Source organism: Streptomyces sp. RPT161 (assembly GCF_027533845.1).
Classification (GTDB): Bacteria; Actinomycetota; Actinomycetes; order Streptomycetales; family Streptomycetaceae; genus Streptantibioticus_A; species Streptantibioticus_A silvisoli_A.
On record NZ_JAPZVN010000003.1, the window covers coordinates 1 to 115,343 of the forward strand.

The 115,343-nt window shown below is 69.2% G+C and carries 98 protein-coding genes and 3 pseudogenes (1 of these 101 running past the window's edge); 50 read left to right on the plus strand and 51 right to left on the minus strand.

The features are described from left to right. On the minus strand, positions 1-4,225 hold a 4,225-nt coding region (locus O5O46_RS08115), incomplete at its 3' end, for a type I polyketide synthase (protein WP_269854615.1). A gap of 672 nt (positions 4,226-4,897) precedes the next feature. Between O5O46_RS08115 and O5O46_RS08120 the strand changes: the two genes are divergently transcribed. Continuing rightward, complete coding sequence (locus tag O5O46_RS08120; protein ID WP_269854616.1) at positions 4,898-6,265, plus strand: carboxylesterase family protein; 1,368 nt, start codon at positions 4,898-4,900, stop codon at positions 6,263-6,265. Between the two features lie 93 nt (positions 6,266-6,358). Here the strand turns inward: O5O46_RS08120 and O5O46_RS08125 are convergent, their stop codons facing one another. The 6 genes from O5O46_RS08125 to O5O46_RS08150 all read right to left on the minus strand — a co-directional run bounded on the left by O5O46_RS08125 (position 6,359) and on the right by O5O46_RS08150 (position 13,151). After that, on the minus strand, positions 6,359-7,033 hold the full coding sequence (locus O5O46_RS08125) for a YbhB/YbcL family Raf kinase inhibitor-like protein (protein WP_269854617.1): 675 nt from the start codon (positions 7,031-7,033) through the stop codon (positions 6,359-6,361). Between the two features lie 70 nt (positions 7,034-7,103). Further along, positions 7,104-8,165, minus strand: a complete 1,062-nt coding sequence (locus O5O46_RS08130) for a TauD/TfdA family dioxygenase (RefSeq protein ID WP_269854618.1) — start codon at positions 8,163-8,165, stop codon at positions 7,104-7,106. Positions 8,166-8,236: 71 nt separating this feature from the next. Beyond that, positions 8,237-9,343, minus strand: coding sequence for a phenazine antibiotic biosynthesis protein (locus tag O5O46_RS08135; protein WP_269854619.1), 1,107 nt, complete (start codon positions 9,341-9,343; stop codon positions 8,237-8,239). Next, positions 9,340-10,284: an HpcH/HpaI aldolase/citrate lyase family protein gene (locus O5O46_RS08140; RefSeq protein ID WP_269854620.1), complete on the minus strand. Its 945-nt coding sequence runs from the start codon at positions 10,282-10,284 to the stop codon at positions 9,340-9,342. The genes O5O46_RS08135 and O5O46_RS08140 overlap by 4 nt, the downstream gene beginning before the upstream one ends. Further along, positions 10,281-11,450 carry a CaiB/BaiF CoA transferase family protein gene (locus O5O46_RS08145; protein WP_333482347.1) on the minus strand — a complete coding sequence of 390 codons (1,170 nt, stop codon included), beginning with the start codon at positions 11,448-11,450 and terminating at the stop codon, positions 10,281-10,283. The genes O5O46_RS08140 and O5O46_RS08145 overlap by 4 nt, the downstream gene beginning before the upstream one ends. Positions 11,451-11,522: 72 nt before the next feature. Further along, positions 11,523-13,151, minus strand: coding sequence for an MDR family MFS transporter (locus O5O46_RS08150; RefSeq protein ID WP_269854622.1), 1,629 nt, complete (start codon positions 13,149-13,151; stop codon positions 11,523-11,525). A 408-nt stretch (positions 13,152-13,559) separates the two neighbouring features. Between O5O46_RS08150 and O5O46_RS08155 the strand changes: the two genes are divergently transcribed. The 5 genes from O5O46_RS08155 (at position 13,560) to O5O46_RS08175 (ending at position 20,275) form a co-directional block, all read left to right on the plus strand. After that, positions 13,560-14,873: a cytochrome P450 gene (locus O5O46_RS08155; RefSeq protein ID WP_269854623.1), complete on the plus strand. Its 1,314-nt coding sequence runs from the start codon at positions 13,560-13,562 to the stop codon at positions 14,871-14,873. Between the two features lie 412 nt (positions 14,874-15,285). Then, entirely contained in the window at positions 15,286-16,812 is a 1,527-nt protein-coding gene (locus O5O46_RS08160) for a CoA transferase (protein ID WP_269854624.1), read from the plus strand. Between the two features lie 466 nt (positions 16,813-17,278). Further along, positions 17,279-18,019 carry a thioesterase II family protein gene (locus O5O46_RS08165; protein WP_333482354.1) on the plus strand — a complete coding sequence of 247 codons (741 nt, stop codon included), beginning with the start codon at positions 17,279-17,281 and terminating at the stop codon, positions 18,017-18,019. Between the two features lie 25 nt (positions 18,020-18,044). After that, positions 18,045-18,869, plus strand: coding sequence for a cyclase family protein (locus O5O46_RS08170; protein ID WP_269854626.1), 825 nt, complete (start codon positions 18,045-18,047; stop codon positions 18,867-18,869). Further along, positions 18,866-20,275 (plus strand): MmgE/PrpD family protein, encoded by a 1,410-nt coding sequence (locus tag O5O46_RS08175; protein ID WP_269854627.1) that lies wholly within the window; start codon positions 18,866-18,868, stop codon positions 20,273-20,275. The genes O5O46_RS08170 and O5O46_RS08175 overlap by 4 nt, the downstream gene beginning before the upstream one ends. An 85-nt stretch (positions 20,276-20,360) precedes the next feature. On the opposite strand, the gene O5O46_RS08180 is transcribed toward O5O46_RS08175, so the two are convergent. Next, the gene (locus tag O5O46_RS08180) at positions 20,361-21,488 is read right to left on the minus strand and encodes a ParB/RepB/Spo0J family partition protein (RefSeq protein ID WP_269854628.1); all 1,128 of its coding nucleotides are present in this window, start codon (positions 21,486-21,488) and stop codon (positions 20,361-20,363) included. Positions 21,489-22,012: 524 nt separating this feature from the next. On the opposite strand from O5O46_RS08180, the gene O5O46_RS08185 reads away from it, so the two are divergent. After that, positions 22,013-22,471 carry an SRPBCC family protein gene (locus O5O46_RS08185; RefSeq protein ID WP_269854629.1) on the plus strand — a complete coding sequence of 153 codons (459 nt, stop codon included), beginning with the start codon at positions 22,013-22,015 and terminating at the stop codon, positions 22,469-22,471. 156 nt (positions 22,472-22,627) lie between these two features. Here the strand turns inward: O5O46_RS08185 and O5O46_RS08190 are convergent, their stop codons facing one another. The 3 genes from O5O46_RS08190 to O5O46_RS08200 form a co-directional block, all read right to left on the minus strand. Further along, entirely contained in the window at positions 22,628-23,038 is a 411-nt protein-coding gene (locus O5O46_RS08190) for a hypothetical protein (protein ID WP_269854630.1), read from the minus strand. Beyond that, positions 22,993-23,424 (minus strand): hypothetical protein, encoded by a 432-nt coding sequence (locus O5O46_RS08195; RefSeq protein ID WP_269854631.1) that lies wholly within the window; start codon positions 23,422-23,424, stop codon positions 22,993-22,995. The genes O5O46_RS08190 and O5O46_RS08195 overlap by 46 nt, the downstream gene beginning before the upstream one ends. 781 nt (positions 23,425-24,205) lie before the next feature. Next, complete coding sequence (locus tag O5O46_RS08200; protein WP_269854632.1) at positions 24,206-24,547, minus strand: STAS domain-containing protein; 342 nt, start codon at positions 24,545-24,547, stop codon at positions 24,206-24,208. Between the two features lie 520 nt (positions 24,548-25,067). Here O5O46_RS08200 and O5O46_RS08205 point away from each other — a divergent pair. The 3 genes and pseudogenes from O5O46_RS08205 to O5O46_RS08215 form a co-directional block, all read left to right on the plus strand. Continuing rightward, a complete protein-coding gene (locus O5O46_RS08205; RefSeq protein WP_269854633.1) occupies positions 25,068-25,322 on the plus strand; it encodes a WhiB family transcriptional regulator in 255 nt (84 codons plus the stop codon). Between the two features lie 359 nt (positions 25,323-25,681). Further along, positions 25,682-25,870 carry a VPDSG-CTERM sorting domain-containing protein gene (locus tag O5O46_RS08210; RefSeq protein ID WP_269854634.1) on the plus strand — a complete coding sequence of 63 codons (189 nt, stop codon included), beginning with the start codon at positions 25,682-25,684 and terminating at the stop codon, positions 25,868-25,870. Positions 25,871-26,050: 180 nt separating this feature from the next. Further along, positions 26,051-26,535: pseudogene (locus O5O46_RS08215) on the plus strand (IS701 family transposase); the annotation flags it as partial. Positions 26,536-26,582: 47 nt separating this feature from the next. On the opposite strand, the gene O5O46_RS08220 reads toward O5O46_RS08215, so the two are convergent. After that, positions 26,583-27,086: a GNAT family N-acetyltransferase gene (locus tag O5O46_RS08220; protein ID WP_269854635.1), complete on the minus strand. Its 504-nt coding sequence runs from the start codon at positions 27,084-27,086 to the stop codon at positions 26,583-26,585. A gap of 179 nt (positions 27,087-27,265) precedes the next feature. On the opposite strand from O5O46_RS08220, the gene O5O46_RS08225 reads away from it, so the two are divergent. Then, entirely contained in the window at positions 27,266-27,478 is a 213-nt protein-coding gene (locus O5O46_RS08225; RefSeq protein WP_269855140.1) for a cold-shock protein, read from the plus strand. A gap of 80 nt (positions 27,479-27,558) precedes the next feature. Next, on the plus strand, positions 27,559-27,837 hold the full coding sequence (locus O5O46_RS08230) for a hypothetical protein (protein WP_269854636.1): 279 nt from the start codon (positions 27,559-27,561) through the stop codon (positions 27,835-27,837). Here the strand turns inward: O5O46_RS08230 and O5O46_RS08235 are convergent. Then, positions 27,823-28,884 (minus strand): ATP-dependent DNA ligase, encoded by a 1,062-nt coding sequence (locus O5O46_RS08235; protein WP_269854637.1) that lies wholly within the window; start codon positions 28,882-28,884, stop codon positions 27,823-27,825. The two genes, O5O46_RS08230 and O5O46_RS08235, sit on opposite strands and share 15 nt — an antisense overlap. 66 nt (positions 28,885-28,950) lie before the next feature. Here O5O46_RS08235 and ligD point away from each other — a divergent pair, with 66 nt between their 5' ends. Together ligD and O5O46_RS08245 are read left to right on the plus strand one after the other, a co-directional pair. After that, on the plus strand, positions 28,951-29,958 hold the full coding sequence (gene ligD / locus O5O46_RS08240; RefSeq protein ID WP_269854638.1) for a non-homologous end-joining DNA ligase: 1,008 nt from the start codon (positions 28,951-28,953) through the stop codon (positions 29,956-29,958). 236 nt (positions 29,959-30,194) lie between these two features. Then, complete coding sequence (locus O5O46_RS08245) at positions 30,195-31,508, plus strand: phosphodiester glycosidase family protein (RefSeq protein ID WP_269854639.1); 1,314 nt, start codon at positions 30,195-30,197, stop codon at positions 31,506-31,508. 359 nt (positions 31,509-31,867) lie between these two features. On the opposite strand, the gene O5O46_RS08250 is transcribed toward O5O46_RS08245, so the two are convergent. Then, positions 31,868-32,602, minus strand: a complete 735-nt coding sequence (locus tag O5O46_RS08250; RefSeq protein ID WP_269854640.1) for an FAD-dependent monooxygenase — start codon at positions 32,600-32,602, stop codon at positions 31,868-31,870. Positions 32,603-32,987: 385 nt separating this feature from the next. Between O5O46_RS08250 and O5O46_RS08255 the strand changes: the two genes are divergently transcribed. The 4 genes from O5O46_RS08255 to O5O46_RS08270 all read left to right on the plus strand — a co-directional run bounded on the left by O5O46_RS08255 (position 32,988) and on the right by O5O46_RS08270 (position 39,320). Then, positions 32,988-34,094, plus strand: coding sequence for a mechanosensitive ion channel family protein (locus O5O46_RS08255; protein ID WP_269854641.1), 1,107 nt, complete (start codon positions 32,988-32,990; stop codon positions 34,092-34,094). A gap of 305 nt (positions 34,095-34,399) precedes the next feature. Further along, positions 34,400-35,050, plus strand: a complete 651-nt coding sequence (locus O5O46_RS08260; RefSeq protein WP_269854642.1) for a UdgX family uracil-DNA binding protein — start codon at positions 34,400-34,402, stop codon at positions 35,048-35,050. A 493-nt stretch (positions 35,051-35,543) separates the two neighbouring features. Beyond that, complete coding sequence (locus tag O5O46_RS08265) at positions 35,544-37,358, plus strand: glycosyltransferase family 2 protein (RefSeq protein ID WP_269854643.1); 1,815 nt, start codon at positions 35,544-35,546, stop codon at positions 37,356-37,358. 30 nt (positions 37,359-37,388) lie between these two features. Further along, entirely contained in the window at positions 37,389-39,320 is a 1,932-nt protein-coding gene (locus tag O5O46_RS08270; protein WP_269854644.1) for a galactose oxidase early set domain-containing protein, read from the plus strand. Here the strand turns inward: O5O46_RS08270 and O5O46_RS08275 are convergent. From O5O46_RS08275 to O5O46_RS08285, 3 genes are all read right to left on the minus strand, one after another. Beyond that, a complete protein-coding gene (locus O5O46_RS08275) occupies positions 39,268-40,356 on the minus strand; it encodes a glycoside hydrolase family 6 protein (RefSeq protein ID WP_443072452.1) in 1,089 nt (362 codons plus the stop codon). The two genes, O5O46_RS08270 and O5O46_RS08275, sit on opposite strands and share 53 nt — an antisense overlap. A 123-nt stretch (positions 40,357-40,479) precedes the next feature. Then, positions 40,480-42,261: a serine hydrolase gene (locus O5O46_RS08280; RefSeq protein ID WP_269854646.1), complete on the minus strand. Its 1,782-nt coding sequence runs from the start codon at positions 42,259-42,261 to the stop codon at positions 40,480-40,482. Between the two features lie 33 nt (positions 42,262-42,294). Continuing rightward, positions 42,295-43,545 carry an exo-beta-N-acetylmuramidase NamZ family protein gene (locus O5O46_RS08285; protein WP_269854647.1) on the minus strand — a complete coding sequence of 417 codons (1,251 nt, stop codon included), beginning with the start codon at positions 43,543-43,545 and terminating at the stop codon, positions 42,295-42,297. 142 nt (positions 43,546-43,687) lie between these two features. Here O5O46_RS08285 and O5O46_RS08290 point away from each other — a divergent pair, with 142 nt between their 5' ends. Next, positions 43,688-45,439, plus strand: coding sequence for a glycoside hydrolase family 3 protein (locus O5O46_RS08290; protein ID WP_269854648.1), 1,752 nt, complete (start codon positions 43,688-43,690; stop codon positions 45,437-45,439). After that, entirely contained in the window at positions 45,436-46,401 is a 966-nt protein-coding gene (locus O5O46_RS08295) for an alpha/beta hydrolase (RefSeq protein WP_269854649.1), read from the plus strand. The genes O5O46_RS08290 and O5O46_RS08295 overlap by 4 nt, the downstream gene beginning before the upstream one ends. Before the next feature lie 2 nt (positions 46,402-46,403). Here the strand turns inward: O5O46_RS08295 and O5O46_RS08300 are convergent, their stop codons facing one another. Beyond that, the gene (locus O5O46_RS08300; RefSeq protein ID WP_269854650.1) at positions 46,404-48,491 is read right to left on the minus strand and encodes a SpoIIE family protein phosphatase; all 2,088 of its coding nucleotides are present in this window, start codon (positions 48,489-48,491) and stop codon (positions 46,404-46,406) included. Positions 48,492-48,800: 309 nt separating this feature from the next. Here O5O46_RS08300 and O5O46_RS08305 point away from each other — a divergent pair, with 309 nt between their 5' ends. Continuing rightward, positions 48,801-49,844 (plus strand): methyltransferase, encoded by a 1,044-nt coding sequence (locus O5O46_RS08305; RefSeq protein WP_269854651.1) that lies wholly within the window; start codon positions 48,801-48,803, stop codon positions 49,842-49,844. Between the two features lie 43 nt (positions 49,845-49,887). Here the strand turns inward: O5O46_RS08305 and O5O46_RS08310 are convergent, their stop codons facing one another. From O5O46_RS08310 to O5O46_RS08325, 4 genes are all read right to left on the minus strand, one after another. Continuing rightward, the gene (locus tag O5O46_RS08310) at positions 49,888-50,682 is read right to left on the minus strand and encodes a TIGR01458 family HAD-type hydrolase (RefSeq protein ID WP_269854652.1); all 795 of its coding nucleotides are present in this window, start codon (positions 50,680-50,682) and stop codon (positions 49,888-49,890) included. A gap of 90 nt (positions 50,683-50,772) precedes the next feature. Further along, positions 50,773-52,308 (minus strand): ATP-dependent DNA ligase, encoded by a 1,536-nt coding sequence (locus tag O5O46_RS08315; protein ID WP_269854653.1) that lies wholly within the window; start codon positions 52,306-52,308, stop codon positions 50,773-50,775. Positions 52,309-52,350: 42 nt separating this feature from the next. Then, entirely contained in the window at positions 52,351-52,566 is a 216-nt protein-coding gene (locus tag O5O46_RS08320) for a ferredoxin (RefSeq protein WP_269854654.1), read from the minus strand. Between the two features lie 6 nt (positions 52,567-52,572). After that, a complete protein-coding gene (locus O5O46_RS08325) occupies positions 52,573-53,763 on the minus strand; it encodes a cytochrome P450 (protein ID WP_269854655.1) in 1,191 nt (396 codons plus the stop codon). Positions 53,764-53,877: 114 nt separating this feature from the next. On the opposite strand from O5O46_RS08325, the gene O5O46_RS08330 reads away from it, so the two are divergent. Further along, complete coding sequence (locus O5O46_RS08330; RefSeq protein WP_269854656.1) at positions 53,878-54,474, plus strand: TetR/AcrR family transcriptional regulator; 597 nt, start codon at positions 53,878-53,880, stop codon at positions 54,472-54,474. Positions 54,475-54,511: 37 nt separating this feature from the next. On the opposite strand, the gene O5O46_RS08335 is transcribed toward O5O46_RS08330, so the two are convergent. Beyond that, positions 54,512-55,396: a polysaccharide lyase gene (locus tag O5O46_RS08335; RefSeq protein WP_269854657.1), complete on the minus strand. Its 885-nt coding sequence runs from the start codon at positions 55,394-55,396 to the stop codon at positions 54,512-54,514. Positions 55,397-55,676: 280 nt separating this feature from the next. Here O5O46_RS08335 and O5O46_RS08340 point away from each other — a divergent pair, with 280 nt between their 5' ends. Then, complete coding sequence (locus tag O5O46_RS08340) at positions 55,677-57,269, plus strand: APC family permease (protein ID WP_269855141.1); 1,593 nt, start codon at positions 55,677-55,679, stop codon at positions 57,267-57,269. 48 nt (positions 57,270-57,317) lie between these two features. Here O5O46_RS08340 and O5O46_RS08345 read toward each other — a convergent pair whose 3' ends face one another. Then, the gene (locus O5O46_RS08345) at positions 57,318-57,974 is read right to left on the minus strand and encodes a PAS domain-containing protein (protein ID WP_269854658.1); all 657 of its coding nucleotides are present in this window, start codon (positions 57,972-57,974) and stop codon (positions 57,318-57,320) included. A 207-nt stretch (positions 57,975-58,181) separates the two neighbouring features. On the opposite strand from O5O46_RS08345, the gene O5O46_RS08350 reads away from it, so the two are divergent. Continuing rightward, positions 58,182-61,388 (plus strand): bifunctional cytochrome P450/NADPH--P450 reductase, encoded by a 3,207-nt coding sequence (locus tag O5O46_RS08350; RefSeq protein ID WP_269854659.1) that lies wholly within the window; start codon positions 58,182-58,184, stop codon positions 61,386-61,388. A gap of 52 nt (positions 61,389-61,440) precedes the next feature. On the opposite strand, the gene O5O46_RS08355 is transcribed toward O5O46_RS08350, so the two are convergent. Continuing rightward, complete coding sequence (locus O5O46_RS08355; RefSeq protein WP_269854660.1) at positions 61,441-63,057, minus strand: MDR family MFS transporter; 1,617 nt, start codon at positions 63,055-63,057, stop codon at positions 61,441-61,443. A gap of 126 nt (positions 63,058-63,183) precedes the next feature. On the opposite strand from O5O46_RS08355, the gene O5O46_RS08360 reads away from it, so the two are divergent. Continuing rightward, the gene (locus tag O5O46_RS08360; RefSeq protein WP_269854661.1) at positions 63,184-63,756 is read left to right on the plus strand and encodes a TetR/AcrR family transcriptional regulator; all 573 of its coding nucleotides are present in this window, start codon (positions 63,184-63,186) and stop codon (positions 63,754-63,756) included. A 60-nt stretch (positions 63,757-63,816) separates the two neighbouring features. Here O5O46_RS08360 and O5O46_RS08365 read toward each other — a convergent pair whose 3' ends face one another. Further along, on the minus strand, positions 63,817-64,692 hold the full coding sequence (locus O5O46_RS08365; protein WP_269854662.1) for a glycosyltransferase family 2 protein: 876 nt from the start codon (positions 64,690-64,692) through the stop codon (positions 63,817-63,819). A gap of 328 nt (positions 64,693-65,020) precedes the next feature. Between O5O46_RS08365 and O5O46_RS08370 the strand changes: the two genes are divergently transcribed. Next, the gene (locus O5O46_RS08370; RefSeq protein WP_269854663.1) at positions 65,021-66,184 is read left to right on the plus strand and encodes a glycoside hydrolase family 64 protein; all 1,164 of its coding nucleotides are present in this window, start codon (positions 65,021-65,023) and stop codon (positions 66,182-66,184) included. A 93-nt stretch (positions 66,185-66,277) separates the two neighbouring features. Here O5O46_RS08370 and O5O46_RS08375 read toward each other — a convergent pair whose 3' ends face one another. Next, positions 66,278-67,951 carry an alpha/beta hydrolase gene (locus O5O46_RS08375; protein ID WP_269854664.1) on the minus strand — a complete coding sequence of 558 codons (1,674 nt, stop codon included), beginning with the start codon at positions 67,949-67,951 and terminating at the stop codon, positions 66,278-66,280. Between the two features lie 274 nt (positions 67,952-68,225). On the opposite strand from O5O46_RS08375, the gene O5O46_RS08380 reads away from it, so the two are divergent. From O5O46_RS08380 to O5O46_RS08420, 9 genes are all read left to right on the plus strand, one after another. Continuing rightward, a complete protein-coding gene (locus O5O46_RS08380) occupies positions 68,226-70,745 on the plus strand; it encodes a glycoside hydrolase family 15 protein (RefSeq protein ID WP_269854665.1) in 2,520 nt (839 codons plus the stop codon). 446 nt (positions 70,746-71,191) lie between these two features. Further along, a complete protein-coding gene (locus O5O46_RS08385) occupies positions 71,192-72,454 on the plus strand; it encodes a phenylacetate--CoA ligase family protein (protein WP_269854666.1) in 1,263 nt (420 codons plus the stop codon). After that, positions 72,451-73,734 (plus strand): MFS transporter, encoded by a 1,284-nt coding sequence (locus O5O46_RS08390; RefSeq protein ID WP_269854667.1) that lies wholly within the window; start codon positions 72,451-72,453, stop codon positions 73,732-73,734. The genes O5O46_RS08385 and O5O46_RS08390 overlap by 4 nt, the downstream gene beginning before the upstream one ends. Next, entirely contained in the window at positions 73,734-74,879 is a 1,146-nt protein-coding gene (locus tag O5O46_RS08395) for a GNAT family N-acetyltransferase (RefSeq protein WP_269854668.1), read from the plus strand. Before O5O46_RS08390 ends, O5O46_RS08395 begins: the two co-directional genes overlap by 1 nt. Continuing rightward, complete coding sequence (locus O5O46_RS08400) at positions 74,876-76,042, plus strand: LuxE/PaaK family acyltransferase (RefSeq protein WP_269854669.1); 1,167 nt, start codon at positions 74,876-74,878, stop codon at positions 76,040-76,042. The genes O5O46_RS08395 and O5O46_RS08400 overlap by 4 nt, the downstream gene beginning before the upstream one ends. Beyond that, positions 76,039-78,651, plus strand: coding sequence for an acyl-CoA reductase (locus O5O46_RS08405; protein WP_269854670.1), 2,613 nt, complete (start codon positions 76,039-76,041; stop codon positions 78,649-78,651). The genes O5O46_RS08400 and O5O46_RS08405 overlap by 4 nt, the downstream gene beginning before the upstream one ends. A 142-nt stretch (positions 78,652-78,793) precedes the next feature. Further along, a complete protein-coding gene (locus tag O5O46_RS08410) occupies positions 78,794-79,519 on the plus strand; it encodes a maleylpyruvate isomerase family mycothiol-dependent enzyme (protein WP_269854671.1) in 726 nt (241 codons plus the stop codon). 15 nt (positions 79,520-79,534) lie between these two features. After that, a complete protein-coding gene (locus O5O46_RS08415; RefSeq protein ID WP_269854672.1) occupies positions 79,535-80,329 on the plus strand; it encodes a class I SAM-dependent methyltransferase in 795 nt (264 codons plus the stop codon). Positions 80,330-80,371: 42 nt separating this feature from the next. Further along, complete coding sequence (locus O5O46_RS08420; protein WP_269854673.1) at positions 80,372-81,154, plus strand: alpha/beta fold hydrolase; 783 nt, start codon at positions 80,372-80,374, stop codon at positions 81,152-81,154. 136 nt (positions 81,155-81,290) lie between these two features. Here the strand turns inward: O5O46_RS08420 and O5O46_RS08425 are convergent, their stop codons facing one another. Beyond that, positions 81,291-82,175: a fumarylacetoacetate hydrolase family protein gene (locus O5O46_RS08425; protein ID WP_269854674.1), complete on the minus strand. Its 885-nt coding sequence runs from the start codon at positions 82,173-82,175 to the stop codon at positions 81,291-81,293. Between the two features lie 90 nt (positions 82,176-82,265). Next, positions 82,266-83,465, minus strand: coding sequence for an acyl-CoA dehydrogenase family protein (locus tag O5O46_RS08430; protein ID WP_269854675.1), 1,200 nt, complete (start codon positions 83,463-83,465; stop codon positions 82,266-82,268). Between the two features lie 516 nt (positions 83,466-83,981). Between O5O46_RS08430 and O5O46_RS08435 the strand changes: the two genes are divergently transcribed. The 6 genes from O5O46_RS08435 to O5O46_RS08460 all read left to right on the plus strand — a co-directional run bounded on the left by O5O46_RS08435 (position 83,982) and on the right by O5O46_RS08460 (position 92,003). Beyond that, positions 83,982-84,890 carry a sulfite exporter TauE/SafE family protein gene (locus tag O5O46_RS08435; RefSeq protein WP_269854676.1) on the plus strand — a complete coding sequence of 303 codons (909 nt, stop codon included), beginning with the start codon at positions 83,982-83,984 and terminating at the stop codon, positions 84,888-84,890. Beyond that, positions 84,883-85,332 carry a hypothetical protein gene (locus O5O46_RS08440; protein WP_269854677.1) on the plus strand — a complete coding sequence of 150 codons (450 nt, stop codon included), beginning with the start codon at positions 84,883-84,885 and terminating at the stop codon, positions 85,330-85,332. The genes O5O46_RS08435 and O5O46_RS08440 overlap by 8 nt, the downstream gene beginning before the upstream one ends. A gap of 302 nt (positions 85,333-85,634) precedes the next feature. Then, on the plus strand, positions 85,635-88,472 hold the full coding sequence (locus tag O5O46_RS08445; protein WP_269854678.1) for a SpoIIE family protein phosphatase/ATP-binding protein: 2,838 nt from the start codon (positions 85,635-85,637) through the stop codon (positions 88,470-88,472). Next, positions 88,469-89,653: an ABC transporter substrate-binding protein gene (locus tag O5O46_RS08450; RefSeq protein ID WP_269854679.1), complete on the plus strand. Its 1,185-nt coding sequence runs from the start codon at positions 88,469-88,471 to the stop codon at positions 89,651-89,653. The genes O5O46_RS08445 and O5O46_RS08450 overlap by 4 nt, the downstream gene beginning before the upstream one ends. A 252-nt stretch (positions 89,654-89,905) precedes the next feature. Further along, positions 89,906-91,345, plus strand: a complete 1,440-nt coding sequence (locus O5O46_RS08455) for an alkaline phosphatase family protein (RefSeq protein WP_269854680.1) — start codon at positions 89,906-89,908, stop codon at positions 91,343-91,345. A 31-nt stretch (positions 91,346-91,376) separates the two neighbouring features. Then, complete coding sequence (locus O5O46_RS08460; RefSeq protein WP_269854681.1) at positions 91,377-92,003, plus strand: hypothetical protein; 627 nt, start codon at positions 91,377-91,379, stop codon at positions 92,001-92,003. 45 nt (positions 92,004-92,048) lie between these two features. Here the strand turns inward: O5O46_RS08460 and O5O46_RS08465 are convergent, their stop codons facing one another. After that, positions 92,049-92,852 carry a helix-turn-helix transcriptional regulator gene (locus O5O46_RS08465; RefSeq protein ID WP_269854682.1) on the minus strand — a complete coding sequence of 268 codons (804 nt, stop codon included), beginning with the start codon at positions 92,850-92,852 and terminating at the stop codon, positions 92,049-92,051. A gap of 49 nt (positions 92,853-92,901) precedes the next feature. On the opposite strand from O5O46_RS08465, the gene O5O46_RS08470 reads away from it, so the two are divergent. Then, a complete protein-coding gene (locus O5O46_RS08470; RefSeq protein ID WP_269854683.1) occupies positions 92,902-93,381 on the plus strand; it encodes a DUF2000 domain-containing protein in 480 nt (159 codons plus the stop codon). 260 nt (positions 93,382-93,641) lie between these two features. Here O5O46_RS08470 and O5O46_RS08475 read toward each other — a convergent pair whose 3' ends face one another. Then, entirely contained in the window at positions 93,642-94,526 is an 885-nt protein-coding gene (locus O5O46_RS08475) for an NAD(P)H-binding protein (RefSeq protein WP_269854684.1), read from the minus strand. A 204-nt stretch (positions 94,527-94,730) separates the two neighbouring features. Next, on the minus strand, positions 94,731-95,786 hold the full coding sequence (locus tag O5O46_RS08480) for a YncE family protein (RefSeq protein ID WP_269854685.1): 1,056 nt from the start codon (positions 95,784-95,786) through the stop codon (positions 94,731-94,733). A 143-nt stretch (positions 95,787-95,929) separates the two neighbouring features. Here O5O46_RS08480 and O5O46_RS08485 point away from each other — a divergent pair, with 143 nt between their 5' ends. Continuing rightward, on the plus strand, positions 95,930-96,859 hold the full coding sequence (locus tag O5O46_RS08485) for a LysR family transcriptional regulator (RefSeq protein ID WP_269854686.1): 930 nt from the start codon (positions 95,930-95,932) through the stop codon (positions 96,857-96,859). 74 nt (positions 96,860-96,933) lie between these two features. Here O5O46_RS08485 and O5O46_RS08490 read toward each other — a convergent pair whose 3' ends face one another. The 4 genes from O5O46_RS08490 to O5O46_RS08505 form a co-directional block, all read right to left on the minus strand. Continuing rightward, positions 96,934-97,530: a class I SAM-dependent methyltransferase gene (locus O5O46_RS08490; protein ID WP_269854687.1), complete on the minus strand. Its 597-nt coding sequence runs from the start codon at positions 97,528-97,530 to the stop codon at positions 96,934-96,936. A gap of 221 nt (positions 97,531-97,751) precedes the next feature. Then, on the minus strand, positions 97,752-97,871 hold the full coding sequence (locus O5O46_RS08495) for a TetR family transcriptional regulator C-terminal domain-containing protein (protein WP_269854688.1): 120 nt from the start codon (positions 97,869-97,871) through the stop codon (positions 97,752-97,754). Next, entirely contained in the window at positions 97,868-99,277 is a 1,410-nt protein-coding gene (locus tag O5O46_RS08500) for a hypothetical protein (RefSeq protein ID WP_269854689.1), read from the minus strand. The genes O5O46_RS08495 and O5O46_RS08500 overlap by 4 nt, the downstream gene beginning before the upstream one ends. Before the next feature lie 108 nt (positions 99,278-99,385). Next, positions 99,386-99,715: a hypothetical protein gene (locus O5O46_RS08505; RefSeq protein WP_269854690.1), complete on the minus strand. Its 330-nt coding sequence runs from the start codon at positions 99,713-99,715 to the stop codon at positions 99,386-99,388. Positions 99,716-101,720: 2,005 nt separating this feature from the next. On the opposite strand from O5O46_RS08505, the gene O5O46_RS08510 reads away from it, so the two are divergent. Next, positions 101,721-102,470, plus strand: coding sequence for a dienelactone hydrolase family protein (locus O5O46_RS08510; protein ID WP_269854691.1), 750 nt, complete (start codon positions 101,721-101,723; stop codon positions 102,468-102,470). 93 nt (positions 102,471-102,563) lie between these two features. Here the strand turns inward: O5O46_RS08510 and O5O46_RS08515 are convergent, their stop codons facing one another. From O5O46_RS08515 to O5O46_RS08530, 5 genes and pseudogenes are all read right to left on the minus strand, one after another. Further along, positions 102,564-102,794: a hypothetical protein gene (locus O5O46_RS08515; RefSeq protein WP_269854692.1), complete on the minus strand. Its 231-nt coding sequence runs from the start codon at positions 102,792-102,794 to the stop codon at positions 102,564-102,566. Between the two features lie 238 nt (positions 102,795-103,032). Beyond that, the gene (locus O5O46_RS08520) at positions 103,033-103,233 is read right to left on the minus strand and encodes a hypothetical protein (RefSeq protein WP_269854693.1); all 201 of its coding nucleotides are present in this window, start codon (positions 103,231-103,233) and stop codon (positions 103,033-103,035) included. 150 nt (positions 103,234-103,383) lie between these two features. Continuing rightward, positions 103,384-103,593: a hypothetical protein gene (locus O5O46_RS08525; RefSeq protein WP_269854694.1), complete on the minus strand. Its 210-nt coding sequence runs from the start codon at positions 103,591-103,593 to the stop codon at positions 103,384-103,386. 159 nt (positions 103,594-103,752) lie between these two features. Continuing rightward, positions 103,753-103,896: pseudogene (locus O5O46_RS35460) on the minus strand (helix-turn-helix domain-containing protein); the annotation flags it as partial. A gap of 31 nt (positions 103,897-103,927) precedes the next feature. After that, on the minus strand, positions 103,928-104,062 hold the full coding sequence (locus tag O5O46_RS08530; RefSeq protein ID WP_269854695.1) for a hypothetical protein: 135 nt from the start codon (positions 104,060-104,062) through the stop codon (positions 103,928-103,930). A 6-nt stretch (positions 104,063-104,068) separates the two neighbouring features. Between O5O46_RS08530 and O5O46_RS08535 the strand changes: the two genes are divergently transcribed. Then, the gene (locus O5O46_RS08535) at positions 104,069-104,440 is read left to right on the plus strand and encodes a hypothetical protein (protein ID WP_269854696.1); all 372 of its coding nucleotides are present in this window, start codon (positions 104,069-104,071) and stop codon (positions 104,438-104,440) included. Between the two features lie 92 nt (positions 104,441-104,532). Then, positions 104,533-104,772, plus strand: coding sequence for a hypothetical protein (locus tag O5O46_RS08540; RefSeq protein ID WP_269854697.1), 240 nt, complete (start codon positions 104,533-104,535; stop codon positions 104,770-104,772). Positions 104,773-105,585: 813 nt separating this feature from the next. Here the strand turns inward: O5O46_RS08540 and O5O46_RS08545 are convergent. Then, positions 105,586-105,756 (minus strand): DUF6087 family protein, encoded by a 171-nt coding sequence (locus O5O46_RS08545; RefSeq protein ID WP_269855142.1) that lies wholly within the window; start codon positions 105,754-105,756, stop codon positions 105,586-105,588. Between the two features lie 252 nt (positions 105,757-106,008). Here O5O46_RS08545 and O5O46_RS08550 point away from each other — a divergent pair, with 252 nt between their 5' ends. Beyond that, positions 106,009-106,257 carry a hypothetical protein gene (locus O5O46_RS08550; protein ID WP_269854698.1) on the plus strand — a complete coding sequence of 83 codons (249 nt, stop codon included), beginning with the start codon at positions 106,009-106,011 and terminating at the stop codon, positions 106,255-106,257. Between the two features lie 177 nt (positions 106,258-106,434). On the opposite strand, the gene ppk2 is transcribed toward O5O46_RS08550, so the two are convergent. From ppk2 to O5O46_RS08575, 5 genes are all read right to left on the minus strand, one after another. Then, entirely contained in the window at positions 106,435-107,295 is an 861-nt protein-coding gene (ppk2, locus tag O5O46_RS08555; RefSeq protein WP_269854699.1) for a polyphosphate kinase 2, read from the minus strand. Between the two features lie 82 nt (positions 107,296-107,377). Continuing rightward, positions 107,378-108,247 carry a universal stress protein gene (locus O5O46_RS08560; protein ID WP_269854700.1) on the minus strand — a complete coding sequence of 290 codons (870 nt, stop codon included), beginning with the start codon at positions 108,245-108,247 and terminating at the stop codon, positions 107,378-107,380. A gap of 26 nt (positions 108,248-108,273) precedes the next feature. Next, positions 108,274-108,960, minus strand: coding sequence for a CBS domain-containing protein (locus tag O5O46_RS08565; protein ID WP_269854701.1), 687 nt, complete (start codon positions 108,958-108,960; stop codon positions 108,274-108,276). A gap of 206 nt (positions 108,961-109,166) precedes the next feature. Continuing rightward, positions 109,167-109,640, minus strand: coding sequence for a cyclic nucleotide-binding domain-containing protein (locus tag O5O46_RS08570; RefSeq protein WP_269854702.1), 474 nt, complete (start codon positions 109,638-109,640; stop codon positions 109,167-109,169). A gap of 23 nt (positions 109,641-109,663) precedes the next feature. Beyond that, a complete protein-coding gene (locus O5O46_RS08575) occupies positions 109,664-110,539 on the minus strand; it encodes a universal stress protein (protein ID WP_269854703.1) in 876 nt (291 codons plus the stop codon). 252 nt (positions 110,540-110,791) lie between these two features. On the opposite strand from O5O46_RS08575, the gene O5O46_RS08580 reads away from it, so the two are divergent. Both O5O46_RS08580 and O5O46_RS08585 read left to right on the plus strand, forming a co-directional pair. Beyond that, positions 110,792-111,409 carry an Rv1733c family protein gene (locus O5O46_RS08580; protein WP_269854704.1) on the plus strand — a complete coding sequence of 206 codons (618 nt, stop codon included), beginning with the start codon at positions 110,792-110,794 and terminating at the stop codon, positions 111,407-111,409. An 89-nt stretch (positions 111,410-111,498) separates the two neighbouring features. Continuing rightward, positions 111,499-111,954: a universal stress protein gene (locus O5O46_RS08585; RefSeq protein ID WP_269854705.1), complete on the plus strand. Its 456-nt coding sequence runs from the start codon at positions 111,499-111,501 to the stop codon at positions 111,952-111,954. A 24-nt stretch (positions 111,955-111,978) separates the two neighbouring features. On the opposite strand, the gene O5O46_RS08590 is transcribed toward O5O46_RS08585, so the two are convergent. The 3 genes from O5O46_RS08590 to O5O46_RS08600 are packed head-to-tail and all read right to left on the minus strand — an operon-like array spanning position 111,979 to position 114,263. Next, entirely contained in the window at positions 111,979-112,437 is a 459-nt protein-coding gene (locus tag O5O46_RS08590) for a CBS domain-containing protein (RefSeq protein WP_269854706.1), read from the minus strand. After that, positions 112,434-113,360: a universal stress protein gene (locus O5O46_RS08595; protein ID WP_269854707.1), complete on the minus strand. Its 927-nt coding sequence runs from the start codon at positions 113,358-113,360 to the stop codon at positions 112,434-112,436. Before O5O46_RS08595 ends, O5O46_RS08590 begins: the two co-directional genes overlap by 4 nt. Before the next feature lie 51 nt (positions 113,361-113,411). Then, positions 113,412-114,263 carry a CBS domain-containing protein gene (locus O5O46_RS08600; protein ID WP_269854708.1) on the minus strand — a complete coding sequence of 284 codons (852 nt, stop codon included), beginning with the start codon at positions 114,261-114,263 and terminating at the stop codon, positions 113,412-113,414. A gap of 117 nt (positions 114,264-114,380) precedes the next feature. Between O5O46_RS08600 and O5O46_RS08605 the strand changes: the two are divergent. Beyond that, positions 114,381-114,598: pseudogene (locus tag O5O46_RS08605) on the plus strand (transposase); the annotation flags it as partial. On the opposite strand, the gene O5O46_RS08610 reads toward O5O46_RS08605, so the two are convergent. Next, positions 114,540-115,343, minus strand: partial view of an FUSC family protein gene (locus O5O46_RS08610; RefSeq protein WP_269854709.1) — the 3' end only. It continues 1,608 nt past the right edge of the window; only the last 804 of its 2,412 coding nucleotides appear in the window; the start codon falls outside the window, past its right edge; the stop codon is at positions 114,540-114,542. The pseudogene O5O46_RS08605 and the gene O5O46_RS08610 overlap by 59 nt on opposite strands.

The following is a 115,343-nucleotide window of genomic DNA, read 5'->3' on the forward strand; positions in this document are numbered from 1 at the left end:
CGTGACCGATGTTGGACTTCAACGACCCCAGCCACAACGGCTGCCCCTCGGGACGATCCTGGCCGTACGTGGCCAGCAACGCCTGAGCCTCAATCGGGTCACCCAGCCGAGTCCCCGTGCCATGAGCCTCTACTGCATCGATCTCAGCAGGAGAAAGCCCAGCCGCCGCCAGCGCCTGACGAATCACACGCTGCTGCGACGGACCATTCGGCGCCGTCAAACCATTCGAAGCACCATCCTGATTCACCGCACTCGAGCGCAACACAGCCAACACCTCGTGGCCATGACGGCGGGCGTCAGACAACCGCTCCATCACCACCACACCGACACCCTCAGACCACCCAGTGCCATCGGCAGCGTCGGCGAACGACTTACAACGGCCATCCGCAGACAGCCCACTTTGCGCCGTGAACTCGAGAAACATGTCGGGGGTGGCCATAACTGTGACACCGCCGGCCAGGGCCAGCGTGCACTCCCCCGACCGCAACGCCTGCGCAGCCAGGTGCATCGCCACCAACGACGAAGAACACGCCGTGTCCACACTCACCGCAGGCCCCTCAAGGCCCAACGTGTAAGCCACACGGCCAGAGATCACGCTACCCGCGCCACCAGTGAGCAAATGCCCCTGTAGTTGCTCACTGCCACGAGAGACCAGATCCGCGTATCCGGACTGGTAAGCGCCAGCAAAGACTCCGGTCGGGCTGCCCGCCAACGAAGCAGGATCAATCCCCGCCTGTTCCAACGCTTCCCACGACACCTCCAGCAACAACCGCTGCTGAGGATCACTAGCCAACGCCTCCCGAGGCGAAATCCGGAAAAACGCCGCATCGAACTCGTCGACACCGTCGATAAATCCGCCCTTACCCGTCGCCAAGGTCCCGGACCCGGGTCCGTCGGTACCCAGTAGCGCATCCAGATCCCAGCCACGATCAGTGGGGAACGGGATTATGCCATCGGCCTCGGCGGTCACCAGCCGCCACAGATCGTCCGGACCCGACACCCCACCGGGAAACCGACACGCCATCCCCACCAGAGCGATCGGATCACCGTCGGCTGAAGCCAACGCCGACACCACAGCCGCCCCGGTGGGTTGCGGCTCACCGAACTCGCCCGCCAAATAACGCGCCAAACGAGTAACAGTCGGGTAGTCGAAGACCACGCTGGGAGCCAGATCGAGACCCGTCTTGACTTGCAGCAGGTTGCGCAGCTCGATTCCTGTCAGGGAGTCGAAGCCCAGTTCCTTGAAGGGCTGGTCACTATCGATCTGTGTGCTCGAAGCGTGTCCCAGCACGGCCGCGGCGGAATCCCGCACCAGATCAAGCAGGTTCTGTTCCCGTTCCGCACCGGCCAGGCCAGCCAACCGCTGCCGCAGACCATCGGATATTGCTGTGCCCTGGCTCGAGGCCTCCGGCGCCTGGACAACCTCCGGCAGGTCGGACAGCAAAGAGCTCGGGACAAGGGAGTCTTCACGGTGCTGGATACGCCACGACGCGAGAGCCGGCATCACCGAGGCGGCCACACCACTATCAAGCCCCAACTCGCCCGCCAAGGCCTGCACATCCTGCTGCTCCACCGACGCCCAGAACCGCTGATCATCCCGATCCACAGCGCCAACCGAGGCAGTCGGCCCCACCTCAGGCCAAAAACGCTGCCGCTGGAACGCATACGTCGGCAGCGGAACTCGCGTAGCGCCACGACCAGCAAAAACCCCAGGCCAGTCCACGGCCACACCATGCGCATACAACTGTCCCACCGCCGACAACAACGTCTCGGCGTCAGGGTGCTGGTGCCGCAACACCGGCGTGACGAGGGTGTCCGGTGCGCAGCTGTGTTGCGCCAGGCCGGACAGCACCCCGTCCGGGCCCAGTTCCACCAGCGCGGTCACACCCTGATCGGCCAGCCACCGCACCCCATCGGCGAACCGCACCGCATCCCGCACCTGACGGACCCAATACCCCACCGAACACAACTGCTCAGCCGTAGCAGCCCGACCCGTCACATTCGACACCACCGGAATCCGCGGCGACCGGAAACACACCGTCCCCAGCACACCCGCGAACTCCTCCAACATCGGATCCATCAACCCCGAATGAAACGCATGCGACACCCGCAACCACGTCACCCGAAGACCACGAGCAGCCACCAGCCCCGCCACATGGTCCACTTCGTCCTGCGGCCCGGAGACGACGACGGAGTCAGCGGTGTTGACCGCTGCGATGGACACAGCGTCGGGCAGCAGCTCCTTCACTTCGGCTTCGGGTAGCGGGATCGCGGCCATCGCCCCGCCCGAAGGCAGCGTCTGCATCAACCGGGCCCGGGCCGCCACCACCCGACAGGCATCCCGCAGCGACCACACACCCGACACATACGCCGCCGTCACCTCACCAATCGAGTGCCCCAGCAGGTAATCCGGGCTCACTCCACAGGCACGCAGCACCTCAAACAGCGCCGCCTCCACCGTGAACAGCGCTGGCTGCGCCCACCCCGTCTGCTCCAACAGATCCGCATCAACCCCCCACATCACCTCACGCAAGGGGCGGTCCAACAAAGGGTCCAACTCCGCCGCGATCGCGTCCACCGCCGACGCGAACACCGCAGACCGGTCATACAACTCGCGAGCCATCCCCACCCGCTGAGCACCCTGACCGGTAAACAACACACCCACCCGAGCACCGCTACGGGCACTACCACACACCACCCCCGCAGCCGACTCGCCAGCAGCAGCGGCCCGCAGCCCAGCCATCAACTCATCACGATCACTGCCCACCACCACCGCACGGTGATCGAACACCGCACGCGAACTGACCAGCGACCACCCCACATCCACCGGCCGCAACGACGAATCCGACCCCACAAACTCCAACAACCGGCCCGCCTGCGCACGCACCGCCTCAACCGACTTCCCCGACAACACCCACGGCACCACACCACCCACACCGAAAACACCAGCGCCGACGGGTTGATACTCCGCAGACCCAACCTGGCCATCGCACCTCGGAGGAGAGGTGACTACTACGTGGCAGTTGGAGCCGCCGATGCCGAACGAGGAGACTCCCGCGAGTAGTTGCTCGTCCTGCTCCGGCCAGGACATCGCCTCACGAGGGACCCGTAGACCCCATTCGCGGAAACGGATTTCTGGATTGGGGTATTGGAAGTTCAGGCTCGCGGGAACACTGCGGTGACGGATCATCATCACCGTCTTCAGCAGGCCAACGATTCCCGCTGCGCCTTCCAGGTGGCCCAGATTCGTCTTAACCGACCCCACAAGGAGGGGACGACTCTCTTCTCTGTTCTTTCCCAGAACGGCGCCCAGCGCCGCGGCCTCGATCGGGTCACCGACCTTCGTTCCGGTTCCGTGCAGTTCGACGTACTGCACTCGGCGCGGGTCCACCCCGGCGCGGTCATATGCGGCGCGCAGCACTGCCTCCTGCGCTGACGCACTGGGGACGGACAACCCCCGGGTCGAGCCGCCATTGTTCACAGCGGTGGCTCGAATGACGGCGTAGATGTCGTCTCCGTCGGCGATCGCGCGAGACAGCGATTTCAGGACGACGAAACCACCACCTTCGCCCCGGACGTATCCATTCGCTCGCGCATCGAAGGTGTAGCAGTTACCGTCCGCGGAAAGGGTGCCGAGCTTCGCCGCCATCTCCGCGGATTCTTCGATGAGGTTGAGGTGCACACCGCCCGCGAGGGCGGTCGTCGACCTTCCGCTCAGCACAGCTTCGCAGGCCATGTGCACGGCGACGAGAGAAGAGGACTGCCCTGTGTCGACCGCCATGCTTTCGCCGTGCAATCCCAGGAAATGCGAGATCCTGTTGGCGATCAGAGCGCGCTGGGTCCCTGCCTGGGTGTATTGATCGATGTCCCTGGCATCAGCGGAAAGGCGCAGTTTGGCGTAGTCGTCCGCCATGACGCCGACGTAGACCGCGACCTGATCGCCTCGCAGCGTGCTCGGGATGATAGCCGCGTCCTCCAGAGCTTCCCAGCTCAGCTCCAACGCCAACCGCTGCTGCGGATCCATCTCGACCGCTTCGCGTGGCGAAATCCCGAAGAAACCAGGATCGAAAAGATCGACTTGGTCCAGGAAACCGCCGCGACGGACTGCATCACGCCACCGGGAATCGCGGAGACCCGGGCCGGGCCACCGGTCTCCTGGAACATCGGTGATCGCGGACGCGCCCGAGTGCAGCAAGGTCCAGAGGGCGTTCGGGTCGTGCGCCATGGGTAGTCGACACGACAGCCCCACCACTGCCACACGTTCGTCGAACGGCTCGGAATCAATGGGCCACTCAGAGCGCACAGGACACATCGAGTACCTCCGGTCGAGGGTTTTCTCCTGACGAGCCGCAAAACCACGCTCGGGACGAACCGTCTTCACCGCGCCAAGTCCGTCCAACTCACCTCGCAGGCGAAGACGATCGGACACGCCGGATCGTGCGAGCGTGACGACGCCGCAAATCGACAGGACAGAGCAAAGCTAGCGCGGTGATCAGCGACAACAACTCCTCAACCTGGTAGTCCGGTCATACCTGTGAACGCCTGGCGAACCGGCTCGCTCCCCACACGAGACTGATCCGCAATCGCACGACCACCAGCACTAGTGGTTCCCCGACCGAGAAAGGTCTGAAATCATCAACCGGTGCTACGCCGTCCAGAACGGCGCCGCCACCGACGGTGTCCGCTCCCCCGACCAGTTTCCCGAGCGCCCCACCATTCGCGTCGTTGGTGTGCCACAAGTGCGCTGGCGTTCGGTGGTCACGGTGGGCGCCACGAGCGCTCCCGTGACTGCCTTCAACTCTCCTGCGTCGAACAGCGCGGCGCGGACGGTGAGAAGTCCGCCCTCAGGATTTGGAGCTGGCAAATCATGCGTGACCTTACTGACCGCGATCTGGTGGTGGAGACCTCGTCCGGCTCGGTGCAGGGATTCATGGATCGAGGGGTCCCGAACTGGCGCGGCGTGCCGTACGGCCGAGTTGAGCAGCGTTTTAGGCCGCCTGTGCCGGTCACCCCGGTGGAGCAGGTTGACGCGCGCCGCTGGGGGCCGGTCTGCTGGCAGCTTCCGATTATGACTGGTAAGACGCTTTCAGCGGTCTTCCCGGACGTCGCCGAGAGCGAGGACTGCCTCAACCTCAACCTCTGGTCACCCGATCCGAGCCCGGACGCGCGCCGACCGGTCCTGGTCTGGCTGCATTTCGGCAGCCGGGCGTACGGCAGCGGCAGCACGCCGACGATCGACGTCTGGCATTTCGCCGCTCGCCACGGCGCGGTGATCGTGACGCCGAACTACCGTCTGGGGCCCTGGGGTTGGCTCTATCTCGGTGCGCTCGATCCGGATTTCAAGGACAGCGCCAATCTGACCATTCTCGACCAGGTGATGCTGCTGCGCTGGATACGGGAAAACGTGGCGGGGTTCGGCGGTGACCCGGACAACGTCACTGTGTTCGGCATGTCCTCCGGCGCCTCCGACCTGGGCGCCCTGCTGGGCGCACCGGCGGCCAAGGGGCTGTTCCACAAGGCGGCCCTCTACAGTGGCGCCCAGGCTCCGATGGCCGAGGAAGACGCTGTGCAGTTCGCCGAGGAGTTTCTCGCGGCCGCGGGACCACTGGCCGCCACGCCGGCCGACCTGGTCCAGCTGCCCAACGTGGGCCTGCGGACCATCCACCGGCGACTGCTCCGGCAGAGCACCGCCCGCGCCAACGGCCCGGTCATCGTCCGATATGGACCTTTCGTCGACGGGGACGTCCTTCCTCAAGCGCCGCTCGACTCGCTCGAGGCAGGGCTCATGGCCGACGTTCCGTTGCTGGTGTCGAACGTCGCGGAAGAGGCCGGGGTGTGGGACTGCTGGAACGCGGTCGACCACGCCTATTCGCACGTGCTGCCCGACGCCGATCAATCGGTGGACCATGACGAGAAGATCAGGGTCTTGTCCGAGATTCGCTGGGTGGGACCAGCCAGGGAGTTGTTGGCCGCCCAGTACAAGGGCGGCGGGCACGGCTGGGCGCAGAAGTTCGACTATGCGCCTTCCACCAATTGGCAGACCGCGCTGGCCTACCCCGCCGTGGCGAAGAGGCCGGTTCATGGGGCCGACGTGGCCTCGCTGTTCCTCGACCCGGAGGGAGACGTCGGCACGGATGACGACCGGGCCGTCGGCGCGCTGGAGCAGGCGGCACTGCTCGCACTGGCCAGAGACGGGCACGTGCCCTGGGCGCAGTGGTCGCCGGAGCAGCAGACACCGCACCGGATCGCCGCACCGTCGAACTGAGGCAGCGACAGCCCCGTGGCGTGGGAATCACGTTCGCGCCACGGGGCTGGCTTTGGCCGAGTGGGTCACCCCTGCGAGCGGCCTGCCCGCTGGTCAGGGGTTCTCGTAGATACCGTCGATTCGACCGCGCGCCAGGACGTCAGTGGCGGCGGCGAGCACGGCGCGCGGCTTGGCCGAGTCCAGGTCCGTGCTGCCCGGCACCGCGGTGATCGGCTTCGCGAGCGCGAAGAGCTGGAACACGTACCGGTGCGGGCCGTGTCCCTTGATGGGCGCCGGTCCCAGGTAGCCGCGGCCTCTACCGGATCGCAGTGGTCGCACACCTGCTACGGGGTTTTTCGCATCGAGCGCCCCCCGGCCGAGACTGGTCACCGAGGGATCGACCAGGAAGACCCCGTGGATGAACGGTTTCGGCGTGGGCGCGTCGGGGTCTTCGATGACCAGCAGCAACTGTGCCGTACCTTCCGGCACTGTGGCCCAGCTCAGGGCGGGGGACAGCTCTTCGCCGCCGATTCGCTTGCCAACGTGCACGACCGGAATCGTCGCCTCGTGTGCGAAGTCGGGGCTGGTCAGGGGGAGTTCGTCTCCACCGGCCAGGTTCGGTGCGTTCCAGGCGAGGTCGGCATTCCCCGCCCGCCGGTTCTTCAATAACTTTCCGAGCACTGCCATTGCTTCTCCTCGTCGGTTCGCGCCGAACACCATACCGACCACCACGACGTGTGCCGAGTCGACCGGAACGTCGAGCGGACGAACGGGCGGCAGCGCCGTCAACCGCGTTGCCGCCCGATCTGTCCCGTCTCAGGCGATCCTCGCTGTCCACGCCGGAGACGGTGCGCCCGGCTCAGCCGGGGATCACCACACCCAATTCCTTGGCCTGCCGCCGCTGGAACTCGCCGAACTCCCCGTGCAACTGCCAGCGCAGAGCGCTGCCGCGCAGCGTGCCGGGCTGCCTGGTGCCCCATGCGGCTTCGAACTCCGGCGGCAGGAGGCGGCTCGACGGCACCGAGAACCACATCCGCAGCAGGTGGCGCCCCGCCTCGGACTCGTCGCTGTCGAACGCTGTCCGGCCGTGCAGCACCAGGTGGCTGTTGATCAACTGCAGGTCACCTGGCTGGAACTGCATGGCAGTCACCAGATCCGGTCGGGCGGCGATCTCCTCGACCGCGGCGATGGCCTGCCGCTGCCGTTCGGTCAGCCTCGGCGCGGCCGGATTGTCCTGGCTGCGCAGGATCCGGCGGATGTAGAACCGGCACGTGGTGCGCCCCTCATGGCGGCCGAAGACGGGACACATGAAGAAGTCCGGGTGGTTCTCGTCCGGGGAGGCGACATCGGCGAACGGCAACGGCTCGTACAGGGCGGTCAGCAGATCGGGGTACACCCAGGACAACTCCCGGCGCACCGCCTCGGCGCTGACCACTAGGCTGGTGCCCCCGTGTGAGGCCGCGCGCCGGCACAGCAGTCCGACGATGTCGGTCGAATCGATATGGAATCCGATGTGCTGGTTCGAGGTGTGCACCCGCAGCCGTCCGGCCCGGCCCTCGTCGCGGATGTCGACGATGCTCGCGTCGGCGTTGTTCTGGATCAGTGGCACGCCGACGTGCATGCCGAGGCCCCAGTAGAGTCGGCGGACCTCCTCCTCGGTCTTGCCGTTGACGGGTATGCCGCGGATCAGCGCGAATCCCGGCTCGTCCTCCAGTGACCGTACGATGCGCCGTAGTTTCGGCCCCACCTTGGGCAGGGGAAAGTCGGCCGGGCTGGCCGCGAAGTCGGATTTCCCGCTATCGACCAACGTGGCCAGCGCGCCGTCGATTTCGGCCGCCTCCGACACCGTCAACTCGTACAGCCACGGTTCCTGCCCCGGTTCCTCGGACATTTCCCGTTCGTCGCTCAGCAGAATCGACATGACCCTCGTCCTTTCCCGGGACAGTCAACAAACGCAGTTGTCGTCGAGCACGATCGTGGGTTCATCGACGTTCAGTAGATGCCTTCGATCACGCGCTCGCCGCCGAACTTCTCGACCGGCCGGGGATCGGCCACCGAATCGCCGAACTGGCCTTCCGGGCCCGGCACCCGGACTGCTGAGTCCCGTTCCAGGTTGTTGGGCAGGAACATGCCCTTGCTGATGTGGTTCATCACGACCTGCCCACGTCGGCCGTATTCCACGGTCTCCCGCGTCTCTGGATCGACCACGTGGAACGTCACCACCGGGGTGTACGGGTCGTAGACGATGTGGTCGCCGTCGCCGGTTCCGGCGCGTTCCGACGCCCCCTCCAAAATCATGGCGCTGTTGTACCGGCTCACCATCCGCACGTTGGGGAAGTGCAGGTGCGACAGTTCGAACCGCTCGTCCGCGGTCATGTGCGCGCCACCCCAGAACACCACGGCGACCTTGGCGTTGATGAGTTCGACGAGCCGGGGACGCCCCGAACATGCCCGCAGCAGCGGCGGTGTGATCACCAGGAGGCCGACGTGCTGGCTGCTGAGCACGTGCTCGATCTGGTCCAGCACGTGCTCGACGTAGGCCTTGACCTGGTCGTGTTCGCCCCGGCTGATCAGTTTCTTGACCCAGCGCGGGTCGACGTCGATGGTGAACTTGATGGTGTTCTGCCGCTTCACCACGTCGTCGTACTGACCGCCGATCTTGTGCGGCCCGGTCGGCGCGGCGATCAGGATGTTTCCGGGTTCCCGCCCGGCGAACACCGGCCCGGCGAGCATCCTGTTGATCGAGCTCTCGAACCAGTCGGGCATCAGGATGACGCGCTTGGGCGCACCGGTGGTGCCGCCGGTCTCGAAGACCTTCGGTGCCGGCGGGTTGGGGCCGTAGCCCTGCGGGACCAGGTCCTCCACGGGGATGCCCCGCAACTCGTCGACGATGTTGGGAAAGAGCCTCAGGTCGTCGTAGGTGCGCACATCGTGCACCGGATCGAAGTCGAGCGATTTGGCCCGTTCGAGCCAGAACCGCGAACCGGTTTCGGCGCCGAAATGCCATTCGAGGGCGGTCCTGAGGTATTCCTCGGGGTCGGTCGGGCGGACCGCCGGGTCCAGAACCGCCCACCGCTTGTCGGCCATGACGCCGGTCATGAAGAACCTCCCTTGTTCCGGGTGTTGCTCACCGATTCCGATGTCTCTCCCTGGTCCACCGGCCACGCGAAACCCGTGATCAGGTTGAGCGCGTTGGCCAGTTCCAGTACTTGTTTCGCCCTGGCGAGAGCGGGAGGCCCCACCATCTTCCCCTGCGCCGTGATGGTGATCGATCTGCTTTCCATGGCGGCGAGATCCACGGCCGCGCAGATCTCCAGGGCGTCGTCGATCTCGTCCATCGTCGGGGTGTAGACGTCGTGGATGATGGGGATCTGCGCGGGGTGAATCGCCATCCGGCCGAGAAATCCAAGCCGGCGACCGTGTTTGCTGGTGACGAGCAAACCGCGCAGATCGCGGGGCTCGGCGTAGACGCTCTGACACGGGTTGGGCAGGCCGGCGGCGCGTGCGGCGGTGATCACCCGGGCCCGGCTGGCGTCCATGGTCGGGCCTTCGGCGGTGGTGTTGAGGTCGGCCCGCAGGTCGGACTCGCCGAGGCCGAGCATGGTCACCGTGGGAGACGCGGTGGCCAGGGCGAAAGCGCGTTCCAGTGCGCCGGCCGACTCGATGAGTACATGGATCTTCGCGGGGTGACGGAGCTCGCGCAGGATGTCGGCGACGCGCCGGACCTCGTCGGGTAAGCCCACTTTGGCCATGCGTATCCCGGCGAGCCCGGTACCGGCCACCGCGCGCACGTCGTCCTCGCAGAGCCCCGATGACATCGAGTTCACTCGCACGTAGGTGGGTTTCGAGGCGGGCGAGGTGATCGCCTCTGCGACGATCTCCCGGGCTTCGAGCTTCTGCGCGGCCGGGACGGCGTCCTCCAGGTCGAGGATCACCGCGTCGGCTTCGGTGGCGTAGGCGCGGGCGATCCGGTCCGGGTGGTGGCCGGGCACGTACAGACAGCTGCGGAAAACCTGGTGCTTGCGCTGCTCGTCGCTCATGCCCCGGCCTCTCCTGTCGAGGAGTGGGCCGTCTCGGCTCGCGCCAGGGTGCCGCACACGTCCTCGGTGTGTGATCCGACGGGGGGCCCGGCCCAGTCGATACGTCCCGGTGTGGCCGACAGCCGGAAGGGGACGCCCGGCATGCGCACCGTGCCCAGTTCGGCGTCGGGCACGTCCACCGTGAGGCCGCGTGCCCGGAACTGCGGATCGGTCAGCACGTCGTCGACCTCGTAGATGGGAGCGACCGCCGCTTCGGCCGTCTCGAAAGCGGCGACGACCTCGTCGCGGCCCCGGGCGGCGATCCACGGCCGGATCGCGTCGTCGATCACTTCGCGATGCGCGGCCCGCCCGACGCCGGTGGCGAACCATGGCTCGGCGCACAGGTCGGGTCGGCCGACCAGCCGGACGACGCGTTCGGCGACCGAGCGCGCCGGTGCCGACAAAGCGACCCAGCGCTGGTCCGCGCAGCGGTAGACGTTTCGGGGTGCGCTGTTGTTCGACCGGTTGCCGACCCGGTCGGGCTTGATGCCAAGGTGTTCGTAGACGGTGAGTTGGGCGCCCAGCGCGCCGATGAGGGTCTCGGTGATCGCGACATCCGCGATCTGGCCGGTACCGATCAGGTCGCGGGCGCGCAATGCGATCAGCACCGCGAGGGCGGTGTGCAGTCCGGCCACGGCGTCGCCGAGCGGGAACGCCGGGAGCGCGGGCGGGCCGTCGGGTTCTCCGGACATCGCCGCCAGCCCGCTCATCGCTTCCGCGAGGGTGCCGAATCCGGGACGGCCCGCATACGGCCCGTCCTGCCCGAACGCGGTCACCCTGGCCAGAACGAGCCGCGGGTTGGCCTCGGTGAGCACCTGCGGACCAAGCCCCCAGCGTTCCAGCGTGCCCGGTCGGAAGTTCTCGATGACCGCGTCGGCCTGGGTGGCGAGACCGACGAAACGGTCCGCGTCCCGGGCCTCGCGCAGGTCGAGCACAACGCTTTTCTTGTTGCGGCTCAGCATCTTCCACAGAAGCGGAACATCGTTGTACGCGTGGCCGTACCGGCGCACCGGATCGCCCGCGGGCTGTTCCACCTTGATGATCTCGGCACCGAAGTCACCGAGCAGTCTCGCCGCGAAAGGCCCCGCGAACAGTGTGGAGGCATCGATCACAGTGAGACCGGCCAAGGGTAAGGGAGTATTTGGCACCGTGGACCTTCCCTGTTCGGTTTTGCCGCGCGAACACTCGCGGAGTCCCGGTCATTCGTGCGGCGAAACGGAGTTTTCGCTCTGGCCGGTCCCCAGTGGCCTCCTGGGCGCGGTTCCGTGTGCACCGGCCGAATCGCGCAGCGGCACCGGCGGCCAGCTGACGAGCAGGAGCAGGCCGACGAGGCTCACTCCGGAAGCAGTCACGAACACCAGCCCCATCGAGTCGGCGAACGCCAGCTGGAACGGACGCGCCACGACGGCGGGCAGCGACTGGATCACCGCGCTGTCGTGCACCACCACACTCGTCGCGGCAGCGGTGTCGTTCGCCTGCAGCCCTGTCGCCAGTTCACGTGCGGCCGGATCGCTCGCCGAGGCGATGGTCCGTGCCACGGCGGCCCGGAAGGCCGGGCCGCCGGCAGCGGCTTTCACCTCGCCAGCGATCGCCGTTGGCGCGTAAGCGAAGAACAGCGAGAGGAAGAAGGCCAATCCGATGGTGCCGCCGAGCTGCCGGAAGAAAGTCACCGCCGCGGTCGAAACCCCCATGTCCGCGGGCGGCAGGATGTTCTGCATCGCCAGCGTGAGCGGCTGGTTGAACATGCCGACACCCAGCCCGAGGACCAACAACAGCAGCATGAGCAGCCAGAAGTCGGAGACAGCGGTGAGGAAATAGAGTCCCAGCAGACTCGCCACGGTCAGCACCCCGCCGACGATGGCCTGCGCCCGGTACCGCCCGGTGCGTGCGATGAGCTGGCCGGAGCAGAGGGTGCCGACAATCGCGCCCAGCATCGTCGGCAGCAGGCGGAAACCGGCCACCATCGGATCCACGCCTTGGGACACCTGGAAGTACTGGGGAATGATGCTGATCACGCCCACCATCACCGAGCCGACGACGAACGAGACGACCGACCCCTTGGCGAACGATCGGTTCGCGAAGATGCGCAGCGGGGTGAACGCCCTCTCGCCGGCCAGCTTCTCGGCCCACACGTACGCCGACATGCTGGCCGCGAACACGGCGAAACACACGAGCGACCGGGTCGATCCCCATCCCCAGGAGCGGCCCAGTTCGGCGACGATCAGCAGTGGTGTGATGCCCACGGTGAGCAGCAGACCGCCGAGCCAGTCCACCCGGCCCCCGGTCCGCTGCATGGGATCGAAGTTCAGCACACGCACGACAACGGCCAGCGTCACCAGGCTGAGCGGCACGTTCAGCAGGAAGACCCAGCGCCAGCCGGCGATGCCGAGGATGCTCTGTGTGTCGGCCAGTACGCCGCCGATCAGCGGGCCCACCAAGTTCGCACCGGTGAACACTGCCAGGAAGTACCCCTGGTATCTGGCGCGCTGCCGGGGCGCGACGATGTCGCCGAGGATGGTGAACGCCAGGGACATCAGGCCGCCGGCACCGATGCCCTGGACGGCGCGCAGCACGGCGAGTTCGTAGAGAGAGGACGCGAACGTGCAGCCCAGCGAGCCGAGCGCGAACACCGAGATGGCGACCACGTAGCACGGTTTGCGGCCGTAGAGGTCGGACAACTTGCCGTACAGCGGCGTGACGATCGTCGAGGTCGCCAGGTAGGCGGTCGTCACCCACGCCAATAACGAATAGTTGTGGAAGTAGTCGGCGATGGTCCGGATGGATGTCGCCACGATCGTCTGGTCCAGCGCGCTGAGCGAGACGCCCATCAGGAGTCCGCAGAGGACCAAGAGGATCTGCCGGTGGGTGAACCCCGCGTGATCCGGCGGTTGCCCGTGACCAGGCGTCAGACTCGCCATGCGGACCCCCCTCCTTACGAGTTCGCCACCGGATCACGGCGAACTTACGTAGGCTCGCCGAGGCAGGTCAAGGTCGTGCGCGGGGGGCTCCGGACCACCGTCGGTGGCGGACCATTGCTGATCGCAACCCGGTTTTCGACTGCGTTTTCCGCGCGGTTGAACACTGGGCGCCGGTCGGTCGCCCGGCGCATGGCCTCGACCACGTTACTCGCCACCCGCGTCGGCGTGACCGGACGCACGGCCCACTCAGACAGCTGGCTCGCTCCCGGCACGGCAAATACATTGCTCGCATGACGGTTTCCGACCGGGGAGGCGACTTTGCATCTGCCGGACACTGCGCGCTGGGCACTCACCCACGGGCTGATCAGGCTCGTGATGCGCAGGGAGGCCGCCCGGGACAATCCAGCCACGCGCCGCGTCACCGATCCGCAGGTGCGGGCGAACCCGTACCCGCACTACGAGACGCTGCGCACTGACGAGCCGTTCGTGGGCGGGCTGGCCAGCAAGGTGACGGTGCGCCATGGCGTGGCCACCGACGTACTGCGGGCCGCGACGCTGGGCGCCGCGACGTTCGGCGGCGCGCCCGGCCTGATCCGGCGGATCCTGGCCGCCTCCGGCACCGGCGCGGCGCGCGGTGTGTTCGAGCCGCCCTCCATGGTCGCCGTGGACCCGCCCTACCACAGCCGCTACCGCAAGCTGGTCACCCGCGCGTTCACCGCGAAGGCCGTGACGGCACTACGGGAGCGGACCGAGCAGGTGGCTGTGGAACTGCTCGACGAGCTAACCGAGTTGGATGTGCAGCAGCCCGTCGACCTGGTCCGGCACTATGCCTCGCAACTGCCGACGGTCGTGATCTGCGAAATCCTGGGCGCCCCGACCGACATGCGCGACCAGTTCCTGATCTGGAGCGACGCGGCGGCGAGCCACCTCGACCCCGGCATGTCGCGGCGGCAGTTCCTGGCCGCGCAGAAGGACATCGACGCCCTGCTGGACTGGCTGCGCGGGCACTTCGCCGCGCTGCGCCGCAACCCCGGCCAGGACATCCTGTCCGACCTGGTCAACTCGACGGACACCGACGGCCAGAAGCTGACCGAGGTCGAGCTGCTGGCCACCGCGATGCTGGTGCTGGCGGCCGGGTTGGAGACCACGGTGAACCTGATCGGCAACGGCATCGCTCTGCTTGAGCAGTATCCGGACCAGCGTGCGCTGCTGGCCGAGCGTCCCGAGCTGTGGCCGAACGCGGTGGACGAGATGCTCCGGGTGGAGTCCCCGGTGCAGCGGATCTCGCGGCGGGCGTTGCAGGACACCGAGATCGCGGGGGTCGCGCTGCGCGAGGGCGAGATCGTGGTGGTGATGCTCGGCGCGGCCAACCGTGACCCCCTGGTGTTCACCGAGCCGGCCAGGTTCGACGTCACCCGCGCGAACGCCGGCAAGCATCTGGCGTTCTCCAGCGGCATCCACTACTGCCTGGGTGCCGCGTTGGCCAAGATGGAGGGCGAAGTGGGGCTGCGTGCGCTCTACCGGCGCTTCCCGGATCTGACCCTGCTCGACGAGGGCGACCGCAAGCCGACCCGGAACCTGCGTGGCTTCGACCGGCTGACCGCCTCGCTGACCCCGGCACCGGTGCGCTGATCCAGATCTCGGACGGGGAGAAAGGGCCGGGAAGAAGCCCGGCCCGATCGATGTCTCCACGGTCACGGGCAAGGTCATTGCGTGATCACGAATGCTCGGGCTTCGCGTGTGACGTGACGTCATGTTCCTTTGCCTGCCCCGGCAAAGGACGCGGAACCGGCCTCGGATAGTCAAGTGGGTGTCGATTCCGTTGATCCCCGAGCGAGTCGGTGCCTGCCTCTGCATCATCTCTCGCGACCGCGCTGCCGAGGTACGGGTAACTGCTGGAGCCGGTAAGCCAGTTGGGGAGCGGTCGGCGCAGGTCCATACGAAGCTCCTGGAGTCGCTTCGCGACAAAACTACGGTCAGCGCCACCCATCGCCCTGGGCATCCGGATGCTCGCCCGGAACAACTCAACTTTAGGGAACGCACGATGACGAACCTGAGCCAGGACGCGGAGCTGACCGGGCGGGTCGCGGCGGCGGTGGCGAATCCGGTGGCGCACGACGAGTTCGACCCCCACGCCGCGCTGGCCGAGGTGCTGGCCGGAATCGGGATGAGCCCGGCGGACACTGGCGGGCGGATCGAGTTCGCCGGGGCCGACCCGGTGGTGCCCAGCACTCTGCGCCTGGGCGGGGCCGCGGCGATCGCGCTGGCCGCGAAGTCGGTGGCGGTGGCCAAGCTGTGGCGGCTGCGCGGCGGCGACGGCCAGGACATCGCGGTCGACCTGCGGGTCACCCCGCACCGGCTGTGCCCGTTCTACGACCAGCGTTGGGAGACGATCAACGGCCGCCTGCTCGGCTCCCCCGCGAACGCCGGCAGCAAGGCGTTCGCGTTCGGTTTCTACCGCACCGCCGACGACCGCTGGGTGATGCCGCTCAACCCGTACCCCAAGATCAAGATCGCCGCGCAGAAGCTGCTCGGCGTACCGGACGACGCGGACGCGGTACGTGCCGCCGTGGCCCAATGGACCGGTCGGGAACTGGAAGAAGCCGCTGCCGAGGCGGGCTGCGTGCTGCCGATGCTGCGCTCCACCGGCGAGCTGTTCGCCGAGCCGCACTACCGCGACCACCTGGCACATCTGCCGCTGGTCGCCGTGGAACGCATAGGCGAGTCCGAACCCGAGCCACTGCCGCCCGGGGCGCCCACACCGCTGGCCGGGGTGCGCGCGCTGGGCATGGGGCACGTGATCGCCGGCGCCGGGGCGGGCCGGGCACTCGCGCTGCACGGCGCGGACGTGCTCAACGTGTGGCGCCCGCAGGAGCTGGAACACCCGGTCACCTACGCCACGGCGAACGTCGGGGTGCGTTCCACGGTGCTGGACCCGCGCGCGGCGGACGACGCGACGGCAGTGCGCGGACTGTTGGCGGGAGCGGACGTCTTCTACGCCAACCGCAGGCCCGGCTACCTGGAGCGCATAGGACTGTCCGCCGAGCAGGCAGCCGAGCTGCGCCCGGGGATCGTGCACGTCAGCGCCTCGCTGAACGGTCCGGCCGGGCCGTGGGCCGGGCGGGTCGGGTTCGACCAGACGGCGGGCAGCCTGACCGGGATGATGCACCTGGAGGGCGGGCTGGGCTCGAACGGCTCAGCCGGATCGAAGCCCGCGCTGCCGCCGATCCTGGTGGTCAACGACTACATCGTCTCCTGGCTGATGGTTGCGGGAGCGGTGGAGGCACTGTGCCGGCGCGCGGTGCACGGCGGCAGCTACCGGGTGCACGTGTCGCTGACCCGAGCCGCACTGTGGATCCTCGGGCTGGGTGTGTTCGACCGGGAGTACGCGCACACCACCGCCGGGCGCGGCCCCGAGCACGCCTACCACGACCCGGAGTTGTTCACCGCCGACACCCCGCTCGGCCACTACCAGGGCGTCACCGAACAGATCCGGATGTCCGCCACCCCGGGCCACTACCGCACCGTCCTGGTTCCCCGGGGCTCCTGCCGCCCGGAGTGGCTCGACTGACCCGACTCCCGGGGATCCGATCCGGTCGTCGGGCGGGACATCCGCCGGATGCGTCCGATACGGAAACCCGAATCACGTCCCGCTCGCCGCGAAACGAAAATGCTTTCAGATTGCGGCCAGTTATGGCGTGTGTCATCAGATAGCTCGTGACTTGATTCGATCGCTGAGAGCGGGAGGCGCGGTGCCGAACCCGTGGCACGCAAATAGAACTCGGCGTTCTCAGCCTACGGTTCGGCTTTCGACGGCGCAGGCGGGCTGGCCGCGGGTGGAGTTGGGATTGTCGGCCGCGGAGTGGTCACGTTGGGGCGGTGGCCTCGGCGGCCGTCGGCACCGCAGGTCGAAACTATCAGGTCGGAGGATGCCAACCACCGCCTGCGGCGGTGTAATCTCCCGACGTGCGGGACAAGGGGCTCCGCGCAAAAGGAGATTCGCCGTGCCGAGTTCATCTGCGCACTTCGAGAAATGGGTGAAAATTTTTCATCCGGCCTCGGCTGCTTCAGTACGACTCGTATGTCTACCCCACGCTGGCGGCTCGGCGAGCTTCTTCTTTCCCATGGCCAAGGCGTTCGGTCCCGCCGTCGAGGTCATGGCGATCCAGTACCCGGGCCGGCAGGCTCGGCGTCACGAGCCCGGCATCGACAACGTCCCCGAGTACGCGGATCAGATCTTCGCGGTGCTGCGACACCTGGACGACCGGCCTCTGGCGCTTTTCGGGCACAGTATGGGCGCGATACTCGCCTACGAGGTGGCGATCCGCATGCGTCAAGCCGGACTGCCCTCGCCCGCGCGACTCTTCGCATCCGGTCGGCGCGCCCCGTCCTGTTACCGGGACGAGCAGGTACACAAGGGCTCGGACGAGCAGATGGTGGCAGAACTGCAGGGGCTGGGCGGGCCCAACCAGGCCATGCTCACGGACCCGGAGTTGCTCGCCATGGTCCTGCCTGCCGTTCGCAGCGACTACCGCGCGATCGAGCGGTATGAGCACGATCCTCAGGCCCGGCTCGACTGCCCCGTGACCGTGCTCGTCGGTGACAGTGACCCCCGGGTGACGCTCGACGAGGCACGGGCCTGGGCGAAGCACACCACAGCGCCGACCGAGCTGGAGGTGTTCCGGGGCGGCCACTTCTTCCTCGTCGACCGGAGTACGGACGTCATCGAACTCGTGGCCCGCAGCCTGAGCGTGCAGGGTGCCGAGCCGATCCGCTGAAGCCGCTGAGCTACCGGGGGGATGTATGACGGACGCGCAGACCAGCGCGCTGTTGGCCGCGCTGGCCAAGGGAGTTCGCACTGTCGAGTTGGGCCAGCCGCTGTTCACCGGAATGCCCTGCTCACCCAACCATCCGGGGTTTCGGATGACCCTCGCCCGCCGGCATGGTGACATGCGACGGCCTGACGGTGGTTCGGCCAGCAACGAGGTGATCATCACCGGTGGGCATGTGGGCACCCACATCGACGCACTGGCGCACGTCAGCCAGGACGGAAAGCTGCACGGAGGTGTGGACGCGGAGACAGCCCAGCGCGGAGGTGCGTTCACCGAGCACGGTGCCGAGCGGATTCCCCCGCTGGTCGCCAGGGCGGTGCTGCTGGACGTGGCCGGCACGCGAGGAGTGGACGTGCTGGAGCCCGGTTACGGGGTGACCCGGCAGGACCTCGTGAACGCGTCCGAGCGCGCGGGGGTACTGCCGGGCCCCGGCGACGTGGCCCTGGTACGGACGGGGTGGGCCATCAACTTCCCCCACCCGGAGACCTATCTGGGCCAGGCGACCGGCGTTCCCGGAATCTGCGAGGACGCCGCCGACTGGCTGGCCGCGTACGGCATCGTCGCCACCGGGGCCGACACCACGGCCTACGAACGCATCCCGCCGGGCGAGGGCCACCGAACACTGCCGGTGCACCGCCTGCTCCTGGTCGAGCACGGCATCTACATCATGGAACACCTCAACCTGGAGCAGGCCGCGGCGCAGGGTCTGACCGAATTCCCCATCGTGGTGGCCCCGTTGCGAATCATGGGTGGCACGGGTTCCCCGATCCGGCCGATCGCGGTGGTGGGCGCGTGAATCCGACCCCGGCCGAACAACTGGGCGCGCTGGCCGAGCGCGTCGCGAGGGACGGACTGCCGGCGAGACTGCGCGCGGACGTCGCCGGTCGGGTACTGGATCTGCTCGGCAACTGCCTTGCCGCGCTGTGCGAGCAACCGGCCGAGGTGGTCGCCGCGACGGTGGGTGAATGGGGCGGCGCGCCGGACGCCACCGCGATCGGCTCGGCCACCCGGCTGCCCGCCCCCTCGGCGGCGTTGGTCAACGGAACGCTCGCGCACTCCCTGGACTTCGACGACACACACATGCCCTCGGTGCTGCATCCATCGGCCGCGGTTGTCCCGGCGGCACTCGCCGTCGCGGAGTCGACCGACGCATCCGGACCGTCCTTCCTGGACGCGGTGGCCGTCGGTGTCGAGGTGACCTGCCGACTGGGCATGGCCGGCTATGACGAGCAGCACGCGAACTCGGTGTACTTCGACCGTGGCCAGCACGCCACCGCGATCTGTGGCACGGTCGGCGCCGCAGTGGCTGCCGGCATGCTCCGCGGGTTGACCGCCGCGCAACTGACCTCTGCCGTCGGCATCGCGTGCAGCATGGGGTCAGGGGTCATCGAAGCCAACCGGACCGGCGGCACGGTCAAACGGGTCCACTGCGGCTGGGCGGCACATGCCGGTGTGGTGGCCGCATCTCTCGCCCGGAACGGGCTGACCGGGCCACCCACCGTGCTGGAGGGACGTTTCGGCCTGCTGCGCGCGTTCTGCGGCGACCAGTTCGACATCGACGCTGTCACCCGGGATCTCGGTGAGCGATGGGAGAGCGACCGGATCTTCGTGAAACCCTACCCCTGCAACCACTTCACCCATGCCGGTGTGGACGCCGCACTACGGTTCCGGCGGACCGGACTCGATCCGGCGGCCATCACTGAGATCACCCTCGGTGTGCCCGAACCGGTGTTGCGCACCATCGCCGAGCCGATCGAGGACAAACGTCGGCCACTGTCCGGCTACCACGGCGCGTTCAGCGGTCCGTACACGGTGGCCGCCGCCCTGCTCGGCGGGGGCGGTCTCGGCGTGTCCCACGAGGACTTCACCGATCGCGCGGTGGCCGATCCGGCTCGGCTGGCCCTGGCCGCGCGGGTGTACCCGCTGGCCGACCCGGAGTGCACCCGAATCTTTCCGCACCAGTTTCCGGCCGTACTCACCGTGCGGCTGGCCAACGGAGACGTACTCGAGGAACGGGTCAGGCACAACCGCGGCGGCCCGGAGAACCCTTTGACGCCCGAGGAACTGACCACCAAGTTCCGGATGAACGCGGGACGTGCGGTGGACGACGCGGCAGTCGGCGAACTGGACAACCTGGTAAGGCGGTTGGGCTCCGACAGCAAACCGGCGACGATCACCGGCTTGTTGCGCTCGTTGGCCTGACTTCCCTGCTGTGCACCGGCTCTCCGTCGGATCAACTCCCGTCGGTGATCGCCGTCCGGTGAAGCTCTGCGCGCTTTCGGGATGTCTACGGTTGGCGGAGAGGTTCAAGTCCGGCATCGTTGTGCCCCAGTGGCCTCGCAGCGGCCTCCGAGCCGACGACATGGGTAGCGGAATCCTCCGGCCGGCCTTCCAACCTGCGAGCCAGGTCCTGCCAGAACACCGCATAAGCCCGAGCCAACTTGGCCACCGGGACGGACCAGCGTTCCGGGATCGCGTAGACGACGTCGGTTCTGCTGTTCAGCGCCTCCCGATTGGCCCGCATCCAGCGAATCAGGAACCGGCCGCGGTCACTGAGCCGGATCGAGGGATCCGCCATCAGGCTGACCAGGATGGTCTCGGTGATCTTCTCAAGGTCGCGCGGCACCGCCAGCGGTGCCGCGGCGGTCGTCGACTGGTTCGCCCGCCCGGCCTCGTCCTTGCCGCCGGCCCGAGCCCGTATCGGTACCGCTTCCTGCCCCTGGGCCAGCCTGCGCCGCACGTCCAGCACGGTGTTCGGCGAGACACCGGCTTGCCTCGCTATTTCCCGAGCCGACGCGGTCGGTCGTTCGGCGAGCAGTCGGCTGACCCGCATGCGCCCCTCGGCGGCGTTCACCGGTCTGATCCGGCCATCCTGCCCGATCCGGTTGCGTGACTGGAGTGCAGGCTCGACGGCGTCGTGGCGCCGCGCCCGGATGGTGGCCTCGGACAGGCCGGTGATCCAGGCGATCATGCGGTTCGACCACTGCGGGTGGGTTCGCAGAATCCGTTCGGCGGCAGCGGATCGCTCCGCGCGCGACAGTGGCAGGCCGTGCGCCGTGTTGAGCCGGACGGCGATGACAAAAGCGTCCTCGTCCGAGCCTTCGTACAGTATCGCCGAAATGTACTTCCGCCCCTGCGACAACGAGGCCCTGACCCGGTGGATTCCGTCGATGACCCGGCCGGAGGGCTCGTGGACGACGATCGGTGGCAACTCGTCACCGACCCCGGCAAGTACCTGCACGTGTTCGGCGTTTACCGGGTCGTCTCGTAAGGTGAAATCAAGGTTGAGCGAACTGACCCGGACCTGACTCACGGTAGTTGCGGTCAGTTGCTCCGACAGCCAGGCGGTCGGCTCGGAGTCCGCGAGGTCGAACGAGTCGTGACTTGGCCACCAGGTGGCCTCATTCTCGGACATAGGGCTCCTGGTCATGTCTGAGGGCCGGCGGTTCGCGGTGACCGCCTGCCGGCTCTGACGGGATCGCCCCCTGCCCATCGCCCCGAGCGGGGTCGGACAGTGCGCCGACGTCCGAGGCCGAACCGCAGTTCATACACGATCCTTTTGACGTGGATGGTGCCGGTGCCCGAAAGCATATTTGCGCAGTGCCGACCGGCCAACGCCACAGAAGGGTCCGCCGCTCGAAACAGCCAAGACTGGTGGTGACTTCCGGCTTCCAGGCTTCGCACGCGCCGTGGAGTGGTTCTGTGTTGCCCCAACTGACAGGACGCCCAAATCCGGAGTGGGACTCGTCGGGCATGACGGGAGCCCCTTCCGATGCCCCGTCAGGTCTGCTGTGCCTTTGGGCGCTTGATCCACTTGGGCACTTAAAGTCACGCGCCAGCGCCGCGTAGCGGACGACGATGCCCTCGGCGTGCGACCTACGGGTCGAATTCACAGCGCTCACACGAAGGCCAGTACCGTAAGTGCGAGCGTAGTATGGGATGGTGCCGTATACGTATGCCGTAGCCTCGCACTCGCGCGCGAACCCCGACGCCGTCTACGCGGCGCTCACCTGCGCAGCCACGTGGCCGTTGTGGTCACCGATCGACGCGGCGGCGATCGCGGACGGCGGCGACCCCGAGGGTCAGCAGAAGGTCGGCGACACCAGGATTTTTCGCACCGGCCGCGTCATCTCCCGGGAGACAATCGTCGAGTTGATCACTCACCGGCGGTTTGTCTACGAGAACCTGAGCGGTCCCTTCCGGTCCTATCGAGGTACCGTCGAACTCACACCGGCAACACAAGGTGGCACCGACATCACGTGGTCCGGAAGCTTTGAGCCAAAGCTGCGGTTCTCCGGCCGGTTCTGGCGTTGGTACCTAACCCGCTTCATGCAGCGCATGGCTGACGGTCTCGCCGCGTACGCAAGCGATACCCGTTCCCGTACCGGATCCAAGTGAGGGCTTGGATCACAGACGGAGTCGTGTGGGCTCCAATACCTGATCCGGTCACTGATCCGCGGGTGCGGCCGACCTTCACGGCTCCGGCTGTCCACGCCTGCGTGACCGTCTCAACTACGCGGACGTGTATATCGGCACCCAACCGCTCAGGCTTCGTCAAGACGACGCGGGGTGCGGTTGTGCCTGTGCCGTTTGGGTGGGGTACCTGCACGAGACGGCTACCGCGGTGACCAGGATGACCGCGCCGGTGATGGTGGCGGTGCGCGTCATACCGATGATGAAGGCTTCCGCGACGACGTTGGCCAGGCGGGTCTGCTGGCTGGCGGGAAGCTGGGGCAGGGCAGCTGCTGCCCCGATCTGCCGGGTGGCGTCGTTGATCGCGGAACCGAGCCCCGCACTGTGCTGGGGAACGGCCCCCATGACGGCCGCGGTTGCCGGGCAGAACACCACACCCGCCCCCAGTCCCGCCAGGATCTGGAAGAGGACGAGGTGGCCGTAGCCGGATGTGGTGCTGGTCGTGGTCAGCACGGTGAAGGCGGAGGTGACCAGGGCGAGGCCCGAGAGCACCGCCGACTTCTCGCCGAACGGACGACCACGGGCTGGGATGCCGCGGCACCGGCGGCGAGAGAGGCCGGAAGCGGGAGCGTGCGCAGTCCGGCCTGCCCGGGGGTGTAGCCGAGCACGCCTTGCAGGTAGAGCGTCATGACGAACAGAGCACCCAGGAGGCTGAAGGACATCAATGCCAGCGTGGTGGCATTCAGGCCGATGCGGGGGCCTCGCAGCAGGTCGAGCGGCAGCAAGGGATGGCTGCACCGCTGTTCGTACAGGAGGAAGGCCAGCAGCAGGAGAGCGGCGAGGCCGTAGCCGGTGAGAACCGGCCAGCTGCTCCAGCCGAGTTGAGGGCTTTCGATGATGGCCGCGACCAAGGCCAGCAAACCGGCGGCGGCCAGCAATGCGCCGGGTACGTCGATGGGTTCGGGCCGGGTGCTACGGAATTCGGGTACGAACCACAGGGTCAGGGCGATGGCGATGGCGGCGAAGGGGATGTTGAGCCAGAAGGCAGCGCGCCAGGAGGAGTGTTCGACCAGCCACGGGCACCACCAGCGGCGAGCCCGGCACAGTCTCGATCTACGACTTCACCGCACACGAAGGCGCCCGCCTGCAGTCCTTCCTCTCATACGCCAGCGGCCCCTTCGGCACGGATCTCGAGCGCCTCGTCGCCCTGCTCCGGGATGGCCAGCTCCATCCCGCGATCGGCTACATCGACGGCTGGAACGCCCTGCCCGACGCCCCCGCCGGACGCGCGTTCACGGGCAAGGCGGTGCTGACCATTCCATGACTTCCGTGACCACTGCGAGCTTGAAGTAGGTGGCCATAGCGCGCAGTTGACTGGGTACGGCCGCCACGGGCCGCCCAACAGACAGACAGCCCAGCCACAGGCCGCGAGGGGCCGCGGATCGTGCTGTTGCCCCCGGCGGCTGACCTTGGGACAAAGTCCGCAGCCATGCCCGCTACAGCACGCGCCCGTGCAATGGAACTCGGCCGTCCACAGGCGTGGTTGTGTCGCCTGGCGCCGCGCGGCGCTTCGACGGCGTCACACCAGACATCAGGATCGGAGGCATCGCCCAGCTCGTCAGAGCGTGCCTTCGTCCGGCGGGAGGCCTTTCCCGCGGGTGAGCGTCCCTTTCACAGCGTGGTGAAGCTCCGGGGCCCCAGGCAGATACTTCAGGCCGCCTACCGAACCGGTAGCGTCTCGATCACCTCGGTCACACGGAACAGCCTCAGCACAACAGGCGAGACAGGACCGAAAACGCCGAACACGACCCCGGCTCCCCAGCACCGGCAACGAGCTGCGAGCAAGGCGTTCAACCCGGCACAGTCGCAGAACGTCACCCGGCTGAAGTCCACATCTACGCGGTCAGCACCATCTGACACCGCCACATCGAGTGCGGCGCTCAACTGCGGCGAGGAGTCGAGATCGACCTCCCCGATCGCTGCCACCGTCGTCCGGCCACATGCCGTCACGCTGGACAACCGAAATCTTTCACTTGAGCCAGTCCACAGTTCACTGCCCATAGGTGAAGCCTGCCGCGCAGAGAACTGCCCAAACCCCGATCTCTGAGGCCCTCTTGCGTGCCTGCTCAGGCTAGGTGTAGCGCAGCAGTTCCTGGCAGTTCGAGACAGCTGCGGCAACACGCTGGCGGGCCGGAACGGCGCAGCGGCTTGGGCACCGCTGTTGCAGCAGTAGCGCTCGCGCTCGTAGTGCTTCTCAGGTTATTCACACCGTGTGCCGTGGGCAGGTCCCAGCTCGTCAGTGACCTTGGCCATGGTGCGCTGGGGCATCGGAGATTGAGGCGGGATTCGACCGTGCCAGCGACGCAATCTCCTACCACCGCCAGGTCAACAGATCACCCTCCGGCCGGGGGGTCCGGCTTACCCCGGCAGGTCTTCGAGCGACAGGTTGGTACAGCCCGGTATATCGGGGCACGCGAACACTGGAGTCCCGTTGCGGAACGGGGGTTGTGGCGTTGTGTCGCCGTACCTGAGCCGTGGCGGGCCCCAGGCCAACGGGAGCTCAAGTTGATTGGAGGCGATCATGAACTGGCGCGACAAGGCCGCCTGTCGCGACGAGGACCCTGAGCTGTTCTTCCCCATTGGGACGGCTGGCCCGGCCTTGCTGCAGATCAAGGGGGCCAAAACCGTCTGCGAGCGGTGCCCGGTCGCAGACGTCTGCCTTGAGTGGGCGCTGGAGCACGGTGAGGAGTCGGGCGTGTGGGGTGGTCTGTCCGAGGACGAGCGCCGCGTGTTGCGACGCCGTTCGGCTCGCAAGCGTACTCGCGTCAAGTCGTGAGTGCGGCGATTGCGCCAGCCGCCTTCCCCCCGTGACGACAAGTCGGCGGCTTTCGGAGGCGGTTGGAGACGGTGGCTTGCTGCCGGGTGGGTCGGCCGCAGTGCCATTGCTGCAGGCCCTTCGGCACGGCCGACTGCTCCAGGGCCCTCCAGCACGCGTTGTGCCGGGTACGAACGGCAGCGTGCAGCCGCGCATGCGACGTGTGGGCTGGCGCCGGACGCGCCGACCTCGGTACACCGTCACGTCAAGGGTAGAAACATCGACATGTGGTTTCACTCTTCTGGCCCGACCGCGTAACAGCCCTGCCACATCAGCCAGTTATCCGAGTCGCCAAAGCAGCTGCGGGTAGGCGCACAACCATGAACACATTCACGTGGTGGATGCGAATCCTCAGTCTCGCCATCGCAGGTGGCGGCCTCGCCGTGCTGATTCAGCACTGGTCCGACGGCAAGTCCTGGCCTGACGCCGGCGCCACCGCAGCACTACTCACCATCGTCCTGCTCATCATCGCCGCCGTCTCCCGACGGACACCCCGCCAACACCGCTGAACCGGCCCGAGCTGCTGAGCACCTCGTGGACGGAGTAGGTGCTTCTCTCCTCCGATGGCAGGCGGAGTTCGCGCCACAGACGGGCACGCAGGGACCTTTCTCGGGCCCGTTACGGTCCAAGCGACAGGCGAGCGATGCATCGGACGGCCCTTCAGGCCCTCTCACGCTTCCACACTGGGCGTTGCACTGCTCGACCCCCGAGCTGGCCACCGCCACCTGCTGATCCGCCGCAACCGCACCACTGGCAGACTCGCCACTACCGCTTCTACTCGCCTCAACCGGTGCCGCTGACGACGCTGGTGCGGGTCGCTGCACCAAGGTGGTGCATCGAGGAGACGTTCCCGGCCGGCAACGGGCGGGCTGCCCGGACGAACACCAGGACCGCCGCTACACCTGCTGGGCCCGCTGGGGCACCCTGGCCATGCTCGCCCACGCCTTCCTGGCCGTGCTTCGCGCCGACGAGCACACCCGCCGTCCCGCCTCGGACACGTTGATATCGCTCACCTGCAACGAGTTCACCCGTCTGTTTACCGCCCTCGTCGCCGAACGCATCCATGACATGGCCCGACATGGCCCACCGGCTCAGCTGGTCCCACTGGCGTCAACGCCACCAAGCCCGATCCCGAGCCAGCCACCACTGCCGTCAAGCGGCCCGCGCGGCCTGAGCACACTCGATCACGTCAGCATGAAGCCCAGGGGCGCGCCCCCCGCGTCACGGCAACGAGCGTGTGAGCCACACCACTTCACCGCTGTCGTCCCTGGAAACGTGATCCCGCTCGAACCCGAGCTTCTCAAGTACACGGAACGACGGTGTGTTCCAAGCGCCGACGGTCGCCCAGAGCCGTTTCCGCCCGGTCGCAATAGCGGCATCGAGCACCGCGCTGGCCGCCTCGGTGGCGTAACCACGCCCATGCGCGCGCTGGAACAGCTCATACGCGATTTCAGGCTCCTCTACGGTGGAGCGGCCGGTGATCAACCCGCAATAGCCGATGAAGTCGCCTTCGTTACGGCGCTGGATGGGCAGCAGGGCGATCCCGGTTGTCGCCGTTGCGGTGAGCAGCTTCGCGATGGCCGTCCGGGTGTGCTCAACCGTGGGCGTCCCGTTGCCGCGTTCGGAGAGGAGGGCGCGGAACTCAGCGGCGTCCGACTCGGCCCACGGCCGCAGTATCAGCCGCTTGGTCTCAAGGTGGAACGACATCGTCTCGTACGTAGACATGGGCCTACTCTGCCCCACGGGTCACCACGAACTGCCGCTGGAGTATTAGCCGGATGGCGCTGATGCTCGGCACCGAGCGGTTCTTGATCGCTGCCCTCCAGGGTTGAGCGGCGGCCGAAGCGGGGAGTGACCGATTCGGTAGGGGCATGTGGCCTCTGGAAACGGCGATTGGCGGCCTCGTGAGCGATCGGCAGACCGGCACGGTGAAGTGGTTCAACGACGAGAAGGGGTTCGGCTTCATCACTCCGCAAGGCGGAGGCGATGACCTCTTCGTGCACTTCAAGGCCATCGAGTCGGACGGCTTCAAGTCCCTGAAGGAGGGCCAGTCCGTGAGCTTCGTCGCGGAGAGGGGTCAAAAAGGCATGCAGGCGGCACAAGTTCGGCCTGAGTGATCCACGGCCTTCCCGAAGAGCCACGTCGGCGGGGTGGGCCGAGAACGGCGCCCCCCGCCGGGGCCTGGAGCGGCTGGCCGATGAACGCGCCGACCAGCCGCTTGCGGGGCCAGCTCTTCTCCGTGGCCGCGATGGCCCCGCCTGAATACGTGATCCTCAGCAGTGGGCCAGGAAATAAACACAGACGGCGACGCCACACGTTATCCGACCATCACATTCACCCACAGCCAGTCACCCGTACGGTGGAAAGCCAACTGGCCAGCGTCCCCATGATGAAATCGTTCAGCCGCCTGGACATTCTCGGCGTTCGCGGCGCCTACGGCCTCGCCGAGCATGGCGGGCGTTCAGCCGCCCAGTAGCTCTGACAGGTCATAGCTAACAGGTTCCTCCAACTGGTCATATGTGCAGCTCTCCGGCGAGCGGTCGGGCCGCCAGCGGCGGAACTGGGCGGTATGGCGAAACCGCGAGCCCTCCATGTGGTCGTAGGCCACCTCACAGACGCGTTCCGGGCGCAGCGGCACCCAGCTGAGGTCCTTGCCGCCGCTCCAGCGGCTGGGGCCACCGGGCATCCGGGTCGTGGCGTGCGCCTCCTCGTCGGCCCAGTCGGCCCAGGGATGGTCTGACACGTCGTCCAGCCGCAGCGGAGCCAACTCCTCGACCAGGGCCTTCCGCCGCGCCATCGGGAACGAGGCGCAGACCCCCACATGGTGCAGTCGGCCGCCGCTGTCGTAGAGGCCGAGCAGGAGGGAGCCGATCACGGGACCGCTCTTGTGGAACCGGTATCCGGCGACGACGCAGTCCGCGGTCCGCTCATGTTTAACTTTGAACATAACCCGCTCCCCCGGCCGATACGCCTGATCGAGCGGTTTGGCGACCACCCCGTCCAGACCGGCGCCCTCGAACTGGCCGTACCATTCGCGGGCCAGCGCCTCGTCGATGGTGGCCGGTGCGGTGTACACCGGCGCGGCGGCGTCCTCGAGAGCCGCCACCAGCGCCCGCCGCCTGGCCTCCTGCGGTGTGTCAAGCAGCGCGTCGTCCCCCAGCGCCAGCAGGTCGAAGGCGACGAACGAGGCGGGCGTGCGCTCGGCCAGCGTACGGACCCGGGAAGCGGCCGGATGGATGCGTTCCAGTAGTTCCTCGAAGTGCAGCCGCCCCTCGTGGGCGATGACGATCTCCCCGTCCACCACGCACCGCGGCGGCAGCTGGGCACGTACCGCGGCCACCACCTCGGGGAAGTAGCGGGTCAGCGGCTTTCCGGTGCGGCTGCCGATGTCCACCTCGTCGCCGTCCCGGAAGACGATGGCCCGGAAGCCGTCCCACTTGGCCTCGTACTGCATGCCCGGCGGAATGTCGGCCACCGACTTGGCGAGCATCGGGGCGACGGGCGGCATCACGGGCAGGCGCATACTCCGATGTTGCGGCCGGGTGGGCCACGGCGCGCGGCGACGGCGAGGAGAACCTAGCGTGGAGCCATGGCAGGAGCCGTCGAGCTGGACGTGGCCGGGCGCACGGTACGGCTGTCGAACCCCGACAAGCTGTACTACCCGCAGCGCGGTTTCACCAAGCTGGACGTGGCCCGCTACTACCTGGCGGTCGCCGACGGCGTGCTGCGCGGTCTGCGCGACCGGCCCACGACGTTGCAGCGCTTCCCGGAGGGCGTCGAGGGCGAGTTCTTCTACCAGAAGCGGGCCCCCAAGAACCTGCCCGAATGGCTGCCGACGGCCAGGATCGCCTTCCCCAGCGGCCGGTTCGCCGACGAGGTGTGTCCCACTGAACCGGCCGCCGTGTTGTGGGCGGCCAACCTCGGCTGTCTGACGTTCCACCCCTGGCCGGTACGGCGCTCCGATACCGAGCACCCCGACGAGCTGCGGATCGACCTCGACCCGCAGCCCGGTACCGGCTACCGCGACGCGGTACGCGCCGCGTACGCGCTGCGCGAGCTGCTGGCGGAGCACGGGCTGCGCGGCTGGCCGAAGACCTCCGGCGGTCGTGGTGTGCACGTCTATGTGCCGCTGCTGCCGCGCTGGACGTTCACCGAGGCCCGCCAGGCGGTGATCGCGCTGGCCCGGGTGCTGGAGCGGCGGATGCCCGATCGGGTCACTTCGGCTTGGTGGAAGGAGTCGCGCGGGGAGAAGGTGTTCGTGGACTACAACCAGATGGCCAGGGACCGCACTATCGCCTCGCCCTACTCGCTGCGCGCCCAGCCGCGCGCCACGGTGTCCACACCGCTGCGCTGGGAGGAGTTGTCCGAGGCGGAGCCGGAGGACTTCGACCTGGCCACCGTTCCGGTACGGTTCGCCGAACTCGGCGACGTACACGCGGACATGGCCGATCATGCCTTCGGTCTGGAACCCCTGCTGGAACTGGCCGAACGGCAGGCTCGTGACGAGGGCCTGGGCGACATGCCGTATCCGCCTGACCATCCGAAGGTCGAGGGCGAGCCGACCCGCGTACAGCCCAGTCGGGCGCGCAAACGCTGATCGACGAGGACCGCACCGGCCAATCCCGTTGATCAACCGGACCGTTGACCAATCAGAAACCACACCGCGCGCTGTCCCGCAATTCCTGCGCGGCCAAACGCGGCGAGTCCGTCGGCCATGTAGGCATATCCCAGCTAATCGGCACGAATTCACGGGTATTCATCTGGATATCCCGTATCCGATGAGCACTTGGGGAAGTCGTGGCCAGATGTGTGTGCCGCCCACGGGCGGCCTGGGTGTCCTTGATCCTCACCGGTGTGCTGAGCACCGGAACCGGAGTGATCAACGCTTCCGCCGATGGCGCCGTGCGTTTCACCGAACGCTTCCAGGTCGCGCCCGGCGTCGAGTACCGGGCTTTCACGGTGCCCGCCGGGCGCGGCATAGCCTACGGCCATGTGCTGATCGCCGATCTCAACGACCGCCGGGTGCGGGTGGGCCTGCTGCGGCCCGGGGCGGTGGCGGCGCGGGACACCGTGTCGCGGATGGCCAACGCGCAGGGCGCGGTGGCCGGTGTGAACGGGGACTTCTTCGACATAAAGGGGGCGACCGCGACCGGCGCCGCCGTCGGACCGGCGATCTCCGAGGGCGAGGTGCTCAAGGCCGCGGCGCCGCGCAGTCAGCGCATGGGGCCACGGTTGCCCCGGGGCGCCTCGGTGGAGGACGTGATCGGCATCGGCACCGACGGCGTGGCACGCCTGGACCGGGTGTCGGTGACGGGTTCGGTCAACACCGCACACGGCGCCCTCGCACTGCGCGGCTTCAACCAGTACGCGATTCCCGAGGGTGGCATCTCCGCCTTCACCGACCAGTGGGGCAAGGCCTCCCGCTACCGCGCGGTCTGCGGCCCGCGCGCCATGGGGTGCGGTGCGCAGACGTACGAGGTGACGGTGCGCGGCGGCCGGGTCGACTCCGTTGCCGCACAGCCCGGTTCGGGGTCGATCCCGCGTGACACCGTGGTGCTGGTCGGCCGGGATGGCGGTGCTCAGGCGCTGAAGCAGCTGCGCGTCGGCGACCAGGTCGACGTACAACACCAGCAGGCCGGAATCCCCGCCGCCACACCGCCGTTGACCATGGCCGCCGAGACCGTCTCTCAGGAGGGCACCGCTCCGGCCGGTCTGGCACAGGTCCTGCGGCAACTGGCCGAGGGTGAACAGCAGGGCCTGTCTCACCAGTTGGCCAGGGTTCAGCCCCGGCCGCTGCGGTTCGCCATAGGGGCGGTACCGATCCTGCGCGACGGCCGCCCGCTGAACGACCTGGACGACCGGCAGAGCGCGGTGCGGGCGGGCGCGGGCTACGGCGCCGGTGGCCACCGGCTGTATCTGCTGGCGCTGGATGGCAATCCGCAGGGCCACCACGGCATGACGCTGACCCAGTTCGCCCACGCGATGCGGGCCATCGGCGCGGACAACGCGGTGGACCTGGACGGCGGCGGCTCGGCCACCCTGGTCGCCCGCGGCCCCGGAAGCGACCGGGCGACCGTGCGCAACCATCCGTGCGACGGCACAGAGCGGCTCGTCCCCGAGGGCATCGGGCTGTTCTCCCAGCCGTAACCGGCCTGTTCCGGCGGCTGGTTACCGCTCGGCCGCGTCCAAAGGGATCTTCAGCAGGCCGTCCGCTCCTTCGCGCATGACAACTGTGACTGGTCGGCAGGGCGTGCGTGTGCCACGCCGGATCGCCGCTCAGCCGCTCGTGGGACCGCGGGCGGGGGCTGGCCCGGAACTCGCCAACCCACAGGTGGTCCCGTCGCCGAGCCCCTTCCAACGCGCCGGTCGGCCGGTTGCGTTGGAGCAGCGAGCCAGCGGACGCGGGGTGGCCCGGGGAACGAAGAAGTCCAACGGGCGAGCGCGAAGCCGGTGTCGGCCGAGCCGCTCATATAACACTCGCCGTACTCCTCGTCGTTGGGGCGGGGTCAGCGAGGCGCGGTCGTTGAGGATGGCCACGTCCGCGCCGATGGTGTTCCGGCAGGTGTCGGTGCCAGTGCCCCGGAGCGGGCGAGGTCCGGTGTGTCGCGAACGGCCGCCGTCAACCCGGCGTGGTGCATCTTCCGGTTGGCGAGCACGACGGCGTTGGTGGCCGGGCGGCGGGCCAGCTCGTAGCGGGCCGCAGCGGTCAACGGGTTCGCGTTGGTGGCGAGTTCGAAGGCGAGGATGCGGGCGTCGACGATCGCCTGGGAGGCACCGTTGGCGCCCACCGGATACATCGGGTGCGCCGCGTCCGTCAGCAGCGTCACCCGGCCCTGGCCCCAGGCCGGGAGCGGATCCCGGTCGACCATGGGATATCCGAGGATCTCGGCGCTGCCATGGATCAGGCCCCGGACGTCGAACCAGTCGGACGTCCAGTCGGCGAAGTACGGCAGCAGGTCATCGACGGGCAGGGCTCGGTTCCAGCCGGTGCCTTCGGGCAGTGGGCCAGGCTCGGCGACCTGGACCATGGCCACCCAGTTGAGCAGCGCCCGGCCCCGCTCGGCGGTGCGCCGGGAGATCGGGTAGGCGAGGAACCGCACGCCCCGGTCCCCATGCGCGATGACCATCGAGCGCCCGGTCAGCTTCGGCCGGTGCTGGCCCAGCTGGCCGCGAGGGGCCCTGGGTGTGGCCGTACTCCCCACCTCCGTGGCCACCGCCCGCGCCCTGATCAGCCACGCCATAGCCACCTGAGGGCCCCGGGCGGCGGGGAGTGAGGCAGCCGCGCGCCCACACGAGGCGCGCCTTCCGGATGCCTTCGCTGTGAGCTTGACCACGTCCCGCGTACCGGTCGTTCACCACGCTGGTGGTGCCGAGGAACTGGTCCCGCGTGCGGCGCCCCGCGGGCCCGACACGCTGGCACGGCGCCGCGGGAGCCGTTGTGCCGCTGACCGGCTGCTGTCTCGACGTCCTTCCGGAAGGTCCTGCGGCCCCGGACCGGACGGCCGGTGAGGGTGAGCTTGGTCACGCGGGTCGGCGGGTACGCGCACCAGTCGTGCCGGTTACGGTCGCAGTGGCAGCCGCAGCCGCGCGCCACTGCTCGACGTGTCGAGTCCGAGGAAGGCTGATATGGAGACCGTGCTGCGACCGGTGATCGTCGCAGGAAGCACCATCGCCATCACCCTGGCGGTGAGCTGGACCGCTGACCGGACACTGCGCAGGATCGGCGCCCGGCACCCGGACAGCCCGCTGTGGCATCTGCTGCGCCGGTGCCGTTGGCCGTTGCGGATAGCGCTGTGTGTCGGCCTGCTGCTGGCCAGTTACGGTGCGGCGCACATCGGGCACGGGCATGAGACCGGCATCAACCGGGTGCTGGCGCTGGTGCTGATCGGCGCGCTCGCGTGGCTGGCCATGCGGGTCGCCACTGCCGTGGTCGAGTCCAGCTACGCCCGCTACGCCGCCACCTCGCAGGATCCCGCACGGGTCCGACGGGTACGCACCCAGGTGACGGTGATCCAGCGGGTGGTCACCGCTGCCGTGGCCGTGGTCGCGGCGGCCGTGATGTTGATGCAGATCCCGGCCATGCAGGCGGTCGGCACCTCCGTACTGGCGTCAGCCGGTGTGATCGCCGCGGTCGCCGGTATCGCCGCGCAGTCCACGCTGGGCAATCTCTTCGCCGGACTGCAGATCGCCTTCGGTGACATGGTGCGACTGGGCGACACCGTGGTCGTGGAGGGCGAGTGGGGCACGGTCGAGGAGATCACGCTGACGTACCTGGTGGTCAACACCTGGGACGAACGGCGGATCACCATGCCGGTGTCCTACTTCACCAGCCATCCGTTCCAGAACTGGTCGCGCGGCAGCGCGCAGATGACCGGCACCGTCTTCCTCCACCTCGATCACGCCACGCCCATCGACCTGCTGCGCGACCAACTGCACAACGTGCTCAAGGAGTCCGAGGCCTGGGACGGACGGGCGTGGAGCCTGGTGGTCACCGACACCACGCCCTCCACGATCCAGGTGCGGGCGCTGGCCACCGCCAAGGACTCCGCCGACATCTGGACGCTGCGCTGCACGATCCGGGAACGGCTGATCGACTGGCTGCGGCGCGAGCATCCGTACTCCCTGCCCCGGATCAACACCGCTCCCGCACCCGGCCTCGCCGCGGCTCCCGACCGCGGCGCAGCCCCTGGGCCCACGCCCGACGACGTCGGCCCAGGACCGGGCGCGCCCTGACCGGCCGCGGAGGATCGGCCCTCACCCCGCAGCCCCTCCGACCGGTGAGGGCTGCGGACCGCGCCGCCGGAGCCGCCGCGGCAACGGCACGCGCGGGAGTCTTCACCGCGGCGAGACGCTGATCCGCACCCCGCACCTGCGTCGCCCAACTCCGCGCGGCGCACCTAGCGTTCACACCCGGCGCTCGGCAGCAGGCACCCGACGTGAACGTGCGCATCCGTTCCGTAGCGGCCTGAAATGCGCACGCCTGGGTAGCCGCAGGCCAGAGGGGGCCGTAGGGACCGCCGGGATGGACGGAGGCCGCCATGGCGCGCAGCGGCGAGCCGGAAGCGTACGACGCCGGGCCCTTTGTGCCCGACGGCACGGATCTGGCGGGGCTCAGGGCAGCCGCGGCCGGCTGCCAGGGCTGCCCCCTGTACCGGGATGCGACCCAGACCGTCTTCGGCTCGGGGGACGCCTCGGCCCGGGTGGTGCTGGTGGGCGAGCAGCCCGGGGACCAGGAGGACCGCCAGGGCAAGCCGTTCGTCGGGCCGGCCGGCCGCGTGCTGATGCGGGCCCTTGACGAGGCGGGCATCGATCCGGCGCTGACGTACATCACGAACGCGGTCAAGCACTTCAAGTTCGAGTGGGACGCGCGCGGCAAGCGGCGGATACACAAGGCCCCGAGCCTGCACGAGGTCGCCGCGTGCAAACCCTGGCTGACCGCCGAACTGCGACTGATCGACCCCGAAGTCGTCATCGCCCTCGGCGCGACGGCGGGAAAGGCCCTACTGGGCGGCTCGTTCCGGGTGACCAGGGAACGCGGCACCCTGCTGACGCTCCCGCTGGAGGGGGACGGCGGCCCGCCTCTCGTCGCGACCATCCACCCCTCCGCGGTGCTGCGCGCAGACGACCGGGAGACGGCGTACCAGGGCCTGTTGGCGGACCTGCGGGTGGCGGCCAAGGCACTGCGCTGAACGGGGAGTTCCGCTCTCACCTCGCGTTCGGCTCAGGGACACCCCGGCCAGCGGCGCCCTTCGGGTGGTCCAGGGCGCGGTCCATCACGGTGTGGCTAGGACGGTGCAGGCCGAGCGATGCGCAGGGGCGGCGCGCCGACCGCGCTGCTGTCGATCGCCACGCACCTCGCGCCGGGCGTCTGGATCGGCCACACCGCGGGCGGCGGGCCACTGGGGGCCTCGACGGTCTGCCCCTAGCTGGCACTGACGCTCGGATCCAGAACCTCGTCCCCCGCCGCCGGGCGGCATCCATCGCCTGACCACCCCGGACGAACGCACGCCGCGCCGACGATCCGCCTGTCATGCCATCCATAAATCGTTTGTTATCTTCTGCGTGAAATTCGACATTCGTGACTTTTGGGGCGTCAGTCTTCGCTACGCATACGGGGATGCTGTGACGATTTCGCAGGACAGTGACCGGCAGACGACAGATCGTACGGCTACGAACACCCGCTTGCCGGTCCCGGCCATCGCGCCGGGTCCTCGCTCGCCGAGCGGCGAGCCCAGCACGCGGACCGCCAGCAGACGCGGAGCACGGCACTCCGGCAAGTACGACTACGAACGCTTCAGCCAACTCGCCGGCCCCCTCACCGAACCCGAAACCGGCACCGACGGCACGTACCAGGTGCGCTACCGCAGCCTGATCGCCGCCGAAGGGCACCGGATGCGCAGCGCCCTGCTGCTGGGCGCGGCGCCAGTGGTCTCGTTGCTGCTGCTGGTCTGGCTGATGCTGCCGGAGCACTGGGTGCACCGGCACTACGTGCCCGCATGGGAGTCCGCGGCGGATGCGGTGATGCTGGTCTCCATCGGGCTGATCGAGAGCTTCCGCGTGATCAACGTGGTCTCCAACGCACACGCCACGCTGGTCGCCCGCGACCCGATCCCGGTCCGGCCCGAGCCGGGCACCCGGGTGGCCTTCCTCACCAGCTTCGTACCCGGCAAGGAACCGCTGGAGATGGTGCGCGCCACCTTGCAGGGGGCGGTGCGGCTGCGCCATGACGGTCCGCTCGACATCTGGCTGCTGGACGAGGGCAACGCCCCCGAAGTCCGGCAGATGTGCGAGGAGTTGGGGGTACGGCACTTCTCCCGCAAGGGCGTGGAGAAGTGGAACCGGCCCAGCGGGCCGTTCCGGGCCAAGACCAAGCACGGCAACTACAACTCCTGGCTGAGCGAGCACGGCCGCGACTACGAGTTCATGGCGTGCGTGGACACCGACCACGTTCCACTGCCGGAGTTCCTGGAGCGGATGCTGGGCTACTTCCGGGACCCCGACGTGGCGTTCGTCGTCGGCCCGCAGGTGTACGGCAACTGCGACACGGCGGTGACCAAGGCGTCGGAGAGCCAGCAGTTCCTGTTCCACGCGCTTATCCAGCGCGCGGGAAACGCCTACCGCGCACCGATGTTCGTGGGCACCAACAACTGCGTACGCATCAGTGCGCTACGGCAGATCGGCGGGCTGTACGACTCCATCACCGAGGACATGGCCACCGGTCTGGAGATCCACCGCAGGCGCAATCCGCGCACCGGCAACCGCTGGTGCTCGGTCTACACCCCGGACGTCCTCGCGGTGGGCGAGGGACCGTCGTCCTGGACCGACTTCTTCAACCAGCAACTGCGCTGGAGCCGGGGCACCTACGAGACGCTGCTGCGGCAGTTCTGGAAGACGCACTGCACTCTCTCCCCCGGCCGGCTGCTCAACTACTCGCTGCTGGTGACCTTCTATCCGATGTCGGCGCTCAACTGGCTGCTCGGCGGCGTCTCCTGCGTGCTGTTCCTGGTGCTGGGCGCCTCCGGGGTGCACATCGAGTCGCAGATCTGGATGATGCTCTACAGCGACGCCGCGGCCCTGCAGATCGGGCTGTACCTGTGGAACCGTCGGCACAACGTCAGCCCGCACGAGCCAGAGGGCTCCTCCGGCGCGGCCGGCATGGTGATGTCCGCGCTGTCGGCGCCGCTGTACGCCAGATCGCTGGTCGGCGCACTGCTGCGGCGCAAGGCGGGTTTCGTGGTCACCGCCAAGGGCGACTCGGCCAGCCCCGACCGGCTCGCCACCTTCTCCACCCATCTCGGCTGGGCGGCGGTCTTCGGCGGCTCGCTGATCGCCTCGTTCTTCCTCGGCCACACCCATGTGGCGATGCGCACCTGGGCCGTGCTCGCCCTGCTGACCGCCCTCGCACCGGTGCTGGTGTGGCGGACCACGGTCGCCAGGAAGCGGTCGGAGGCGCCGCGCCGGAAGGCACCCCGCCCCGTCGCACAGCACACCAGCTAGACCCCAACGCACAGTCAAAGGACAGATCCTGTGAGGTACCGCCCCAGCCCGCAGACCCGCAAGACCGCGATCGGTGTGGCGGCGTTCGTCGTCCTCGCCGCGATGAACGGCCCGGCCGCTCTGGGCTTCGCCGAGCACTCCTACCACCAGTACAAGATCAACCAGCCCGGCTACAAGGCGATGTACGGCCACTGGGACCTGGTCGATGTGCCCAAGCAGTACCGGATCAACTCGATCCACGCCGCACTGCTGCACACCGGCAAGGTGCTGCTGATCGCCGGATCGGGCAACAACGAGAAGAACTTCAGAGCGGGCACGTTCCAGAGCGTGCTGTGGGACCCGGTGAACAACACCTTCAAGGAGATCCCGACCCCGAAGGACATGTTCTGCGGCGGCCACGCCCAACTCCCCGACGGGCAACTCCTGGTGGCGGGCGGCACCGCCCGCTACGAGAAGCTCCAGGGCGACGTCAAGCGGGCCGGCGGCGCGATGGTGATCAAGAACGAGAGCCCGGACCACCCGATGACGTTCCCCAAGGGCACGGTCTTCCGCGGCTCGACCGGCAAGGAGTACGCCTCCCAACTGCCCATCACCGTACCGGCCGCCACGAAGACGGTGACCGGTTTCGGCCCGAAGAAGAAGGTCACCGTCACCGCCAGCGAGGCGCGGGTCTACGTCGAGTCGGTGCGCGACGGTGAGGGGGGTATCTCCAACACCGCCGACCAGTACCGGATCGTCGGCCTCAAGGGCGACGACGCGCGCAACCACTACGGCCTGGCGACCAAACTCGGCCTGGACAAGAAGGACTTCCAGGGACTGCGGGAGTCCTACCTCTTCGACCCGGAGTCCGAGCGCTACGTCCAGGTCACGTCCATGTCGGAGGCCCGCTGGTACCCGACGCTGGTCACACTGGCGGACAACAGGGTGATGGCGGTCTCCGGCCTGGACGACATGGGCCAGATCATCCCCGGCAAGAACGAGATCTTCGACCCTGCGACGCGCAGGTGGTCGCCGGGGCCGACGCGCTACTTCCCCACCTATCCGGCGCTGTTCCTCACCAAGGGCGGCAAGCTGTTCTACTCCGGTTCCAACGCCGGTTACGGTCCGGCCGACCAGGGCCGCACCCCCGGCGTGTGGGATCCGCGCGCCAACACCTTCACCCCGGTGCCGGGTCTGCACGACCCCGACCAGACCGAGACCTCCGCGTCCGTACTGCTGCCGCCGGCGCAGCGGCAGTCGGTGATGATCCTCGGCGGCGGCGGGGTGGGCGAGTCGCACCGGTCGACCGGGCGCACCGCCGTCGTGGACCTCGGTCAGGAACGCCCGCGCTACAAGGACGGCCCCGACCTGCCGCAGGGCACCCGCTACCTCAACGCGGTGCTCACCCCGGACGACTCCGTGTTCACCTCGGGTGGATCGCTGGACTACCGGGGCAAGGAGGCCAGCGACGTGCTCAGGGCGCAGTTCTACGACCCGGCCCAGGGCACGTTCCGTCCGGCCGCCGCGCCGACCGTCGGGCGGGACTACCACTCCGAGGCGCTGCTGCTGCCGGACGGGCGGATCGCCGTCTTCGGTTCCAACCCGCTGTTCGCGGACAAGGCCAACACCGAGGACGCCCCCTTCGAGCAGCGCATCGAGGTCTACAGCCCGCCGTACCTCTACGGCCGGACCAGGCCGGAGTTGGGCTCCGGCCCGGTGGAAGTGGAGCGCGGACAGTCGGTGACCTTCCACAGCGGGTCGGCCGGCGGGGTGCGCGCGGCGCGGCTGATGCGGCCGAGCGCGGTCACCCACGTCACCGATGTGGAACAGCGCTCGATCGCCCTGGACCTGGTGCGGCACGACCGTTCGGTGACCGTCACCGTGCCGCGGGATCCGTCGCTGGTGCCGTCCGGTTGGTACATGCTGTTCCTCACCGACCGGCGCGGGACTCCTTCGCAGGCCCGCTGGGTTCACGTTCGGTGACCGACGGCCAGTTGCCTGACCTGCGGGCCAGTTGGAGGGCGTAGTCCGGCCACCACTGGCCCGCGGGCGGGCCGCCCCGGCAGGCGCCGTCGGACTCGCCGGGGCGCTTGACCCACAGATAGGCGTCGACCTGGCGGTCGCCGGTCGCCGTGGTCGGCGGGCGGCCCAGCGCCCGGTCCGGCGGGTTGCACCAGGACTGCGCGCCTTCCTGCTCCGCCGCCTGCTGGGCGCGGACCAGCGGACCGCCGCCGTTGCGGCTGGTGTCGATGACGAAGTGGGTACCGCCCAGCAGTGCGGACAGCCGGTGTCCGTACTCCTCACTGGCCTGCGTAGTCTGGAAGTTGGAGACGTTGAGGGCGAACCCGTTGGCCTCCTTGATGTCGGCCTTACGCAACGCGTCCACCAGTTGCCGCGGATCGCGGATCCAGCCCGCGTTTCCGGCGTCCAGGTAGACGGCCGTGTTGGGCAGCGACTTGAGCGTCCGCACGCCGTACGCCAGCAGGTCGAGCCGTTCGCGATCGCCCTGGTTGGCGGCGCAGGTGACCAGTTGGGCCACCGCGTCGGGCTCCAGTACCACCCAGGCCCTGCGGTTCTCGATCCCGTCGGCCAGCCGGTCGATCCACGCGCGGTAGGCGGCACCGTCCGCGGCCCCACCGGCGGAGTACTGTCCGCAGTCGCGGTGGGGGATGTTGTAGGCGACCAACACCGGTACTCGGCGGGAAAGTTGGGCCTCCATGGTGACCCGCCGGACGCGTTCGGTCGGATCGCCCTCGCCGAGCCAGGTCGCCGTCGGCTGGTCGGCGATCCGCCGCAGCAGGTCCGCGTCGTCCTCCCGGCCCCGCTCCTGCCACACCGCGGCCTGCTCGTCGGCGCGATTGCGCGGATCCACCCAGAAGGGCGAACCGGCGGTGGCCCCGGAATCGTCGAGCGGTACGGTCAGCGGTCCGCCGGCGGCGATGGGCCAGGGCATGAGCAGCCCCTGGACCCCGAGCAGTGCGGCGGCGATACAGGCGGACGTCGTATAGCGAGCCGACAGACGCACCAGTCACTCACCCTCTTCGTTCCTCAATGGTGGCAGCCTGATACCACCGATATCCCTCCTAGACTCACATATGGCGATCGGTCGGACATTATTCGGCACATCGGGCGAGTCGCACCCTCAGCGGCTGCTCAGCGTCCACGCGTCGGGGGTGAACGCGCCCGGATCCTGGTCGCCGTTGAACAGCAGCCCGCGGCCGTCGTGGATCCGCACACCGGAGACGTTCACCCCCCGGCCGGTGTAGGCCGGATCCGTGGTGTAGCGCCAGCGCAGCAGCACCGCGCCTTGGTACGCCGGGAGTTGGGCGGATGCCCGCCACCAGGAACGGGTGCCGCCGGACAGTGCCAGTTGCGTTCCGGGCGGTGCGCCCGGGCCGGTGACGGTGACCGGGACCGGCTGCCAGGTGGCGCCGCCGTCGGTGCTGGACTCCAGGTGGACGAAGTCGCTCCCGGGTTCGGTGTCCACGAAGGTGTCGTAGTGGATGGCCAGCGGACCGCCGCGCGGGGTGACGGAGACGGTGAGCGTCGCGGTGCCGGCGTCGCCGATGCCGGAGTACCAGGACGGTACGCCGTGCGGTGCGCGTATCGCCATCGCGTCGGCCAGGCCGTCGGCGGCGGCGCGCCGGGCCGGGTTGGTGGAGCCCCAGTCACGGGTGGGGTGCACGCGGTTGCTGAACTGCAGCGCGATGGAGCGGGATTCGGGGTCGATGACGATGGTCGTGCCGGTGAAGCCGGTGTGCCCCGCGGTGGCAGGGCTGTCCAACCGGCCCATGTACCAGCGCTGGTCGAGTTCGAAGCCCAGACCGTGCCCGTCGCCCGGGAACCGGCTGTTGAAGTCGGTCAGCATCTGTCGCACCCAGTACTGGGTCAGGATCCGATGCCCGCGGTACGTACCGCCGTTGAGGACGGCCTGGGCGAGCACCGCCACGTCTGCGACGGTGGAGAACACGCCGGCGTGTCCGGCGACACCCCCCATCGCCCACGCGTTCTCGTCGTGCACCTGCCCCCACACCAGGCCGCGTTGCGGCTCGCCAGGGCCGTCCTCGTACTCCTCGGCGGCGATCCGCGTCCGGAGCGGGGCGGGCGGGTTGTACATGGTGTCGCGCATGCCCAGCGGACCCGTGATGCCGTCTCGCACCAGGGTGTCCAGCGGTTCGCCGGTGATGTGTTGCAGCACCTGTTGCAGCGTGAGCATGTTCAGGTCTGAGTACAGATACGTGCTGCCCGGCGGGTTCTGCGGGGTGGTGTCCAAGATGGCCCTGACCCGGGAGGGCATGTCGGGGTACTGCCACAGCGGCGGGCTGGGGTCCGGTGGCAGGCCGGAGGTGTGGGTGAGCAGTTCCTCGATGGTGATCGAGCCCTTGCCGTGGCTGGCGAACTCCGGCAGGTAGCTGGCGACGGTGGCGTTCAGCTGGAGCCGCCCGGCCTGGAGTTGCTGCACCGCCACGATGGAGGTGAACAGCTTCGAAAGGGACGCCAGGTCGAAGATGGTGTCGGTGCGCATGGGGATCTGCCGGGCCGCGGGGAGCGGATCGCCCTGGCGGTCCGCGTAGCGCAGCGCGTAGCCGCTGGCGTGGTCGGCCACCACGACTCCGTCGTGTGCCAGCAGCGTGACCTGGCCGGAGAACATCGGGTGGCCGGTGGCCGGGTCGGGCCTGGTCCAGGCGTCCTCTTCGGCGAGTGCGGTGCGGATCGGGGCCGGGTCGAGCCCGGCCTGCTCGGGGGTACCGCCGCGCAGTACGGTCCACGGTGGCGCGAAGTCCCGGTGCGGCTGGTCGAAGCGGCCGTTGGCGGGGGGCCGGGCCGGATGAGTCGCTACGGCGCCGGCGGGCGCGGTAGCGGCGACCAGCCCCACGGCGGCGGCCAGTGCCACGGCCGTGAGGGCGGCTCGGCGGGCGAACATCGCGGTTCTCCCCTCGTTCGGTGTGCGCGCTGGCTAGCGGTACAGCAGGAACGGTTCGCGGCGCTCGCGAAACACTTCGAGTTCGGTGTGCCAGGCGCCGACCACCTCCTCGGCCGGGGCGCCCGCGTCGACCATGGTGCGCAGCCTGCTGGAGCCGCTCAGGTCGTCGATCCAGTGGTCGGGCCGCCAGCCGAAGACCGAGCGGTACAGCCGGCGGGCGGTCACGATCATGGCCACCGCGGTGGTGATGGGGTCCACCCCGCGGCGGTCGGTGAGATGCACCTGGACACCGCCACAGGTGGTGCCCGCGAACTTGTCGAAGGTGGGAACCGTGTAGTTCTCCCGGAACCGCACGCCCGGCAGGCCCATCGCGTTCAGCGTCTCCGCCCAGTGCCAGTCGATGCCGGGCGCGCCGATCATCTCGAACGGCCGGGTGGTGCCGCGGCCTTCGGAGAGCAGGGTGCCCTCGAACAGGCAGGTTCCGGGGTAGAGCAGCGCGGTGTCGCCGGTGGGCATGTTGGGGCTGGGCGGCACCCAGGGCAGACCGGTGTCTGTGAACAGCATGTCGCGCCGGTAGCCGCGCACCGGTACGACGTCCAGACTGCTCAGCCGTCGGCCGCCGGTGTCACCGGGCACGAAGATCGCGTCGAACATCCTGGCCAGTTCACCAGCGGTCATGCCCGGCTGCTGCACGACGGGTTTGAGTCCGACACCGGTCGCGAATCGCGGGTCGAGCTGCGGGCCGTATGCCTGGCCGCCGTTGGGGTTGGGGCGGTCCAGCACGACGAACGCGGCGCCGGTGCGCACCGCCGCCACCATCGCCACGTACATCGTCCAGGTGTAGGTGTAGAAACGGGCGCCGACGCCGGCGATGTCGAACACCACGGTGTCCACGCCCGCCTTGCGGTACATCGCGGCCAGTTGCTCCGCGCTCGCGCCGTAGGCGTCGTAGACCGGGATGCCGGTGCGCGGATCGGTGTAGTCGCCCTCGGAGCCACCGGCCTGGGAGGTGCCGCGGAAGCCGTGTTCCGGGCCGAACGCGGCGACCGGTCGGGCGTTCGCGGCGGTCATGGCGTCCACGATGTGGGTGAGGTCGCGCAGTACACCGGTGGGGTTGGTGAGCACGCCCGTCCGGCGTCCGGCGAGCGCCCGCCAGCCCTGTGCCGCCAGTACGTCCGCACCGGTCAGTACCGGCTCCCGGCCGTGCGCCGGGGCAGCGGCGCCGACGGTGCCGACACCGAGCGCGGTCGCGGCGACGAACCCGCGTCTGCTCATCGGTGACATGCCTGGCAACGTACGCATGTGACGGGTCCCGGTCAATGAGCGCACGGCCGGGATCCGCCTGTCGGCGCAGGATATTGACACCGCGTCAGCGACGCGGTGCAATGCCGCGCACGGTCCGTCACTTCGTCGCCGGGAGGCGCTGATGCGTGCTGGTGCGGTCACGACCGTTCTGCTGACCGCCGCCGCGGTCACCGTCAGCACCGCCGCCGCACCACTCGCCACCGCCACGGACCACCAGGTCAACATGCTGATGACGCGGATGACGCTACCGGAGAAGGTCGGCCAGCTGTTCGTCTCCGAGGTGTACGGCGCCACCGCCACCACCACCGACCCCGTGGACGTAGCGGCCAACCACCGGCTGTACGGCGCCGACGTGGGCAACGGCGCGCAACTGCTGGCCAGGTACCACCTCGGCGGCGTCATCTACTTCTCCTGGAGCGACAACCTCAACGACCCCCGGCAGATCACCGCGCTGTCCGCCGGACTACAGCACGCCGCGACCGCCGCCCCCGGCGGCGTCCCGCTGCAGATCAGCACCGACCAGGAGGGCGGCACCGTCAACCGGATCGGCGCACCGCTCGCCGTGTCGCCGGGCAACATGGCAATAGGCGCCACCTTCGACCCAGCCGCCGCCTACCGCGCCGCCTCGGTCAGCGGCGCGCAACTGCGGGCGCTGGGCATCAACACGGACGACGCGCCCGTGGTGGACGTCAACACCAACCCCCTCAACAGCGCTGACGGGCCAAGGGCGTTCGGCGACCGCACCGGGTGGACCGCCCGCTTCGCGGCCGCCGCGGTACACGGCTACGCGGCGAGCGGCGTGGGCGCGCAGGCCAAGCACTTCCCGGGACTCGGCGACACCACGGTCAACACCGACAACGGTGTGGCGGTCACCCATGAGACCCGGGCCCAGATCATGGCCAGGGACGTACCGCCGTTCCGGGCGGCCATCGCGGCGGGCGTGCCGTCCATCATGGCGGCGCACATCGTGGCGCCCTCCCTCGACCCGTCCGGACTGCCCGCCAGCCTCTCCCGGCCCATCGTCACCGGCCTGCTGCGCGGCACGCTGCACTACGACGGAGTGGTGATCACCGATGCGCTCAGCGCCGCCGCGCTGGCCGGGATCGCCCCGGACCAGGTGGTGCTGGACGCCATCAGCGCGGGCGACGACGAACTGCTGATGCCACCCGACCTGCCGGGCGCGGTGCACGCGGTGCTGAACGCCGTGCGCACCGGCAGGATCAGCACCGCGCGCATCGACCAGTCGGTGCACCGCATCCTGCGGATGAAGGCCCAACTGGGCCTGCTCCAGCACCGCTACCCGGCCGCGCCCCGCAACCCGTTCGACGCCCCGGGCGTGATGGCCGGGATCGCCCGCCGTTCCATCACCCTGCTGCGCGACACCCGCCGCGTGCTGCCGCTGACAGCGCACTCCGGGACGCGGGTCCTGGTCACCGGATGGGGGACCGCCACGACGCTGAACCTGGCGAACGCCCTGGCCGCCCAGGGGCTGGCCACCGACCGTCTGTGGACCGGCTCACCGGACCAGCACACCATCGACACCGCTGTGGCCGCGGCCAGGGCCCATGACGTCACCGTGGTGACCAGCTACAACGCCTGGAGCGATTCCGCCCAGCAGAGCCTGGTGCGGCAACTCCTGGCCACCGGGCGGCCGATCGTGGTCGCCTCGGTCGGCGGCCCGTACGACATCGCCTACTTCCCCACCGCCACAACATATCTGGCCGCCTACGACTACCAGCCGGTCTCCGTCACCGCGTTGGCGAACACCCTGCTCGGCACCGCGCCAACCGGTAGGCTACCGGTTACGGTGCGTCAGGTTACGGGCGGCGGAACGCTGTTCGCCTTCGGCTCGGGGATCGGATACCAGCGGTGAGACGACTCGTTCGCGTACTGCCCCTGCTGGGCGTCATCGCCGCACTCGCGCTGTCCGCCGTGCCCGCCCAGGCCCAGGTCGGTGGCGCGGCCCGGGTGGTGGCCGAGCGGCGGATCGCCGCCCGGCAACTCGATCTGACCGTCTCCTCCCCCGCGCTCGGCCGCACCGCCAAGGTCCGGCTGCTCACCCCCGACGGCTGGACGCCCCGGCCGCACCGCAGCTGGCCCACGCTGTGGCTGCTGCACGGATGCTGCGACGACTACACCGGCTGGACCGCGAAGACCGATGTGGCCAGCATCCCGGCGCTGCGCCGGGTGCTGGTGGTGATGCCGGAGGCGGGCACGACCGGCTTCTACAGCGACTGGTGGAACTACGGAACCGGCGGCACGCCGCGCTGGGAGACCTTCCACCTCACCGAGCTGCGGCAGCTGCTGGAGCGCTCCTACGGCGCCGGACCCGACCGGGCGGTCGCCGGGCTGTCGATGGGCGGCTTCGGGGCGCTGTCCTACGCGGCCCGGCACCCGGGCATGTTCCGCGCCGCCGCCTCCTACAGCGGGGTCGCCGATCCGCTCTATCCGCACGGCGGCCCGGCCAACGTGCTGGCCATCGTGCGCGGCCAGGGCGCCGACCCGTACGCGCTGTGGGGCGATCCGGTGGCCGACCGGCAGATCTGGGCCGAGCACGATCCGTACGCGCTGGCCGGGGTGCTGCGACGGCTGCCGGTCTTCCTGTCCTGCGGGGACGGCACCGCGGGGCCGTTCGATCCGCCGGGCGTGACCAGCCCGTACGAGACCCTCTTCCTGGCCGAGGGCCGCCATGTGGCCGACCGGCTGCACGCGCTCGGCGACCACCGCCTGGTCACCGACTTCTACGGCCACGGCACGCACAGTTGGCCCTACTGGCAACGTGAACTACACCGCTCACTACCGCTGTTGCTCGGCGCGATGGGCGTGCGGAGCTGAGGTCAGTCCTCGGCGGTGCCCGTTGAGCGGGCGATCAGCAGCGCCACGTCGTCGTGGTCCTCGGGGTGGCGCAGCACCCGTAGCAGCACGTCGCAGGTGGTCTCCAACGGCCGGGGCGGCCCGGAGAGAACGTCGAGCAGGGCTCCGAGCCGGGTGTCGATGGAGGTGTCCCGGGTCTCCACCAACCCGTCGGTGTACAGCACCAGTTGGTCCCCGGGGGCCAGGTCCAGCACGGTGGTCTCGAAGGGCACACCGCCTACCCCGAGCGGGGCGCCGGTGGGCAGGTCCAGCAGTTGCGGGGGCTGGCCGGGGCGCATCAACACCGGAGGCAGATGGCCCGCGTTGGAGATCCTGCACTGCGCCCGCTGCGGGTCGTGGACGACGTAGACGCAGGTGGTGGAGCGGCCCAGGCCGTCGGCTATGTGGTCGAGGTGGCCGAAGAGGTCGGCGGGGTCGAGGCCCAGTCCGGCGAGGGCGCGGGTGGCGGTGCGCATCTGGCCCATGGTGGCCGCGGCGTTGATGCCGCTGCCCATGACGTCGCCGACGACGAGTGCGGTGCGGTCGCCGCTGAGCGGTATGACGTCGAACCAGTCGCCGCCGACCTCGCTGGTGCCCGCGGCGGGCTGGTAGCGGTAGGCCACGTCGAGTCCGGGGCGGCGCGGCGGGGGCGGCGGCAGCAGGTCCCGTTGCAGGGTCAGGGCGGCTCGGCGTTGCGTCTGGTACCAGCGGGCGTTGTCGATGCACACCGCGGCGCGGGCGGCCAACTCGCAGGCGAGCACGGCGTCGTCCTCGGTGAACGGCACCGGGTTGCGGGCGCGTTTGAGGTCCAGCGCGCCGACGACCGCGCCCCGGGCGATCAGCGGCACCGCGAGGTAGGAGTGCAGTCCGCAGCGGGCCAGCAGTTCGGCGGCGGTCCGATCCCGGGCGATGCGGGGCAGGTCCTCCGGCCGCACCCGGGGCACGAGGACCGGACGACCGGTGCGCACGCACTCGGTGACCAAGCGGTCCGGGTCGTACGCGGCGACCTCGCCGGTGGGGTCCGCGGCCCGGGTGGCCTCGGTGTGGTAGGCCGCCGCCACGGCGAGGGCGCGGAAGACCGGGCGGTCGCGCTCGAAGCCCGAGTTGCCGCGCCGGTCGTCGGTGATCGAGTCCAGCACGTCGACCGCGGCCACGTCGGCCAGCTCGGGGACGCAGACGTCGGCCAGCTCGCGGGCGGTCTGGTCGAGGTCGAGCGTGGTCCCGATGCGCACGGTGGCGTCGGCGATGAGGGTGAGCCGTTCGCGTGCCTGGGCGGCCGCGATGGCCGCACGGTGCCGTTCGGTGATGTCCACCACCGAGGTGGCCAGGCCCAGCACCCTTCCGGCCGGGTCCTCCAGCCGGTAGTACGACACCGACCAGGCGTGTTCGTCCGGGTCGGAGGGGGTGCGGCCGGTGGCGAACTGGTCGAGCAGCGGCACACCGCTCTCCAGCACCTCGAGCATCGAGGACTCGATCGTGTCGACGTCCAGGAAGGGCAGCGCCTCGCGGACGTGGCGGCCGATGTGCTGGTCGGCGGGGATGCCGTTGATCCGCTCCAGGGCGGGGTTGACGGTCACGTACCGCAGGTCGGTGTCGAGTATGCCGAGGCCGATCGGCGACTGACTGACCAGCCGCATGGACAGCGACAGCTCGGTCTCCAACCGGCGCAGGGTCGCCTGGTCGGTGGCGATCCCCAGGGCGTAGAAGCCGTGGTGGGCGTCCTGCAGCCGCATGTTGCGGAACTCGACCAGGCGGGTGCTGCCGTCCTTGTGCCGGATGGGGAACACCCCGGCCCAGTTCTGGCCGACCGCCATGACCTCGGCGAACAGCTTGAGGATCTGCTCCCGGTTCCGCTCGTCCACCAGCAGCTGAGCCGCGTACCGGCCCAGCGCCTCCTCTGCGCTGTAGCCGAACAGTTCCTCGGCCTGGGGGCTCCACAGGGTGATCCGCCCGGTGGCGTCCAGCACCACCGCGGCGACGCTCAGCACGTCGAGCAGCCCGCCCGGTGGGGCGGCGGCGTCCGCGCTCTCGGGGCCGCCCAGGCCAGCCGGGAACGCGTCTGTCGCACTCATTCCCGGTCACCCCTTTCGCCCGTCGAGGACGGCCATGGCCCGGCGCGCGCCCCGGTGCGCTGCGTCAGACTTCGCTCCATCCTCTCTCCGCTTCGCCCCGAGCCGCAGCCCCTGGACTGCGGTGATCTCGTGAGCATGGGCATCCACTGCCACATTGCACCCGCAAGCATCCCGCATGCCGGAAATTCAATTCCGTTGACCGGCTCGAAACCGAGAGGCGGTCTGGCGGGAGTCAGTAGCGTCCCCCAGAATCACTCCTGTCGCGCCAGCGGGCGTGGCACAGGGCGCGTCCGAGAGGGGATCGAACTGATGGCTAATCAGGTAAGGGACCAGGACAGTCGCCGGGATTCCGGGTCACCGGAACGGATCCTGCGGGTGGGGCTGGGATTCTGGGACGCCAAGGCGCTGTTGAGCGCGGTCGAGTTGGACGTCTTCGGCGCGCTTACCGAAGGACCGCTGGAATACGAGGAGTTACGCGCCCGCACAGGTGTACATCCGCGTGGCGCCCGGGACTTCTTCGACACCCTGGTGGCGCTCGGCCTCCTGGACCGGGAGGAGACCGGCCGGTACGCCAACACCCCGGACACGGCACGCTACTTGGTGCGCTCGGCGCCGGGCTATGTCGGCGGGATGCTGGAACTGGCCGCTGGGCAGCTGTACTCGTCCTGGGCGCGGCTGACCGAGGCGCTGCGCACCGGGGAGCCGCAGTGCGAGGAGGCCAAGCAGAGCGACTTCTTCGACGGCGCCTACGCCGACGACCACCAGAGCAAGACCTTCTCACGCGCCATGACCGGGCTGTCGTCCGGCCCCATAGCAAGGATCGCCGAGCGCTTCCCCTGGTCGACGTACCGTACGGTGGCCGACATCGGCTGTTCCGAGGGCGCGCTGCTCACCGGGGTGCTAGGGCGGCACGCCCAGCTGTCCGGCACCGGGTTCGACCTTCCGCCGATGCGGCGGCACTTCGAGGAGTACGTGACCGCGGCTGGCCTCACCGACCGGCTGTCGTTCAGGGCTGGTGACTTCTTCACCGATCCGCTGCCCGCCGCCGATGTGCTGGTGTTCGGGCACATCCTGCACGACTGGGACCTGCCCACCAAGCGGATGCTGCTGGAGAAGGCGTACGCGGCGCTACCCGAAGCGGGCGCGGTCGTCGTCTTCGAGTCGCTGATCGACGACGAGCGCCGGGAGAACGACTTCGGGCTGCTGATGAGCCTGAACATGCTGGTGGAGACCAGGGGCGGATTCGACTACACCGGCGCCGAGTGCCGGGGGTGGCTGGCGGAGGCCGGATTCCGTGAGAGCCGGGTGGAGCACCTCGCCGGCCCGGACTCGATGGTGATCGGCATCAAGTGACCTGCGGCTGAGGGCGGTACGGCATGCGCCTGCCGTACCGCCCTCAGCGGTCGGGTAGCCCCAGCAGGTCGGGCAGGTCGGCGATGGAGTCCAGCACATGATCAGGGGTCCCGGAGGCGTTCTGGTGGGTGCGCGGCAGGTACTTGCCGGTCTTGACCAACACCCCTGTGATGCCTCGGCGTTGGGCCGCCAGCACATCGGACTCGATGTCGTCGCCGACCATGAGGGCCTGCCGCGGTGCGACGCCCAGATGTGCCAGAGCGGTGCCGAAGAACGCCTCGGCGGGCTTCCCGACGATCTCCGCCTCGACCCCGGCCGCCTGTTCCAGGCCCAGCAGGAAGGCGCCGGTGTCCAGGCTGAGCCCCTCGGCGGTGCGCCAGTACAGGTTGCGGTGCATCGCCACCAGCCGGGCCCCGTGCTGCAGGTGGCCGAACGCCCGGTTCAGCGCCCGGTAGTCGAACTCGGGGCCCGCACCGCCGACCACCACCACGTCAGGGGGCGTCTCATCGGTGTCCGGGACCAGGGTGACCGCGCTCAGGTCCTCCGCGATGTCACCGCTGTTGAGCAGGGCGCAGCGGGCGCCGGGGTGGCGGTCGGCCAGATAGCGGGCGGCGACGGCGGGTGCGGTGAGGATGTCCTCGGCGCTGACCGGGAAGCCCGCCTCGGAGAGCGTGGCGGCGATGGCGGCGCGGGTCCGCGAGGTCGTGTTGGTCACCAGCGCCAGCGGGATGTCCGCCGCGCGCAGCCGCCGTACGGCGTCCACGGCGCCGGGCAGCGGCTGCCAGGACACCGTGAGCACACCGTCGATGTCGAGCAGTACCGCGCTCACCGGCTCCATGGGCACACCGTAACCATCCCGCCACAGGCCGCCAAGCCCGCCACACCCGCCGCCGAAGGCCCAGGGACGCGGGCCCCGGGCCCGTAGCCCTCAGGCCCGGAATCCGAGCACCGTCTCCACGGTGTCCGCCTCCTCGGGCGGCTTGTCCTCGCGGTAGCGCAGTACGCGGGCGAACCGCAGGGTCACCCCTTCCGGGTAGCGGGTGGAGCGCTGCACCCCGTCGAAGGCGATCTCCACCACCAGTTCGGGCCGCACCACCACACCCCAGGGTTCGGTGCGCACCGCCAACTCCCGCAGCCGGTCCGTCTGCCAGTCGAGCATGACGTCGGTCAGCCCCTTGAAGGTCTTGCCCAGCATGGCGAAGCCGCCGTCCGGCCGCCGGGCGCCCAGGTGCAGGTTGGACAGCTTTCCGGTGCGCCGCCCATGTCCCCACTCGGCGGCCAGCACCACCAGGTCGAGGGTGTGTACGGGTTTGACCTTCAGCCAGGAGGCACCGCGCCGACCCGCGCTGTACGGCGCGTCCAACGCCTTGACCAGTACGCCCTCGTGGCCGCGGGCCAGTGTCGCCGCGGTGAAGTCCTTTGCCGCTTCCCGCGTTTCCGGGTCACCGGGGTCGTCGGCGACCAGGCGACGGACCCGCAGCGGCTCCGGAACCACCCGGGCCAGTTCGGCATGGCGCTGGGTGGTGGGCAACGCCAGCAGATCGCGGCCGTCCACGGACAGCAGGTCGAAGAAGACCGGCGACAGCGGCAGCGCGGCCTGCGCGCCCGCGACATCCAGTCGGGAACCGACCCGCCCCGCGGTCTCCTGGAACGGCTTGGGCCGCCCGTCCGCCCCCAACGCGATCACCTCCCCGTCCAACACCAGCCGATCGGCGGGGAGTTGTCGGGCGGCGCTCACCACTTCGGGCAGCCGTGAGGTGATCTCATCGAGGGTGCGGGTGTAGATCCGTACGTTCTCGCCCGCGCGGTGCACCTGGACGCGGATGCCGTCCAGCTTCTCCTCGATCGCGCAGGGGCCCAGCCTGTCCAGTGCCTCCTCCACGCTCTTGGCGGTGTGCGCCAGCATGGGCAACACCGGGCGGCCGACCTCCAGTTGGAAGTCGGCCAGTGCGCCCGGGCCGCGAGCCAGCAGCGCCTCGGCGACCGCGCCCAGCGTTCCGCCCAGCATCACCGCCCGGCGCACCTCCGGTGCCGGCACATCGGTCGCCGCGGCGAGGCCTTCGACGGCCAGGGCGTCGAGGGCGCCCTGGCGCAGCTCACCGCCGATCAGGGCGAGCAGGAAGCGCTGTTCCTCTTCGGTGGCCGCGGACATCAGCTCCCGTACCTGCCGTCGCCGCTCGCCCTGTGCGCCCTTGCCGGTGATGGCCGCGATCCGGCCGAGCGCGGCATCGACCTCGGCCACGTCCAACCGGGGCTCTGCCGCAGCCGGTACCCGCTCGGCCAGCGTGCTCCAGCCCACCCCGATACGGCGCTGCGGCAGCCGCCCGGCCAGATAAGTGATCACGATCGGGGCCTGTGCGGGCTCCGTCATACGGAACAGCCGGGCCAGCAGTTCCACCTTGCGGGAGCGCGCGGCGGCCTGAGCCACCTCCTGCGAGGTCCGGGCGACATCAGACAGCAGCATGGATCCATGGTCACTCGGACCGCGCCGAAGCGCAGTTCCGGGTCAGGGCCGCGGTCCGATGACCTCCTCCCCCTCGGTCACGGTGATGGCCATCGCCGGGCAGGAGTCGGCGGCGTCCAGCGCGCGCTCGTCCGGCGGGCCGTCGGGCCGCAGCGGGTGAGCGTGGTCGTCGTCCAGCTCGAACAGTTCGGGCGCTATGCCCGCGCACATCCCGGAGGCCATGCACTGGTGCTTGTCTATCTCGATGTGCCAGGTCATCGCATATCACCATCCCACCGGCATGCTCCGTGGTCCCCGGACCAGCATCTGCGTCTTCCACTCGATGTCGCCCACCAGACGCAGTCCCGGGAAGCGGGTGATCAGGGCCCGTAGCGCCTCCTGCAGCTCCAGGCGGGCCAGGGGTGCGCCCAGACAGTGGTGCACTCCGTGCCCGAACCCGAGGTGCTGGTTGCTCTGGCGGGCGACGTCCAGCTTGCCCGGCTCGCTGAACCGCAGCGCGTCCCGGTTGGCCGCGCCCACGGCCACCAGCACCGGCTCTCCCGCTCGCACCAGGGTGCCGCCGATCTCGATGTCCTCCGTCGCGTAGCGGGGGAAGCCCGCGCCGCTGCCCAGCGGTACGAACCGCATCAACTCCTCGACGGCGGTGGGGATCAGGTCGATGTCGGCCCGCAGCCGGGCGAGTTCGTCGGGGTGATCCAGCAGAGTGCAGACGAAGTTGGGGATCTGGGTGGCCGTTGTCTCATGACCGGCGACCAGCAGCCCCACGCACAGATCGACCAGCTCCAGCTCGGAGAGCCGGTCGTCCACGTCCCGCGCCTCGATCAGCGCGGTCATCAGGTCGTCCTGCGGTTCAGCGCGATGGCGTTCCACCAACTGCCGCATGTAGGCGCGCAGTTCCTCGCGCTGGACCTCGAACTCCTCGGCCGTCAGCGAACTGGTGGACAGCGCGGCGTCGCTCCACACCCGGAACTGCGGCCGGTCCTCGGTGGGCACTCCGAGCATACGGCAGATGACGGCGACCGGTATCGGCAGCGCGTAGTCCTCCACCAGGTCCGCAGGCGGTCCCGCCGCCTCCAGCGCGTCCAGTAACCCCTCGGCCAACTCCTTTACGGCGGGCCTCAGTTTCTCCACCTGGTGGACGGTGAACGCCTTGGCCACCAGGGTGCGCAGCCGGGTGTGGTCCGGCGGATCCATGCTGAGGATGCCGGAGTCCTGCCGGGCCTCGCCCTGCCGGGGCGGGTCGTGGTGGACGGCCTCGGCCCGGCTGAAGCGCCGGTCGCCCAGCACCAGCCGGGCGTCCGCGTACCGCGTGACCAGCCAGGCGGGTTCGCCGTAGGCCATGCGTACGCGCAGCAGGCCGTCGCTCGCGCGGGCCTTCTCGTAGGTCTCGGAGATCCCGAGGCCGATCGATTCGTTGAAGGGGTACGTCAGGGGCTCGATGTCGGCTGTGGTCACCTTGGACCTCCAAGTGTAAGCACGTGCTTACATAGAGCGTAGATCCGCCGATGGCGGCAGTCAACGGCCCGGAGGGGCCGCTATCCTGACGGACTTCCGGGGAGGGATGCACAGATGGTCGAGATCCAGCCGAAGCGGCCGCGCGACGCCCAGGCCACCCGCCAGGCGCTGCTGGATGCGGCGGCGGCGCTCTTCGCCGAGCGGGGCTTCGAGCGCGCCACCGTACGGGACATCGCGGCCCGCGCGGGCGTCAACCAGGCGCTGCTGTTCCGCTACTTCGGCTCGAAGAAGGCCCTGTTCGGCGAGGTACTGGAACGCAACGGCCGCGAGCAGCTGAAGGCCACGGCGCCGGAGAGCCTGCTGGAGGCCGCGCTGCGCGGAATGCTGCTGGCCGATGACGGGCGGCTGGGCGACCGCTCGCTGGAGGCGTTCCTGCGGTCCACCGGCGGCAGCGACGAAGTGGCCGCCACCGGACGGCTGTTGGGGGACGAGTACGCCCGGGTGCTGGCCGGCCTCAGCGACCGGCAGGACAGCGACCTGCGGGCCGACCTGGTGCTGTCCTGGCTGCTCGGCATCGGGCTGATGCGGGTGGTGGTCGGCAAGGAACCGCTGGCCAGCGCCGACCCGGACGAGATCTGCGAACTGGTACTGGGCGCGGCCCGCACCCTGCTGGAGGGGCTGGCCGTGCCCGTACCGCCACCCGCGCCGTGACCGTCCCGGGCGGGCCGGGCCGCCCCGCGCCAGGCGGTCAGTGCTGCGCGGAGGTGGCGAGGGAGAAGTCGGCGAACTCGGCGCTCTCGGTCTTCTTCGGCCCCCAACTGGTGTCATGGCCGCCGAAGAACGTGGAGAAGAAGACACCGCCGAACGTGATGCCGGAGATACCCGAGGCGGCACCCGTTGCGCCGAGCACCCGCCGCCCGTCGTACCAGACGGTGATGTCGCCGGTGGAACGGTTCACCAGCTGCTCCACGGTGTGCCAGGAGCCGTCCGCCGCCCACTTCCACGCGCCGAGGCCGAGGTCGACGCCGTATCCGGTCGGCCCGGAGTTGGTCGGGGTGTAGAGGTAGACCTCACCCTCGTTGGGCGCGGACTTGGCGCGGAACATGTACCGCGTGGACCAGCCGTCACCGTGGTTGCCACCGGACTCCTGGCCGATCTTCCCGCCGTACAGCCCCGGCAGCTTACCGCCCTTGCCGAAGTCGAAGCCGGTGGGGAACTTCACCGCGTACCTCAGGTCCAGGGTGCTGGAGTTCGCCAGATCGGACCGGCCGAGCTTGCTCAACTGGGTGTAGAACTGGCCGCCGCCCGGATTGGCGCAGTCCGAGCAGGAGTTGGCGGACGATCCGGCGCCGTACGTCACCCTTAGCGCCGAGCCGTCACCGGGGGCGGAGGCGTCGGAGACCTCCTTGAGGTCGGACCGGCCCCATGAGCCCTGGGAGGCGTAGCCCCAGGAACGCTGCCACGCCGAGGAGTTGTAGCCGGTGAACTGACCGGTCCAGGGTCCGGACGCGGCCCGGGCGGGTGCGGCGGTCATCGATCCCGCGGTGACCGTGGCGGCGAGCGTCGCGATCGCCGCCGCGACGAGGGCCGTACGGCGCTTCCTGGGGTCCTGCCGACGGGAGTTACGGGACATCTCGCTCCTTGGGAGGTGGGTGCGGCGATGTGCCTGCCATGTCGACCGTTCAGATAGCCGAACGGTTGTCATGTATACGTAACGGGCAGAGGAGAAGTTAGCCCGCCCGTCGGGCGATGTCCAGGGAAGCAGCGGATCCGGATACCACCAAGCTGACCACTGATCAGGTTGGTGAACGCCGTCCTCATCGTGGACGGTCCCCGGCGGGGCACCGCGCCCATGGCAGTCTTGACCACCCGCGAACAACGACGGAGGAGACCGTTCCGTGTCGGAACACTTGATGGGCGAGGCCGATGCGTCAACCGTGGCCGCACAGGAGCACCGGTTGCGCCGCGATCTCGGGTTCTGGGGTCTGACCTCGATCGGCTTCTCCAACATCGTCGGCTCCGGCTGGCTGTTCGCCGCCATGTACGCGGCGCAGACGGCCGGTCCGGCCTCGCTGCTGTCCTGGCTGGCCGCGGGTGCGCTGTGCGCCCTGGTGGCGCTGGTGATGGTCGAGCTCGGCGCGTCACGGCCCGAGGGCGGCGGCACCGTGCGCTGGCCGCTGTACGCCAGCGGACGGCTGGTGGGCACGCTGATCGGCTGGTCGGCGCTGCTGTCGGTGGGCGGCACCGCGGCGGAGATCAGCGCCATCATGCAGTACGCGGCGCACTACCTGCCGGGCATCTACCACGGGCACCGGTTGACCCTGCCGGGTTTGGGGCTGGCGATCGCACTGAGTGTGGTGCTCACCGCGCTGAACTGGTTCGCGGTACGGATGTTCGCACGGCTGAACAACCTCGTGTCGATATTCAAGATCCTCGTCCCGATCGTCACCATGGCCGCGTTGTTCGCCTCCGGTTGGCATTCCGGTCGGCTCACCGGACATGGCGGCTTCGCGCCCTATGGGTACGCGGCCTGCCTGAGCGCGCTGGCCAGCGGCGGCATCGTGTACTCGGTCAACGGTTTCCAGGCGCCCCTGGACTTCTCCGGCGAGGCGCGCAACCCCCGGCGGAGCGTTCCCACATCTGTGCTCACCGGGATCGGCCTGGCCCTGCTGATGTACCTCGGGCTCCAGTTGGCGTTCCTGTTCTCCGTACCGGACAACCTCCTCGGTCATGGCTGGCGCGGTGTGGACTTCGAATCGCCCTTCGGCCAGTTGGCCTTGATCCTCAATCTCCAGTGGCTGTCCAGCCTGCTGTACGCCGACGCTGTGCTGTCGCCCGGCGGTTCGGCCTACGTCGGTGTGGCGATCGACGCGCGGCACACCTACGCGCTGGCCAAGAACGGGCTGCTGCCGCGTTTCTTCATGCAGGTCAACCCGCGCCATGGTGTTCCGCACCGGGCACTGGCACTGAACCTTGCCGTGATCATGGTGTTCCTGCTGCCGTTCGGCGGATGGCAGAACATCGTCGCCGTGATGGGCGACATGTACCTGCTGGTCTACGCGGCCTCCGCGGTGGCCGTCGCCGCGTTCCGAACCCAGGCGACCAGTGAGACACCGCACTGGGTGCCCGGCGTGCGCTGGATCGCGCCGGTGAGCTTCGTGGTGTCCAGCGAGTTCGTCTACTGGTCGGGGTGGCACGATCTGCGGCTGGCGCTGCCGCTCGTGCTCGCCGGGCTGCTGGTGTTCCTGGCCATGTGGCGGGGCGGCTACGGAGCGGCGCTGCGGGACGAACTGCGCGTCGGGGCCTGGCTGGTGGTGTATCTGTCGGTGCTGACGCTGCTGTCCTGGCTCGGTACCTTCAAGGGCTCGGGACGGCTTCCCGCGCCTTACGACTCCTTCACCGTCGCGGCGGTGTCGCTGGCGATCTTCTACTGGGCTGTCCGTTCCGGCGCCCGGCATCTGTCGCGGCCAACCGCGCCGGGGGCCTCGGCCCCGCCTTCGGCCTAGCCGGGCGCGGCAGCGCCAGGTCCACCGCACCGCCGCCAGGCGGACGCCTCATCCAGCGCCCGGGGGCGGCGCGGGCGGCCAGGTGCCGGGGTCGAGCAGCCCCAGTACGTACGCCCTGGCCACCAGGGCCGTGCGGTTGGAGGCGTCGAGCAGTGTGCACAGCCGCTTCAGGTGGTAGTTCACCCCGTCCGCGCTCAGCCCCACCACCCGGGCGACCGCCGCCGTGGTGTTGCCCGCCGCGACCAGCGCCAGGATCCGGGACTCCTGCTCGCTGACCGCCACGGCTGCCCCGGCTCCATAAGGGCGCGCCGGAACCGCCTCCGGCTCCGCGTCGGGATGCAGGGTGACCAGGAGCGGCGGCGACTCGCCCTCCGGGTCGCTCACCGGCTCCACGACGAGCTGGCCGTCATGGCTCGTACCGCCCGCCGTCCACCGCACCCGCACCGGGTAGCGGGAACGGCGCCCGTGGCGAAGCGCCTCGTCCAGTTTGCGCAGTTGGCCGGAGCTGGTGGGGGTGAACAGATCCATGAGCTGACGGCTGGTCAACTGGCCCGGATGCAGCCCCCAGACGGCCGCGAAGGCGGGATTGGCGCCCGCGATCACGCCGTCGGTGTGGCTGATCGCTATGGGCACCGGGGACCGGTCGAGAAGGCTGATGAACCGGTTGCGCCAGAGGGCGGCCCGCTGCTCCGGCGTGTCCGCCATCGTGCGCTCCTCTCCGTCCCTGACCTCGGTTCCCCGCGAGCCGTCCGCCCCAGGCGTCCCTCCCCTGGTAGCACACATCGCCGTCCGCTGCCCATACGGACACGCGGCACCGACTACAAGATTGTGTAGTTCTTTGATCAGAATCGCCGCCGAACTCGGCGATCGTGGTCGGTAACGGCCCCGACACCACCGGGAGAGGCACCGGCCATGATCGACACCAGCACTGCCAAGATCCAGGCCCTCCGGGCGTACCCGGACCTGGAGTTGCCCACCGTCGACCTGTCGACAGCGGAACCCACCAGCACACCGCTGCAACGCGCCATCGCCATCGCCCGTCGGCACGGCCCGTTCTTCGCCCAGCGCTTCCACGAGCGTGAGACGACGTTCGTCACCTCGCTGGAACTGGTCGAGGAGATCTCCGACGAGACGCGGTTCCGCAAGGGGATCGGCGTCGCCCTGGAGAACGTCCGCGGGATCACCGCCGACGGCCTGTTCACCGCGTACCACGACGAGCCCAACTGGGCCAAGGCGCACGACATCCTGCTGCCCGCCTTCGCACTCGGCTCCATGCGCACGTACCACCCCACCATGCTCAAGGTGGCACGCCGGCTGGTCGATTCCTGGGACCAGCACCTGGCACAGGGCCGGCCGGTGCACGTCGCGGATGACATGACCCGGATGACGCTGGACACCATCGGGCTGTCGGGGTTCGGCTACGACTTCGAGTCCTTCCGCCGCAGCGATCCGCATCCGTTCGTCCAGGCGCTGGTGCGCGCGCTCGCCTACAGCCAGGAGAGCCTTGCGCGGGTGCCGGGAGTCGACTACACGGAGCACGACGAGGCGTTCCAGGCCGATGCCGCCTTCCTGGCCGAGGTGGTGGACGACGTGATCGACAAGCGCAAGGCCGACGGCGACACCTCCACGGACGACCTGCTCGGCCTGATGCTGGGCTCGCCGCATCCGGTCAGCGGGGAACTGCTGGACGAGGCCAACATCCGCAACCAGGTGATCACGTTCCTGATCGCCGGACACGAGACCACCTCCGGCACCCTGTCCTTCGCGCTCTACTACCTGATGAAGAACCCGCAGGTGCTGCGACTGGCCCAGGCCGAGGTGGACGCGCTGTGGGGCGACGCCGCCGACCCCGAGCCGTCCTTCGAGGACGTCGGCAAGCTGCGCTACGTACGCCAGGTGCTCAACGAGACGCTGCGACTGTGGCCCACGGCAGCCGCCTTCCAGCGCGAGGCGCTCGCGGACACCGTGATCGGCGGGCGGTATCCGATCAAGGCCGGGCAGTGCATGGTGGTGCTCACGCCCATGCTGCACCGCGACCCGGCGTGGGGCGACAACGTCGAGGAGTTCGACCCCGAGCGCTTCGCGCCGGAGACCGAGGCGGCCCGTTCCCCCAACGCGTTCAAACCGTTCGGCACCGGCGAACGCGCCTGCATCGGCCGGCAGTTCGCGCTGCACGAGGCCACCATGCTGCTCGGGCTGCTGATCCACCGCTACCGCTTCCTCGACCACACCGGATACCAGCTGCGCATCAAGGAGACCCTCACCCTCAAGCCCGAGGGCTTCACCCTGACCCTGGCGCCGCGCACCGCACAGGACCGCCAGCGCGGTGCCGCCTCCCGCACGGCCGCCCAGCACACCACCGCGGCCACGGCCGACGCGGGGCTGCCCACCCGGGTCAAGCCCGGTACCGCCGTCACCGTGCTGCACGGTTCGAACTTCGGCACCTGCCGCGAGTACGCAGCCCAACTCGCCGATGCCGCGGGCGACCTGGGGTGCGATGTGACCGTGGCGGCGCTCAACGACCGCACCGCGGCACTGCCCGCCGAGGCCCCGGTGGTGATCGTCGCCGCCTCCTACAACGGCCAGCCCACGGATGACGCGAACGCGTTCGTCACATGGCTGGCGGACGCGGAACCGGGCACCGCCGAGGGTGTGCCCTTCGCGGTGCTGGGGGTCGGCGATCGCAACTGGGCGGCCACCTACCAGCGGGTCCCCACGCTGATCGACGCCCGCCTCGCGGAGCTGGGCGGCACCAGGCTGCTGCCGCGCGCCGAGGCCGACGCTTCGGGCGACCTGGCCGGATCCGTGGAGCGCTTCACCTCGGCACTGCGCGGCACGCTGCTGGAACGGTACGGCGACCCGGACGCGGCGCCGGACGCGCCCGACGGCCCCGGCCGCACGTACGAGGTGACCGAGGTGGTCGGCGCGCCGCTGGACGCGCTCGCCGAGCGGCACGGAATGGTCCCGATGACGGTGGTGGGAACCGGCGACCTCGCGGATCTGCGGCACCCCCTGGGCCGCTCGAAGCGCTTCGTGCGCGTCGCGCTGCCGGAGGGCGTCGGCTATCGGACGGCAGACCACCTGACCGTGCTCCCGGTCAACGATCCGCAGCTGGTCGAGCGGGCGATCCGGCTGATCGGCGCCGACCCCGCCACGCTGCTGAACATCCGCGCGCACCGCCCGAACCGCGGCACGCTCCCCCTCGACCGCCCGGTTCCGGTTCTCGAACTCCTCAGCCGCTACGTGGAGTTGCAGGACTCCCCCACCGCCCGGCAGCTGGCCCTGCTGGCCGACCTCAACCCGTGCCCGCCCGAACAGGCCGCACTGCGGGGACTGGCCGCCGAGGGCACGCAGGCCACCCTGCTCGACGTGATCGAGGACCACCCGGCCCTGCGCGGCCGCCTGAGCTGGCCGGTCCTGCTGGAACTGCTGCCCGCGATGCGTCCGCGCCACTACTCGGTGTCCTCCTCGCCCGCGGCCGACGCACACCATGTGGACCTGATGGTGTCGCTGCTCAGCGCTCCGGCCAGGTCCGGGCGCGGCACGTTCCAGGGCGTGGGCTCCGGCTATCTGCACCGGGTGCGGCCCGGGGACACGGTGTACGCACGGATCCAACCGTGCCGCGACTCCTTCCGTATCGAGCCGGGTCAGGACACTCCCGTCATCATGGTCAGCGCCGGTACCGGTCTGGCGCCGTTCCGCGGCGCGATCGCCGACCGGCTCGCCCTGGTACGCCAAGGAGCCTCGCTGGCACCGGCGTTGTGCTACTTCGGCTGCGACCACCCGGACGTCGACTACCTGCACCGCGAGGAACTGGAGGGCGCGCAGGCGGAGGGCGCGGTCTCGATGCGGCCGGCGTTCTTCAAGTCCCCGGAGAACGGCCTCCCGTTCGTGCAGGACCGCATCGCCGCCGAGTCCGACGAGGTGTGGCGGCTGCTCACCTCCGGCGCCAGGGTGTACGTCTGCGGCGACGGCGCCCGGATGGCCCCCGGAGTGCGGACCGCCTTCCAGCGCCTGTACGCGCACCACACGGGCGCGGACGCGGCGAGGGCGGAGCTCTGGTGGCGGGAGCTGGTGGACCAGGGCCGCTACGTGGAGGACGTCTACGCGAGCCGCTGACAGCACGACGGCCCTACCGCCCGCGCGGTAGGGCCGTACGTGTCGTGTCCGGTCAGACCGTCAGTGACTCCCGCTCGTCCGCCGCGGCGGACTCGACCGGCTGCGGGGCCGCGCCGCGCAGCGGGACGTGGCGGATGAACCAGGCGAGGACGAAGCCGACAGCGGCGATCGCCGCCCCCCAGGTGAAGATCGCGCCGATGCCGTTGACCACCGCGCCCTGGAACAGCTGGCGGGCCGCCTCGGGCAGGGCGCGCAGCGCCGCGGGGGTCATCTGGGCGGCCGAGCCGGTGTGGTGGGCGGCGGCTCCGTGGGCGGTCAGGTAGTCGCTCAGATGGGTGGTGTAGACCGCGCCGAGCAGGGAGACGCCGAGCGAACCGCCCATGTTGCGCAGGAAGGTCGACGCTCCCGTGGCGGCGCCCATGTCCCGCATCGGCACGCTGTTCTGGGCGATGAGCGAGGTGGTCTGGAGCAGACCGCCCATGCCCGCGCCGAGCACCACCATGTAGAGCGCGGTGGTGGTGCTGGAGGTGTGCACGTCCATGGTGGCGAACAGCGCGAGGCCGACGACGACCAGGGCGCTGCCGATGATCGGCAGGGCGCGGTAGCGGCCGGTCCTGGTGATGAGGACGCCACCCACCAGCGAGACAACCATGACCGAGATCATCATGGGCATCAGCAGCAGACCGCTGTTGGTGGCCGAGGCGCCCTGCACGAACTGCTGGAACTGCGGCAGGAACGTCACTCCGCCGAACAACGCGAAGCCCGAGATGAAGCTCAGTGCCCCGGCGAGCGAGAAGTTGGCGTCCTTGAACACGTTCAGCGGCATGATCGGGTCCGTCGCACGCCGCTCCACGGCGACGAACGCGGCGAAGGCAACCACAGTGCAGACGGCGAGCGCGGCGATCTGCCAGGAGCCCCACGCGTACTGGCTGCCGCCCCAACTGGTGATCAGCACAAGGGCGGTGATCCAGACGGTCAGCAGCGCGGCACCGCTCCAGTCGACGCGGGCGGCTCCGCTGCCGGAGGGCAGCCGCCGCAGGGTGAACCAGCACACCACCAGGGCGATGACGCCCAGCGGCAGGTTGACGTAGAACGCCCAGCGCCAGGTCAGATGGTCGGTGATGAAACCGCCCACCAGCGGCCCGCCGATCATCGCCACCGGCATGACGGCCATCATCACACCCGAGTACTTGCCGCGCTCGCGGGGCGGCACCAGCTCGGCCATGATCGCCATCACGCCGACCATCAGGCCGCCGGCGCCGAGGCCCTGCAGAGCGCGGAAGCCGATCAGCTCGGCCATGTTCTGCGACATACCGGCCAGCGCGGAGCCGGCCAGGAAGATCGCGATCGACGACATGAAGCTGGACCTGCGGCCGTACAGGTCGCCCAGCTTGCCCCACAGCGGGGTGGCCACCGTCGAGGCCAGGATGTAGCCGGTGGTGACCCAGGCCAGGTGGTTCAGACCGCCGAGATCACCGACGATCGTCGGCAGCGCCGGGGCCACGATCATGTTGTCCAGCTGGGCCAGCAACATCGCGATGATCAGGCCGCTCATGGCGACGAGGATCTGGCGGCTGCTGAACCGAACACGTTCAGGCGATGCGGCGTCCGCGCCCGCCATGGTGTCGTTTGCCATGAGGTCCGTCCAAGGGGTTTCCAGGGGATCCAACCCGCTTACTTACCGTCCGGTCAGTAAGCGGTATGATGAGACAGTAGCTTACTTACCGACCGGTCGGCAAGCTGGTGCCTGCGATGAGGGAAGATCGAGGGCGACGGACGAGAAATGAGGCACGAGATGGCAGAGCGGCGGCGCAAGGGCAGCGACACCAAGGCGGAGATCCAGGAGATCGCCCTCGAACTGTTCACGGAGAACGGCTACGAGGCGACCTCCATGCGGGAGATCGCCGAGCGCCTGGACATCTCCAAGGCCGCGCTGTACTACCACTTCGCGGGCAAGGAAGACATCATCCGCTCGCTGTTCGATGAGTACATGGAGGAGTTCGACGAGCTACTGGCCTGGGGCCGCAGCCAGCCCCGCGGCGCCGCGCTACGGGGCGAGCTGCTGGCCCGGTGGGTGGACATGACCGGTCGCCGCGGCCTGCAGATCGCCCGGTTCGCCACCACCAACCAGCACGTCATCCGCGACCTCGCTCCCGACCGCGGCGGCGTACGGGGGCGCATCACCGAACTCGTCGACCTGATCCTCGGCCCGGACGCCGCACCGGCCGACCAACTGCGCGCCCGGGTCGCCCTGTTCAGCGTCAACCTCGCGAGCTTCGCCGCGCAGGACCTCAACTTGCCCGACCTGGACATCCTCACGGTCGCCCGCGAGGTCGCCGACACACTGATGCCGGGGACCGAGGGCTGACACGGCCCGCCAGGCGGTAACCGCACGTTACGCCTCGCGCCAGGGGCGCCGCGTACGGACTCAGATGACCGGCGGTCGGCCCAGCCGGGTCATCCGCCATACCGTGGCCCACCGCATCGGACGGCGGGGCGGGCACGGGGTGCGCAGACCCTCGGCGAAGCCGGCGAACCACGCGCGAAGTCCCGCCGCCGACCGCGTGCGCGCGACGGTGAGCGCGGTCCACAGCCCCAGGTAGACGGGGACCAGGACGACGGGCAGGTGCCGCTTCGCGAGCCAGACCCGGTTGCGGGCGACCATGCGGTAGAAGACCGCGTGCCGGGTCGGCGAGGTCCACGGGTGCCGCAGCACCAACTCCGGCTCGTAGAGCACCTTCCAGCCCGCGTCCAGGGCCCGCCAGGCCAGGTCCGTCTCCTCGTGCGCGTAGAAGAACGGCTCGGGCCAGCCGCCGACCTCCTCCAACATCCGCATGGAAAGCCCGTGTCCGCCACCGAGGAACGTCGTCACATAGCCGCGCCGCATCGGATCCGCCGCGCGCAGGCGGGGGACGTGACGGCGCTGCGTGCGGCCCAGTTCGTCGGCGATACGGAAGCTGACGACTCCCAGCCGCTCGTCGGCCGCGAACAGTTCCGCGAGCCGGGTGAAGACGTCCGGGCTGATCAGCAGCCCGTCGTCGTCCAGATCCACCACCACGTCGACGTCCCCGAACTCCCGCAGCCGGGCCAGGGCGGCGTTGCGGCCACCGGCGATGCCCAGGTTCTCCGGCAGTTCCAGCGCGGTCACCCACTCAGGGAGCAGCGGCAACGGCGAGCCGTTGCCGACGACCACCACCCGCGTCGCGGGCTTGTCCTGCTGCGCCACCGAGTCGAGCAGATCGGCCAGTTCGGTGGGCCTGGTGCCCATGGTCAAGATGGCGACGCCAACGCGCGGGTGACGCACGGATGAACTCCGTTCCTCGGATGGGGCGCTGGCGATGCTAGCCGCCATTGGGCGACCTTCCGGACGTTCCACGTCCCGCCGGCACGGCCCGGCCCGCCCACGCTGACGGTGAGCCGGGACTCCTCGCCCGGCTCGTCGGCAAGTCGGCTTCCTGGGTCAAGGCGATTGAGAAGGGGTCGGCTCAAAAACGCCCAAAGGACAGCGGATCCAGCACACCTCTTGAAAGAAATCCACCACTTCTGCTTGGCTTCCGCACAACACCTGAACGTGACGTTCTCTCAGGCAACGTGAGGGACCGTCGCGCCCCCCACATCTCAGGGAATGAGCCATGCTCAAGCGACGATCGTTTCTTCTCGGGCTGGCGGGAGTGACCATACCCACCGCCGGAATCTTCACTTCCCGTGCCTTCGCCGGGCCGGCCTCGGCCGGCACTCTGCCGCTCACCGTGGTGAACAACTCCGGTAACTACGCCAACAGTTCGGTCCAGATCTACATCGTGGGCACCGACCTGGCCACCGGAAACCAGGCCTACGTCAAACCGGACGGCACGCTCGCCCGGGTGTCCCTGTCCGACAACGGGCCGGATGGATACACCGACTACTCCATCCCACTGGCCGCCTCCGGTGACACCCGGCTCACGCTGCCGAACATGTCCGGCCGGATCTACGTCGCCCTGGGCGACAAGCTGAAGTTCAAGGTGGTCACCGATGGCGCGGGACGCCCCGCGCTCCAGTACCCGGCGGGCTGGGTGTCGTCCGACCCCAACTACCAGGTGCTGCACGACTTCTCGGAGTTCACGTTCAACTCCGGCGGGATGTACTGCAACACCACGGCTGTCGACCAGTTCAGTATCCCGCTGGCGCTGCGGCTGACCGGCGCGGCCGACCAGACCACCGGAACGATCCGGCAGGGCGGCCGGGACGCCGTCTTCTCCGCGGTGGCCGCCGCGCCCGGCTTCGACAAGCTGGTCGTCGGGAACAAGCTGCGGGTCATCGCCCCCGGACACGGGCTGGACTCCGGGCTGTTCTCGTCGTCGTACTACGACTCGTACGTCAACCAGGTCTGGGACACCTACCGGAGCACGGATCTGAGGGTGACCGTCAACTCCGGTACGTTCACCGGCCGGGTCAGCGGTGACACGCTCACCTTCAACGGTCCCCGCTCGGTCTCCTTCTCCCGACCGTCCACCCGTGACGTGCTGTACTGCGACGGTGCGCTCGCCGCGCCCAACGACGGAACGACAGGGCCGGTCGCGGCGGTCCTGGGCGCCGGGTTCAACCGCTCCGTACTCGCCGCCCAGCACACCCAGCCGGTCACGGACCCCGGCGCGTTCTACACCGTCGACACCACCAACCACTATGCGAAGGCGGTGCATTCGGCGACCGTCGACGGCAAGGCATATGGCTTCGCCTTCGACGACGTCGCCGGGTTCGCCAGCTACATCCAGGACTCGGCGCCGACGGGACTGACCCTGACCCTCACACCCTGGTGACGCCCGTTACCACCGGTGATGCGCCGGACGGCCACGGAAGCTGACGTTCCGTCACCTGCCAGGCGTACGAGCGGGGAGCGGCCGAGGGAGGCCTCAGTCGCACGTGCCGCCGTCCGCCGGCATCAGGCCGGTGCGCAGGAAGCGGTCGGCGCGTTGGCGAACGCATTCGCTGAGCCGGTAGGCGACATGGCCCTGCCCCCGGTAGGTGAGCACCACGCCGACACCGGTCGCCTCGGCCATCCGCCGCGCGCCACCGTACGGGGTGACCGGGTCGGTGGCCGTCGCCACCATCAGGATGCGCGGCGCGCCCTCGGCCCGTACGTCACGCCAGGAGTCGTCCCCACCGCCGACCCACCCGGTGCACTCCAGCAGTTCGTGCACGCTCAACGGGCCGAGGATCGGCGAGGCCCGCACCAGGCTGGGCAGTACCGCCTGCGCCTCCTGCGGGGTGTAGCGGTCGGCGGTGTCGCGGCACCGAACGGCCAGGCTCACGGCGTACGCGTTGTCCGCCGGAGGGTCACCGGCGCGAGCGGGCCGGGCCGCACCGCGGCCGCCCGACCCGGTCGCACCGCCGAGCCGAGCGAGCGGCAGGCCGTCGTGACGGACCAGCAGGGCGCGCAGCGCCAACCGCAACGCGTGCCATTCGCGCTGGTCGAAGACGAAGTCGGCGATGGCGCGGCTGAAGGTCTGCTGGTCGAGTTCCGCACCGCGTACGGTCAGCGGATGGCCGTCCAGCGCGTCATAGCCGCGCCGCAGCCGGGCCTCGGCAGTGTCCACCGCGCCGTGGAAGGGGCACTCCGCGGTGTGCCGGCGCAGGCAGTCGGCGAGGAAGTCGCGGATGCCGCGTTCGTCCTCGTTGGCCCGGGCAAGGGCCATCCGCTTGGTGTCCAGAGTGGGGTCGACGATGCCGTCGAGCACGAGGCGCCCGGTGCGGTGCGGGAACTGGTGGGCGAAGACCGCGCCGAGTTGTGAACCGTACGACATCCCGAAGTAGTTGAGCTTGCGGTCGCCCAGTGCCTGCCGCAGCACGTCCAGGTCGCGGGCGATGTTGGTGGTGCCGACGTACGGCAGCATCGGGCCGGACAACCGCGCGCAGTCGTGTGCGTGATCGGCGTACTGCTGGGCCTCCGCGCGCAGTTGCACCGCGGCGTCATCGGCCGGGTCGACGCCGCTCGGTGCGGCCGTGTCGGCCGACGCCGCGACGGGGGCCGCGCCCCGCGGGTCGACGCAGGTGAGCGGATGGCTGCGGCCCCAGCCGCGCGGGTCCAGTCCGATCAGGTCGTACGACTCGCGCAGCCGGGACAACCCGCCCACACGCGCGGCGAGTTGGTCGACGCCCGAGGTGCCGGGGCCGCCGAAGTTGAACACCAGCGAGCCCAACCGGTGCCGCGCTCCGTGGGCCGCGAAGCGGCTCACGGCCAGCGAGACGCTGCCCTTCGCCGGGGCGGAGTAGTCCAGCGGCACCTTCAGCCGGGCGCACTGCATGCCCGAGACCGCGGCGCCCACCCGTACGGCGCCGCTCACGCCGTGCCGCCCGCAGTGCGTCCAGGTGAGTGTCTGCTGGTAGTAGCGGCGCAGGTCCGGCCGTGGGTCACGGGAGTCGGAGGGAGGGTTGAACGGCGCGTAGGGCAGGGTGGCCGCGTACGCGAGCGCGGCGAGCACCAGCACCACCACGGCGAGCACGGCGAGCACGATGATCCAGATGCCGCCCGGTCCGCGGCGTCCCGGCATACCGGACAGCGGCGATCGTGACCGGACGAGACCCATGCCGTCACATTAAGTGGCGCCCCACGGCCGCGCACGTGGGATGCGCCCATACGGCGACGCCGCGATTCCTTCACAGCTTGAAGGCGGCAACCGTGTTCCATCGACTCGCGCTTGAAGTCTTGACAGGTACGCGTCGCCGGAGGAGGCTCACGCAGCACCGTTCCAGCACCTCAGGACGGTGGCGCCCCCTGCGGCGCGTCGATCACGTTCGACGTCGTACGAGGTCCCCCACCCCCTGGCGACCGAAAGGCACAAGTGCAGCGATATGTTCAACATGTCGAGGAAGCGGCCACCCGGCCTGCCCACCCGGCCACCCGGCAGATCACCGTCGTGGTCGCGTAGCACCCCACTGCGGAGAGCCTCCCTGCTGACCGCCGCGGTCACCCTGGCCGCCGCCGCGCTCGCCGGTTCGGCGGGCGACGCGGCCGCCGACCCGGCACCCGGCGCGCCCGGTGCGAACGCGTTCTGGAACGAGCCGCACGTCCAGGGCTTCGCCGACGCGCTGTCCGCCCAGTCGAAGGTCTGGTACACCCTCGGCGACGGCGAGTTGCAGAACGTCTTCTACCCGCAGGTCGACACCCCGGACACGTTCGGGCTCCAGTACTACGTCACGGACGGCTCGTCCTTCACCGACAGCGAGGTGGCCAACACCAGCCACGCCGTCTCCCTGGTCGATCCCACCTCGCTGGAGTGGCAGCAGACCAACACCGCGAGCAACGGGAAGTACAAGATCACCAAGACGTACGTGGCCGACCCGGCCCGCTCCGTCGTCCTGGTGCGTACGACGTTCCAGAACCTCTCCAGCGCACCGCTGTCGCTGTACGCGCAGTACGACCCGGCGCTGGGCAACGACGGTATGGGCAACACCGGGGCCACCGACAGCGGCACCGGTGATCTGACCGCGGCGAACGGATCGGTGGCCAGCGCGCTGGCCGCGTCCACCGGGTTCACCGCGTCCTCCACCGGCTACGCGGGAACGGCCAGCGACGGCGCCAACGAGCTGACCAGTGGTCACCAACTGAGCACTCCCGGGCAGACCGCTCCGACCGCGGGGCACATCGCGCAGACCGCCCGGATCCCGGTGGCCGCCAGCGGCAGCACCACCTTCACCCTCGCCCTGGCCTTCGGCAGCAGCACCAGCGCGGCGGTCAGTGATGCCACCGCCTCGCTGGGCGCGGGCTTCGACACCGCCGAGAGCGGCTTCCAGTCCGGCTGGCACAACTGGCTCGGCGGCCTCAACGCGCCGCCCGCGTCGGTGACTTCGGACTCCAAGCTCAAGCAGCAGTACGAGGTCTCGCTGATGGAGGTGAAGGCGGACGAGGACAAGACCCACGTCGGCGGTTTCGTCGCGGCTCCGCTCACCCCGTGGGGCGGCAGCGTGAGCGCCGACAGCGCGGGTGCGCACGGCTACCACCTGGTGTGGACGCGCGACGAGTACCAGATGGCCACCGCCCTGTTGGCGGCCGGTGACACCACCGATGCCAACGACGCGCTGACCTACGTCCTCGACTACGAGGAGACGTCCAGCGGTTACGTCAAGCAGAACAGCTGGCTGGACGGCACCCAGGAGTGGGGCGGTGTCCAGGAGGACCAGGTCGCCTTTCCGATCGTGCTCGCCTACCAGCTGGGCAGGACCGACGCGACCACCTGGTCGAAGGTGAAGCTGCTCGCCGACTACATCGTCAGCAACGGCCCGGCCACCGGACAGGAGCGGTGGGAGGAGAACGGCGGCTACTCCCCGTCCACGATGGCCGCCGAGGTGGCCGGGCTGGTGTGCGCCGCACAGATCGCCACCGCAAACGGCGACTCCTCGGAGGCGGCCACCTACCTGGCGAAGGCCGACGCCATCCAGTCGGCGGTGGACTCCGACACCTACACCACCACAGGGCCGATCGCCGGTGGCTCGTACTACGTGCGGATCACCCCGAACGGCAATCCCAACAACGGTGACACCGTCTCCGTCGCCAACGGCGGTGGAACGTACGACGAGCGGGCCGTTGTCGACCAGGGTTTCCTGGAGCTGTCCCGGCTCGGGGTGAAGCCCGCGTCGTCGCCGCAGATCGGCAACTCGCTGGCGGCCATCGACGCCACGATCAAGACGGTCGTCCCCGGCTACGGCACCTACTGGGGCCGCTACAACCACGACGGCTACGGCGAGACCGCGTCCGGCGGCGACTACACCGGTGCGGGCGTCGGCCGACCGTGGCCGGTGCTCAGCGGGGAGCGCGGCGAGTACGACGTGCAGACCGGTGACCTGACGGGCGCCCAGGCCATGCTGACCTCGATGGCCAACGCGGCCAACTCCGGCTACCAGATCTCCGAGCAGATCTGGCCCGGCGCCAGTGCGGACGGCTTCACCCAGGGACAGCCGGACAACTCGGCGACGCCGCTGATGTGGACCATGGCGCAGTACGTGCGGCTGGCCATCGACATCTCGGCGGGCAAGACGGTGGAGACACCGGCGGTCGTGGCCCAGCGGTACGCCAACGGCAGCCCGCCGAACCAGGTCTCGGTCACCTTTGACGAGAACGCCACCACGTCCTGGGGCCAGAACGTGTTCGTCGTGGGCTCCGTTCCGGCGCTGGGCTCCTGGGACCCGGCCAAGTCCGTGCCGCTGTCCTCGGCGTCGTACCCGGTGTGGAGCGGCACGGTATCGCTGCCGGCGAACACCGCTGTCCAGTACAAGTACATCAAGAAGAATCCGGACGGCAGCGTCACCTGGGAAAGCGATCCCAACCGCTCGTATACAACCGGCGCTTCGGGTTCGGTCACACTGAACGACACCTGGCGCTGATCCATCCGCCCGGCACCCTCCGGCCCGTCCCGACCATTCGGGGCGGGCCGCAGCGCTTTCGGGAGGCCGTCTCCTATACCACGCCTCCGGCACTGCGGTATCCCAGCGGCCCGCGAGCACGATGCGGAATCGGACCGGAAGGGGTGGTACCGTTATTGCACTGTGGGGACAACAAACGGCCCGAGCATCCTGCGAGTTGGCCAGAATTCAACCATTCGCCTGGCGTTTTCCTTCCAGCCGCAACCGGCTGGAAATCGCCTGCTCGCCTGCCCCGGTCACCGCGGCTACAGCTAGCGTGCTCCCCGCCCGCCGGAAATACTCCCGAAACATGGGAGACGGACCGCTGCCATCGGCACGACGCGGCCCGTACGGCGGCACCGCACCCGTCAAGTGATCTCACAACCATGTGACGTCACTCTCCTTCGCATGCCACAAAGCAGGAATAGATGCCCGTTCAACAAACAACGGAACTCATACGCTTCGTGCGTCGCAACTCACCGTTCTACTCCGAGCTCTACGCCGGTCTGCCGGACCACGTAACCGAGCTGACGGACCTGCCGGTGGTGCCGCAGACCGAGTTCTGGCGAGCCAACTCACCGCGCGGCAATCGCCTGTTGACCGGCCCGCTTGCGGAAGCGGTGGTCTTCAAAAGCGGTGGCACCACCGGGGCGCCGAAATTCTCCTTCTATACACGCGACGAGTGGCTCGAATTCACCACCGCGTTCGGGGAGAACCTGGTCGGGGCCGGACTGCGGCCGGGGCACCGGGTCGCCGACCTGTTCTACGCGGGCGAGCTCTACGCCAGCTACACGTTCATCCTGGACTCGCTCCAGCACTCCCCCGTCGGCAACGTACGGCTGCCGATCGGCGGCGCGGCACCCCTGGAGTCGACCGCGCACACGCTGGAGGAGTTCGACGTCGAGGTGGTGGCCGGAACGCCGACCACGCTGTGTTCACTCGCCGACCACCTGATCGCGTCCGGACGCCAACTCCCCCGCGTCGAGTTGCTGTTCTTCGGTGGCGAGAGCCTCTTCTCCGACCAGCACCGACTGTTGTCGCGGGCCTTCCCCAACGCCCGTGCCCGCTCGATCGGTTACGCGAGCGTGGACGCCGGACTGCTCGGCGCCGCCGTACCAGGCGACGACCCCCGGGTGCACCGGACGTTCTCGCCGTACACCGTCATGGAGATACTGGACGAGCACACCGGGCACCCCATCACCGCCAACGGTGTGCCGGGCCGCGCCGTGCTGACCGACCAGCGGCGGCGGCTGATGCCGATCCTGCGCTACCCCGTCGGCGACCGTGCCGAGTGGGTGGACGTCGACGCTGGGCACTTCAGGATCCTCGGCCGCTCCGAGGAGGGCGTGCGGGTCGGCCCGGTGTCGCTGTACACGCAGGACGTGCACGACATCGTCAGCGCCGCCGACCTCGCCGGTCGGGTGATCGGCATCCAACTGGTGACCCGCCGCTGGGACGGACGCGACGGTCTGGTGCTGCGGATGGCGACCGACCAGGACACCACGGGACTCGACGAGTTGGCCGCGGCCGTCGTCAAGGAGCTGGTCGCGGCCCGCCCGCTGTACGGCCAGGCGGTGCAGGCCGGGCACATCCATCCGCCGACGGTCGAATGGGCCCGCATGGGCGAGATGGCGGTCAACCCCCGTTCCGGCAAGCTGATCCGGGTGCTTGACGAGAGGCCGCGGTCATGACGGCGACGGCAAGCACGCGGCAGCTGCCCTTGGTGCTGCGCAACCGGGCGTTCGGCGCCGTCTGGGCCGCCCAGGTGCTCACCCAGGCGGCCAACCGGATGTTCCAGGTCGGTGCCGTGTGGTGGCTGGTCGGCTACGCCATCGGCGGTGACCGGGGCCTGGCCTCCGGTGCCTTCCTCGCGGTGAGCACACTGCCCGCGGTGGCGCTCGCCCCGGTGGTGGCCCGGGTGATCGCCCGGTGCCCGCACCGGGAGGTGCTGCGGGTGTCGGCCGCCGTGGCGGGCGTGGTCGCGGCCGGTGTGGCCGGCTGGGCGTATCTGCACGCGCTTGCGCTGGTGGCCGCCTACGCGGCGGCGCTGGTACTGGCCGCCTGCCAGGCCCTGTTCGACCCCTGTCTGACCACCTCGGTACCGGAGTTGGTCGACGACGCGGACATCGAGGCGGCCACCGGGTTCGAGCTGTCCACCCAGTCTCTCGCCGGGCTCGCGGGCGGACTGCTGGGGCCACTGGTGGTGGACGCCGGTGGCTTTCCCGCGGTGCTCGCCGGGTGCGCGGGAGCGTATCTCGCGGCGGCCGGTCTGCTCGGTCTGGCGCGCTTCGCCGTGGCCCCGGCGCCGGGACCGGACGAGGCGCAGGGCCCCGTCGAACGGCGGACGTTGCGGCAGGTGCTCACCGGACACCCGCTGGTGCGCTGCGTGTTGCTGTGCCTGACGGCGGCGAACCTGTTCACCACCTCCGTCTACGTGGTGATGCCGCTGTACACGCGCTCGGTGCTGCACTCCGACGGCAGCACGGTGGCCACCTTCGAATCCGCCCTGGGCATCGGGGCGTTGGTGGGGTCGTTCACCTGTCGGCGACTGCCGGGCGGTCCGGCGACCACCGGCGGTGCCTGCCTGGTGGCGATGGCCGCCGCGCTGGGGCTGCCGGGTGTGGTCGCCAACCAGGCCGCCGTCGCGGGCGCCCTGGTGATCGCCGGATGGTGCGTGGGCGCTGTCGGGGTGCGGTTCGTAGCACTCTTCCAACGGCTGGTTCCCACCAGGGACAAGCCGGTGTTCTTCGCGGCCATGCAGGCACTGCTGGGGGCGACGTTCCCGCTCTCTTCGCTGGTGTTCGGCTTCCTCGGCGACCACCTCTCGCCGCGGTCGCTGTGCCTGATACAGGCGGCCGGGCTGGTGCCCGCGGCCCTGGCGCTGTGGCTGCTGGGCGGCCGCAACCAGAGTGAACCCGTCGAGGACGACGAGCCGCTGGACGCGGCCGTGGCGATGGCAGGTGAGCGGTGATGACCATGACGATCACGTCGGCGACGCTGCGCGACATCGCCGATCTACGGCAGTTGTACTTCGACGTCTACGGCCACGGCTACCCCGTGGCGCTCGGCAGCGACCCGGCCGTCATGCGGCGGCTGATCGCCGACCCGAACACCTTCTGGCTCACCGCCCGCCGTAGCGGCACCGGTGAACTGGCCGGTTCCGCGGTCGTGCAGACCGATCCGGGCACCCGCGTCGGCAAGCTCGTCGGGCTCGCCGTGCATCCCGCGCACCGCCAGGCCGGCCTGGCCGGGGAGCTGACCGGCTCCGTGTGCGCGGCGGCCTTCGACGGCGGCTGCGTGGACTCGGTCTACGCCACGGTCCGCATGGTCACCCGCGGCCCGCAGAACGTGGTGCTGCGCAACGGGTTCGTACCGGTCGGCCTGATGCCCAACGCGGCCGAGGTCGAGGGCTGCGAGAGCCTGGCGCTGTTCGTGCGCTACGCCGACGGTGTGCTGACCCGCCGGGAGCAGGTGGCCGAGGTGCCGGAGGCGCTGCTGCCGCTCCTGCGTGCCTGCGAAGACAGCACGGGAATCGGCTTCGGCCCGGTGGCAGCGGCACCGGCCGCCGCCAACCCGCCGCGTTCCGCTCGGCGTTCGGGGGCCGGCTTCGAACTGCTCGACGCGCCCGGCTTCGTACGGCGCCGGTTCCTGGAGCTGTTCCCCGATCCGGCCAGCCGCTTCTTCCCGCTGCACACGCCGAACGCCGTACTGCTGCCCGGCGACGGCCGCTTCGAGGCGTACGCGCAGCTGGACCGGGCCGCCGGGAGCTGCGCGCTGGTCGCGGTGCATCCGCACCTCGGCGCGGTCACCGACTCGCTGGAGCCGCTGATGGACGCGGTGGCGCGGGCCGGAGCGGACTACGTGGAGGCGCTGCTGCCGCTGGCTGACACCGCGGGCCTTGCCGCCTTCCTGGCCCAGGGATTCGTGCCCGGCGCCGTGTACCCGGCGATGCGCCGGGCCGCCGACCGCTTCCACGACTACGTGGTGCTCTCCCGCACCAGCCGTCAGATCGACTTCCGCGACATCGCCGCGGACGGCCTGCTCCAGGGGTACCTGACGGCCTATCTGACCGCCTGGACATCGACGTACCTGCCCCTTCCCGAGGTTGTCTCATGACCCCCGCCGCCCCGCCCAACCCGCACCTCGCCCCCGTCGAGGTCCCCGACCCCGCGGCACTGCCCCACGTACAGCGGCTGTGCGACCTGGCCGAGCCGTACACCACCGACGCCGACGAGCTGTTCGGGGCCGCCATGGGCGAAGCCAACGCCTGGCACGCCGAACGCTCACCGTTCTTCCGCTCGCTGCTCGCCGACACCCCGAACGGCACCCTCGGTCCGGTGCGCGCCCCGCTGGTGCACGCCAACTTCTTCAAGCTGCACGAGGTGCTGTCCATCCCGCGCGACGAGGTCTTCCTGCATCTGACCTCGTCCGGCACCAGCGGCCAGAAGTCGCAGATGTTCTTCGACGAGTGGACCATCCGCGCGGCCCAGCGCATGGTCGCCCGGATCTTCGACTTCTACGGGTGGATCACTCCCGACCAGCCGGTCAACTACCTGCTGTACAGCTATGAACCGGCGCCGGAGATGCGTCTCGGCACCTCGTTCACCGACAACTACCTGTGCGACTTCGCCCCCGCCCGACAGGTCACGTACGCCCTCAGGCACACCGGCAGTAGCCATGAGTTCGATGTCTTCGGTGTGTTGAACGCGCTCCAGCGCTACGCGGACGAGGGGCTGCCGGTACGCATCCTGGGCTTCCCCGCGTTCCTGCACTTCACCCTGGAGCGAATGCGCGAACTCGGCGTGCCGGCAGTGCGGTTGCCCGAGGACTCACTGGTGGTGCTCGGCGGCGGCTGGAAGGGCCACACCGACCGGCAGATCCCCAAGGACCGGTTCTACGCGGCCGTCACCGAGCAACTCGGCATCCCCGGCGAGCGGATCCGCGACACCTATGGTTCCGTCGAGCACTGCGTGCCGTACGTGGAGTGCGAACGCCACCGCCTGCACGTACCCGTCTGGTCCCGGGCGGCCGTGCGCTCCACGGAGACGCTGGAGCGACTGCCCTACGGCGAGCGCGGTTACCTGCACCTGGTCTCCCCGTACATCACGTCGGTTCCGGCGCACAGCGTCCTGATGGGCGACCTCGCCTCACTCCAGCCGGGCGAGGCGTGCGAATGCCCGCTGGGCACCGACTGGTTCACCATCCACGGGCGCGCCGGACTGAGCCGCAACCGCAGCTGCGCGGTGGCCGCCGCCGAACTACTGAAGGGAATGGCGTGAGCGACGCACGCGCGGCCGCCGAGCCGCAGAAGACTCCGATCGCCGCACCTGCGCCGCGTGGGCGGAGAAGCGCACAAGAGGGCACCAGCGCCAACCTCCACCTCTGGCAGGGGGCGTTCATCGACGACGCCGAGGCGGCCAAACGGCTGGCCGACCTTCCGGCCGCCGTGGAGCGGGCACTGGCCGAACCGTTGGACACCGAGACGGTGCTGGCCGCCTGCGACGCGCTCAGCGCCGCGCTGCGCGACCCGGCCCGGGACGTACGCGCCCGGCTGGCACGACCGCTGGTCGACGCCGGTACGGACGCCGAAGAGGCGGAAGCGGTGCTCACCGAGATCGCGGAGGCCATCAGCCGCACCGCGCTCACCCGCAAGCTGCGCAGGGAGTTGGGCGGTCCCGCGCCGGAGCGGCTGACCCGGCCGGACGCACGCGCCACGGTGTTCGAGGCATGGGCGCCGGTCGGTCTCGTGGTGCACATCGCACCGGGCAACTCGGCGGGCGTGGCCCCGCTGAGCGTGATCGAGGGCCTGCTCGCGGGCAACGTCAACGTCCTCAAGACCAGCAGCGGTGACACCGAGCTGGCCCAACTCCTGCTGGCCGAACTGGCCGCGGCCGACCCGACCGGCGCCATCGAGGCCCGGCTGATCGCGCTGCGCTTCCCCTCGTCGCGACAGGAGTGGCTGCGGGACATCTGCGCACCCGCGGACGCGGTGGCCGTGTGGGGCGGCGAGGCGGCCGTCGAAGGGGTGGCCGCACATGTTCCGGCGGGCTGCCGACTGGTCGAATGGGGCCACAAGATCTCGTTCGGCTATCTGACCCGCGATGTCTGGGCCGATCCGCGTACGCTGGCCGAGCTGGCGGCCGACGTGTGCCGCTTCGAGCAACAGGCCTGCTCAAGCCCGCAGGTTGTCTACCTCGACACCGACGACACCGCAGAGGTCTTCGACTTCGCCCGGCGTTTCGCCGCCGTGCTCCGCGAGGTCTCGGCCGAGCGTCCGGCGCCGGAGACCGACGAGGCGGCCCGCGCCGAGATCACCACCACCGAGCTGATCGCCCGGCTGGAGAGCCATCTCGGGCTGACCCAGGTCATCACGGCCGAGGACGGCTCCTGGCGGGTACTGGCCGACTCCCGGCCCGCGTTGACCGCCTCGCCGCTGCACCGCAGCATCTGGGTCAAGCCGCTGCCTCGATCCCGGATGACCTCCGTGCTGCGGCCGATGCGCCGGTACCTGCAGACCGCGGCGATCGGCGGCAGCAGGGCGGACATCGCGGCGCTGTCCAGGGCTGCCATCGCGGCCGGTGTGCTGCGGGTGACCCCGGTCGGCGCGATGCCGGACAGCTACCACGGCGAGCCGCACGACGGTGTGTACGCCCTCCAGCGCTACAGCCGACGGGTAAGCGTCCAGGCCGACGACCAGTTCGCCGATGTCGCGTGCCTGGACGACCTGGTGCGTCCGATCACCACGCCCGCGCCGCCGACCGGGCCGCTGCTGGACAAGGCGGGCGTACAGCGCGCGCTGCGTGACATCGCCCCGGACGACGCCCAGTTGTACTTCCGCAGCGGCGGCACCACGGGGGCCCCCGCGCTGTCGGTCTTCACCCACGACGACTACGACACGCAGATGCGCGCCTCCGCGCACGGCCTACTGGCCGCCGGGTTCGACCCTCGGCACGACAGGGCGGCGAACCTGTTCTTCTGCGGCGGGATGTACGGGAGCTTCATCAGCTTCTTCTCCATCCTGGAGCGGTTGACCGCCACCCAGATCCCGATGGCCGCGGGCCCGGACCACCGGGCGATAGCCGAGGCGCTGATCGAGTACCGGGTGGACACCGTCTTCGGCATGCCGTCCTACCTGTGGCAGCTGTTCCACTCCCAGGCCGACCTGCTCCGCCCGTACGGCGGGATACGCAAGGTGTTCTACGGCGGTGAGCACTTCACCGCGGAGCAACGCCGCACGCTGGAAACCGACTTCGGGGTGGAGGTGATCCGCTCGGCCGCCTACGGCAGCACCGACCTCGGACCGCTCGCCTACCAGTGCGCGTACGCCGAAGGCTCGGTGCACCACCTGCTGACCGAACTGCACACCCTGGAGGTGCTCGACCCGCGGGACGACCGTCCGGTGCCGGACGGGCAGCCCGGTCGGCTGGTGTTCACCAGCCGGGTACGGCAGGGCCAACGCCTTGAGCGGTACGACATCGGCGACCTGGGCCGCACTGTGCCGGGCGAGTGCGGCTGCGGCAGCCGCACCCCGCGCATCGAGCTGCTGGGACGGCACGGCGATGTGGTGCGGGTGGGTACGTACTTCTACAACTACCGCCAGTTCGTCCGCACCGCGCAGGAGCGGTTGGGTTACCCCGGTGAGTTGCAGATGGTGCTGGCCCCCGGCGCCGACCGGGAGCACCTGACGCTGCGCCTTGACCGTCGGTACGCTGCGGACCCGAAGGCGGCGCGTACCGCGTTCCTGGACGGCTGTCCCGAGCTGCGGGGCGCGGTGGACGAGGAACTGCTCGACTGCTCGGTGGAGTTGATCGACACGGACGACTTCGAGCGCACCGCGACCAGCGGGAAGCTGCGGTCGGTGATCGACAGGAGGGGCACCGGCAGCTGAGGGCTGCGCCGCGCCGCCACGGGAGCGAGGGTCCTCCCGTGGCGGCGGCTGCGGTGGCCGTGTGACTTCGCGTGGTCGGTGCGGCCCGCGTGGTTGGTGCGGCGGCCTCCCCAATCGCGCGCCGCGGCGCTAGCTTTGGACCATGACCGGCACCCCGCTCGACTTCCGGCACGACGCGGCAGCCGTCCGCGAGGCGACCGACCGCCTGCTCGTCTCCGTCGGCAAGCTGGACGACTCGACCGCCCGTGAACCCTCGCTGCTGCCCGGCTGGACGCGAGGCCATGTACTCGCGCACCTCGCACGCAACGCCGACGCCCTGGTCAACCTCCTCAACTGGGCGCGTACCGACGTCCGCACGCCGATGTACGCCAGCGCCGACGCCCGCGCCGCCGACATCGAGCGCGGCGCCGACCGGCCGTTGGCCGAGCATCTGACCGACCTGCGCGCCACCGCCACCCGCTTCGACGCGGCCGCCGCCGCACTGCCCGCCGACCGCTACGGCTACGAGGTCGAGATGCGCAACGGCGTCGTCGAACGCGCCGACCGGCTGGCCCTACGACGGCTGGCCGAGGTCGAGTTGCACCATGTGGACCTTGACGTCGGCTACACCGTCGACCAGCTCCCACCCGGGTTCGTCACGGCCGAACTGGGCTTCCTGGCAACGGTGAAGTTCGCCGGCCACCCCAAGGTGCCCGCCCTGGTCCTGGCCACCGAAGACGGCGAACGCTGGTCAACCGGCCGCACGGACGGCCCGCCGCTCACGGTCACCGGCTCCCCTTCCGCCCTCGTCGGCTGGCTCACCGGCCGCACGGACGGCACGGGTCTGGACAGCGGAGGTGTGCCGCTGCCGGAGGTGCCGCCGTTGTAGGGAACGATGGGCCGTATGACCCATGAGGACGGTTATCTGCTGGACAACCGGCAACGCGAGGCCGGTCGCCGGTTCGATGCCCTTGCCGAGATCTTCGATCCCTGGACGCGCGACCACCTCGACCGGCTTGGGTTGACGGCCGGATGGCGCTGCTGGGAGGTGGGAGCGGGCGGGACCTCGATTCCCGCGGCGCTCGCGGAACGCGTCGGGTCCACCGGGCTCGTACTGGCGACGGACATCGAAACCTCCTGGCTGACCGGTCTGACCGCCCCGGTGGAGGTGCGGCGGCACGACGTGGCGAAGGACGAGCCGCCGGCCGGGGACTTCGACCTGGTGCACGCGCGTCTGGTACTGGTCCATCTGCCCGAGCGGGCCGAGGTGCTGCGCAGGTTGGCCGCGGCGGTGCGGCCCGGCGGCTGGCTGGTGGTGGAGGACGCCGACCCGGCGCTCCAGCCGCTGGCCTGCCCCGACGAGCGGGGCCGGGCCGAGGAACTGGCGAACCACATCCGCCGCGGCTTCCGTACGTTGCTCGCCCAGCGGGGTGTGGACCTCGCCTTCGGCCGCTCCCTGGCCGCCCTGCTGCGCGGCGCTGGGCTGGGCGACGTCCGGGCCGAAGGCTACTTCCCCCTCACCTCACCAGCCTGCCGGGAGCTGGAGGCCGCCACCGTACGTCAGCTGCGCCAGCAGTTGGTGGCGAACGGACTGGCCACCGAGGCGGAGATCGACCAGCACCTGGCCAACCTCCGCGGTGAGGACCTGGACGTCACCACCGCCCCACTCATCACCTGCTGGGGCCGCCGCCCCGCGTAGACCCCGCCCCCAACCCAAGGGAAACGACAAGGACACCATGAGATGGCCGAACCACCTGTGCACCACTTCCCTGGCCGTGACGGCCTGGAACTCGCCTACCGGGAGACGGGCAGCGGTCGGCCCGTTGTGTTGCTCCACGGGTTCACGTCCACCGGGCCGCAGTGGATCCACCACGGCCCTGCGGCCGTCCTCGCCGAGCATGGCTACCGCGTCATCCTTCCGGATCTGCGCGGTCACGGGGACAGTTCGCGTCCCCACGATCCGGCGTGCTACCCGCCCGATGCCCTGGTCGACGACGGGCTCGCACTGATCGACTGGCTTGGACTCGAGGACTACGACCTCGGTGGATACTCGCTGGGCGGACGGATCGTGCTGCGCATGCTGGTCCGCGGTGCCCGACCGGCTCGCGCCATCGTGGCGGGTCAAGGACTCGACGCCATCAACACAGTCACCAGCCGCACCGGCCGGTACCGCCGGGTGTTGAGCGCCCTCGCCGACCAGGAGACCATCGCGCCCGGGTCACCGGAGGAGGAACTGGCGCACTGGATCAACCAGTTGGGCGGTGACCCGCGCGCACTCCGCCATGTCCTGGACACCCTCGTCGCGACGCCGAACACCGCGTTGGACCAGGTCACGGCACCCACCCTGGTGGCGGTCGGCAACCAGGACAACAGTCACTCGACCGCGCAGGAGCTGGCCGCGGCACTTCCCGACGCGCGGTTCGCCCGAGTGCCCGGCGACCACTTCACCGCGTTCACCAGCCCCGAACTCGCGGCCGCCGTCCTGGCCTTCCTCAACGACCATCCGCACCGGCCGACATCATGAACGCGAACCACCGTCCGCAAACCGGGTGCTGGTCGGTCGGCCTGTTGGATGTGGCGGGAGCGGGCCGCGGGGACCGCGACCCGCTCCACCGTCGTCCCCGCCGAAAGGCGCGAGGAACGGCGTTCACGGCCTGACGTCAGAAGTCCGAAGCCGCGATCCGGTTCGAGAGCGTCCCGAGCCCCTCGATCGAGCACTCCACGGAGTCGCCCGGCTTGAGGTACCGGGGCGGTTGGGCGGCGAATCCGGTACCGGCCGGGGTGCCCGTTAGGATGATGTCGCCGGGTTCGAGTGGCACGATGCGGGAGATCTCCGCGATCGTCCGGGCTACCCCGAAGACCATCTGGCTGGTACAAGAGGTCTGCCGTGGCTCGCCGTTGAGGGTCAGCGTGATCGCCAGGTCGTGGGGGTCACGGACTTCGTCGGCGGTGGTGATCCACGGGCCCAGCGGACAGCTGGCGGCCAGACTCTTCGACAGGTAGTACTGCCTGTGCCGGGTTTGCAGGTCCCGCGCGGTGATGTCATTGGCGACGCAGTAGCCGAAGACGTGCTCGAACGCTTCGCTCTCGGCGACCTTACGGGCGTGGCGGCCGATGACCACGGCGAGTTCGACCTCCCAGTCGAACTCCTGGGACAGGGAGTAGTCGAGTGCGATCGGGCCGTGGGGTCCGGCCACGCTGACCCTGTCCTTGGTGAACACCACCGGGTGCTTCGGGCGCCGGTAAGGCCGACCCGCCTTCTGGTACGCCTCCTCCCCGTGGTCGGTGTAGTTGAGTCCGAGGGCGAACAGGTTCTTCTCCGGGCGTGGCAGCGGTGCCAGCAGTTCGGCCTCGCTGATGGGAATCCGATGGCCTTCCCCGGCCTTCCGCTGGGCCTCGTGCCAGAGGTCGGGACCGGCTTGGATCAGCTCCGGTACGGTGCGTGGCTGGGTGCCGTCGTCCTCTGGGACGACGAGGTGGCCGTGGTCCTCGCTGACGAATGCCAGTCGTTCCCTGCCTGCCAACCGGACGGTGGCAACTCGCAAGGCTCCTCCCTCGATGTGCGTTCGACGGTGATGTGAAGCGTGTCTGATGCGCCTGTGGCACTGCGCGGTGGTGTCTGTCCGCAACGAGGTTCAGGCGAGCAGCCGTTCGAGGTTGTGGGCCACCGTGCCGCGCAGCACCTCGGAGGCGCCACCCGCCATCGTCAGCATGCGGGCATCGCGCATCAGCCGGGCCAGCGGCAACTTGTCTGACAGCCCGTTGGCACCACACATCTGGGCTGCCGCGTTGGTGACCCGGATCGCCAGTTCGCCGGCGACGTACTTGGCCATGGCGCTCGGTGCGCCGGTGTGGTCACCGGCCGCCAGTTCCCCGGCGGCCCACGTGGTGATCGACTCGGCCGCCTTCACCTCGCTGACGAGCGGGGCGAGCGTGGTCCGCATGGTCAGCTGGGGAGGGGATCCTGCCGGGTGGCGTTGGCTGGTGTAGTCGAAGGCAGTACGCAACGCGGACTTCGACAGGCCGATACAAATGGCCGCCTGGCCGAGGCGTTTGGCGTTGTAGTGCCGCATCACCCGGCGAAGCGAGCCCCGGTCGAAGTCGAGTACCACCCGCTCGTGCGGGACGAACACATCGTTGTAGTGGACGTGGTACTCGCCGAGGCCGCGCAGGCCGAGCTTCTGCTTGCGGTCGTCGATTTCCACCGTGCCGCCCTGCGGGCCGAGCAGGGTGCGGTCAACGAGGAAGAGGCCGATCTGCCGGGAGTCGGCTGCGGGCTTGGCCACCACGAAGTGCACCAGGCGGTGCGCGGCACCGGTGATCCAGTCCTTGTGGCCGTTGATCCGGAAGCCGCCGTCGACAGGGGTGGCGACGGTGCTGAACCGGGCGATGTTCGACCCGGTCTGCGGCTCGCTCATCGCGAAGGCCGCGTACTTGTCACCTGCGGCGATCTGCTGGAGGTAGGAGTCCCGCAGCGCTTCGGGCGCGTACTCGCGCAACATGCCGATCTGCCCGAGGTTCTGGTCCATGACAGCCTTGGCGACCGTCGGCGACACCCGGGCCAACTCCTCGAAGACGCGCAGCAGGAAGTACAGGCGCTCGGCGCCGCCGTGCGGTTGGTCGGAGTCGTAACGAAAGGCGTTGGCGAACAGGCCGAGGCCGGCCATTTCCGCGAACAACTCCTCGCCGATGTCGTCGCTGCGGTCGATGGCCTCGGCCACCGGTGCCAGTCGTTCCTGCGCGAAACGGGAAACCGTGCGGATAAACGCCTCGGTATCGGCGTCTTCGACCAGTGTGACGGCGGCGGCTGGCACGGGCGCGGCTAAGTTCGACATGGTGACGGGTGGGCCTTTCAACTCGAAGTTCCGTTGCGTGGTGACTGAAACAGTCCCACTCAGACCATGCCATCCGGTCATTACGTTGCGGTTACACCACACATTGAATGGCCGGTTGTCGGCGGATGCTGTACATCACAGCAACCGAGGGTGCCGACATTGACGTCGCGGGCCGAACTCCCCTGTACTTCCGGTAACCCAGCAGGCCTTTCAGTACTGGCGCCTCAGCCCCGCCTACTCTGAGGAGCGGCCTGTCCGCCCTGGTGGGGGGCCTGCACCGGCCACCCGAGAGGGGAGTTGGCAGTGGCGGCGACCGCTGGACGACCGTGGTCCGGCACCGGCGTTCGGCGTTAACGCCCGCAAGGGGCGTGGCGTTGGTCGGCCGTTGATATCCGGCCATGTCTCACACCGGGTACCCGCCGAGCGGGATATGGGACAGGCTAGCCCGGAGCCGAACCCGCTACGCTTCCTCGCCGGAAAACGGCGAACTTCCCAAGAAGGTAAAGGCATGCGCTTATGACACTGTCTTCGCTGAACCTCACCGTGCTGTTGCTGATGGGCGTGGCAGCGGGGGGAGTCGGAGCATTATCTGGAATCGGCGGAGGAGCGATCGTCGTCCCCGCTCTCGTGCTCGGGTACGGAGTACCGTTCCGCACGGCCGTGGCGGTGTCCTTGGCCGCCGTGATCGCCAACTCGGCCATGGGGTCGGCGACTTACTTACGGCAGGGGCTGACGCACAAGAGGCTCGCCTTCAGCCTGGAGGTGGCCACCACGGTCGGCGGCATCACCGGCAGCCTCGTCACCGCCTTCATCCCACGCCCCGCCCTGGAAGCCGTCTTCGGCGCCTCCCAGTTCCTCTCCGCCGAACTGACCAGGCAGCGCAAGCGGCGTGCGCCGCGACACACACCGGCACCGGTGGGCGCGTCCCGTCCGGCAGGGCCACCACCCGACGCACTGACCCAGCACGGGCTGCGTGCGATCGAGGGTGACTGCGCGCTGGACGGACTGATCGCCGACGAGACCGACGGCACCGCCGTCCGCTACCGCGGTCGACGCCCGATCATCGGCGCTGGTGCCTCGCTGGTGGCCGGGATGCTCTCGGGGATGCTCGGCATCGGAGGCGGCTTCCTCAAAGTGCCCGCGATGACAACGGGGATGCACGTTCCCGTTCGCGTAGCGACCGCCACCAGCCAGTTCATGATCGGTATCACCGCTGTGGCGAGCTTCGTTGTCTACTACGCGGCCGGCGTCGTCCAACCGCTTCTGATCGCCCCCGTCGTCCTGGGCATCACGCTCGGCTCGTACCTCGGATCGCAACTGTCCGGCAGGGTCTCGGTGCGGGGCATAGAAGCGGTCTACATGGCCACCGTCCTGGCTTCCGGACTTTCCTTCCTGCTCGGCGCCTTGGGAGTCCTCCATGTCTGACGCCAAATCGCGTAAGCCGTTCACTGCCGCGTCAACGCAGCCGCACAGCGAGGTTGAGGCCGACTCGTCCACGAGCACCTCCGCAGACCAGGCCACCGGAACCCTGCGGGCGCGGATCGCGCGGGAAAGCCGGACCAACCGCATCGCGGCCACCGTCCTCACCGGCGTCTGCGCCCTCGCCCTGGCGCTGATCCTGACGGGCCTGGTCGTCAGCCTCGCCACCGGTGACCGCACCGCCCGCGGCCTACCACTCACCGCGCTCGGTTCCCAGGGCGGAACCGGCTCCCTACTGCTCGGCATCGGAGTGATCGCACTCGCCACCGCCCCCGCACTGGGGGTCATCACCACGGTCGCCCGCTGGCTCAAGGCCGGCGAATGGCGCTACGCCCTCGTGGCCGCCCTGGTCGCCGCTCTGCTGGTCGGCGGCGCGTTCCTTGGATAGACCGGCGCGGTCGCCGCGCCATCCCGCCGTCTGGTAACGGGTGGTCCCGTCCCCCAGACGGCGCACGGACACCAACGGCAGCGGCCTCCTACGCCGCCGGAACGGCTGGCTCCGACTCGATCGCCCTGTGATCGGGACGCAGAAGCGATAGAAATGGTGTTATGTGCGGAGGTTCCGGGCCCTTTGGGCGTAGCTCGTCCGAAGGAACCCATGTGCCCGGCCAGCCTCCCCATCCAAGACGTGGAAAGCACCCGGAACACAGCCGACCGCACCAGGGGAAGGCCCGGTGGCTGCTTGGCCGTATGGGCTCCCTGGTGGGCGTGCGCAGCCTCGCCGGGCAGGTGTTCCTCCTGCAGTCGGCGGTCGTGGTGTTGGTCGTCGCCGCCGCGCTGGCCGCCCTCGTGGTGCAGGCACAGCACGACAGCACGGCCGACGCCCGTGACCGGACCCTTGCCGTCGCGGAATCGTTCGCGAACTCCCCCGGGATCCTGGCGGCGCTGGCCAGCCCGAATCCCACCGCGGTGCTGCAGCCGAGCGCCGAGGCGGCCCGGAAGGCCGCCGGTGTCGACGCGATCATCGTGTACAAGCTGGACGGGATCACCCTCACCCACAGCGATCCGAGCCAGATCGGGAAGCGCGTCATCGGCCCCTACGCACAGGCCGCGGCCGGGCAGCCGTTCACCAGTACCTTCCAGGGCTCCTTGGGGCTCTCGGTGATCTCGGCGGTTCCCGTCAAGGACGTCCACGGCTCCGTCGTCGCCATCGTCTCCTGCCCGCTGACGGTCGAGAGGGTGCAGCACAGGGTGAGCCGGCAGGTGCCGGTGCTGTTCGGCAGCGCGGCCGGGGCCCTTGTCATCGCCGCGGGTGGGGCAGGTCTGGTGAGCCGACGGTTGCGGCGCCAGACGCACGGCCTGGGCCCGATTGAGATGACCCGGATGTACGAGCACCACGACGCTGTCCTGCACGCGGTACGGGAGGGCGTGCTGATCATCGGGGGTGACGGTCGGCTGGTGCTGGCCAACGACGAGGCGCGACGGCTGCTGGAACTGCCGGCGGACGCGGAGCAGCGCCACGTCACCGATCTGGGGCTGGAGGCGGACCTCGCCGAACTGCTGACCTCCGACCGTGCGGCCACCGACGAGGTGTACCTGGTGGCCGACCGGCTGCTGGCGGTCAGCAAGCGGCTGGCCGCACCCGCCGGCTCGGCCGGCAGTGTGGTGACGCTACGTGACACCACCGAGCTGCGGGCCCTCTACGGTAGGGCCGAGACGGCCCGTGAGCGGTTGAAGCTGCTCTACGACGCCGGGGGACGTGTCGGGACCACGCTGGATGTGCAACGTACCGCGCGGGAGCTGGCGGACGTGGCGGTCCCCCGGTTCGCGGACATCGCCACCGTCGAGCTCTTCGATCCCGTCCTGCGGGGTGAGGAGCCGCCCGGTGCGGGCACCGAGATACGCCGGACCGCCGCCGCGGGCCTGCAGGAGGACGGTCCCTTCTACCCTGTCGGCAAGCTGATCCGGTTTTCCACCTCCCACCCCATCGCCGCGGGCGTCGTCAGCGGTCGGGCGGTCCTCGCGGCGGACCTGAGCACCTCCGACGGCTGGCGGGCGCAGGACCCCGAACGTGCCGAGCGGATCCTCGACCACGGCGTCCACTCCCTGCTCGTGGTCCCGTTGCGGGCCCGTGGAGTGGTGCTCGGGACGGTCGCCTTCTGGCGGGCGAACGCCTCCCCGCGGTTCGAGGAGGAGGACGTGTCCGTCGCCGAGGAACTGGCCGCCCAGGCAGCGGTGTGCATCGACAACGCCCGCCGCTACACCCGCGAGCACGCCATGGCCGTCACCCTGCAGCGCAGCCTGCTCCCCCGCGAACTGCCCGCGCAGACCGCCCTCGATGTGGCCTACCGCTACCTTCCCGCCCATGCCGGGGTCGGCGGCGACTGGTTCGACGTCATCCCGCTGTCGGGCTCCCGGGTGGCCCTGGTGGTCGGCGACGTCGTCGGCCACGGCCTGCACGCCGCGGCCACCATGGGTCGGCTGCGCACCGCCGTTCTCAACTTCTCCGCCCTGGACATGCCTCCCGACGAGTTGCTCGGCCGTCTCGACGAGCTGGTGGCCAGGATCGATGCCGAGGAGGCCGCGGGTGCGGGCGCGCCGGGGATCATCGGCGCCACCTGCCAGTACGCGGTCTACGACCCCGTCTCCGGACAGGTGGTCACCGCCACCGCGGGCCATCCGGGGTTGGCGGTGGTCCACCCCGACGGGAGCGCGGGCTTCCCCCAGGTGCCCATCAACCCGCCGCTGGGCCTGGGCGCCCGGCTGCCCTTCGAGAGCGCTGAGCTGACCGTGCCCGAGGGCTCCCGGCTGGTGCTCTACACCGACGGCCTCGTCGAGGACCGCGATCGTGACCTGGACACCGGGCTGGAGGCCCTGCGCGGTGCCCTGGCCGGGCCGGACCGCACCCCGGAGGCCACCTGCGCGGCGGTTATGGAGGCCGTGCTGCCCGCCCAACCCAGGGATGACGTCGCGCTGCTGGTGGCCCGTACCCACCGCCTCGCCCCCAACCAGGTCGCCGAGTGGGACGTGCCCCGTGATCCCGCGGCGGTGCCGCCGGTGCGCAACGCCTGTGTCCGCCAGTTGGAGGAGTGGGGCCTGGAGCACATCGCCTTCGCCGCCGAACTCACCCTCAGCGAACTGATCACCAACGCCGTCCGCTACGGCACCGAACCCATCACCGTCCGGCTGCTGCGCGACCGCACCCTCATCTGCGAGGTGTCCGACGGCAGCAGCACCTCGCCCCGCATGCGCCGCGCCCAGGCCACTGACGAGGGCGGCCGCGGCCTCTTCATGGTCGCCCAGCTCGCCGATCGATGGGGCACCCGCTACACCCCCACCGGCAAAGTCATCTGGGCCGAGCACGCCCTCCACAACGGCACCGCCCTGGTGGCCGACGACCTCGGCCTGACAGCCTCCGGGAACTCCGGGACGGGGCCGCACGACCAGCACTCGACAAACAGCAACGGCGACTCGCGTCAGGGGAGTTCATCAGTGACTCAACGCCGCGAAGCGAGGGACCCGTCAACGACCAGGCGTCCACCGGTGACAACCGCTCGCCCCTGTCTGCCCGGCCTGGAGCCGTCGTGACCACACCTCGCGTCCGAGCGGAAACCGCCTTCGGCTGCCTCGCGCTCGCCGCCCTGGGACTGAGCGCCTGCGGCCCCACACCGCCCGCCAAACCCGAGAAGCCATCAGTGGCCACGTCCGCCGCGGACGTTGGCGGCATGGCCGCACTGATCAGCGCGGCCAGGAAGGAAGGCGGGCTCAACACGATCGCGCTCCCGCGCGACTGGGCCGACTACGGTGGCCTGATCGACGGCTTCGAGAAGAAGTACGGCATCAAGGTCACGGTCAGCAATCCGAACGGCCACAGCGAGGACGAGGTAAGCGCCGTGGCGCGGAGTGGAAGCCGGCCCGACGCCCCCGACGTGGTCGACGTGGGAGACACGTTCGCGCGGGCGGCCTCAGAGCAGAAGCTGCTCGCCCCCTACAAGGTCACCGAGTACGACGCGATCCCGAGCAGTCAGAAGGATCCGCGGGCCCGCTGGTACAACAACTACGGGGGCTACATCTCCATCGGTTGCGATGCGAGGCGTGTCAGGCCCTGCCCCCAGACCTTCGCCGAGCTCCTGAGTCCCGAGTACAGGGGCAAGGTCGCGCTGGAAGGCAATCCGACCCGCTCCGGTACCGCCTTCGCCAGCGTCTACGCCGCCGCCTTGGCGAACAACGGGTCGTTCGACAACATCCAGCCCGGTCTCGACTTCTTCGCCAAGCTGAACAGGATCGGCAACCTCAACCCCGTGCCGTCCACCTCGGCCACGGTCGACAACGGCCGGACTCCCATCGCCATCAACTGGGACTACGTCAACCTCGGCTACACCGACCAGCTCCGCGGCAAGGGCGTCGACTGGCAGGTCTCGATCCCCTTCGACGGCAGCTTCGCCCAGTACTACGCGCAGGCAGTCAACAAGAACGCCCCGCACCCGGCCGCCGCACGGCTGTGGGAGGAATACCTCTTCAGCCCCGAGGGCCAGAACCTGCGACTGCGCGGCTACGCACGCCCGGTGCTGATGGCGGCGATGGCGAAGAACGGCACCCTGGACAAGGCGGCCGCCGCGAAACTGCCGACGGTGGAGGGGACGCCCGAGTTTCCGACGGACGCGCAGCTGGAGAAGGCGCGGAAGGCGGTCGACCAGAGCTGGCCGAAGGCGGTCCCGGGCGAGAGCCCACCGGGCCGCGAAGTGCCCACGGGGCGGCCGGAGTTCTGACCGGCCTCCACCAGCGGGCACCCGACCGCTTGGCGACAGTAGGCCATGGGCGCCGAAGCCAATCTCGCGTCCGCGGCGGGTACTTGATCTGCGGACCAACCGCATCGCATCCTCGACACCACGTCACCTTTTGTTTATCTTTCGGTTACCTGAATGTTCGTTCGAACCTTGGTTGTATGTCCCGACGTTGGTGCAGAGTGCATGAGGTCGGCGAAGAGTGCCTTCGCCGCTCGGTCATGTTGAAGGAGCGTTATGGCAGGGTTCGCGCTCGGCCGCCGGTGGCAACGCCTGGCCGCCGGGGTGGCGTTGACGATGGCGGCGGCCACATTGGCCCCGGCTTCGGCTTCGGCCCAGGAAGACAACCGGCCCACGGCCCACAAGATCGGCCACGTGTGGACGATCATCCTGGAGAACAAGTCCTACGAGTCGACGTTCACCGGCCTGAACCAGAACAGCTACCTGTGGAAGACACTCCCCAGATACGGGGAGTTGCTGCGCCAGTACTACGGCACCGGCCACTACAGCCTGGACAACTACATCAGCCTGGTCTCCGGCCAGGCACCGGCTCCGGACAACCAGAACGACTGTCCGCAGTACAAGAACGTCACCCCCGGCACCCCCGCCGCGGACGGCCAGACGCTCGCCTCCTCCGGCTGCGTCTACCCCAGGTCGGTCAAGACGCTGTTCAACCAGCTCGACGACAAGCACGTGCCCTGGAAGGTCTACGCCCAGGACATGGGCAAGAACCCCACCAGGGAGAACGCCTACCAGTGCGGCATCCCCGGCAACCCGTCCGGCGCCGGTGTCCCCGACCCCGGCAGCGCCACCGCCAGCGACCAGTACGTGCCCAAGCACAACCCGGCCGCCTGGTTCCACTCGGTCTTCGACAACCCCAAGGACTGCGCGAACGTCGTCCCGCTGAACGGACTGCCCGCCACCAAGGGCCACCGCGCGGAGAACAGCCTCGTCCAGGACCTCAAGCACGAGGCCACCACACCCCGGTTCTCCTGGATCACTCCGGACAACTGCTCCGACGCGCACGACGCCACCTGCAAGGGCGACAACCTCTCCGGTGACCCGAACAACCACCAAGGCGGCCTGTACGCCTCGGACTTGTTCCTGGAGAAGGTCATCCCGCAGATCATGTCCTCGCCCGCCTTCCAGCACGACGGCATGATCCAGATCGTCTTCGACGAGGCTTTCCCGCCCTACAAGATGTACGGCAACTCCATCGCCGACTACACCGGCAACGCCGACAAGTCGCTCAACACACCGACGGACACCTCCCAGTCGATCGTCGCGTGCTGCAACGAGCTGCCCGGCCCCAACACCACCCAGCCCGGCTTCCAGGCGTTCGGGCAGGACACCACGCCCGGCGGCGGCATCACCGGCTCCGTGCTCATCTCCCGGTTCATCAAGCCAGGGTCCATCAGCGACCAGCCCTACAACCACTACAGCTGGCTGCGCAGCATGGAAGACCTCTTCGGCATCGACCACGGCGGCACCGACGGCCACGGCCACCTCGGCTACGCCGGCGCCGACGGCCTGCGCCCCTTCGGCGCCGATGTCTACAACAACCCATCCGGTCGCGCCCTGCCTCCCGCCGCCTCGGGTAGCGTCGTCTACCCCGCCGTGGCCAGCAGCCACGAGGCGGAACACCCGATCGTCAACCCGTCACCCGCCGGACACTGACCGACCGATCCCCGCAAGGACCACGCAACTGATGAACGCTGCGCGCATCGCGGCGCCTCGCCGGGCCGACCTCGGTCGGCCCGGCCTCCGGCGCGCTCTCCCCCTCCCGCGCCTGGCCCTGCCGGCCTGCGCCGTGCTGGCGCTGCTGGCGGGCTGTGCCAGCCACCCGTCGTCCACCGACGGCAACGGCGACGCGGCCAGCACCGTCCACCGTCTGGGCGCCGTGCCGATCCCGTCGCAGCCCGCCGGGCAGGCCACTCCGACGGCCGATGAGCACCATCTGCAACTGGTGGCGATGGGTGCACCCATCCGCGCCCAACTGCCCGGCGTCACCGCCCTGGTGGTGGCGAGCGGGCCGGTCGAGGACCTTCCTTCAGCGAGCGGCAAGGTGCTCGACCACGCGAAGGGGACGATCACCGTAACCGTCAGCCAGGCCACCGGGCCGCTCACCGTCAAGGCCGGCGACTTCTCCTCCCGCGACGAGCAGGGCAAGGACATCTCCCTCACACCCACCGGCCCCACGGCCGTCACCGCCGCCTCGGGAAAGTCCGCGAACCTGGTGCTGTCGGGCACGTACCACTCCGGCGCCGCACAGCTGACCTGGCGCCACGACGGCAAGGTCGTGGCGATCTGGGACTTCAACATCGAACTCGACTGACGGCCAACGTCCGCTCAGCCCTGCTGTCCAGGCGACGAACGCTCGTCAACCGGCCGCAGCAGTACGGGCGTACCGGCTCGGTGTGATGCCCAGGACCCGCTTGAAATGCCGAGTGAGGTGGGACTGGTCGTAGAAGCCGGCGGCGGACGCCACCTCGCCCGCGGGCCGTCCGTCGAGGAGCAGACGGCGGGCGAGGTCGACGCGGCGGGACGTCACGTATTGGTGGGGTGCGATGCCGAACGCGGCGCCGAAGGCACGTACGAGATGCGTGGGATGGGCGTGGAGCAGCCGCCCGGCCTCCGCCAAAGTGATGCCGTCAAGCAGTCGCTCGTCCAGTACGTCACGCAGGTCCCGGGCGACTCCGCGGTCGGGCAGCGGGCCGCCGACGGCCAGCCTCGGGCGCAGGCACTCGCGCAGTCGCTGGCTGATGAGCGCCAGACGGCTCTCCGCCTCAAGTTCGTCCCCGCGGTTGGCGAGGGCTGCGTGCAACTGTCCGACGCGCCTGCGCAGCAGGGGGTCAGCGACGTCCGGACCGTCGACCGCCGCCCCGATGAAGCTCTCGTCCAGCTGCGTCATGTCGAGGTAGAGCACTCGCTTGCGGAAGCCCTGAGCGGTGGCGGGCGAGCCGTTGTGCGGAACCTGCGGCGGGAGCAGGCTGACGGTGTCGTTCGGGGTGCCGCGCTCGTGGCGGTCCAGGTCGTAGCGGACGGCACCGTCGTCGACGATCAGCAGCGTCCATGCGTCGTGGACGTGCATGGGGTACGCGTGCTCGGTGAAGTGAGCGTGGAACACCTCCGTGACGCCCGGGACCGACGGGCGCCAAGCAGATATCTCCTGCCAGCCTGTCACGCAAAGAACGTACAAGACGGCGAAGGCACGCGGCCTGCAGTCTCACAGCATGAGAACGAGGGATGAGAACGAGACGTGGGCCGGGGTCGGGAACGGCGCGGGAACACAGAGCGCGCCTGTTCGCTTCGACACGAAGATCGCCGTCCTGCTGCGGGACGACTTGGAGCCATGGCAGCGGCTGAACGTCACCGCCTTCGTGATCAGCGGGCTGGGTACGGCGTCGCCCGAGGTGATCGGCGAGCCGTACGCGGACGCCGACGGCACGGCGTATCTGCCGATGATCCGCCAGCCCGTGCTGGTCTTCGAGGGCACGAAGGAGATGCTGACCACCGCGCACCATCGTGCGCTGTCCCGCTCACTGCAGACCGCTGTGTTCACCTCGGACCTGTTCAGCACGGGCAACGACCGGGACAACCGGGCAGCTGTACAGGCCGTGGGCAGGGACCAACTCGATCTGGTGGGGATGGCCGTCTACGGGCCGCGCAACGCGGTGGACAAGGTACTCAAAGGCGCGCGCATGCACCCCTGAGCAGCGAAATGGTGTAGCCCAATGGGCCCGCAGGCCCGTGGTGGGCCCCTGCCTCGGCGACGTCCAGATGCCGTGCCGCACATCCCACCAGCCCCAGGCCGCAACGGAGTTCGCAGCGCTGCGTGATCTGCGGTGCTGGTCTGGCGGAGATCCGGACGCTGGTCACTCGCCCCACCGCCTGCCAACGCCCACCGGTCACTCCGCGCCGGCGAGCGGCGCAGGTGCGAAGTGATCAGTGGGCAAATCGTTGGGCTGCGGACTCAGGCCGTGACGGCCGGCTTGAGGACCTCCTCACACCACTGCCGGAACGTCGTCGGGGTCGTCGACTCCGCGGTGCGCGGCTCGGCCTGGTCGAGGCCCTTGTTCTTGGCGTCGAACATGGCGACCATCGCCTGCGCCATCCCGTCGGTCATACCGAAGCCGGTCATGCGCTCCTTGAGCGCCGCTCCCGGAATCTGCCGGTAGCCGATCTCGGTGCCGAGGACCTCGGAGATGATCCGCGCCATCTCGTTGGGCGACAGGTCCTCGGGCCCGAGGCAGGGGACCTGGCCTGACCCCTCCCATGAGCCGTCGAGCAGCAGCCGTGCGGCGGTGGCCGCGATGTCACGGGTGGCGACGGTGGGACTCTTCAGGTCCGGGTCGATCATCATGAAGAACATGCCCTGTTCCTTGATCGCGCCGACCTGGTGGAGCAGGTTGTGCATGAATGACGGGCATACCACCGCCCGGTAGGCGACGCCCGAGGCGGCGATCAGGTCGTTCATCGCCAGCGACGCGGTGACCAGGCCGGCGCTGTCGGCCATCGGCGTCCCACGGCCCAGCGCGGAGATGCCCACCACGCGCTTGACGCCGTGGCGTGTGAACGCGTCGCACGCGGGGCGAGTGAAGTCGACGTAGGAGGCTTCGGCGCTCGGTGCGGCCGGATCGTCCGGCGCGAGCCAGAAGACGGCCTCAGCACCGTCACACGCCCGGTCGATGACAGCCGCGTCGCCGTGCGAGCCCTCCACAACCTCGGTCCGCTCACGCACCTCGGGGGCCAGCCGCGAGGGGTCACGGGCGACGAGGCGCAGGGCCGCCCCGCGATCGAGCAGTTCATCGACGAGCAGGCGGCCGATGGCGCTGGTGGGTGCGGTGATGACAATCATGTCTGTCCTTTTCCATTCCTTGAGGTGTTGGTGGGCGGCAGCGACGGTCATGAGCGGAAGCGGCACGACCCGACGCCGACTCCGACGCTGGTGTTGCTGGTGAACGCGTCGCGAATGCCGTGGGGGAGGTGCGCGCGAACGGCCGGAGTCGGGACGCTCGCCGCATGTCGCAGGGCGGCAGTGGCTGAGTGCTGGACCGGGAGGTCAGGCTGGGCGCGGGATGTAGGCCAGGCCGTGGGCGCCGGGCTCACCGAGCTTGGCGATGTACAGCCGGGCCAGGCCCCGGAGAGTCTCCAGGTCGACGATGTCGACGGTGGACGAGGCGACACAGGCCACATAGGCGATCCGGCCGTCGGGCGACGAGGTGATGGTCAGCGGGCAGAGACCCACCTCGATCCGGCCCAGTTGCTCCCGGGTGTCAGCGGAGAAGACCGTGAGGCGACCCGGCGCGTGGCGGCCGAGTCGGGACACCGGGTCGGATTCCATGGGCACTTCGCCCGCGAGCACCTTTCCCGTCGACGTCAGGTGCACTGGCAGGACGATGTCCTTCGTGGGCAGCGTGTCGACGACGGACGCCGTCCGCGCGTCGATGACCCGGATCCCGGTGGTCGGCCGATCCTCGTCGGTGGCGGAGAAGGAACCACCGTAGGGCGAGGCGACAAAGGCGTGCGTGCCGTCGTCGGAGACGGCGAGTCCCTCGCTGCCCGGCACCTCGACCTTCGCGGTGAGCGTTCCCCGTACGAGGTCGACGACCGACACGAACGGCGCCTCCTTGTTGGTGGCGTAACCCGTCCTTCCCGCCGGATCGATGGCGAACCAGTGCGGGCCGGGCGCGTCCGTGTCGATCCGGCCCACGGGCCGACGGGTCTGCGTGTCGATCACCACGACACCGCCGGGCCGATCCGCCGAGCCCTCCACGCTGACGTAGAGGCGACGACGCGCCGTGTCCAACGCCAGCCCGTGCGGCCCGTGTTCCGGAGCGAGGTCGACGACCTCGACGATGCGGCGCGCGTCAGGGTCGATGACGGTCAGCTCGGTGCGTCGGCCGCTGTTCGCGTGGTAATAGCCCGAGTGATACGCCGTTGTGCACCACAGCAGTCGCTGCGTCGGATCGAAGCACAACTCGTGCGGCTCTGCGAGAACTTGCACCGTACCGAGGTGGCGGTCGGAGGCGGCGTCGAAGAACGAGACCGTCGGCCCGCTCTGACTGACAACGGCCAGAACATCGCCTTCTCGACCGGCGCGGGGGGACTGCTGCACGGAGTGCTCCTTCAACGGGGCGAACGAGATGCCACGCGTCTTCGCGGACGTTCCCACTCTCCGCGCAAGAGGATTCCGCGACAATGCAAAGATCGGCACCCAATAATTGACTCATACGCAAAATTGCAGCTCAGGAGGATCAATTGGACCTCAACCTGCTGCGCGCCCTGGACGCCCTGCTCCAGGAGAACAGCGTGACCCGCGCCGCGGAGCGACTCGGCACGTCGCCCGCGGCCGCCAGCCGTACCCTGGCCCGGCTTCGCCGCGCCGTCGGCGACCCTCTACTGGTCCGCGCGGGCCAGGGGATGGTCCCGACCCCGCGAGCCCTGGAACTCCGCGAGGAGGTCAGCGAGTTGCTGCGCGGCTGCGACAACGTCTTGCGGCCCGGCACTGGATTCGATGCCGTGCATCTCCAGCGCACCTTCACTGTGCAGGCCACCGACCTGCTCCTGGTGGGGCTGGCCGGGACCTTGACCGAGCGGATACACACGGAGGCCCCGCACGTGGACGTCGTCTTCCTGCCGGAGGCGGTGGAGGGCGGCCCCGGGCTGCGTCAGGGCTGGGTGGACGTCGAACTCGGCGTCCTCGGAAATCTGGACCCGGAGATCCGGACCCGGCGGCTCACCCGGATGAGACTGGTCGGCATCGCCCGCAGCGGTCATCCCCTCTTCGACGGGCGGATCGACGCCCGCCGTTTCGCCGCGGCCGACCACATCGGCATCTCCCGACTCGGCAAGCGCCTGGGGCCCATCGACAGCGCGCTCGCGGAACTCGGGCTGCGGCGCCGGATCGCGGTCGTCGTACCCAGCCATACGAGCGCGATGATGCTCGCCCGGGACAGCGACCTCGTTGCGCTGAGCCTGGCCGACTGGCTCCCCGACACCATCTCCGCGTTGGGGCTGCGTACCTTTCCCGTACCCCTCGACCTGGCACCACTCGACCTCGGAATGGCCTGGCATCCCCGCAACTCGACCGATCCGGGGCACCGTTGGTTCCGCGACCACTTGGCAGCCGCGGTCCTGGCCCCGCCAGGGACGGGAAACGGCAACTCCCAGGGGAGCACAACACTGTAGGGACGAGGGCGGCCACGGCCTGCCGCCGTCGCTGCTCAAGCCGAGCCACTCTTGATCCAGGACGTCATGCGGCGTCAGGTGCGTTCGTATACGGTCACAGCGAACGGACGATGCGATGTCGTCCAAACCTGCTCGGAATGCAGGATGAGCGCCGTGTTGTCATCGAAGGACCGGTACAACCCGCGGGACTCCGGCCATGGATGAACGAGCACCAGCATTCCCCCCGGAGCGAGCAGCGCGGCGATCCGCGCGCAACCCAACGACAGTCGGTCATTTCTGCCCAGGTAATAGAGCAGTTCGCAGCAGAAAGCGAGATCGAACCTATGGCGAGGACTATGAGTGAGGACATCCAGGGCTTCGAACGTGATCTCGCGGCCAGCCGCTGTGGCGCGGCTTCGCGCCCGAGTGAGCGCACGCTCGGAGATGTCGACGCCCAAAACGTCCGCGGCTGGATGGGCCTCGGCCACGAGATAGGTGAAAGTCCCCTCGCTGCAACCGATGTCCACGATCCGCCGGTACTGTCGCCGGGGCACACAAGCAAGGGTCTGCGCATACTTGAACGCCTCGTAGGGATCCACCGCGTGGCCCCACGGATCGGGTCGTCTGTGCTTGTGCTCGAAACAGGCCCGCAAGAGCCTTCCCTGCTGCTCCGGAGGAAGCAGGGAAGGCATGTGGAACAGCCCACGATGGATCCTGTCACATACAGTGCGGACGAGTCCCATGAAGGTCGCCGCTTTCGGGTCACTGCTAGCCGTCACATGCTTTGTCTATCGCCGAATGGCCAGCCACAGCGTGTCGACGCCCCGGGGGGCGTACATACTGAGCCTTTCCTATCCTGGCTGTTAAGCGCGCGTCAGTCGATGCTCGTTCCACGACAGTGCGTCTTTAGAGGTCAGCCGCCCAACTTGAGAGCGTCCAAGTGCCGCCGCAGGAACTGCCGTAGCAGCTTCGGCGGATAGCGGTCGGGCAGCAGCGCCGCCTGCGGAGTCAGCCCGTCCAAGAGGGCGGTCAACCGCTCTCGGCGTGCGGCTGACGGCCGTGCGCTTCGGTCCGCCGTCGTAGCGTCATCCGGCGGCTTGCCATACGGATGACGGAGCGCGCAGGACGCGCCAGTGCCAGCGTCAGTCCAGCGACGGGGAGCGCGAGCAACAGGATCTGGAGGCATGCCGAGGCCATGCCCAAGGGCTGGCTGCCTGCGGTTAGGGCGTTCTCGACCAGCAGGTTGGTTCTCTGCCAGTCGGACTGGAGCAGTTGGGGCAGTTTGAAGACCACCATGCCCAATTGGAGAAGGAGTACCGGGACGACGCACATGACCCAGACGGCCACGATGGCCTGAGGCCATCGTTTGAGGGCTTGGAGTCGGCCGTCGTGTGGTTGCCTCAGCAGTACCCGTCTGAGAATGGGGCCGATGTACTTGAAGAGATCCGGAATTCCGACCAGGTCCGCGACGATGTAGTAGCCGTCGAACCGCAGCGTGGGAAGCAGCTGTTGGATGATTTCGAGGTTGACGGAGAGGATCGCCACCACAAGGGGCTGGAAGCCTGTCGAGACGTAGAGCGCGAGCAGGCCCAGGACGAACAACGCGTTGAAGTAGACACCACCTAGGTCGGCCCGGATGCGCCCTGCACGGCCCAACCGATAGGAGTTGGTGATGTCGGTGTAGAAGGCGGGCCAGACGAGATAGATTCCGCACCCCATGGGTCCGGGCCGCACGCCTCCGTACCTGCACGCCGCGCCATGGCCCATCTCATGGAAGGCGCAGGAGGCGATGGCCAGGAAGAAGACCAGCAGAACGCTGGCCGGGGCCGAGAGCACTGACTGCAGGGCGGCACTGGTGTTCTGTGTGATCCACAGCCATACCTCACCGGCCACGAAGGCACAGACGGTGAGGAACACCAAAACCGGGCGGAACAGCCATGCGAAGAGGCCGGAGAGATACCACGTGATGTGTTCCGGCAGCACTGCCAACCGGAACCGGAAGGCAAGGAAAGGGTCGCTTTTGGCAGTCGGCGGAGGCGGCGAGCCATCGCTGTAAGTGGTGAGGCCGAGAGGAGCGAGTTTCTGGTCGATGAGGAAGGCCACGTGCTCTGAGCTGAATTGACGCCCCGTCTCACGACTGAGTTCGTCAGCCACCTGCGCCATGACCGACTCACGCCCGGGCACCGGCTGACCGCGAAGCTCCGCGTGCCGACTGTCCAGAGCTTTGATGACTTGGTAGAGCATGGCGGGGAGCCGAACGAGTTGCCCGTCGGGTCGGCATACCAGTTGTGGCGGCTCGCGGTAGCCCGATCCCTCGAACTCGCCGACCAGTTCGGTCCCGTCCACCAGCGTGGGCTGCGAAGTCATGTCCGCCCGGGCTGGCTGCCGTCCCGGCGGCTGTTCGGCTTCTCCGGTGCGTGGAGCGGACGGCACAGACATGAGCGCTCTCCATGGGGTGACTGGCGGGCAGTCTGCGATGCGGTGTGGCAGGGAAGGGCCGGGAGCTTCCGGCCCTTCCCCGAGCAGGCGTGGTGAGCCGCTATGCGATCAGTGGCTTGAGATGGCCGACGGCATGCAGGTCATGCCGCTGGCCGGGTTCTCGCTCCCCAGGCCGAGCGAGCCCAACAGCCCCGGGGTGCCCTGCCGGTCGATGGACTGACAGGACGACATGATCGTGGTGCCGTGGTCGCTGGGGGCGGGAGCGTACACGCCGCCACCCGAGGCCGCCGCGGAGGAGCTGCTGGCGCTGTCCCCGCCGCCATCGTGGCCAGCGCCTACGTTGTTGAACGGCGTGGACACGATGCCCATAACGGTGCGCTCGGGCAGCACCTCGCCCGTGACCTTGTCGAGCTCCTCGAAGCTGATGACGTTTTCCATTCCATTCCCCTTTCAAACTGTATTTCCCCGACTCGGACCGCCGTGTCGGCAATCCAAGCGATCGCCCCTGAAGCCCTTCCGTCAAGGGCGAGTTCCTGTTTTCCGCAGCGACGCACGGCGGCGGGAGTTTCACATCCCGCGCGCCTCACCGCCGTCCGCGGTAAGCGTGAGGAGAGAGCGCACAATGCCTGCGCCTGGCGCTGAATCAGCGCAGGACTGTGGGTGAGTCCGAGGTGAATCCCCGGAAAACTGGCCCGGTCAGCGGCTTGAGATTGCTGCGGGAATGCATGTCATGGTGTACCCGGGGGAGCTGGGCGCGAGTCCCAGTGCGGCCAGGAGGCCGGGGCTCCCCGCATCCTGGTGGTATTGGCAGGCATAGACCACCGTTGTTCCGTGGTCCGTTCTCGTCAGCATCGGGTACGAGGGATTCCCACTCCCTGCCACCGTCACGCTCGAAAGCACGGTCCGCGCGGGAAGCGCCTCACCGAAAAGCTGCCCAAGCTCCGCAAAAGTAACGGCAGATCCCATCGTTCTCCCTCCCTCAGGGACGAGGCCGCTGCGACTGGCCCCCACAGACCGCCCGTGGTGTGTACGCCACCGGCCACCGAGGCCGCGACAGCCTCATCGTCCCTTCATACGGCTAACGCCGAATACGACGACAGGACACGTCACTTATCCGGTGATCACCCTTTCGGGTCGCGGTCGGGCAAGGGCGTGACTGGGTCGCATGGCATACGAAAAAATGCGTCGACGTTGCCATCCTGATGCTCACGCAACCGCCTTCGATATGGCTCTGGGTAGAGTTCTTCGAGCATCGACGACCACCCCGCACAGCCTTCGCTACCTGCAGCCCCCCGCAGGTCCCTCCGCCGGACGTGATCGGCTCAATTCGATCAGTCGCACCTTCCACTGGCATCGTCAAGCGAGAAGAACGCGCTTGCGAAGCGGCTGAAGTCCAGTCATGCCGAACATCTGGCGCTTCAGCATTTCGATCCGCTTGATGTGCCCTTCTACAACCCCGCAATTCCAGAGCGGGGAGAGCCCCGGGGATAGCGGCGTCGAGGTCGGCTTCGGGAGCCTGTCGGATTGCAACAGGATCTCCAGCGACGGTGCGGCGGTCGGCGGTCGGCGGTCGGCGGTCGGCGGTCGGCGGGCAAATCGGCTGGCCGAGGGCGTGTCTGGATGCCTCTGACTATGTCCAAGTCAGCGAGCGGCTTCGGCAGCGTTTCCGTATCGCACTCGTTCGACGACGGCGGTGTGGATTGTGACGCGCGGCGACGGAGAGGTCGGCCGGCTTCTCCGCTACGGCATCAGCCGCGGGCAGCCCCGGTATCTGCGCCGGACCACTCACACAAGCGGCCTTCGGCCCAGTTGCGGCAGCGGCTGGAAGAACGGCTGCGGGCTGCAAGAGCCCTACGGGGGTCTCGGTCGCGAGGGCGACGCGAGGCCACCAGCATTTTTTGATCACGCTGGGAGGGTGCCCAGCCACAACGTTTCCGCATGTCAGATGTCACCCGCAAGTGGGTACGTCGCTCCACGGAATGACGCGTGGTGCTGCGCAGTGAACTCAAGGCCACTGCCTTCCGCATCGGCGCCTGACGCGACGCCAACCTGCCCCCGCCCAGCCCTCGCCTTCGGCATCGACGAGGAGACCGCCATTCAATTCGCGGACTCCGCAGGGCAGTTTCCGCAGACCACTCACGAATCCGACCCGGCATGTTCGCCACGAACCCACAGGCTCACCCCCGACGATGGCGGCATCGAACCCGCAGGTTCCCGAGTTGCGCCGCTCTCGCGCCGAGTGGATTTCCTCTGGTGGCAGCTGAGTTGATCGTCACTGCTACGCTTCGCACCCGCCCGACCGTGGCCTGCCCCGACAACACAACCTGACCGACGCCTGGTTTGCCCGCTGATCGTCGCTGGTTGGATCTCTGGTTGACCTCTGGTTGACCTCAACCCTGATAGAGGCTGTGCACTGGCATCAGTCCGAGGAAGGAAGTACGCCATGCCCACCAAGACGCTGCAGATTCCCACCACGGATGGCCAGGCCGACGCTTTCGCCGCCTTCCCCGACGGCGGTGAGCGGCACCCGGGGGTGCTGCTGTACACGGACGCCTTCGGCGTGCGGCCCGTGCTAGTGGAGATGGCTCGCGAACTGGCCGAGCACGGGTACTACGTGCTCGTCCCGAACCTCTACTACCGGCACGGCCCGGCACCGGTGATCGAACTTCCCGAGCACATCGGAGAAGAGATCCGGCCCGCAGTCATCGCCCAGCTGATGCCCTTGGTCGAGGAGCACACCAGCGAACGTGTACTGCGCGACGCCGACGACTACCTCAGGTTTCTCACCACCCAGCCCGAGGTCAGCGCCGGACCGGTCGCCGTGATCGGTTACTGCATAGGCGCCGCGTTGGCGATGCGCACCGCAGCGGCCCATCCCGGCCAGGTGGCCGCCGTCGCCGGATTCCACCCCGGCTTCTTGGTCACGGACGCGCCCGACAGCCCGCACCGCCTCGTCCCCAAGCTCACTGCCCAAGTACACCTCGGCCTCGCCGAGAACGACATGTCGTCCGAGTCCATCAGCAAGCTCAACCTGGCCCTGGATGCCGCAGGCGTCGGCTACACCATCGAGATCTATCCCGGCACCATCCACGGCTACACCATGTCCGACACCGATGCCTTCAGCCCCTCCGCACTGCAACGCCACTGGGACCGCCTCCTCCCCCTCCTCGACCGCACCCTGGCCAACAGTTGAGGCTCCGGCCCGGAAGGAGACTTGGTGATCGAGACGGCCAACGACGAGAACTGCGGGCGCGTTCGGGAGGAGAACGCGGGCTGGCGCCTGTCACTATTCTGACGATGACGTGCTGGCCAGGGCCCGCCGAACCGCTGCTGCCGGGAACGGAGTGCGCTTGCTCTGCGTGAGCAGTCGATGGTGGAAGTCGTCCAGGACGATCGCGTGCGGGGCGTGACGCTCGATGAGCGTGCCGCTGTCGGGCGGAACGCCGTCGACGATGTCGGCGCACACCTCGGAGCGGGCGGCCGGTCGACCGCATCGCCCCGAACCCCCGAATCGCACCGCCGGAGGCGTCCCCGCCCGCGGAGGACGTCGTCCACCTCATGGACGCCCTCCGCGCCTCGCTCGAACGTCAAGGCAAGAAAGTCCGGGCGGCCCGGCGAGGAAGAGTGCCGCGCGGAAGGCCGCAGCCAGGCAGCCCGCCTAGAAGACGGCAGCGAAGAAGGCCACGGCCAAGAAGGACCTCGGCGAAGAAGGCCGGCCGCGGCGCCTGACCAGCGGCTAGGTCAAGTCCGGGCGGTCAGACAAGCGCGCTGAGGAGGAAGCCGGCGCCCCGGAGGATCTGGCCCACGGCTGGGGCGCTCTGAAAGGTGCCGGTGGCCGCACCGTCAGGCGAGGTGGTGCGGGTTTGTGCCTGGGAGGGGGTGGCCAGAGCGATGCCTCCCAGGGCGAGCAGGGCACTTGCCGTGACGGTCGCGGTGGTACGGCGGATGTTGTTCACAGAAGAACCTCTCGAACGGCGGCGTATGCGGCATGGGGTCAGCCGAGACGTTTCCCCGGCCGCAATCCGCGCACACGCGACCGTCCTCGCAACCACCCTTACAGCCGCCAGGACGTGCCGGAGCAGCCCTTCTCCGGCGGGCTGAACGCCCTAGCTCCACACTTCCGGTCCGCCGCCGCGCCACTCGATCAACGAGGGGTCGTCCAGCCGTACTCTGCCCGGGGTCACGCCTTCACGGCGCAGCAGAGCCCGCAGTTCCCGTGGCCGGTGCACTCGCCCCGCGTACTCACCGTTGATCGTCACTCGCCGACCTGCCAGACCCGGCGAGTGCACCACCACGGGCGGATGCCGATCGTCCATCAACCCCAGACTGCGCCTCGCTGGTGCCCACCGCATGCTGTCGGGCTGAGCAGGTGTGCCCGTCCCAGCCAGCGATGCGCGCGTGAAGCGGCGGGCGGTGATCACGCTGCCGCCTGGACGTCGGCGCGGGTCTGCGGCTGGGAGACCTCACGGTCGGTGTCGGTGCAGCAGCAATTCCAGCCCCGCCAGGGTGTACTCGACGCCGAAGCGGCGGCGTAAGATCTCGGCGATCCGGGCCAGCGTCCAGCACTGATCACTCCAGCCGCACGTGGCCGGATCGGCATCCAACTCCGCCTCAAGAACGAAGGCGGGTGAAGTTCACGGCGGCCCTTCCCTACGGCTCGTGGTGGGCGTGGGCGGTGCGCGGCGGCAGCGGGGGCAGGGTGATGCCGAGGTTGGTGGCGATGGCTTCCTGTCGGCCGCGGATGTCGGCCATCTCTTCCCGCAGTGCCTCGATGTGTTCCAGCACGCGGGCTTGGGCGGGGCGGCGTCCGGGTCACCGAGGAGCTGGTACAAGCCCTACTTCGCACTGGCCTACGAGAACCACCTGTACGCCTACTACGGGGCGCAGGACGCATTCCGTCTCCATTCGCTCCTCGGGCACGACTGGAGCACTATGCCCGACCAGGTCCCCACCTGGTTCTTCGACCTCAAGGCCCTGCGGGCCCAGGCCGGGAACCCCGGCATGCCCAAGCTGGACGACAGCGACCACCACGCGCTTGCCGACGCCCGCTACAACCGGCGGATGCACGAGCACGTGCTGGCCCTCGCCGGGCAATCCGCGTGCGGCCGGGCGCTCGCCACCGGCCAGCCCTGCCCCGACCACACCGCGGCGGTGCCCCGGTGAGCCACCCGCCGGGGGCGAGATCGGTGCGGGCTGGCCACTCGCGGCACCCCGACCGGAGGTTTACGTTCCGTGCCGGGGGTAGCGGCTTGGGTATGGAAAGTGTGAATGACCGTCTTTCCCGTTGGTGGAGCACTCTCAGCCAGGCGGCGCGAGACCGTCTGCTCGCGTTGAAGGAAGAGGACCATGTGCCCCACGAGTTCGCCGTGGCCCTCAGTCGAGCGGGTGTCTTCCCCGTCAGCGACGGCCTGTGGCCCGAGCGCGAGTCCGACCCCTCCGGCTTCCGTCAGCCGCACGAACTCCGGGCATTCCTGACAGAGCAACGCCGCGCATAGTCCCCCCGGGGCTCATGCTCCGGGAGCCTACTGCCTGTCAGCACAGCGGCATGGTGAACGACCCGCCCATACGCTTCGGGGAAAAGCGGCAGGGTGTGGCTGCGCGGACCAGGCCCGGGCCCAACCGCAACCGGCCGGTCCGGCAGCCTCGTGGCCGGGCGGGCACCGAGGCTGCCGACCGGTGGCGACGCATCATGCTGTGGGGTCTGTCCCCGCGTCACGCACCCACCAAGGTCAACGCCCAAGGGGGAGCGAGGTCATCCCACTTGGGCACGTCGCTTCCGCCGGAAACTATTGCTCCGTATCTACGAGAGCTACGGCCTCCCCGCCTGGTTCAGTCTCGACGGACCTACACGACGGATTAATCGTCACTCCTGTCAGGGCTCCTGCTGGTTCCCAGCAAGCCAAGAGCAGTAAGCACTGTGATAGACAGCGTCATCCAGGCGATGAACGCACCACCGCCGAACAACACCGCGCCAGCAACGCGCGTTCCCGTCTCCCGCGACAGTACAGCCGCCACGACAGCAGTCAGCAGCGAAGAGACGAACACAAGCGCCACAAGAAGTACTCGAACAGACATCGTGGGCCTCACCAGACGATCCCCTTCTTTGAAGGTGGTCGACCATCCGGCGGGCAGCCTCAGCTCGACCACCGCATGCGATGGCCTGCTGAGACTCCGCGACGATTAGAGGCTCATACGTGCTCTGTTCTTCCAGCCGAGGTCGGAGCGCCTCCCCCATCGGACACGTCGCCAGCGCTCCACACGGCCCTCGGCGGACCAACTAGGAGAGTAACACCAGCAGTTCAAGGTCACTAGCTGGGCCTGCGGTGGCGTCCGCGCCCTGGAGCCATCGGATGGGTAGCAGGCTTGGCCGGTTCGTGGTCGGCGGCTTCGCCCTTGGGCGGGATGGTGATCTTCCGGGCCTCGCTCAGATTGTCAACCATGGTGAGGAACTCCCAGTCGGAGCCGTTCCACCGGTGGATGAGTCTCGGTGACCCGGATCAACGTGTTCACCGCGACGTTGTCCGTAGGCGTGGACAGCACGCAGGCGGCCGATTCGCGCATCACGGCGGGCTGGGTAGTCGCCTAGCTGCTCGTCAGCATCCATGCTCTTGTTCCTGTCGGCCCATCACCAACGGCGGCGCGGGGAAGGGCCCTGCCGTGGGGCCACAGATAGTCCCACGCCCGTTCCGAGAGGCGGAGTGATTCATTCACTCGCCTCGGTGGGAGGCGCCGTGCGCCGCACCGCCGCGCTGGAAGCCCGCGCAGCGGCTCTGCTCGGTGACGAGGAAGCTGTTCGCTCGGCGGACCAGAGAGCGGAAAGCCTGCGCGATCAAGTGGTGCCCGATGAACTGGACGGGCTCGGCGGTCTGTTGACCTACCCGGAGATCGAGCAGCTTTACTACACCGTCGAGTCCGAAGTGCTTCTCGGTCACGGTGACGCGCAGATCGCCGTCCAAGCCGAACAAGCCGTGCGCGGGTAGCCGCTCAGCCGAAGAAGTACTTCTCAGGACGCAGCCCGCACATGACCGCCTGATCTGAGCGAATGCGCTTATCGGCCCCCAGCGAGCCCACGCTCGCCAACCAGGAAACGTTCCTCGCCAAACCGTCATTGGTGGGCAATTTGCCGTGACCGGCACCATTTGACGGCACCCGCTGCGCTATCCGTCGCCTGCGTCTTCGTGCATGAGCGCGGCGTGGTCGGGTACGTATTTCTGCTGGTCACGCGGTGGCCGCTGATAGCCAGTTGCCGGTGGTCGGGCGGGCAGGCGCAGTGGCTCCGGCTCGACTTCCCGGTAGGGCACCGACGCCAGCAGGTGGGCGATCATGTTGATCCGGGCACTGCGTTTGTCGTCGCTTTCCACGACGTACCAAGGTGCCTCGGGGATGTCCGTGCGCGCGAACATCTCGTCCTTGGCGCGGGAATACTCTTCCCACTGCGTGATGGATTCCATGTCGACCGCGGAGAGCTTCCAGCGGCGGACGGGATCCTCAAGCCTGTTGCGCAACCGCTCCTCTTGAACGGCGTCGCTGACGGAGAACCAGTACTTGCGCAGCAGGATGCCGTCCTGTACCAGCATCCGTTCGAAGATCGGGCACTGGTACAGAAAGCGCTCGTACTCCTCAGCGGTGCAGAACCCCATGACGTGCTCGACGCCGGCGCGGTTGTACCAGCTACGGTCGAACAGCACGATCTCGCCCGCCGTCGGAAGCTGTTGGACGTAGCGCTGGAAGTACCACTGACCGCGTTCGCGCTCCGTCGGTGCGGGCAACGCCACGATGCGAGTGACGCGCGGGTTCAGCCGCTCAGTGACCCGCTTGATCACACCGCCCTTTCCGGCCGCGTCACGCCCCTCGAAGACAACGACGAGCCGAACCCCGTTGACCCGTACCCATTCCTGCAACTTGACGAGCTCCGTCTGAAGGCGGAGCAGCTCCCGCTCGTACACCGGCCGGGGCAGCCGCTCTCCCGGCGGGCTGTTTGGTGTCCTGCTCCTTGTGGGGTGCTTCTTGCCAGGCACAGACGCGCCTCCTCAATGCCTTGATGGGTTCCACGCTACGGGCGGCGAGGCGGAGACGACCGGCGCACCGCCTGGCTTACGGTCAGATCGGTATCACCGCGACTGGGCAAGAGGCGTGGTGCAGGACGCGTTGGACCACTTTGCCCAGGGGCATGGAGAGCGGGGGACGTTGGCGTCGTGCGCCCACGACCACCAGGCGGGCCGTGTGGGAGGCGTTGATCAGCGCTTCTTCTGGCTCGGTCAGCCGGATCTCCTCCGTCACGTCCACGTCGGGGAAGGCGTAGCGGCCGCTGGCCAGCGTGTCTGCCAGTTCGGCGCGTTCCTTGGCAACGTGCTCGTCGGCGTCCGGTGGTGGCACCGCTAGGTAGCCCGGGAGTGCCTGCGGGTACGACCACGCCCGGACCACGTGCAGTGGTGCGTGCCATCGGGCAGCCTCGGCGAAGGCGAACTCCACAGCCTCGGGCGACTCGCCGGGGGCGGCGCCGAGCACGACCGCGCTCGGTATGGCGGTGTTGGCCTTGTCCTGTGTGCCACGTACAACGACGACAGGTCCGGCCGAGTGTGCGGCCACCCGTTGGCTCACCGAGCCGAGCAGCACCGCTGAGAACCGATTCAGCCCCCGGGCACCGACCACGACCAGCGCGACCTGCCTGGCCATGCGGAGCAGCGCGGTCACCGGCTCGTCCCAGACCGCCTCCCAGGTCACCACCAGACCGTCACGGCCCTCCTGGGCACGACGTGCTGACCGCTCCAAGTCCTCCTCGGCTACCAGCAGGTGCTGGTCGGGAACGCCCTGATGGGTGGTGTCCGGCAGGTAGACGCCCAGGGCGTGCACGATGTGCAGCTCTGTCCCACGCCGGGCGGCCTCGTCGGCCGCCCAGTCCAGCGCTCGCGACGCGGCCTGTGACCGGTCGAATCCCACAACGACGATGTCCGCGGACAGGGTGTTCATCGCTGCCTCGGTTCCGCGGGGCGGGCCTAGGCCCCGCTGCTGTCGTCATGCCGGTACTGCAGCCGTGCGTCGACGCTGACGACGCCGTCCACACCCCGGCACAGCCGCGCCACCAGCGGGACCAGGCTCCGGCGCTCGACGGTGCCGGTCAAGCTCACCTGTCCGTCGACGACGTTGACGGACACGTCGGTCGGCGCCAGCCGCAGTGTTCCCAGGAGGACGTCGTCCATGATCTCTTCCCGGATGGCCTGGTCGCGGCGGAGGAAGACCCGCAGCAGGTCAGCACGGCTGACCAGGCCGACCAACTGCCCTGCCTCGTTGACCACAGGCAGCCGCTTGACCTTGTGCTGCTCCATCACCCGGGCCGCCTCCACCACCGTCCACTCGGGACGGGCGGTCACCGCGGGAGTGGTCATCAGCCACTCCGCCGACGTGGCAGCGGCCTTCGCCATGTCAGCGTGCCACGCGTCCGTCCCGGGCTCGGAGCGCTCGAACGCCTCCGCCAGGAGCCCCGCCGGGTCGGGCTGTCCGGCCTGTTTGCGCAGCAGGTCGGCCTCGGAGACCATGCCCACCGGGCGGTCGTTGTCGTCCACCACGGGCACGGCCGTGATGTCATGTTCCGCGAGCAGTCCGGCGATCTCCTTGAACGTCGTGTCCCGCCGTGCGGTGATGACCGAGGTCGTCATGAGGTCGCTGACGTTTCGATGCCGCATGATCCCCGTCTCCTCTCATGGCCAGACGCGGGCCCGAGCGCTCACCGGGTCGGATGACCCTCACCACAAGTGTCCGATCCGACGTCCGGCCCCGCACGGGGACGAAGGGCCCTTGCCCATGGGCCGCCCGACCCGGGCGGGTGGGCGGTGTCCCGGAGCGTCGAACCGGCCATCGGATACAGATGCGTTGACGTCAGCGCCATTCCTCATCCGCGCTCGCCGCTGCCGTACGGCGCGTACAGGTCCAGCAGTCGGGTGCGGGCCGTCATCAGGCGGTGGCCGACGACGGCGGCCACGCCCACGGCGACCGCCTGTCCCAGTTCCGGGTCTCCCGCGCACAGGGCGCGTACCGCCTCGGCGTCGAACTCGTCGGCACGTACCTCGGTCAGCGCTCTCGCGCCCAGATGCCACACGTACGGCGGGAACAGCCAGGACCAGCCCAGCAGGTCCTCCGACTGCAGCAGCTCCACATCGGCTGCCCGGCGCCCGGGCACATGGAGGTCGAGCGCGACCCTGCCGGAGCGCAGCACCCAGAAGCGGTCGGCCCTGCCGCCCTCGTGGAAGATGCGGTGGCCGGCCGCGAACGTCACCTCGTGGCCCAGCTCCATCAGGGTCTTCTGTTTGGCTGGTGGGATCCCGCCAAGGAACGTGGAGCCCAGGCTGGGGCTTCGGCCGGTCATGAAGCTGCACCTCCTTTCGGCCGCTACTGGTGCGGAACGACGGCGACCGGACAGGGGGCGTGGTGCAGCATCGCGTGGTTCACCGGACCAAGTTGCAGGCCAAAGGCGTCCGAACGTCGCCTGGCGCCCACCACGAGCAGTTCGGCGGATCGGGCCGCGTCCAGCAGCGACTGGCGGGCGTGTCCCTCGACGACTTCACGACGTACCCGGACCTCGGGATGCTTGGCCGTGGCGTCGCGCAGCGCCTCTTCCAGCCACTCTTCGGCCTCGCGTTGCGCGGACTGTCTGGCATCGTCCAACTGGCCCGTGTGGGCTGTCGGCGTCTCCGGGTAGTTGCTTCGCCACGCGTGGACGACGGCTACTCCGGTGCCGCGGAGCGCCGCTTCCGTGAAGGCGAAGTCCACGGTGGCCGTCCCGGTGCCCCGGTCGCCCAGCCCGAGCGCGATCCAGCGTTGGCCGTTGCCTGGTTTCGTTTCCTCGCCCCGTACGACGATCACCGGGCACTGGGCACGGGCCGCGACGGACAGGCCGACCGAGCCCAGCAGCAGTGCCGCGAGTTCACCGCGCCCGCGGTTGCCCACGACGATCGCGAGGGCGTTGCGGCCTTGCCCGAGCAGTCCCTCCGCCGGGTCTTCGGCGAGGATCTCGGTCGAGACGGTCAGGTCGGGGTGGCGCCGCTCGCAGCGTTCGCTGGCGGAGGCCACGATGTGCTCGGCGAACACCGCTCCCGAGGCGGGCGCGGTACGCACGGACGGCACGACCCTTTCGTAGTGCGCCAGCAGTGACGCGTACACGATGCGAAGCGGTGCCCCGCGGAGGGCGGCTTCGTCGGCCGCCCAGTCCACCGCGCGCAGTGCGGCGTCCGAACCGTCGGTGCCCACGACCAAGGGAAGGGACATGCCTCTTCGCCGCCTCTCGGTGAATCACGGTGGGGCTCACTCCGCAGCCTGTCAGTCCGCGGGCCGGGTGGCGTGGGCGCAACGGCCTTCGAACGAGGAGGTTCGGCCCAATGGGCCAAGGCCACGCCACCGGCCGCGCGCCTCGCCGTGGTGGTCCGTGGGGGCGCAAGGCCTCACATCATGACCGCTTCCTCCCTGGCCGGACGGCCCCTGGCAACGGCAGGTCGGCGTTCATCGCGCAGGTGCGGACGCGTGAGCGTGGAGGCAGGCTGGGCCCGGAAGCACAAGAGGGTGACGGCCATGGGTGCGCAGACCTGGCGGTTGATGAGGCGGCATAGTCCGCTTCGACGCGGTTCCGACGTCGTCGAGGCGTGCGTCGGACTGCTGACGGTGCTGCTGGCGGCCGTGTTCGCACCGTTGGCGGGGGTGATTGCCGCCGAAGCGACCAGTGCGCTGTTGGTACACCAGCAGCAGGGCTGGCACCGTACCGCGGCCGTGCTGACGGGTGACGCCGCCTTCACCACGACCGGCGCGGCGGACACTGGGCAGGCTGAGGCGACGGTGCGGTGGTCGGCACCGGACCGTTCCAGCCGTAGCGCGGTCACGGAAGTGCCGGCGGGAACCAAGGCTGGTACGTCGACAACGGTCTGGATCGATGCCAAGGGCCGACTTCGCCATCCGCCACTGGGCTCGGACGACAGGGCGGCGCTGGCGGACCTGGCGGGTGGCTGCGTCGCCATCGGGGTATGTGCGCTGGCGGCTGGCGCCCGGCGGGCCGTGGTACGCGTCGAACTGGAACGACACCGTGCTCGGGCGTGGGAGCGGGAGTGGGCCGAGGTGGAGCCACGCTGGACGCACGGGCACGCTTGACGGAACCGGTCGAATGATCTCTCACGGGGTCCGCGGCAGCCATAGATACCGAAAGGGCAGCGGCGGCGAACTGAGCAGTGGAGGTGGTCATGTCGAACAGTCACGGTGAAGCAGCCCGGATCGTCGTCGGGGTAGACGGTTCGACCTCGTCCAAGGAAGCCCTCCGCTGGGCCGTGCGGCAGGCGGAACTGACCCACGGCGCTGTGGAGGCGGTGATCGCCTGGGACATTCCGCTGACCTACGCCTCGTTCGGTTGGCTGCCACCGGACGCCAAGGCACTCGATCTGGAGGGCATCGCCGAGCAGATCCTGGCGGACGCGATCAAGGAAGCCGTGGGACCGGAGCCGCCGGTGGAGATCCGTACCACCGTGGAGCACGGCAACCCGTCGAACGTACTGCTACGCGCCGCCGACGGCGCCTCGCTGCTGGTCGTGGGGAGCCGCGGCCACGGTGGGTTCACCGAGGCGCTCCTGGGCTCGGTCGGTCAGCACTGCACGCAGCACGCCCCCTGCCCGGTCGTCATCGTCCGCGGTCGGGTTGGCTGAGTGGGAGCCATCGCGGCGACGCGGTCAGGACTGGACGGTGGGGTGGTGCTGCTGGCGCGCCGGTGGTTCCTGGAGGGTGCTCCAGGAGACCGGCCCCAGGAGGTCCGCGAAGCGTTGGAAGACGTCGAGGAACAGGTCGTCGATGGTGAGTACGCCGACGAGTCGACGACCGTCCACCACGGGCAGGCGGCGCACCCCTGACCTGCGGAAGGCACGGTACGCGGTGTCGACGCTGTCGGTGACGTCCACGGTGACCGGGTGGGTGGACATCAACTCGGCGACGGTGGTGGTGTCCGTCGGCAGACCGGGGGCGACCGCCCGCACCACGACGTCACGATCGGTCAGCACGCCCCTCAGGGTGCCGTCCTCGGCGACGAGTACCGATCCGACGGACTGCTCGTCCATGCGGAATGCCGCCACGCGTACCGACGCTTGCGGGGCGACGGTGACGGGCGGCGAGATCATCAGGTCGGAGATCTTCATGTTCGGGCTTCCTGGTTCCGTTTGCCGGGTTGGTCCACGTCATATTCGGCCTGCGGGCCGACGGTGATCAGCGGGCAGACCGCGTGGTGCAGTGCGCCGTGGCCCACGGAGCCCAGCAGCATGCCGGTGAAGCCGCCGTGTCCTCTCGTCCCGATGACGAGCCCCAGCGCGTGGGCGGACTCCCGGGTGAGTACGTCGACAGGGTGGCCGGGCACGACCTCGTGGTGCACTTCCACGTCCGGATAGGCGGACGCCCGGCCGGACACCGCTTCCGAGAGCAGCTCGCGGCACTCCTGTTGCGCGGCGTGTTCGTCGAGACTGCCCAGGACCGGCCGGTGCCAGGCCCATATCGCGCGCAGCGAGGCGTGATGCAGCGCCGCTTCCTCGAAGGCAAAGTTGATGGCCGCCTGGCACGTCGGGCTGCCGTCGACGCCGACCACGTAGTGGGGGCGTTCCTCGCTGGTGTCCTCGGGGCGGCGTACGACCACCACGGGACACGGGGCGTGTGCCATCAGCGGCAGGGCCACGGATGCGGAGGTGAACATCTCCTTCGCGGCGGGCAGCCGGTTCGAGCCGAGGACGACCATGGCCGCGTCCCGCGCCTGTTCACGCAGCACCCATGCCGGTTCGCCCTCCGCGAGTTGGGCCGACAGCGGGAGTTGCGGGTAGTGGGCCTCGACGAAGGCGACCGCGTCGTCCAGTGCGCGTTGGCCCGTGGTGTGCAGCGTTCGGTTCCACTCCTCCCAGGAGGGGACCAGGTCCGCCTCGGTGACCCTGATGGTCGGCATCCCCTGGGCGAGCACCAGGCGCAGCGGCAGGTGGCGTAGGCTCGCCTCGTCGGCCGCCCAGTTCAGAGCCAGGCGATGTGCGGGGTCCGGGTCCACGCCGACGACAACGGGGCGTTCTGTTCGGGGAGTTGCCATGGTCTCCTCCCGCATCGCTGGGTGCCATGTCTGGGCGTTGCCGGTCCGCTGTCAGGCGGCGGTGAGCCGATCGACCACGTCCGTCACGTCCTCAACCTGCCTGATCTCGTCCAGTAGTTGGGGAAGTCGGGTGGAGTCGAGCGTGCCACCGACGCTCACCACGCCGTTGTCGACGCTGACTTGGAGGGAGTCGCGGTCGAGGTGGAAGTCGTGCTCGATGATCCTGGACTGGATTTCTTCCCGGATCTTCGCGTCATCGCGGACCAGAGCACCAAGGAGCGCGTCCCTGTGGACGATGCCGACCAGTCGCCCCCTGTAGTCGACCACTGGCAGTCGCTTCAGGCGGGAGCGGGCGGCCAACCAGGCGGCCTCGACGACCGGAGTGCCGGGCAGCACGGTGATCGCTGGGCTGGTCATCAGCGTGGACGCCGTCTCACCCTTGGCCTTTTCGTACAGCCGGTGGGCGCGCAGCCTGCCGATCGGGCCGGGGCGGTGCTCGGCGGCCTCGACCGCGGCCTTGGAGAGCAGATCGGACTCTGACACCACGCCCACCACCGTGTCTTCGGCGTCCACCACCGGTACCGAGCCGAGGTGTTCCCGCGAGAGGTTCCGGGCGATGTCCAGGAAGGGCATGTCGCCCGGGACAGGTACGGCGGACGCGTCCATCACGTCCCGGACCTGGATTCCCGCAGGGCCTTCAGACTCCGGGCCCGCCGCCGGGACCGGTTGGCCGAGAACATGGGCTGGTGGACGCTCGGCGGCATGCGCCGCTGATGCCGAGGCGACCGCGCCCAGGTAGCGCAGTAGCGTCTCCTGATGGTGTGCCTCGTCGGGGCGCCAATCGCGGCCGGGAACCGCTCCGCGTGCCTCCGCCCCAGCGGCATGGTGCTCGTGCTGGCTCATCGTGACCTCCCGCAGCACCCGTCACGACATTCGCGGCCTGCCTACAAGGGCCAGTGTCACACCGCCGCTCCGGACGGCATAGAGCACTTGGACGGTGTCCTGTGTGGTGATCGCTCGTTGGGTTGTCTACGGCGGGGTACGTGGAGTTGGATATCCCGGACGGGTTGTGGGAGATCGCCGAGCCGCTGATCCCACCGTCGAAGGTGCGGCCACGGGGCGGCGGAACACAGGACACGCCTGATGAGACGCCGTTCGCGGCGACCATCTACGTGCTGGTCAGCGGTTGTGCCTGGCGGGGGCTGCCGCCGTGTTTCGGGATATCGAAGTCGACCGCGCAAGCCATGCGAGAGGCACGTGCTGCTCGGAGACCGCTCGCGCGGGCTCCAGGATCTCCGTTTGGAGACGTCGGACCGCGTCGATGTGGTCTGCGGTCCAGATCATCTTGACCGCTGTGGCTGCTCCCCGCCCGTCCTCTTCGGTGAGGTCGCGGCGCACCGCCTCGATGAGGCAGCCGTCTGCGAGCGTGCTGTCGAGTTGGTCGGGAACCGTGCCCGTCCCTCCAAGCGCTCGCGCGGTCTTCTCATACCAATCGACAAGTGGCGCTGCGGCATGAAGGATCTCCGTGCGTGCCGCGGCTCGGTCCCCTTCGGGCGCACGATCGTCGTCTCCCCAGAGTTCGAGTACGGCGTCGGCCGTGAGTCGCAGCACGAGGACTGCGTTGATCAATGTCGTCACGCCTGCCAGGGGGATGTGCTTGGTGCCGTGTTCGGCGAGGAATCCGCGGAAGGCATCGTCGAGCCGTCGGGCCGCCGAAGCTGCCCGACGGCTGTCGTCGCGTGGTGTGGATGCACTCGGCACAAGTGCATCGCAAGGGGTGAGACCGAATTCGATCGCGCGGCGCAGGTAACGAGCGCTGTCGGAGTATGCCTCGGCCAGTGCCTGGCCCAGTGCCGAGCCCGCTCCGCGTGGCCAGAACAACGCCCCGACGACGAGGCTCACCGCGCAGCCGATGGCCACGTCCTCGATGCGGACGAGCCCGGTTCTCCATCCTACGGGAGCGATGATGTTGTACAGGATCAG

Bases quoted from the DNA above. Each gene is read 5' to 3' on its own strand.
- O5O46_RS08390 (WP_269854667.1), top strand. From the start codon at position 72,451: ATGACGGCGACGGCAAGCACGCGGCAGCTGCCCTTGGTGCTGCGCAAC.
- O5O46_RS08135 (WP_269854619.1), bottom strand. From the start codon at position 9,343: ATGACCGGCGTCATGGCCGACAAGCGGTGGGCGGTTCTGGACCCGGCG.
- O5O46_RS08335 (WP_269854657.1), bottom strand. From the start codon at position 55,396: ATGTCCCGTAACTCCCGTCGGCAGGACCCCAGGAAGCGCCGTACGGCC.
- O5O46_RS08220 (WP_269854635.1), bottom strand. From the start codon at position 27,086: ATGTCTACGTACGAGACGATGTCGTTCCACCTTGAGACCAAGCGGCTG.
- O5O46_RS08350 (WP_269854659.1), top strand. From the start codon at position 58,182: ATGATCGACACCAGCACTGCCAAGATCCAGGCCCTCCGGGCGTACCCG.
- O5O46_RS08430 (WP_269854675.1), bottom strand. From the start codon at position 83,465: ATGTCGAACTTAGCCGCGCCCGTGCCAGCCGCCGCCGTCACACTGGTC.
- O5O46_RS08375 (WP_269854664.1), bottom strand. From the start codon at position 67,951: ATGGGTCTCGTCCGGTCACGATCGCCGCTGTCCGGTATGCCGGGACGC.
- O5O46_RS08370 (WP_269854663.1), top strand. From the start codon at position 65,021: ATGCTCAAGCGACGATCGTTTCTTCTCGGGCTGGCGGGAGTGACCATA.
- O5O46_RS08600 (WP_269854708.1), bottom strand. From the start codon at position 114,263: ATGAGCCAGCACGAGCACCATGCCGCTGGGGCGGAGGCACGCGGAGCG.
- O5O46_RS08345 (WP_269854658.1), bottom strand. From the start codon at position 57,974: ATGGCGGACACGCCGGAGCAGCGGGCCGCCCTCTGGCGCAACCGGTTC.
- O5O46_RS08445 (WP_269854678.1), top strand. From the start codon at position 85,635: ATGGGCTCCCTGGTGGGCGTGCGCAGCCTCGCCGGGCAGGTGTTCCTC.
- O5O46_RS08510 (WP_269854691.1), top strand. From the start codon at position 101,721: ATGCCCACCAAGACGCTGCAGATTCCCACCACGGATGGCCAGGCCGAC.
- O5O46_RS08590 (WP_269854706.1), bottom strand. From the start codon at position 112,437: ATGAAGATCTCCGACCTGATGATCTCGCCGCCCGTCACCGTCGCCCCG.
- O5O46_RS08200 (WP_269854632.1), bottom strand. From the start codon at position 24,547: ATGGGCAGTGAACTGTGGACTGGCTCAAGTGAAAGATTTCGGTTGTCC.
- O5O46_RS08305 (WP_269854651.1), top strand. From the start codon at position 48,801: ATGGCTAATCAGGTAAGGGACCAGGACAGTCGCCGGGATTCCGGGTCA.
- O5O46_RS08395 (WP_269854668.1), top strand. From the start codon at position 73,734: ATGACCATGACGATCACGTCGGCGACGCTGCGCGACATCGCCGATCTA.
- O5O46_RS08315 (WP_269854653.1), bottom strand. From the start codon at position 52,308: ATGCTGCTGTCTGATGTCGCCCGGACCTCGCAGGAGGTGGCTCAGGCC.
- O5O46_RS08455 (WP_269854680.1), top strand. From the start codon at position 89,906: ATGGCAGGGTTCGCGCTCGGCCGCCGGTGGCAACGCCTGGCCGCCGGG.
- O5O46_RS08330 (WP_269854656.1), top strand. From the start codon at position 53,878: ATGGTCGAGATCCAGCCGAAGCGGCCGCGCGACGCCCAGGCCACCCGC.
- O5O46_RS08420 (WP_269854673.1), top strand. From the start codon at position 80,372: ATGGCCGAACCACCTGTGCACCACTTCCCTGGCCGTGACGGCCTGGAA.
- O5O46_RS08170 (WP_269854626.1), top strand. From the start codon at position 18,045: ATGACGGACGCGCAGACCAGCGCGCTGTTGGCCGCGCTGGCCAAGGGA.
- O5O46_RS08320 (WP_269854654.1), bottom strand. From the start codon at position 52,566: ATGACCTGGCACATCGAGATAGACAAGCACCAGTGCATGGCCTCCGGG.
- O5O46_RS08360 (WP_269854661.1), top strand. From the start codon at position 63,184: ATGGCAGAGCGGCGGCGCAAGGGCAGCGACACCAAGGCGGAGATCCAG.
- O5O46_RS08150 (WP_269854622.1), bottom strand. From the start codon at position 13,151: ATGGGCGTCTCGCTCAGCGCGCTGGACCAGACGATCGTGGCGACATCC.
- O5O46_RS08435 (WP_269854676.1), top strand. From the start codon at position 83,982: ATGACACTGTCTTCGCTGAACCTCACCGTGCTGTTGCTGATGGGCGTG.
- O5O46_RS08130 (WP_269854618.1), bottom strand. From the start codon at position 8,165: ATGTCGATTCTGCTGAGCGACGAACGGGAAATGTCCGAGGAACCGGGG.
- O5O46_RS08385 (WP_269854666.1), top strand. From the start codon at position 71,192: ATGCCCGTTCAACAAACAACGGAACTCATACGCTTCGTGCGTCGCAAC.
- O5O46_RS08560 (WP_269854700.1), bottom strand. From the start codon at position 108,247: ATGAACACCCTGTCCGCGGACATCGTCGTTGTGGGATTCGACCGGTCA.
- O5O46_RS08250 (WP_269854640.1), bottom strand. From the start codon at position 32,602: ATGGCGTGGCTGATCAGGGCGCGGGCGGTGGCCACGGAGGTGGGGAGT.
- O5O46_RS08140 (WP_269854620.1), bottom strand. From the start codon at position 10,284: ATGAGCGACGAGCAGCGCAAGCACCAGGTTTTCCGCAGCTGTCTGTAC.
- O5O46_RS08260 (WP_269854642.1), top strand. From the start codon at position 34,400: ATGGCGCGCAGCGGCGAGCCGGAAGCGTACGACGCCGGGCCCTTTGTG.
- O5O46_RS08310 (WP_269854652.1), bottom strand. From the start codon at position 50,682: ATGGAGCCGGTGAGCGCGGTACTGCTCGACATCGACGGTGTGCTCACG.
- O5O46_RS08570 (WP_269854702.1), bottom strand. From the start codon at position 109,640: ATGACCGGCCGAAGCCCCAGCCTGGGCTCCACGTTCCTTGGCGGGATC.
- O5O46_RS08440 (WP_269854677.1), top strand. From the start codon at position 84,883: ATGTCTGACGCCAAATCGCGTAAGCCGTTCACTGCCGCGTCAACGCAG.
- O5O46_RS08230 (WP_269854636.1), top strand. From the start codon at position 27,559: ATGAACGCGCCGACCAGCCGCTTGCGGGGCCAGCTCTTCTCCGTGGCC.
- O5O46_RS08410 (WP_269854671.1), top strand. From the start codon at position 78,794: ATGACCGGCACCCCGCTCGACTTCCGGCACGACGCGGCAGCCGTCCGC.
- O5O46_RS08540 (WP_269854697.1), top strand. From the start codon at position 104,533: ATGGAAAGTGTGAATGACCGTCTTTCCCGTTGGTGGAGCACTCTCAGC.
- ligD (WP_269854638.1), top strand. From the start codon at position 28,951: ATGGCAGGAGCCGTCGAGCTGGACGTGGCCGGGCGCACGGTACGGCTG.
- O5O46_RS08595 (WP_269854707.1), bottom strand. From the start codon at position 113,360: ATGGCAACTCCCCGAACAGAACGCCCCGTTGTCGTCGGCGTGGACCCG.
- O5O46_RS08415 (WP_269854672.1), top strand. From the start codon at position 79,535: ATGACCCATGAGGACGGTTATCTGCTGGACAACCGGCAACGCGAGGCC.
- O5O46_RS08285 (WP_269854647.1), bottom strand. From the start codon at position 43,545: ATGTCACCGATGAGCAGACGCGGGTTCGTCGCCGCGACCGCGCTCGGT.
- O5O46_RS08160 (WP_269854624.1), top strand. From the start codon at position 15,286: ATGACGAACCTGAGCCAGGACGCGGAGCTGACCGGGCGGGTCGCGGCG.
- O5O46_RS08180 (WP_269854628.1), bottom strand. From the start codon at position 21,488: ATGTCCGAGAATGAGGCCACCTGGTGGCCAAGTCACGACTCGTTCGAC.
- O5O46_RS08205 (WP_269854633.1), top strand. From the start codon at position 25,068: ATGAACTGGCGCGACAAGGCCGCCTGTCGCGACGAGGACCCTGAGCTG.
- O5O46_RS08475 (WP_269854684.1), bottom strand. From the start codon at position 94,526: ATGATTGTCATCACCGCACCCACCAGCGCCATCGGCCGCCTGCTCGTC.
- O5O46_RS08460 (WP_269854681.1), top strand. From the start codon at position 91,377: ATGAACGCTGCGCGCATCGCGGCGCCTCGCCGGGCCGACCTCGGTCGG.
- O5O46_RS08280 (WP_269854646.1), bottom strand. From the start codon at position 42,261: ATGTTCGCCCGCCGAGCCGCCCTCACGGCCGTGGCACTGGCCGCCGCC.
- O5O46_RS08255 (WP_269854641.1), top strand. From the start codon at position 32,988: ATGGAGACCGTGCTGCGACCGGTGATCGTCGCAGGAAGCACCATCGCC.
- O5O46_RS08500 (WP_269854689.1), bottom strand. From the start codon at position 99,277: ATGTCTGTGCCGTCCGCTCCACGCACCGGAGAAGCCGAACAGCCGCCG.
- O5O46_RS08235 (WP_269854637.1), bottom strand. From the start codon at position 28,884: ATGCGCCTGCCCGTGATGCCGCCCGTCGCCCCGATGCTCGCCAAGTCG.
- O5O46_RS08290 (WP_269854648.1), top strand. From the start codon at position 43,688: ATGCGTGCTGGTGCGGTCACGACCGTTCTGCTGACCGCCGCCGCGGTC.
- O5O46_RS08585 (WP_269854705.1), top strand. From the start codon at position 111,499: ATGTCGAACAGTCACGGTGAAGCAGCCCGGATCGTCGTCGGGGTAGAC.
- O5O46_RS08575 (WP_269854703.1), bottom strand. From the start codon at position 110,539: ATGTCCCTTCCCTTGGTCGTGGGCACCGACGGTTCGGACGCCGCACTG.
- O5O46_RS08400 (WP_269854669.1), top strand. From the start codon at position 74,876: ATGACCCCCGCCGCCCCGCCCAACCCGCACCTCGCCCCCGTCGAGGTC.
- O5O46_RS08340 (WP_269855141.1), top strand. From the start codon at position 55,677: ATGGGCGAGGCCGATGCGTCAACCGTGGCCGCACAGGAGCACCGGTTG.
- O5O46_RS08525 (WP_269854694.1), bottom strand. From the start codon at position 103,593: ATGGACGATCGGCATCCGCCCGTGGTGGTGCACTCGCCGGGTCTGGCA.
- O5O46_RS08505 (WP_269854690.1), bottom strand. From the start codon at position 99,715: ATGGAAAACGTCATCAGCTTCGAGGAGCTCGACAAGGTCACGGGCGAG.
- O5O46_RS08490 (WP_269854687.1), bottom strand. From the start codon at position 97,530: ATGCCTTCCCTGCTTCCTCCGGAGCAGCAGGGAAGGCTCTTGCGGGCC.
- O5O46_RS08210 (WP_269854634.1), top strand. From the start codon at position 25,682: ATGAACACATTCACGTGGTGGATGCGAATCCTCAGTCTCGCCATCGCA.
- O5O46_RS08300 (WP_269854650.1), bottom strand. From the start codon at position 48,491: ATGAGTGCGACAGACGCGTTCCCGGCTGGCCTGGGCGGCCCCGAGAGC.
- O5O46_RS08565 (WP_269854701.1), bottom strand. From the start codon at position 108,960: ATGCGGCATCGAAACGTCAGCGACCTCATGACGACCTCGGTCATCACC.
- O5O46_RS08470 (WP_269854683.1), top strand. From the start codon at position 92,902: ATGAGAACGAGGGATGAGAACGAGACGTGGGCCGGGGTCGGGAACGGC.
- O5O46_RS08185 (WP_269854629.1), top strand. From the start codon at position 22,013: ATGGTGCCGTATACGTATGCCGTAGCCTCGCACTCGCGCGCGAACCCC.
- O5O46_RS08380 (WP_269854665.1), top strand. From the start codon at position 68,226: ATGTCGAGGAAGCGGCCACCCGGCCTGCCCACCCGGCCACCCGGCAGA.